We start from the raw sequence: 115343 nt of genomic DNA, 5'->3' as shown, positions 1-115343 counted from the left end.
GCGAGGCTGCTCTTGCCCAGGCCGCCCATGCCGTGCAGGACCAGCGCCTCGACGGCACCGTCGTCGTTGTTGGGCTGCCGCAGCGTGCGCAGGCAGCGTTGGATGACGCGGCGCCGACCGACGAACCCGGCCCGCGACGCCACCCGCGACCGATGGGTCTGCGGGTCCAGGAACTCCTGATCGGCGGCCCGAACGGCGATACGAGCGCGGCCCCGGGTATTCAGGGGGGTGACCATCGGCGTCAAGGGGGACGGGTCGGCATAGGCGCGCAGCAGGTGCCAGTTGCTGCTCTCGGCGGAGTAGAGCTGCCTGCGGGCTTCGACGACGGCCCGGTCGAGGGGCTGCCCGTCGGCGAGGGCGCGGTAGAGGTGGGCGGCGAAGTCGGTCGCGGAGACATCGCCGACCGGCAACGCCCAACCCAGCACCGCCGGAGCACCCGCCCGGACCAGGCTCTCACTCATCGACGGGAACGCACCCCGATCAGGAGCACTCCCGGTCAGGCACCCGGACAGGAACACCAGCCGCGGCCAGTGCCCGAACATCGCATCCTCGATCAGGTCCGTCGTCACCGCTTCGAGCCCGCCGTACTCGTCCTCGGCCAGGAACCGCGGCCGCCCAGCCGGGTCGACGGTGGCGTGCCCGCTCAGGTGCAGCACGTCGAAGTAGCCCTCGCCGTAGTCGCGGAACAGGAAACGCAGGCCCTCCAGGGTCCCGCTCTCCTCCACCACCAGCTCCGTGCCGGTACGCGACGTCGCCTCCAGGATCGCCGCCTCCTCCGCCTCGTAGCCGAGGACCGGCTCCACACCCTCCGGCGACGTGGCCATGAACAGCACCCGCAACGGCCGGTTCCCGACCGCCGCCGACACCGGATCACCGCCGCCGATCGCCCGGACCGGCAGCAGCGGCGCACGACCGGACACCACCAGGAAATTGCCCTCGTCGGCCAGCAGCTCCCACGGCAGATGCCGCAACCGCTGCTCAGCGGCGATCCGCAGAACCGCGCCCTGCCGCTGGTCCAGGATCGGAGTCAGCCAGCGCTCCTCCCCGTCGAGGAACGCGAACAGCTTCCGGCCGAGCTCCGCCAGCCGCGACGAGCCGAACACCCGCTGAGCGATCGTGTGCTGACCATAGTCCTGCTCCACCAACGCGATCAGGTCGTCGATGGCAGCCTTCTCCACCACCCTGGTCTTCGGCCGGGCACCGCCCGTGGACAGGCGGAGTTCCCACACTCCGGAAGCCTGCTCGAAGATCCCTACGTCGAACACGTTCATCTGGCTCATCTGGACTGCCCCGCCTCAGTGCTGCGAATCGGCCCGCTGGAAAACGATCTCCAGCTCGGCCTGGTCGGTCGTGGATACGTTGACCTGGGTGCCGTCACCCAGCAGGATTTTCACGGTGACGCCCTCCGGTCGGCGTGACTGCCACCAGTCCCAGATCGTCTTGGCCGTCCCGACTCCGGCGAAGACCAGCCCGATGACCGCGACGACCATCTCGGCCGAGCGCTGCAGCTCCACCGGCGACACCCTGTCGCCCGGCGGCATATTCGCCGTCAGCGTGGCATGCAGTTCCGCGGCCCAATGCGCAGCGTCCACTCCCGACACCTCAACGGTGGCAGAACCCATCGACTACTCCTTCACCAACTGTTGCAGCTCAACGAGGAACGCTCGCATCCGATCCAATGCCGGATGCTCGGTCTGCTCCGTTAAGACGATCGCTCGTCCCAGAAACTCGATAGCCTCACCCGGCCGCCCCATCCGTGACAGCAAGACGGCCATATTGAAACACGTCAGTGCCTCAGAACTGCGATCTCCCACAGCCCGGTCGACGTGGAGCACTCCATCCAGCGCAGTCTTTGCCCCGACGAAATCACCCTGTCCGAACCGAACACCGCCGATGTTGCTCAACGTGACCGCTTCACCAGCCCGATCGCCGACCTCCCGCCGGATCGGCAACGCCTGCTCGTAATAGACCAACGCCCGCCGCCGATCACCCAACCCTGCATACGCCATGCCGATGTTGCTCAGCGTGGCCGCTTCACCGGCCCGGTCACCAACTTCCAGCAGGATCGATAACGCCTGCTCGTAAGAGGCCAGCGCCTGCCGAGGGCGGCCGGTAGCCGTCAGCGCCCAGCGCAGGTCGTACAGCGCGCCAGCGTCCGGCCCTAACGTCAGGGTCGCCTGCGCCACTGTCTCGACGTCGGCAAACCGCGACCAGCCCAGCCACACCCTCGCCACCCGACGCCCGGCATGACGAGCAATCTCCGGCTCCCGACCTGCTACCGCCAACCGATGCACCTCGCCCCACCTCGCAATTACCACACCAGGCCAGCCACCAGCCGACCGTCCAGCCTCCCCACCGATTACGGCCGAATCGCCCAATCCAAACTCCTTCCCCGATACCGCTCTGGGCACCGGTCGACCGAGGGCAAGATCCGAATAGGACGGAATACCGAATCATTCCGCACACCCGGATACCACTACAGCCCGGCGGCGAGATTCGGATCCTATCCGTCAGTTGAGCGCTCACGAGAATGCGACACCAACCCTATCGACTACCGGTTCGGTGACGATCAGGCGCCGCCCTGGCAGTGATCATCCATCGATCGGACGAACCCGATGAGGTGAATTCGTGGAGGGCGAAAGCTCACCACCCCCGGTAGCCTCGTGATCGACTTCTGGAGGCTTGATGTGCTTGTGCACACTGGGCCGGTGAATCCGAAGAACGCCGGGCGTTATTGGACTGTGGTAGTAGGCGTTCCGCTGATAGCGGCCGTGATCGCCGCATGGGTGACAGCCCTCCTCCTCGGTAATAACGCCAGGGAGCAACTCGATCAGGTCACATCGGTGTACGGAATGGTCGTTGCCGTCGTCCTCGCGGTGATAACCGCGATCGGGGGGAGCCCCGCACCACCGCAACAGGACCCGAGCGACACCGATGGGCGCGCCCGGTGGCCGCTCGCCGTCACGACGGTCATCGCGGTCGTGGCGGGTTCGGTCGGCATGACATGGCTGGACCGCGTCTCCGCCGGAGAGAAGGCGACGATGGTGGCACCTCCTTCCCCCACCGCATCCGCATCGGCCGAGACATCGTCGCCGACCGCACCCGGGACCGGCGCGCCGTCCTCGCCGCTTCCCGCGAGTCCGGTAGCAACCCCGTCGGCGAGGCCTGCGGGTGTCACGACGCCATGCGCCGATGTGAAGCCCCAATCCGGTGATCCTCAGCGTCTGCACTCATGTACGCGATTGACGATCAGGCACGGAGATGCCATTGATCTGGATACGTCGGGGCCGCAGTTCGGGAAGCCCAGCAGCCGGAGTACGGCTGGGCCGGTCCTATACGACATCTACCTGAACAATGCGAGCGAAGGCAGTTACCTGGAGGACGACACCGGCAAGGGGATCGCGAAGATAGGCGGCCTTCCGAGTTATCGTGCCTGCCGGTCGTCGGCCGCATACGACGACGAGGTGCGACCCGTCGAGGTCGGAGATCTGATCTGCATCAAGACGGAGCTCGGCCGTTATGCGATGGCTTTCGTGATAGAGGCCCCGCGCGGCAGTAACCCGGTATTGGTCGCGGACTTCATAGTCTGGAAAGGCGCCGCCGGCTGACCGCGATACTCCGGTGGGCATGCCGGATTCGGGATGTCAGAGTTACTGCCATGCCTTGAGCAGAGCCGCCAACACCTCGGGCCGGTGTGAGTCGCCCACGGTCAGGTGGTCCTCGCCGGGGAGGACGATGAGTTCCGCGTCGGCGATCCGTTCGGCATACCAGCGCCCGTACTCCACGGTGCAGACTTCGTCCGCCTCGCCGTACCAGAGCAGGGTTGGTGCTTGAACTGCGCGCAGGTCGAGGTCCCAGCCTGCGCCGATGGCGAGCGCGTCGAACACCGCGCCTTCGGTGCCCTCCAGAATCGCGCGCATGGCGTCTGCCATGATCGCCCGGTAGGCCTCGTCTCCGGCGAGCGGATCTTCGCCCAGCCACGCGTCGAGACGGGCGGCATCGTCGAGTTTGCGCAGGTCCGCCTGCCAGACGTTCTCGACGAGGTGGCGCATGCCGACCCGGGCACCGGCGAGGTCGCCTTCGTCCAGGAGGGCCAGGCACGCCCTCTCCTCCGGTTCGGCCGACGGGTCGGCGATCTCCCGCCACGGTCCGGCGCCGGCGACCACACCGAGTGCTCGTACCCGCTGGGGATCGGCGGCGGCAGCCGCGACGGCGAAAGGTCCGCCACCCGATGATCCAACCACGGCGTATTGGTCCAGCCCGAGCGAGTCGGCGAGGTCAGCAAGGTCGCGGCCCGCCGCCGAAAGGGTCGGCCGATCGGTGATCGCGGTCGACCCGCCGTAGCCCGGCCTACTCACGCTGATGATCCTGACCTCGGCCGCCTGGGCCGTCTGGTGCCACAGTTTCCCCATGATCCGGGTGTTGGGGCTTCCCGGCTGAAAGAAGATCGGTCGGCCGGACGGATCGCCGCCATCGAAATAGTCGATCAGCCGACCGTCGGGCAGAGCCAGGCTCGCTTCATCACCAGAGCTCATGGCCACACCTTAGCCGAAGGGCAGTGCCCGGGGGATCATGGTGACGCGGCCGGGGCCAGTCTTCGGCATGAATGCGGTCCAGTCGAATTCCAATCGATTCGTCGACACTTGTGGCTTCCCGGCGCGTCGCGCCACGGAGAGATTCGAGGGAGGAATCGACTGTCATGTCGAGAATTCGATGGTACCGATCCGCCACGGCGGCCGCGCTCGTCCTGAGCGCTGTCGTGTTCGGGTCCGCGCTGCCCGCTCGGGCGACAACGGCCACCGCCGCCGCGCCCACCGGGGTGGTCGCCGGCCGTCCGGCGACCGTAACCAAGGCGACGCTCGAGGAGATCCAGGCCATCGCTGCGCGGGGCAACGGGAAGCTGTTGACCCTGAACGCCGGCGCCGGCACCTCGGCCGTCATCACCTGCGTTCTCACGATCAGCCCGCCGTTCGGCGGGGGCTCACCAGGCTCGAGCGTCCAGGTCGACTCCGCCCTCCAGTGCACCGACTGGATGGATTTCCTGTCGCTCTTCGTCCAACTCCGGCGCGACGTCAGCCTGGTCGGCAGCAGCACGGTGGCCCTCCCGGTCAGCTACACGCTTTACGGCAGTGCCAGGGAGACGTCCTGTCAGTACGGCATCTACTGGGGAGTCGCCACCGCGTTCATGCGCCGCAGCGGCTACACGCCGCCATCGGCCTACCTGCACGTCAACAGCGTGCCGCTGCCGGTCGGTTGCGGCAGCACGCCGCCGCCACCACCACCGCCTCCGACCGGAGCGATCACGGTCACCAACCCGGGCAGCCAGTCAAGCTACTACCGGGACCCCGCCTACCTCCAGATGAAAGCCACCGGCGGCAGCGGAACGTATAACTGGTCGGCGTCCGGCCTGCCCACCGGAATGAGCATCAACCCGTCCACCGGTCTCATCACGGGTCCGGCCACCACGATCGGGACCTACTCGGTGACGGTCACGGCCGTCGGGGGCGTCGGCCTCTCGGGATATACGAGCTTCACCTGGAGCGTACGTCACGAGCCCTGTCCGAGGTGCTGACACCCAACGAGCGAGGTCTCCTGCGACCAGGGGCCTCGCTCCACCCTCGCCAACGCGGCGCGCCTCCTCCGGGTCCTCGACCGGCACACCACCGCACGGCTGAGAGCAGCGATTGTCGCCGGACCCTCGAAGGAACACCGATGACGATCGCGGCGGGTGTCTGGCGGAGGATGGACACATGATCGGTGACCGATGGGGCGTAACCGACAGCGAGGTACTGCGCTCCTATCCATGCGATGCGTTCGTCACCGCACCTGCGCTGCAGGCATGGCGAGGCGTAGAGGTGCAGGCGTCTTCGGCCGTGCTGTGGCCATGGGTCTGCCAAGTCCGGCTTGCGCCGTACTCCTACGACTGGATCGACAACTTCGGTCGCCGCTCTCCGCAGCATCTGGTGAGGCTTACCGAGCCCCGCGTCGGCGAAGCCTTCACCAGCGCGGGGGGCCGGAAGCTGGGCAGGATCGTCTCGGTGGTGCCCGGCGAACACCTGACCGGCACCATCATGGGCGGCTTCATGTCCTACGTGCTGGCACCCCAAGCGGGCTGCACGACGCGTTTGCTGCTCAAGGTCGTCGCGGAGACGAACCGGTGGGCCGCTGTCGGCCTTTCCCTGGGAGACCTTGTCATGGCCAGACGGCAGTTGCTCAATTTCAAGCGACTCGCTGAGTGCCATGAGGTTCCTCCGGACGCAGGCGCAGAATAGAGGTCATCACATCCGGTCATCGGGGTGAGCGCGGGGACTGACAGCGGCGAGCGGATGTCGGCGATGATGAGGCGTTCGGTCCGGCCGGGAAGCGGGTGATGATGAAGCGGCCAAAGCTGTTCCTGACGGTGGGACTCCCCTGCACAGGGAAGACCACTGCCGCTCGGCGCATCGAAGTCGAGGAAGAGGCACTTCGTCTCACGAAGGATGAATGGGTCAAGGCGCTCTACGGGCACGAAAATCCGACCTCGGCGAGCGACGTGATCGAAGGACGGCTCATCCAGATCGGGCTGCGAGCTCTTGAGCTGGGCAACAACGTCGTGATCGACTACGGCCTCTGGGGTCGGGACGAGCGCTCCGCCCTACGCCAGGCTGCGGCGGACCGAGGCGCGGCGGTGGAGCTGCTGTACTTCGAACTCACCCCGGCCGAGCAGCGGACACGGCGTGACCGGCGCCAAGCCGAAGCGCCGCACACGACGTGGCCCATGTCCGACGAGGAGCTCGCGGGGTGGGCTGCCGCCATCGAGATCCCGACGCGTGGCGAACTCGACGGCAGTGAACCCGTCGACGACCCACCGGCTGGATTCGCGACCTGGGACGAGTGGCGCGAATACCGCTGGCCGCCGTCCGTTGAGGGATGAACACGCGATCGAGGTGCTATGCGTAGGAGGGCCGGTGCGGGTCGAGCAGCTCGGTGATGCGGCCACGGTCGAGCACTCCGATCAGCGCATCGACACCGCTATCGATCTTGACCGCCAGTTCAGCTGGGTGCAGTGGGATCAGCTCGAGCAACGCGATGCTGACGCCGTCATGGACATCGATGGTGCGGGCTTCAGGCATCACCCGCAGCATCGGCGCGACGACGACCCCGGCGAATGGTGTGTCGGCGGCATAGGGCTGCGCCGGGTCGCCGTTCCGGCATGGAGTGTCATTCGCCGATCCAGGTCCCGTCCTCGTAGGGAAACCGAGCGACGGTTTTGAGAAGGTGCACAGGCCAGGCTGTAGGGTCGTCGTGTCGGCCGAGCGTCTACGGCAGCGGCCAGTCGGCCGGCAAGCTGAGCATCAATTCGGCGTACGGGCTGATGCCGCGCCCCGGTGCGGCGGTCATCGGCAGCTCGCTCATGCCGGAGGTGGCCAGTGTTCGGTAAGGATGATGTGCTGGTCGACAGCTTCGGCGAAGGTGCGCCACACCGGAACCTCGCCTGTCCATCGTGCCGCGTCCTGCCCGCCCGGAATGGGGGATCACCGTGACGGGCGCGTCCAGAAGGTGCCCGCTAGCGCCTCGACGTCGGTCGCGGACCGTTCGAGGAGCTCCGCGATGGGCAGCAGCGCGGTCGACGCGGCGTCCCCGGCGTCGGCCATGGTGCGGATCACCTCGGCCTGCCGCCGGGCCCGCTGCGGCACCGCGCTCGCGAAGTCGCCTCGATCGCCGTCGAAGCCGTAGGAGTCGAGCAGAAGATGCAGGCGGCGGGACCGCTCCCGCAGGTCGTCGTCGCGCAGCGGCATGCCGTCTCGGGGCGACGCGAGCGGCACCCAGGTCAGTGCGGAGAACGCCAGATCCCATTCCCGCGACGACGGACCGGCGATGTCCCAGTCGCAGAACCCGACCAGCCGGTCGCCGTCCACCACCGCGTTGAAGGGAGACGCGTCCTGGTGCCCGACGATCAAACCGGGCCCCATCGCGCCGCCGATGAACCAGTGCTCGTCCCGCGGCGGGGTGAAGTCGGCCGTCAGGTCGTGTACCCGGCGCAACCACTGGCCGACCTGGGCCAGCATCGAGTCCGCCGACGCCCAGCCGGGCCACGATCTCCGGTCGCCGAACGTCTCTCCCGGCAGGTAGGTGAGCATCTCGCGGCCCTGCTCGTCGAAGCCGAGCGCGCGGGGAGCGGCATCGAACCCGGCGTCCTCGAGATGCCGCAGCACCGCGTGCACCGTCGCCGTCCACGGCGAGGCCCGCTTGTGCACGACACCGTCGATCAACACGGCGCCCGTGGTGTTGCCGCCGGGCAGGGCCTCTTCGCTCATCTGCCGTGTATACCCGGCTCTGAACGGCAGCAACACCGAATTTCGCATGGTCGATGAGGCGAGGACCCGCCGGACGGGTCGAGCTTGAGGGCGAGTCGGCCTTCGGTGAAGTCGAGCTGCACCCGGCGCGCCCCGGCGCCGAGGGCGCCCCGGGATGCTCATCTCCCCATTCTCAAATGGACACTCAGGCACCTCAACAACCAAGATCTGTTGCATTGCGAAACCCGCTGGGCGGTTACTGCGGCAGGTTCACCAGTGTCTGCGCCCAGCGGCGCATCGGTGAATCCGGCACGGAGTCGCAGTACCGCCGGAAGAGCTCACGGCTCTCCTCACGACGGATGCCACCGATCACGGCAGGGGCCGTGAACCAGGGCGCGTCCGGATGCGACGGCCACTCGGCAGCGACACGCGCCGCACCGTCCGCCGGGGACTCCAGCGCGAAATAGACCTCGCCGACGCCGAGGGCCATCGCGGCGCCGAGACACATCACGCAGGGTTCGAGATTCACCGCGAGCCGCAGGGGATGGGGCATGCGGCGCCAGCCCAGCAGGTGGTCCGCGGCGGTCATCGCCAGCAGATCGGCATGGACCAGTCGGCGCCCGGACGCCTTCTCCTGGGTGTATGCCTGCGCGACGACCTCGTCGCCCAGGACCACCACCGCACCGATCGGCTGCTCTCCGGCGGCGAGGCCGGCTTCGGCGACCGCCAGCGCGGCACCGATCATCTCTTCGGGCGTCACCGGTTTCATCGTAGTGCCGCACGCTCAGGCGAAGTAGTCGCCCTGCTCGAGGTCGGCGATCAGTCCCGGACCGGTCGGCTCCCATCCCAAGCTGTGCGGCGAGGGTCTCGGCGACGGCGCGGATGGCGACGCCCTGCTCGCCGACAGCTTGCTCGCCACCGGGACCGGGTCCGGGCCGCCGCAGAGGCCTTCCTCGGCACGCTCGACCAGGCGCGAAACGGCCAGGCGTGAACGCGCAGCGCCGCGGGTCCGGTCAGACCGGGAAGGTGCCGCGGCGCCAGCGCCAGTGACGGCCCGCCTGCAGGTGGTCGACGATCGCGCGCTGGAGCACGGTGCGGCACTGCAGCTGGTCGAGCGGCGTGGTCAGGCTGCGGAACACGAACCGCAGCACCTCGACGTCGGCGTCTATTCCTTCCGGCTCCTCGTATGCGTCCAGCTCGAACCTGCGCTGGAACCGGACGATGTTGGAGTCCGCCGGCAGGTACTCCAGCAGCTGCGGGTCGAGCAGCCACGAGCCGCAGGAGAACTCCGCGTAGTGCTCGTCGGGGAAGTGGCGCGGGAAGAACGCGCGGGCCTCGTCGAGCGACGCCTCGACCGCCGCCGGGGTCAGCGGTCCCGCGTCGGGGATGTGCAGGCCGATGGTGGTGCCGCGCTGGTGCTGCAGGCGGCCCAGCTCGTAGAGGCCGCCGCGCGCGTGCAGCGTCAGCCAGCTCTGCATGACCGGCCAGCCCTCGCCGCGCATCCGCCGGTCGACCGCGAGGTTGCGGCCCAGGTCCGCCAGGGTCGACCACGACACCTCGTCGGCGATGCCGTGATCGCGGTGGTATCCCCTGACGGTGTCGACGAGGGCCAGGAACGCGTACACGTAGAGGTGCCGCCAGGCCGGTCCGTGGTCGCGCTGCAGCTCCGGGCCGGGCGGCAGCCAGTCGTGACCCCCGAGATCGGCGCGGACCAGGGCGATCGAGCGGTCCAGCAGCCAGCGCAGCTCCGGCGTCCACAGTGGCGAGTCGGGGTCGGGCCAGCCCGCCATGATCTCGGCGGCGTCGTCGGACCGCACGCCCAGCCGGTCCAGGATCGCGGGCGCGTCGGCCTTGGCGGGCAGCGGAGCCGATGGCCGGTCCCCGGCGAGCCGGTGCACGCGGTCGACCTCTGCGACGGGTACGCCGAGCCGGGCAGCGATTTCCTCTAGATCCACACGGGCGATCCTACCGGTCGGCTGGTCGGACTCCCCCGAGCGATCATGGCACCGCCGGAGACCGGCCCGACGGCTCCTGGCGGCGGAGGCGCAGCCCCTCGGACGGGGTCAGGAAGCGAGGTCGGCGAGCAGCTCGACGAATGCCGCGGCCGGCGGCGTCTGCCCGGAGGCGAGCCGCAGCACGCCGTAGTCGAGGGTGGGACCGTCCCGGAAGGGCACGAACGCGATGCCTGGCCGGGCGTGGTACCGGGCAGCGCGGGCGGCCACGATCGAGGCACCGAGACCTGCAGCGACCAGGGCCGGAATCTCGGGCCAGAAGGTGTAGGCCGGCCCGTCGGGGATGGGCAGGCCCATCGGGGTGCGGACGGGTATGTGGAGGTCGATGAGCGACTCCGGCAGCCCTCCGTCCGACCTGATCAGCGGCACCCCGGCCAGGTCCTCCAGCGACACGCTGTCGCGGCGGGCCAGGAGATGGCCGGCCGGGACCATCAGCGCCCGGGGTTCGCGGAACAGCACCGGACCGTCGGCGATGCCGGGAGATCGCGCGGGAAGCTCGCTGAGCTGGAGGTCCAGTTCACCGCGGCGCAGTGGCCCGAGCATGTCCTTGAATTGGACCTCCTGCACCAGGACGGTGCACCCGGCGTACCTGTCGCTGAACGCCCGGCCTGCCTGAAGGGCCAGGTCGGCGCACCAGGGGGTGGTGTAGCCGACACGCACCGTGCCGGTGATGCCGCGCGCCTCGGCCGCTGCCCGGTCGACGGCCCGCTGGATCTGCCGGTGAGCGGGCAGCAGGTCGTCGCGGAGGAGTTTGCCGAGCGAGGTGAGGCTGACCGCGCGGGAGGTGCGGTCGAACAGCGGCCCGCCAATGACCCGCTCCTGCTTCTTGATCGACTGACTGACGCGGGCGGTGGTGAGGTGCAGCCGCTCGGCCGTGCGGCCGAAGTGCAGCTCCTCGGCGAGGGTCAGGAAGATCTCGATGTCGCGCAGCTCCACCCGCCGATTATCAACTCTGGCTAAACAGTGCGTTGCCGAGGCTGTCGTTGATCGACAACCTGCGGCGGCGGGACGCTGTGAAGGCACCGCGAGACCACCGGCGGACTCCGCGTCCAGCCGCCGCGATCCGGGCGGATGCGGCCCGCGCCGGAGCGGTCTCGGGAGATCGAACACTGTTGGCGAGGAGATTCATGATGGAACAAGGCTTTTCCGAGGCGGGGCTGCGCAGGGTGCGCGAGGTGCTGGCACGGCATGTGGAGTCCGGGCGGATTCCCGGGCTGGTCGCGCTGGTCAGCAGGGGTGGTCGGGCGCACGTCGAGGCGATCGGGACGATGCGCCATGACGGAGGTCCGCCGATGCGCCGGGACACGATCTTCCGGATGGCATCGACGTCCAAGCCGGTGTCGGTCGCGGCGGCGATGGTGCTGCTGGACGAGTGCCGGCTGCGACTGGACGACCCTGTGGAGCCGTGGCTGCCGGAGCTCGCCGACCGACGGGTCCTCCAGCGGATCGACGGACCGCTGGAGGACACCGTGCCGGCCCGGCGGCCGATCACCGTACGGGACCTGCTGACCTCGACGTTCGGGCTCGGCATGGACATGACGGCGCTGGGCACGCCGATCATGGGAGCGGTCTTCCAGCAGGGGCTCACGCCCGATCTGCCGGAGCCGATGCCCGAGCCGGACGAGTGGATGCGCCGCCTGGGCTCGCTTCCGCTGATGCACCAGCCCGGCGAGCGCTGGCAGTACCACATCAGCAGCGACCTGCTCGGCGTACTCGTGGCGCGGGTCAGCGGCCAGTCGTTCGAGGCGTTCCTCCGAGAACGCGTCTTCGGCCCCCTGGGCATGAACGACACCGGTTTCCACGTACCCGCCGGCAAGATCGACCGGCTGCCTCCCCTCTACGCCCCCGACCCGCAGACCGGGCAGTTCCACGTGTGGGACGAGGCTCAGGGGGGACGCCACAGCCGGCCCCCGGCGTTCCAGGGCGGGGGCGGCGGGCTGTCCTCCACCGTCGACGACTACCACGCCTACTTCCAGATGCTGCTCAACCACGGTATGCACGGGACCGAGCGGATCCTGTCCCGGGCGGCCGTCGAGCTGATCACCACCAACCGCCTCACGCCCGAGCAGCAGGCCGCCCGGCACGCCATGGCCACCGGCAACGTCCACGTGTCGTTCGGTCAGGGGCAGCACGGCGGCTGGGGCTTCGGGACCGCGGTACGCACCTACCGCGGCGACTACGCGCCCATCGGCCAGTTCGGCTGGGACGGCGGTGCCGGCACCACGGCATACGCCGACCCGCACCACCGGATCACCGGGATCCTGCTCACCCAGGTCGGGCTGTCCGTCCCCGAACCGGCGCGACTGATCCACGACTTCTGGACCACGCTCTACCAGGCCGCCGACGTCTGACACCCAGCGGTCGGCCCACGAGGGCCGGACCCTCCCCCTTCCCGAACTGATTCCGAGGAGCGCATCACCATGCCTGTCACCCTTACCGACCAGGACAAGAACATCCTCCGCACCGCCGCGTACGGCGCCGTCACGCTGATCTCCGCCGCCGACGCCACCGGCGAGCCGCACAAGGCAGCCGCCGAGGGCTCCATCGCACTGGCCTCCGCCACCGGGCTGGTCGGGCACGTGCTCGCCGAGTATCCGCGGGACATGAGGCTGGACAGCACGTCGGTGGCGGCCATCGCCGACCAGGTGCTGCCGGCCCTCACGACCGCCATGGGCGTGCTCAAACACCAGGACCCGGCAGAAGCCGACAACTTCCGCAGCGCCGTGCTCGTGGCCGTCGAAACGGCAACCCGTGGTCACCGGGGTCAGCCCGGACCCGCGTTGGCAGCCATGACACGCAAGATCACCGCCGCCCTCGACGCTGCCTGACCGCACGTCGCCGGGGGTGGCTGCGTACCCGCCGATCCCGTGGTGTTGATCTTCAGTGGCCGGTGTGGGAGCGGCGGAGACGTCGCCCCCACACCTTCGCCACGTCCTGGCCGGGGGCCCGTGACCAGGGCGCCGATTCACGCCGAGGCTGCGATGGCCCCCGCGCCCGCACCCGTCAGCTCCGCGCCGTAGCCCGGCCGTCCCGCCATCGCCATGATCAGGGCGAGCGTGCCTCCGCTGACCAGCGCACCGTCCGGCGCGCCGCCGGAGAACGGCCCGTCGGTCGCCGAGAGCCGCAGCCCACGCGTCCGCCGCTCGCTCGGCACCGTCATGTTGGAGCGGTGGTAATACTCGGCGACCCGGGTCAGGGTCGCGATCGGGTAGTCGCGCCGGATCCCCAGCGGGCGGCGGATGTCCTCGCCGTGCACGACCACCTCGCCCAGAATCGCGGCGACGGGCACCGGCGGCTTGGTCGTACTGGTGATCGAGCGGCGAAACCGTGCGAGCGTCTCGCCGTGGTCGGTCCCGAGCTGCTGCGCGAGCCGGTACGCGTTCTGCGCGTCGAAGTCGAACCGGTGCCGGATCACACCCGCCATCCAGCGCACCGGGCCGAGACGGGCCCCCGCCGTCAGGTGGGCGACGACCTCGCGGACCGTGAACGCGGTGCACAGCGATCCGGCGCTCCACTGCGCGTCATGCAGCCCGGCCAGACCCTCCGCCAGTGCCGCCCGCTCCGCATGGACCATGCCCCACAGCTCCGACTCGCCCATCCCCCGCCACGTCCTTCCCCGACCGCCGGTCAGCCCGGCCGACGGGCTGAACCCTACTGCGCTCGCCGGACGCCCGCACGGGTCCGGCGTCCGGGTGGTCAAGCCGGCGGTCGTTCCGTCTCGCGGAACAGTCGCTGGTGCTCATGGTGCGGTCGTTTCACTGTGTGGCTTCATCCCCAGGAGCCATGGAGGATTTCATGCTTCAACGACGAGGCATCCGGACTCGGATGGGCATACGCATCGCGGTGCTGTCCATGGTGAGCGCAGCAGCATCCTTCGCGGTGGCCGCACCGGCACACGCCGTGGACTATCTCTGCGACGGCGAGGTGGCCACCATCGTCGGCACGCCCGGCGACGACGCCCTCAACGGCACGGCCGACCGCGACGTCATCGTCGGCCTGGGCGGGGCGGACGTCGTACACGCAGGCGACGGAGACGACCTGGTCTGCAGCGACGCGGACGACGGCACCGACACCACCGCCGATCAGCTGTTCGGCGAGAACGGCGACGACAAGCTCCGCGGCGCCGGCGGGGGCCGACACCGTCGACGGCGGCGACGGCAACGACAACCTCAACGGCGGCGACGGCAACGACACCTTCTCCGGCGGCGCGGGCGACGACGATGTCAACGGCGGTGCGGGCGGCGACGAGATGCACGGCGGCACCGGCACCGACAACATGCGCGGTGACGAGGAGGGCGACGCCGTCTACGGCGAGGCCGACAATGACCAGATCTTCGGCGGCGACGGCGACGACCAGGTCCACGGCGGCGACGGTGACGACCAGATGCGCGGCGACAGCGGCGACGACATCGCCGACGGGGATGCCGGCAACGATCTGATCTTCGGCGACACCGGCGTCAATATCCTGAACGGAGGCGTCGGCGACGACCGGCTGCTGGGCGGCGACGGCGACGAGACCCTCAACGGCGGCGACGGCGACGACACGATCGGCGGCGGCCCCGGCAACGACCTCATCAACGGCGGCCCCGGCAACGACGACACCGACGGCAACTCCGGCGACGACGAGGTACGCGGGCAGGACGGCAACGACATCCTGCGCGGCAGCGAGGGCGTGGACGCGATCTACGGCGCGATCGGCGACGACCAGATCTTCGGCGGGCAGGACAACGACACCCAGCTCTACGGCGGACCGGGCGACGACCTGCTCAGCGGCGACGAGGGCAGCAACGTCCTCTACGGCGAGGACGGCTCGGACATCATCTACGGCGGCTACGACGACGGAGACGACATCCTCTACGGCGGCAACGACAACGACGAGTTCCACGGCGAGTCCGGCAACGACACGATCTACGGCGGCAACGGCGACGACACCGCGAACGGCGACGAGGGCGACGACACCCTGATCGGCGAAGCCGGCAACGACACGCTGATCGGCGACGACGGCACCGATTCGGCCGACGGCAGCGCCGGCACCGACGTGTGCGACGCCGAGACCGAGATCAGCTGCGAGCTGGTCGGCGCCGACATCGACGTCGACATCGACGCCCATCCCGAGATCGGGGTCCTCGTACCCGCGATCCGCTACACCGTCTCCGCGAAGAACCGCGGGCCCTTCGATGTCACCAGCGCCGTGGTCACCACGACCCTCCCGGCCGGCAAGACCGCGATCAACCTGTCGCCCGGCTGCGTCCAGGCCGGCAACAAGATCACCTGTACCTTCGCGGCGATCGCGAAGGGCGCCACGGCCGACCGGACCTTCCGGATGCCGCTGTCGATCCTCGGGCTCGGACCGGTGAAGGTCACCTCGGTCCGGACGGCGTCGACACCGGACGACCCCCACCCGGCCAACGACAAGGCAGTCTCCACCTGCAACGTCATCTCCATCGTCCTGGTCACCTGCTTCTGAGCACGGCGGCCCGGGTGGGGATCCCGCCACGGCATCGGCGGCGTGATCGGGCTCCGAAGCCGATCGCGCCGTCGAGGACGGGCGGCGGGATCAGCACGGCCGAACCCGATGTCGTCGGCGATGTCGGGGTCGAGTTCGAAGCCCTGCGCGCCGACCGCAGGGTCGTGCGGGAACACCGAGACCGCCTCGGCACGCCGCACACGCCGGCTCTGACCAGCGAACACCACCCGCTCGTTCACGGGCGGCGGACGAGGCGGAAGAAGGAGCGCAGCTCGTCGACGAACGCCGCCGGCTCCTCCAGAGCGGCGAAGTGGCCGCCGCGGTCGAGTTCGTTCCAGTAGCGGATGTCGGTGAAGCGGCGCTCGGCCCACCGGCGCGAGGGCCGGGGCAGCTCCCGGGCGAAGATCGAGCATCCGGCGGGCACCGGGACGGGTTCCGGGAGCGCCGCGGTGAACCACTGCTGGACCGTCGCGAAACTCTCCCAGTACAGCCGGGCCGCCGACGCCCCCGTGCCGGGCAGCCAGTAGAGCATGAGGTTGTCCAGGAGCCGGTCGCGATCGATGGCGCGGTCGGACCAGGCGTGGAACTTCTCGACGATCCACGCGCACAGGGCGGCCGGCGAGTCGACGAGGCCGTAGCCGATCGTCTGCGGCCGGGTGCGCTGCTCGAAGGAGTAGCCGTCGCCGTCGGCGGCGGCCCGGTCCAGCTCCAGCAGGGCCCTACGCTCCGCGTCGGTGAGGTCGTCGAACGTCGCCGGGTCGGGCGGCGCCAGCGGCGGGATCAGGTGGATGCCCGCCACGTGGTCGGCGTCGCGCACTCCGAGCAGGGTGCTGACGCTGGTGCCCCAGTCGTGTCCGGCGGCACCGTAGCGCCGGTGGCCGAGCTCGGACATCAGGGTCGCCCAGGCGTCGGCGATCCGCTCGATGCCCCATCCCGTTCGCGTCGGCTTGGCGCTGAAGCCGTACCCCGGCAGCGACGGGCAGACCACGTGGAAGGCGTCGGCCGCGTCACCGCCGAACGCGGGCGGGTCGGTCAGCGGCCCGATCACGTCGAGGAACTCCACCACCGACCCGGGCCAGCCATGCGTGAGCACCAGCGGCAGCGCGGCGTCGTGAGGCGAACGGGCGTGCAGGAAATGGATGTCCAGACCGTCGACGCGGGTGTGGAACTGGGGCACCGCGTTGAGGCGCGCCTCGGTCGCCCGCCAGTCGTAGCCGTCCGCCCAGTAGGCGCAGAGTTCGCGGACGAACGCCAGCGGCACGCCCTGGGACCAGTCCGCGACGGTCTCCGCCTCCGGCCACCGCGTCGTGCGCAGCCGTTCGCGGAGCCGCTCCAGCTCCGCCTCGGGCACATCCAGCCGAAAAGGGATCACGACTTCTTCGTACCATCGCAGCGGGTTGCGCGCCCGGCGGCGTACATTGAGGGCCGATCCAGGCCGGGTCGAGCCGATGCGAGGAGGATCCGTATGGCACTGCCCGAACAGCCCGCCGAGCGACACCGCCGGATCGGCGGCGACTTCACCGAGAAGGTCGCGGGGACCGGTGACTGGGACGCGCCCTCCCCCGTTCCCGATTGGACCGCCCGCGATGTGGTCCGGCATCTGACGGAGTGGCTGCCGTCGTTCCTCGCGGCCGGGTCGACGGTCCGGTTGCCGAGCGGCCCGTCGGTGGACGACGATCCGGTGGGCGCCTGGCGAACCCATGTCGACGCGGTCCAGGCGCTGCTGGACGACCCGGCGACGGCGGACCTGAGCCTGTCCAACCCGCACATCGGCGAGCTGCCGCTGGACCGCGCGATCGACCAGTTCTACACGACCGATGTCTTCCTGCACACCTGGGACCTGGCCCGCGCGACCGGCCAGGACGACCGCCTCGATCCTGACTTCTGCAGCGCCCTGCTGGCCAGCATGGAGCCGATGGACGAGCTGCTGCGGTCCTCCGGGCAGTACGGTCCCCGGGTCGAGGTGCCGACCGACGCCGACGACCAGGCGAAGCTGATCGGATTCATCGGCCGCGACCCGTTCTGGAAGCCGTAGCCTCCGCTGGAAGCCTCAGTTCCGCCCGACGGCTTTCCGCCGGGCGGAACAACACGTATACAGGCGATGGCCGGCCGCCAATAGTCGAACGATGAGCCCTCCCCATGTCGAGTCCGTTGCGGATCTGGTGTGCGACATGCTGGCCGAGGTCGGTGTCACCCACGTCTTCGGCGTGCCCGGCGGCCCGCTCCTGCCGCTGCTGGACGTGCTGAGCGATCGGCGCGACATCGACTTCGTCCTTGCCAAGCATGAGGAAGGCGCCGTCTTCATGGCCGAGGGCTTCGCCCTGTCGACCGGACGGCTCGGCGTCGCCTGCGTCACCGCTGGTCCCGGCGCCACCCATGCGTTGACCGCGGCGGCGAGCGCGACCAGCGACTGGGCACCGCTGCTCGTGCTCAGCGGCCAGGTCGCGACCTCCTCCTTCGGCCTCGGCGCGCTGCAGGACTCCAGCGGCGGCAACTGGAGCCTGGACACGGTCGAGATGTTCCGCTCGGCGACGAAGCTGTCCGTGGCGGCCGGCGACCCGACGCAGGTCCCCTACCTGCTCAACCGCGCGATCCGCACGGCCCTCACCGGCCTGCCCGGCGCGGTGCACCTGAGCCTGCCCAGCAATGTGCTCAGCCGTCCCGCCCCGGCCACCCGCCGACCCGTCCCGCCACCGCGGGACCACTCCCTGCCCCCGATGAAGGCGCTCGCCGAACTCGCCACGGCCATCGCCGCAGCCCGCAACCCGGTGCTCCTGGCCGGGCAGGGCGCCAAGCGCAGCCGGGCCGGGTCGGAGCTGGTCGCGCTCGCCGAGCGGACCGGGATGCGGGTGGCGACCACGATGAAGGGCAAGGGGGTCTTCCCCGAGGACCATCCCCTCGCGCTGGGCGTCTTCGGGAGCTACGGCGGGAGCCCCGCGACGCACGGGCCGCTGCTGTCGACCGACGTCGACCTGCTGCTGGTGCTGGGCAGCAGCCTCGGCGAGGTGTCCACCTTCGGGTGGGACCCCGGGCTCGTCACCGACCGCGTCGTCGGCCAGGTCGACCTCGACCCGCTGCAGCTGGGGCGGGTCTTCCCGGTGCACCACGGCATCGCCGGTGACGTGCGGACCGTCGTCGGCGGTCTGCTGGAGATCCTCCCCGCCACCGCCGACCGTCCGCTGCCGCCCCGCCGGGCGGCTCCGACCGCTGCGGGCCTGCAGGGCCGCCATCCGGTGCTGCGGGCCTCGGCCGTCGCGGCCCGGCTGAGCGAGACCGTGCCCGCCGACACGACGCTGCTCGTCGACAACGGCAACGCGCTGTGCTGGATCGGCGAGCACTTCGTCAGTCGCGTTCCGTCCGAACTCCACTGCTCGCTCAACGTCGCGTCGATGGGCTTCTCGATCGCGGCGGCGATCGGTGCCAAGATCGCGTCACCGCACCGGCCGGTGATCGCGGTCGTCGGCGACGCGGCCTTCGCGATGGGCGCGATGGAGATCCACACCGCCGTGGAGTACGGCACCCCGGTGATCTGGATCGTCCTGAACAACAGTGGCAACGCGATGGTCGCCAACGTCCAGCACCTGCTCTTCGGCCGGGCGCCCGGCTCGCTCTACACCGTGGCGATCGACGCCGCCGTGATCGCCCGCGGGCTCGGTGCGCAAGCGGCCCGGGTCGACACGCTGCGCGAACTCGACGCGGCACTGGCCCAGGCGCTCAGCGACGAAGCGCCCTGGCTCATCGACGTACGGGTGGACGGCGACGAGATCCCCTGGGCGCTGCGAGGGCGGTCGGAGGTTCTCCGCAACGACTTCACCCGACCGGCCCGGACCGCATCCTGAAAGGCATCCCGATGACCATCGACGGTTTCGACATCTACGACACGACGCTGCGCGACGGATCCCAGCAGGAGGGCCTCACCCTCTCGGTCGCGGACAAGCTCGCCATCGCCCGGCACCTCGACGACCTCGGCGTGACCTACATCGAGGGCGGCTGGCCCGGAGCCGTCCCCAAGGACACCGAGTTCTTCCGCCGGGCCGCCACCGAACTCCACCTGCGACAGTCACTGCTGGCCGGGTTCGGCGCCACCCGGTCGCCCGGCGGCAGGGCGGCCGACGACCCGATGCTCGGGGCGCTTCGCGACTCCGGCGTCCGGGCGGCCACCATCGTCGCCAAGAGCCACGACCGGCACGTCCACCTCGCGCTGCGGACCACGCCGGCCGAGAACCTCGCCATGATCCGGGACACCGTCGCGCACCTCACCGCCGAGGGCATCGCCGTCTTCCTCGCCGCCGAGCACTTCTTCGACGCGTACCAGGCGAATGCTTCTTTTGCCCTGGACTGCGTCCTGACCGCGGCCGACGCCGGAGCCGAGGTGGTCGTGCTCTGCGACACCAACGGCGGGATGCTGCCCGATCAGATCACCGAGATGGTGTCGGCGGTCGCCGCCCGCACCTCGGCGCGGCTGGGCATCCACTGCCACGACGACACGGGCTGCGCCGTCGCCAACTCGCTCGCGGCGGTGGCGGCCGGTGTGACCCACGTGCAGGGCACCGCCAACGGGTACGGCGAGCGCACCGGCAACGCCAACCTGTTCAGTGTGATCGCGGCGCTGGAGCTGAAGCGGCACCGCCCGGTGCTGCCGCCCGGCGCGATCGAGCACCTGACCGGGACCGCCCATGCGATCGGTGCCGTCACCGGCATCCCGCCGGCGCCGAGGCAGCCCTATGTCGGGTCCAACGCCTTCGCCCACAAGGCAGGGCTGCACACCTCCGCGATGAAGGCCGATCCGGCTCTCTACCAGCACATCGACCCCGCGGCGGTCGGCAACGGCACCCGGATCCTGATCTCGGAGATGGCCGGGCGCAGCTCCGTGGAGATGAAGGTCAAGGAGTTGGGCCGCCCGATGCCCGACCCGGACACGGTGGGCCGGATCGTCGCCAGGGTCAAGGAGCTGGAGGCCGAGGGGCACTCCTTCGAGTCCGCCGACGCCTCCTTCGAGCTGCTCCTGCACGAGTTCACGGCGGGTCGGCTGCCGCTGCGCGTGCGCGCCTGGCAGTACACCCTCACCTCCGGTGACGGCGCGGTCGCCACCGTGGACGTGGCTCTCGGCGAGGGCGAGGCGTGCGTGACCGCGCCCGGCGGCTCCCCGACCGCGGCGCTGGAGGCCGCGTTGCAGCAGGCGGTGCGGCAGGTCCAACCCCGGTTCCCGACGCTCACCGCGGTGAGCCGCCGCCAGTACGCCCTCGCGGGCGGGCTGCGGTCGCGGGCGCAGGTGGAGGTGACCGACGGCGTTCGCACCTGGACGACGACGAACGTCGGCGAGGACCCGATCACGGCGTCCTGGCGTGCCGTCCAGGACGCCGTCAACTACGCCCTCATCACCGCGCCGTGACCGCCGCCGGGGTGGGCATCGTCGCGATGGGCTACGCCCTGCCCGCCACCGAGCTGACCATCGGCGACGAGGATTACCGTCGGCTGGACCGGCGGCCGAACGCCGACGGTCGCGTCGAGGTCGACCTGTTCGTGGGGGAGCAACGCCGCCGGGTGCTCGCCGACGGCGAGGCGGTTGAGACCCTGATGGTGGACGCGGCGCGGCAGGCGATGCTCGGCGCCGGGCTGGAAGCCGCCGGGGTGGACCGCCTCTACGGGTATGCCTCGGCGGCGCGCTACCAGACCCCGAACTCCCTCTACCGGATCCACCGCGAACTCGGCCTCCCCCGCCGGACGCTCGTCGTGCCGATCAACTGCGAGTACAGCAACTTCCTCGTCGGCGTGGTGAACGCCGTCGAGGCGGTCCGGGCCGGATCGGCTGGGCACGCGCTCGTCGTGACGGGCTCGAACTGGAGCCGGCATCTGGACTACTCCAGGGGCTATGCCACCGCGGTCAGCGACGCCGCCGGGGCGGCGGTGATCGGCCCGAGCGAGCACCTCGTCCTCGTCGATGTCGCGACGAGGACCTACAGCGACCACTACGAGACGATGACCATGTCGGTGCGGCCGCGCACCGCCGACGGCTGGTCGGGGCTGCCGATAGGGCCGGACGGCCTGCCGATGCCGACCTACGACATGCATCCCGAGAACGGGGTCGTGTTCCTCCGCGACATCGCGTGGGACGGATTCCCCGACCTCGTCAAGGAGCTCCTCGACCGGCACGGGCTGACCGGGGCGGATATCGACCTCATCACGCACCAGGCCTCCCGGAGCCTGCTGGACCACTGGCGCGAGGCGATCGGACCCGCCCAGCACCTGGAGACACTGGCCGAGTTCGGCAACATGACCAACGCCTCCTACCCGGTGAACCTCGCCCACCACCGGGACCGGATCACCGCCGACCACGTGGTCGTGGTGGCGATGGGGACGGGCTGTCACATGACCGCGATCCTGCTGCGCTCCTGACCGCTCGTCCCGGTATCCGTCGGGCCACGGGCGGTGCCGTCCTCGGGGGCACGGTGCCCCGAGGACGGCGCCGCGGTGTCAGGCGTTGGCGACCAGGTCGCCGGTGTCGGCCTTGATGACATCGGTGCCCGCACCACCGTCGGCCCGGTCACCGCCCGACCCGTCCAGCACATCGATGGAGTCCGTGCCGTCACCGCCGCCCGCGACATCGGTGCCGTCGCGGTCCACGATGGTGTCGTTGCCCGCACCGCCCGACGCCGTGTCGTCGCCCGCGTCGCCCCGGATGGTGTCGGCCCCGGCAGCGCCGTTGAGGATGTCGTTGCCACCGCCGCCGTTGACGGTGTCGTTGCCGTCGCCGCCGTCGACGGTGTCGATGCCGTCGTCGCCGTTGATCGTGTCGTTGCCGACGCCGCCGCCGATCGTGTCGTTGCCCGCACCGCCGTAGACGGTGTCGTCACCGGCACCGGCGACGATGGTGTCGTTGCCGCCGAGGCCGCAGATCACGTCGTTGCCCGGGGTTCCGACCAGGGTGTTGCTGCTGTTGGTGCCGATGATCGTGCAGCCCAGGCCGTTGGCGACGGTCGTCGTCGCGGTGGCGGTGTTGTCGGCGGGGTCGGAATCGGTCTCCGCCAGGGTCCCCTTCGCCGTCGCGGTGATCGTGCCGGCCGCGGACGGGGACGCGGTGATCGTGATCGTGGCGCTGGCACCGCCGGCCAGGGGGCCGACGGGACAGGTCACCGTGGATCCGGCCACCGCGCAGGAGCCCTGCGTCGTGGTCGCGGCGACGATGCCGACGCCCGCACCGGTGACGGTGGTCGCCACCGAGACGCCGGTCGCCGTGCTCGCACCCTCGTTCTTCGCCACCACGGTGTAGGTGACGTTCCCGGCGCCCAGGTTGACCGGGTCCGGAGCATCGGTCACCGACACGGCCAGGTCGGGAGCGGGGTCGTTGACCGTGGTCGTCGCCGTGGCGGTGTTGTCGGCGGGTTTCGCGTCGGCTCGTGCCGAGGTGGCCGCCGCGGTCGCGGTGACCACGCCCGCGGCGGTGGGGGTGACCGTGATGGTGGCCGTGACGGTGCCGCCGACGGGGATGCTGCCCGGGCTGCAGGTGACCGTGGGCGCCGAGACGGTGCAGGATCCCCGGGTCGCCGTCGCCGAGACGATGGTCGCCGCCGCGCCGGAGAGGGTGGTCGTGATGCCGGTGCCGGCCGCGGACCGGTTGCCGCTGTTGGTGACCGTCACCGTGTAGGTCACGTTCCCCGCGCCGACGGTCACCGGGTCGGGTGCGTCGCTGATCGTGGTGACGAGGTCGACCGTGCCGGGTCCGACCGAGACCGTCGTCGGGTAGGACGGGGTGAAGGGCGGGTCCGGGACGGCGTGGTAGGCGGCCGTCACCGTGTTCGTCGCGGCATCGATGATGCTGACGTCTTCGGAGCTCATGTTGGCGACGTAGACCGTGCCGCTGTCGGCCGACACCGTGACGCCGACCGGCTGGGAGCCGACGGGGACGGTCGCTTCGACCGTGTTGGTGGCGGTGTCGACGACCGTGAGTCCGTCGTCGCTGTTGCCGGGAACGTAGACGGTCGCGCCGTCGGGCGACACCGCCAGCGCCTGGGGCCCGTTGGAGACGGGGACGGTGGCGACCACGGTACGGGTGCCGGTGTCGACGACCGACAGCGTGCTCGACCCGTAGTTCGCGACGTAGGCACGGCCGCTGTCCGGGGCGAACCCGACGGCGAAGGGCGCCGGCCCCACCGTGATCTCACCGACGACGGCGGCGGTGGCCGTATCCACCACCGCGACCTTGCCCGCACCGACGCGCGTGACATAGACGACGCTGCCGTCGGGCGACGCGGCCACCCCGAACGCCGAATCGATCGGGATCGTGGCGATGACCGCCCTGGCCGCGGCGTCGATCACCGAAACGGTGTCGGCAGTGCTGCTGGCCACGTAGACCCTGCTGCTGTCGGGCGACACGTCGACACCCTGGAGACCCGCCCCGACCGGGATGGTCGCGCTGAGCGTGTCGGTCGCCGTGTCGATCACCGAGACGGTGCCGTTGTTGTTGGCGAGGTAGACCGCGCCGGCGTTCGGCGCGATGGCCGCCGTCCGAGGACCGCTCCCCGCCGGCAGCTCGATCCGCTTCACCTGCGTATTCGTCACCGGATCGAAGACATAGACGTTGTTGCGGAAGAAGTCCCCGACATAGCCGTAGTCACCGGCGGCGGCCTGGGCCGGAGCGGCTGACAACCCGACCGCACCGGCCGCGGCGGCCAGCAGGCCGACCGCCGCGATCCGCACGATCGCGGAAAGGCGTATTCGAGGGGGGACGCTGAGCTGCATGGACTCTCCTCAGGCAGGAAACCGTCGCACGACACGGATCGCCGTCGACTCGGAGCGCCTGGCCAGGCCCGACCACATTGACAAATGGGGCCCATATCCAGCAACGGTTCATTCCGCCCCACGGAATGGCGCCGTCACAGCGAGGTCATGGTGAGGGTGATCGGCCCGGCGTACTGGGTGACGCCGGTCGCCGTCAGGCAATCGGCCGGGCTCGGGCTCATCGCCGTCCAGGTGAAGGCGAAGGTGTCGCCGAGGAACTCCCCCGCGATGACCGGCCCGACCGAGGTCGCCACCACCACGCCGAGCGTGGAGTAGACGTAGACGTTCACCTGCACCGTCGAGGTCCGGCCGTTGTTCCAGGCGTAGGTGAAGGTGGCGTTGGAGTTGGCGGTGAGGCCGCACGTGCCGGTGTAGGTGAACGGGCTGATGGTGAACGCTCCCCCGGTCAGCGTCGGGTCCGCGGAGACCGGGCAGGAGAAGGAGCCGGAGCCCGAGGCCGTCACGGTACGGGACGTGAGCGTCAGTCCGGGTGAGTAGGACGCGGACTGGGTACCCGTACACGACAGGTCGACCGTGTCGGCGGCGGCCGGGCTCGCTCCGAGAACGATCGATGTCGGCACGAGCAGGGCGGCCATCGCCACCAGACGGACGATGATGGATCTCCTGTGACGCATGTGGACTCCTTCGACGGCGGAGTCCTCAGACGACCATGAGCTCCGGATGCCGGTCAAAGCAGCGTTCCACCGGGCGGAACAGCCGATCGTCAGCGCGGTGGCCGAAGTTCGTGGCGCAGGGCGGTGGTCGCCGCGAAGGCCGCCCGGCGCAGCTCTTCGATCCACAGTGGATCCGGGTTCGCCGTCTGCCAGCTCAGCGAGATGGCGCCGATCGGCCGGCTGCCGCGACCGGAGATCGTCACGGCGCACTCGACGCAGCCGGGCAGGTCGGTCCGCGGCAGGCAGGCCGAGCCCGCGGTGAGGACCTGCCGGACATCCGGCACCGGCTGCCGGACCGCGCGCCGAGGAGGGGGCACTCCGCTGCGGTCGGCGCCGAGCTGCGGATGGTAGGCGAGGAGTATCAGCCCCAACGCCGTGGTGGAGATCGACAGCACCTCGCCATAGGCGCGGGCCAGCCGCTCCTGCCCCGGGCTGAAGATCACGTCCGAGACGAGCACATGGCCCGCGTCCGGCACCCCCAGGGTGACGACGAGCCCGGTGCTGCGGTGCAGGCGCACCAGGTGCGGAACGATCGCCTGCCGGGTCACCCCGGCGAGCGGCTCCACGATGGACGCGGCGAGGAACCGGGCCCGCTCGCCGAGCACGTAGCCCGACGGGGTGAGCTCCACCATCTGCAGGGCGGCCAGGTCGCCCAGCAGCCGGTGTGCGGTGCTGGGCGCCAGCGATGTCGACCGGGCGATGGCGGACAGCGACATCCCGTGTCGCTGGGCGGCGATGGTCTCCAGCACAGCGACGATCCGCTGCAGGAACGTGGAGGTGGCCTTCTCGGGTTTGCGGGGCCCGACGATCGAGGGCGTGTCCGGCTCGTCAGGAGTTGCCCGTCGCGTCATTGCGGCTCCACTCACCTTCGAGCAATGTGCAAAACCCAGGACCTCGTCCGAACGTGGGGAATCAAACCTAGCCAGCCCGGAACGGGAATTCCTTACCTCGGCGACTCATTCATCCGCGTCCGCCCATTCGGGTGAAGATCGCCCACGGGCCTGGCCAGGGTCAGCAGCCGCCGCGCAATCGCAGGGCGACCTCCGCCGAGCAGGCGACGGCGACATCGGCGAGCCCGGCCATGTCGAGCCGGCTCCACATCCGCGGCATGGTGTCGATCGCGCACACCGCGCCGAGCACGTGGCCCGCCCGGTCGTGCAGCGCCACCCCGGCGTACGCGAGGATCCCGATCTCACCGACCGCTGGGCTGTCGCGCACCTGGACGTCGGTGCGCGCGTCGCCGTAGCTGCGCAGGCCGTGGGTGACGACGTGCTGGCAGAAGGAGTAGTCCACCGGCGACGACCTGGTCGTGGCCCACGGCTCGGGCAGGCCGACCATGCCCAGGAACGTCTGGTGATCGGTGTGGACGAGCGAGATCAGGGCGATCGGGGCGTCGAGAACCTTGGCGACGATGCGCGCGAAGGGGTCGAAGGCGTCTGCGGGACCCGCCGCGAGGACGGCGACGCACGCCAGTCGCTCGGACTGCGCCAGCAGTCCGGACCGGGCCGGGGTGGCTTTCGCGCGACTGATCTGCATGCCGGATCCGCTCAGAGGTTGCATCTATGAAACGGCATATTAGGATGTCCGTCAACGTGACATCTTACAAGACCCGAAGGCGGCGGCGACGCATATCGGCGCCTCGGAACCGGCAGCGGGCCGTGCGGCTATCCGCCCGTCGCGGTGAGTGCCAGCGGCCCCGAGTTGCCGGACAGGCCGCTTGGTGCGAGGCAGCCGTTGCTCAGCAGGTCGGCCTGGGCGTAGACCACGGTGCGGACGGTGGCGGCACCGAGGAACAGTCCCGATGTCACCGTGCCCGTGGCAGTGATGATCACCTGGCCGAACAGGGAGAGCACCTGTGCGGTGTAGGCCAGCGTGGTGGTCTGGCCGGTGTTCCAGACGATCGTCTCGGTGCCGGCGGCATTGGGGGTCAGCAGGGTCAGACAGCTGAAACCCGGAGCCTCGTACGGCTGCTCGGAGTCGCCGGAGGTGAGGCCGGGCACGCCGGAGAGACATGACCCGTAATGCGACCTGATCATGACCTGGACGGTTTGCGGGCTCGTCGTGACCGCCGGTGTGAAGGACTGCGTCGCCACCCCGACGGGGCAGGCGACGGCGCCCGGCGCCGTTTGCGCTGCCACCGCCGGCCGCGGACAGGTGGAGAGCAGTACGCACGCCGCAGCGAGCGCCAGTCCCCCGGCCCGGATACGAGTTGCCATGGGAACGGCCTCCGCTCACGTTTGGGGTGATCGCCGGTGTCGGCGCTGAGCCGGCAGGGCGATTTGTACCCCGTAGTGTCAGCCGTCGCGGGCGGCGCCGACAACGGTTGCTTCCACCACGCGGAAGGCCATTACCGGGCAGCGATCGACCGCCACCGCGAGGGCGTGCAGGTGGAGCCACTCCTGCTCGGCGAGTTCGCCGGCCGCAGGACACCTCGGGTAGTCGGTCCCACCGACCCAGCCGCAGCCGCAGGCCGCCTGGGCGACCGCGCCGAGGACCCGCAGATAGCCCTCATGCTCCCGGTCAGGCATGCAGCAGGCCACCGTCGACATGCACGCTCTGCCCGGTGACCGCTCCGTTGACGACGAGCGCCCAGACCGCTTCCGCGACCTCCTCGGCGGTGACCATCCGGCCGATCGGCTGCAGCGAGCCCACGTGCTCGGTCGCCCGCGCCGGATCCCAGCCCGCCTGGTCGACGATCGCCGCGATGGTCCGCCGGGTGAGGGGGGTATCGACGAAGGACGGGCAGACCGCGTTGACGGTGACGCCGTCGGGTGCGAGCTCCAGCGCGGCCGACCGGACCAGACCCACGACACCGTGCTTCGCCGCGGCATAGGCACCCAGGTACTTGAAGCCCGACTTCCCGGCCACCGAGGAGATCACGATGATGCGCCCCCAGCCGGCCGACACCATCGGACCGATAGCACGCCGGCCACCGCGAAACACCGCAGTCAGGTTCAGGTCCAGCATCTCCTGCCAGTGCTCGTCGTCGATGTCGGCGAGCCGAGCGGAACGGTTGCGGCCGGCACTCGACACGAAGACCTCCACCGGTCCCCACTCCCGCTCCACCAGCGAAAACATCTCCTCCGCCGCGCCGGGTTCCGTCACATCGCCGACATGGATCCGGGTCTCGGTCCGGCAGAGCCTCCCGGTCTCGATCAGCTCGGAACGGCTGCGGGCGACGAGCACCACCCGGTGGCCCTGTCCCGCCAGCTTGACGGCGACGGCTCGGCCGATGCCACGCCCGGCACCGGTCACCAGACACACTCTAGATGTCATTACATCCCCTAGCCGTGGGTCGCTGCTGAAACCGCCAGTGTTCTGGTACGCGGATCCGGCCGTCGAGGCCGCGTTCCGCCAGGCGGAAAAGATCCGCTCCACCCCGGCATGAATGCCGTGACCAGCCAGATCACAAAATCCACGATCGGCGGGTACGCCGTACTCCGCAATCCGGCGGCACCGTGTGATCCCGGCGGGCGCCGATGGTCCCGCCGACGACGTACCTTTATGCCATGGGTTTGGCTGATCGGTTGCGACAGAAGCTACGAACGTTTACGGAACGCCCGGGCACGACGGTCAGTCTTGCCCCTTTTGAGGTGCTTCTGCCGAGGATTCTGGATGTGGAGGATGAGCTCAAGGCATTGACCGACGATGAGCTCACGGAGCGGGCGACGGCCCTGCGCAACACCGTGAGCGGGCCTGACGACGACGGGCCGGTGGTGACCCTGGCGAAGCCGGTGGCCGTCGACGACAGCCACCTGGTGGAGATCTGCGCGCTGGGCCGCGAGGCGGGCCGGCGCGCCCTCGACGAGCGCGCCTTCGACGTGCAGCTGCTCGGCGCGATGGCGATGCTGCAGGGCAACGTCGTGGAGATGGCGACCGGCGAGGGCAAGACGCTGGCCGCGGTGATCGCCGCCTTCGGCTACGTCGTGCGCGGCTCCCGGGTGCAGGTGCTGACCGTCAACGACTACCTCGCCGACCGGGACGCGACCTGGATGGCGCCGGTCTACCGGCTGCTGGGCCTGACCGTCTCGGCGGTCGGCGAGGCATCCACCCACGATGACCGCGCGGCAGCCTACAGCTGCGACGTCACCTACGTCTCCGTCAGCGAGGCGGGCTTCGACTTCCTGCGCGACCAGCTGGTGCTGAGCGCGGACGACGCCGTCATGCCCGGCCTGTATACCGTGATCATCGACGAGGCGGACTCGGTCCTGATCGACGAGGCCCGGGTGCCGCTGGTGGTCGCCGGCAGTCTCGACGATGCGATCTCCGACTCCAGCGCAGCCGCGCAGCTCGTCGCGGCGATGACGCCGGGCCACGACTTCGAGGTGTTCGACGACGGGCGCAACGTGCAGCTCACCGAGGCCGGTGCGTTGAAGGTCGAGCGTGACGAGGAGATCAGCCTCTACGCGCCGGAGCACCTGGACCGGCTCACCGCGGTCAACCTGGCCCTGCACGCGCGGGCGCTGCTCACACTGGATGTGGACTACATCGTCAAGGACGGCCGCATCGCCCTGGTCGACGAGTTCCGCGGCCGGGTCGCCCGCCGCCGGCGCTGGCCCGACGGCCTGCAGGCGGCTGTCGAGGCCAAGGAGGGCCTCAAGACGACCGACGAGGGCGAGATCCTCGCCACCATCACCGTGCAGGCGTTCGTCGCCCTCTACCCCACCGTCGCCGGGATGACGGGCACCGCCTCCACGATCGGCGACGAGCTGCGCGAGTTCTACCGCCTCGAGGTCGCGGTCATCCCGCCGAACACCCCCAACATCCGGGCCGACGAGCCCGACCGGGTGTACGCGACGATGGAGGAGAAGGAGGACGCGCTGCTGGTCGAGGTCGCCGCAGCGCACGAGACCGGCCGCCCGGTGCTGATCGGCACGCTGGACGTGGCCGAGTCCGAGCGGCTCGCCGCGGCCGTGCGCAACCACGGCGTCGACTGCGCCGTGCTCAACGCGAAGAACGACGCACACGAGGCCGCCGTCATCGCCGAGGCCGGCCGGTTGGGCGCGGTCACCGTCTCCACCCAGATGGCCGGCCGGGGCACCGACATCCGCCTCGGCGGCGCTGACGAGAAGGACCGGGACAAGGTCGCCGAGCTCGGCGGCCTCTACGTCATCGGTGCCGGGCGCCACGACAGCCGCCGCGTCGACGACCAGCTGCGCGGCCGGGCCGGCCGGCAGGGCGACCAGGGCGGATCGGTCTTCTTCGTCAGCCGCGAGGACGCGCTGATCGTGCGGCACGGCGACGAGATCGACGGTGCCACCGCCCGCGACGGTCGGGTGACCGGTCCGGACGTGCACTACGCCGTCGGGCACGCTCAGCGCGTCGCCGAAGGCATCGACTTCGAGATCCACCGCAACACCTGGCGGTACGGCGTACTCGTCGAGCGGCAGCGCCAGGCGCTCGCGCTGCGGCGCCGGGAGCTGCTGACCACCGAGGCCGCGGCGGACCTGCTCTTCGGCAGCCAGGCCGAGTTCCCCGCCGACCCGGACGCCGTGGCGGCGGCCGACACGGACACCGACTCCGACGCGGACACCGATGTCAAGCCGGAGATGATCACCGTCTCGCAGCGGTACAACGAGGTCGTGGCCGTCATCGGCGAGGACGCCGCCGAGGAGGTCGCCCGGCAGATCGCGCTGCACCACCTCGACCGGGGCTGGGCCGACCACCTCAGCATGCTCGCCGACGTCCGCGAGGGCGTGCACCTGCGCTCGCTGGGCCGCCAGGATCCCCTCGACGAGTTCCACCGGCTGGCGATCCCCGCGTTCAACAAGCTGCTCGCCACGACCGACGCTCAGACCATCGAGACCTTCATGGCCGCGCGGATCGAGAGCCCGGACTGGACGCCCGCCGAGGCGGGGCTGAAGCGCCCGAGCGCCACGTGGACATACATGGTGCACGACAACCCGTTCGGGTCGGAGATGGAGCGCTTCTTCACCGGCCTGGCCAAGGCGGTCCTCGGGCGATGACGGATGCCTGACGTCGGCGGGCCCGCCACTCGAGTGGCGGGCCCGCCGACGTCAGGCTCGCAGGAAGTAGTCGTAGAACCGCGTCCCGAGCCAGGGTTTGCGACCGAAGGGCACTATCTGCCCGGCGAGGATCAACCGCCACAGCGGTACGCGTGCGAAGCTCGACAGCAGCGCCGCCGCCGGGGTCAGCGAGAGCACGCAGTCGACCGGGCCGACGGCCGGGCCGCTGACGGCGCTGCCCTCGGCGATGTCGATCCGGAAGCGGCCGGCACCGCGCAGGCGGATCTCGAAACCGACCTTCACCCCGCGCACGGTCTCCCGATTGACCAGCAGCGGCAGCATCTGGCTCATCACGACCGGCATGACCAGCGCGGTGGTGTCCGGATCGAGCCTGCCGCGGCGGCCCATCGCGACCTCGATGTCGCGGCGGTGCACCAGGGTCTCGGTGCCGACCAGTCCGGCGAGGGTCCCGATCGTGCGGGTCACGGACGGCCCGTACCACGGCGTCGGGACGCTCTGCTCGAAATCGGCCCCGGCCAGTGCCGCCAGGACCTCAGCGGCCGCGTCGGCGAGCATCGCCCCCGCCTGGGCGGGAGCGTCGAAGGTCGCCATCGCCAGGATGTGGGCGTTCGCCGCCGCCAGCTGCTGCGGCATGGTCGGCCACGCTCCCACCCCGCTGAAGATGCCCGCCAGGTCCTCTCCTCGGATCGCGGCGGCGAAGAAGCCGTAGACGCTGAGCATATGCGTCGCGACCTGCGCGACGTTCCAGTCGAGACCGGGCACGGGGCGGCTCAGGTCCTCACCGGTGGTGCTGCCGACCAGCTTTGCGAAGCGTGCGGTCTCGGCACCCAGCACAGTGAGGAGTTCGGACATAGACAGATGCTATATCGAAAGTTGCGATTTGCAACCCACTATATTCCAGCTACTCCTATGGGCTTAGTAGACTTTTCATGTCCCGCGCCCCTATCGTCAAACGGTGGACTCCTTCGATGTCGGGATCGTCGGTGCCGGTGTGCACGGCCTCAGCGCCGCCTACCACCTGGCCGAGTTTCGTGCACCGGTTCGTCGAGGGCTCGGCGGCGGCCGACGCGTTCCATCGCGGAATCTACGGCCTGGCCACGCCGGGACAGGGCATCAAGGTCGGCTTCCACGGCGCCGGTCCCGAGGTGGATCCCGACCGCCGCGACCTCACACCCGAACCCGGCCGGCTGGCGGCGCTGCGCGAATACGCCCGCCAGTGGCTGCCCGGCGTCGACGCCGACGTGGTCGTACCGATGAGCTGCACATACACCACCACTCCCGACTCGAACTTCGTGCTGGACCGCCGCGGTCCCGTGATCGTGGCCACCGGCTTCTCCGGCCACGGATTCAAGTTCGTCCCCGCGACCGGCCGGGTCCTCGCCGACCTCGCCCTCGACGGCACCCGCCCGGACCGCCGGTTCGCCTTCGCCCGATGAACGAGTCGCCTCCGCTCGGCAAAGGTGACAACGCCATCACCGCCCGACCGGGTAGGCTCCCTAACGGCTGCTGGCCGAGGAGTGGACCCGGCGGGGGCAACTGGAGCCGGGAGCAACCGTGAGCACTGCCGAGGTGGAGAACCACCCGCTCGACCACGCCGCGTGGGCCTCGCTGACCGGCCCCCACGCGCACTTCGCCCAGGGCACAGGGCAGGCACTGAGATACCCCGGTGACGTCTCGCCCATCATGGCGATCTCCCCGTCGGCGGACGAGCGCGTCTGGGCGGACCTGCACACGCTGGTCGGACCGGGCGGTCTGGTATTCCTGTCGGGCGCGCTGCCCGCGGTGCCCGCCGACTGGCAGATCGAGATGCAGGGCGACGGCGTGCAACTGGTCGCGACCGAGGCGCTGAAGTCGGAGCCGTCCGACGATCTGGTGACGCTCGGCGCCGCGGACGTGCCGGAGATGCTGGACCTGGTGGCCCGCACGCAGCCTGGGCCGTTCGAGCCCCGGACCTGTCAACTCGGCACCTATCTCGGCGTCCGCGACGGCGGCGCCCTGGTCGCGATGGCCGGCGAACGCCTGCACCCACCGGGCTGGACCGAGATCAGCGCCGTCTGCACGGACCCCGCCCATCGGGGTCGGGGCCTGGCCACGACACTGGTCCGCGCGGTCGCCCACCACATCCGCGAGCGCGGCGAGACGCCGTTCATGCACGCCTCGGCGGACAACGCCAACGCGATCCGGCTCTACCTGTCCATGGGCTTCGAGCTCCGCCGCCACGTGCTCTTCACGGCACTGCGCAGCCCCGGCACGAAGCCGTAACGCCGGAATCCGGACGGTGTGCTCAACGGGCCCGCCACGCCCGGACGGCCGCGGTCATCCGCTGGATCTCCCTGGTGAAGATCGGGTGGTGCGTCGTGGTGAGGCTGCGCAATGCGATGTGCACCATCGTGTTGTGGACCAGGGCCTCCGGCGACAGCTGCTCGATGTGGTGCAGCTGCGTCATCGCCGTACCCACCTCACCGCTGCGGGCGTAGACCGCGGCGATGAGCGCGTGGAACGGGATGCGGATGTGGGGCGGCAGGTGCGCTCCCTGGACCGACCAGTGTTCGGCGATCGCCACGATCTTGTCGTGCTCACCGGCGATCCAGGCGAGCGTCATCTCGGTGAGGGCCACATCGCCCGGCCCGAACCAGACTCCCCGCTCCTGCCGGTCCGGACCGACCGCGGCGGCGGCCAGCCGGGCCCGGTCGATCAGGCGCGCCGCCTGGGCATGGTCGGCGAGCTGCGCGGCGGCTTTCGCACCGATCCCCAGCAGCGACCCCTGGGCGATCGGGGAGCCGCTGCCGATGCGCTCCGCCCCGGCGGTGGCGAGCGCGAGCGCCGCCACGAACTGCCGGTTCTGCAGGTGCGCCAGGGCCAGTCCGCGGAGCGCGACCGCAGCCGCCGTGTCCGACGAGGCCTCGGAGATCACCATCGCTCGTTCGGCGAGCATCAGCGCCAGTCCGCGTTCGCCGACGAAGGTCAGGTAGGACCGGGCGAGGTTGAGGACGTCGACCTCGTCCCCGGCGCAACCCGGATCGCCGGGACGAAGCTGCCGGTTCGCGCGGGAGGTGGGGATCAACTCGACCAGGCCCCGGTCGAGCTCGGATATCCGGTGGGGCGCGTACCACCACAGCTGGCGCAGCCGGTCGAGGTCTGCGGCGGTGTCCTGATACGCACGGTGGTGGCCGAGCCACACCGGCAGGGCCAGTTCGATGCGCAGCTCGGCGCTGAGACCGGTACGGGGGCGGCCCCACTGCACGGTCTCGTGGCCGAGGTCGAGCAGCTCATCGAGGTGTTCGAACTTCAGGATGCTCGCGAGCTGCAGCGTGACGCTGATGCTGTCCAACTCTCGCGACCCGTTCTCGATGCGGCGCAACCACTCCGAGCTTCGTCCGACGAGACCCGCGAGCACCTGTCTGGACAGGCCAAGACTCTGCCGCCGCAGCAGGATTCGCTGGCCCGGATGGGTGGGAGACTGCACGCTCACCCCCTTGCGACGCTGCGACGGCAGACCCGGCACACGTCAGCATCGATCTTACTGGATATATGAGTGTTCGAAGCGTGTCGTCCTGCGCAGCAAGCGCCGGGGGCACGGTCGGCACCCGCGGTCGCGAGCGGCACGACCACGGCGCATGACCTCACCGCGGCTCGGTCACTCCCACAGCAGCAGCGGGTTCTCGGCGAATTGCGTGACCGGGGCCCATCCGACGGCCCCGAGCACGAACAGGGTCACGACGGCGAGGGCGGTCAGCGTCCGGACCGCCGTCATCACCCGGTACCGGCCGCCCGACGGAGTGCGCCTGCCGCGCGACCCGAGCTGTACGAGCAGCACCACGATCACCGGCAGATAGACGGCGCCGATCACCGGGATCGTGCCCGAGCCGAGAAAGGCGTGGAAGTCCGCCAGCCACGCGAAGTTCTGCGGCGCGATGACCACGGGGAACCGCAGCCACTCCTCCCGGTGGAAGTGGATCGCCGTGACGATCCCCGCGGCGACGAGGAGGATGAGGAGCCGCAGCCTGCCCGTGACCGCCCGCGGATCGGCGGGCCGGATCAGCAGCAGCGCCATCACCAGCGCGATCGGCGGCAGCACCACGGCCTGCACTGCACCGAACTGCCCGGCCAGCGCGGTCGTCCTCCCCCAGTCGAAGTCGGTGTCGACGAGCCGGTAGCCGAGGTGGACGGTGAAGGTCGTCAGGTACAGCAGCGCGACCATCATGGCGATGTTGACCAGATCAGCGACGGCTGCGCGCAGCCCCGCCACGACCACGTTCCACCCGGCCGGCCGCTGGACCTGCCAGGGGGCGGCACCGCCCGGCGCGGGAGTGCCCTGCAGCCGCGCCGCCTGCGCCGAGGCCAAATCGACCAGCAGGCTCGCCAGCACCGCGGCGGCGATCCGTCCGCCGGCTGTCAGAGCGTTCTTGGACTCGGCGGCCAGCGCCGCCCACCACGGGACCGTCGACGGCCCGCGCCGCAGCGCCTTGGCGAGCTTCGCCCGGAAGTCCGGGTCGACGAGCGCCCGGAACAGCACCGCCTGCGCGGGCGCCAGCTCGGGGAGCGACCCGACGTGCACCAGGAGGGCCGCGGTGCGCTGCGCCAGCGCCGACCGCGCGTCGGGCAGCTCCCGCGCCGCCTCGGCCAGCACCCGGCAGCCGAGCGGACCCGTGCAGCCGGGGTGGCGGCCCGTGCACCGGTGCTGGGCGAGCGCGGCGAGCAGGTCCCGGCCGATCGCCCCGATCACCGCGACGGCCGCCTGGTCGTGGCGCTGCGCGGCCTGGGCGAGCCTGGCGAGGCCCGCCGCGTCGGCGGGGTGGCCGCGGAAGACCGGCGGCAGCTTCGGGTCGATCACCGCGATGATCTGCGCTATCCGCAGATCGGCCTGCGCCTCGGTGGTGACTGCCGCCGCGAGCAGGCTCTGCGGCAGCCGCGTGTCGGGGTGCTCCTGCTCCAGCCACTGGCGCAGGCCCGCCAGCCACCCCGGGTCGCGGACGTGCGCGGTCGCCGAACTCCAGTGCGCCGACATCGTCGCGGCGAGCTGGGCCGGGGTGGCGCACGGGGTCCCGGCGACGAGGAACGGCCGGACGATCCGGCCCTTGGTCGCGTGCACCGTCGGCGACTGCCCCGCCAGCCACTCCCGGACCTCCGCCGCGCCCCACCGCAGGGTCGGCTCGCGAGTGAGCAGCCCGCGGCAGAGCAGGTGCCAGCGCGGGTCGGTGACCCGGCTCAGGTCGACGTCATAGGAGGTCAGGTGCTCGTAGAGGGCGCGCGGATCGTTGCCGGCACCGGCACCGTAGTTGGGGTTGCGGCCGGTCAGCAGCTCGACCAGCATGATGCCGAGCGACCACCAGTCCTGTTGCAGCCCTTCGCTCATCCGGTGGAACGTCTCCGGCGCCTGGTAGAGCGGGCTGCCGCCGGTGCCGTTGGAGATGCGGGTGGCGCGCACTGCGGTCACCAGCCCGAAGTCGCCCAGGACCAGGCGCAGCGGCTCGCGCCGGCGGACGAGGATGTTGTCCGGCTTGATGTCGCGGTGCGCGAGACCGGTGCCGCGGCCGGTCCTGATCTGCGTGTGCAGGTACGTGAGCGCCTCGGTGACCTGCATCAGCACCGTGCGGACCAGCGCCTCGGGCAGCTTCGGGCCCTCGGTCTGGGCGAGCTGGAGCAGGGAGCCGTGTGCGGCGAACTCCTGGACCTCCCAGCACCGGGTCGCGCCCCAGGCGTTGGTGTGCACACCCCATTCGTAGAGGCCCACCAGGTGCGGCGACAGGGCACCATCCGGCGGTACGCGCAGCAGCTGCAGCAGTTCGTCGTTCGGGCGTACCGACTCCTTGTATACCTTGACCACCCGGTGCTGGCCGGAGGAGCGGTCGGTGACCAGCCAGACGCCCTGGGTCTCGCCGCCGTCGCCGAGGTAGCTGACGGCCTGGAACCGGGCGAGGACCGGTTCGGGCAGCTCCGCCGGGCTGGGCGACGCGGCGCCGTACTCGACGCGGGTGGCGTCGAGCTGGACCGGGACCCGCTCGTCCACCTTGGTCACGGGCAGGCTCCCGGGCCGGGGCGCGGCGAAAGGACCGCGCGTGTGCTCAGGTTGGTCCGGCACGTGATCCCGCCTTCGGCGCTTCCATTCGATGTCCGCAGATTGCCGCAGTCTCCTGCCAGGATGCCCTACCGGGTCAACGGGCGGCGCCCTGCCCACGTCGAGACGTGGGCAGGGCGCGCGCGAAACCGTTCCGCCAGCCGGGTGTCAGTGCTTCAGGCCGGCGGTCGCGGGGGCGAGGAAGCCGCACCGCTGGAAGTACGCGATGTAGCCGTCGAGCATGTCCGCGTCCACGGGCGGGCAGGTCAGGCCGGCGTCGGCGAGGTCCCGGTCGGCGTGGGTACGGGTGAACGCCGGGAAGGTCCCCTCGACGTAGAGCTCCTTGACCGTGATGTCGCGTGCCGCGGCGTGGTTGGTGAAGATCGGCACGAACGCGACGATGGGGTGTTCGGGATGGTCGGCCGCGAACTCGGTGAGCGCGCCGACCCACTGCCGGTAGGGCTGGACCGCGACCGGGTAGCCGTGCGCGCGCAGACGCCGCACCATCGCGTCCAGCGACGCGAATTGCGGGTTGGTCAGGTGGTACGTCTGCCCGGCCGGCGCGCGGGTGGTGGCGAGGTGGGCGACGGCGTCGGCGAGGTAGTCGGCGGGGACGAAGTCCAGCGGCAGGTCGATGTCCGGGGCGCTGCCCATCTCGGCGATGGCTTTGAAGAAGGCGCAGATCGCCGCCTCGGTGTTCCAGGTGCCGTCGACGGTGTTGCCGGAGATCTCGTAGGGGCGGTGGATCACCACGGGCAGCCCTTCCGCGTACGCGGTGCGGAGAAGCTGTTCGGCGACCCACTTGCTCTCCGGGTACCCCATCGACAGTCGCTGGACGTGACCGAGCGGGGTGTCCTCGGTGACCTGCCCGATCCCTGCGGAGCCGCTCCCGGCGAGCACCGCGATCGTCGAGATGTAGTGCACCGGGATGCCGCGTCCAGTGCGGGCGAACTCGATGAGGTTGCGTACGCCGTCCACATTCGTGGGACGCAGGGCCTCGTAGGGATAGATGAAGTTGACGTGCGCACCGCTGTGGTGGACGACGTCGATGCGGGTGGTGAACTCCTGCCACCGCTGGTCGTCCCACCCGAACCGGCGCGTACGCAGGTCGCCCGCCACGGCACGGACGCGGTCGAGAGGCAGGCCGCCGCGGTGGCCGTACCGCTGCTGGGCCTGCTGCAGGCGGGCCAGGGCGTGAGCGTCGTCGCGGGCCCGGACCAGGCAGTGGATCTGGGACCCGGTCCGGTCCAGCAGGCTGCGCAGCAGGTAGGAGCCGAAGAACCCGGTCCCGCCGGTGAGCAGGAGGTGCTCGGGGTTGCGCCACTGCGGTGCCTCCCGGTCCGCCGTCGCCCCAGCGGCGTGCAGGTGGATGTCGGCGAGCCAGCGCGCGTCGTCCTCGGCGCCGCCGTCGACGGCGGCGATGCCGCCGGCCGCCCGGGCGACCGCGTCGGTGAACCCGTCCAGGCTCGGCTGCCGCAGCAGGGAGTCGATCAGGTACCGCCCGTACGCCGGGTCGAGGCCCAGCGAGACGATGACCTGGTTGGTCAGCTGCGCCGCCCGCAGCGAGTCTCCCCCGTCGTCGAAGAAGTCGGCGCCGACGGCCGTGCCGCCGAGCCGCAGCACCTCGCGCCACAGGCTCGCGACCCGGTCCGGCAGTTCCGCACCCGTCCGGTCGACGGGCGCGGACGACTCGACCGCCAACCGGCGCAGGGCAGCCTCGTCGACCTTCCCGCTGGGCTGCAGCGGGATCTGCGGCAGCAGGTGGAATCCCGCAGGGACGGCCACCGCCGGCAGGATGCCCGCGAGCTGCCGCCGCAGCACCGTCCTCGTGGGCGCGCTCACCGCGTCGGCCGCGGTGTAGAAGGCGACCAGGGTACGGCTCACCTCGTCGTCCACCGTCACGACGGCGGCGTTGCCGACACCGTCGCACTGGGACAGCGCGGTGCTGATCTCGTCGAGGTTCAGGCGGACACCGCGTACCTTCGCCTGCTGGTCGTTGCGCCCCCGGTAGTGCAGGACGCCGTCGTCCGACCACGTCACGATGTCCCCGGTGCGGTAGAGCCGCAGCGGTCGCCCCGTGGGGGCGGCGGTGACGAAGCGCGCGGCGGTCTCCGCCGGATCGTCCAGGTACCCGGTGGCGAGCCCGTCGCCTCCCACATACAGCTCGCCTTCGGCTCCGGGCGGGGCGAGGGCCCCGTCGGCGGTCATGACATAGCAGGTGGTGTTGGCGATCGGTCGGCCGATCGGCACGTCGGCGTCGCCCAGCGACACTTCGGTGACGTCGTGGGCGGTGGCGACCACGGTGTTCTCGGTCGGGCCGTAGCAGTTCACCAGCCGCCCCGGCGGGCCGTGCCGCAGAACCTGCCGGGCCAGGTGCGGGTTCATCGCCTCGCCGCCGGTCAGAACCTGGCCGATTCCGGCGAAGACATCCGGGCGGTCCAGCGCCAGCCGGTGGAATACGCTCGTCGTGACGAACAACGCGGTCGGCTTGCGCTGGTCGATCCAGGTCCGCAGTGCCGCCGCGGCGAGCAGCAGCTCCGTCTCGGCGATGAGGACGGTGGCGCCGTTGAGCAGGGTCGGCCACAGCTCCAGCGTCGCGGCGTCGAACGAGATGCTCGCCGCGTGCATCACCCGGTCCTGGGGCCGCAGGCGGAAGAAGCCGTTGTTGACCGACAGGCGCACCACCCCGCGGTGGGTGACCACGACCGCTTTCGGGCGGCCCGTGGTACCGGAGGTGAACATGACATACGCGGCCGAACCGGGATCGGCGCCCTTCCGGTCCGGTGCCGCGGGTGCGTGCGCGGCGAGATCGGCGAAGTCCGCGATCGGCAGCAGGCCTGCGGTCGCCTCACCCGCGCCCGGAAGCCGGATGCCGACCACCGGCCTGGCGATCTCGACCATCAGGTGGAGCCGGGCCTCGGGCAGGGACTCGTCGAGCGGCAGGTAGGCGGCGCCGGTCTTCAGGACCGCCACCATCGCGGCACACGCCTGCGCCGATCGCGGCCCGATCAGCGCCACGACCGTGTCGGCCGTGACACCGGCTGCGATCAGGCCGCCCGCTATCCGGTCCGAGAGCTCGACGAACTCCGCGTAGGTCCAGCTACCGCCGTCCCAGCAGACGGCGAGGTGGTCGGCGTGCGCCGCCGCCACGTCATCGAGCAGCACATCGATCGTCAGCTCGCGGGGGTAGGCGGCATCGGTGCGGTTCCACGCATGAACGGCGTCAGCCAGGTCACGCTGGTCCGCACCGACACCGTGGTGTAGGTCGGGGGTCACAGATTCCTCCAGAATGGGCGGACCGAACCGGCTGAGAGAAAGGTCTTCCAGTCCGGCTGGGTCGACGCCGATCGATCAGCGCCAGAAGTCGGCCATGGCAGCGGGATCCGCGGGATAGACCTGGAGGCGGCGCACCCGGCCGTCCTCGATGTCGAACACGTCGGCGTACCCCGCCATGACGTCCCGGCCGTGGCGGGTCGCGTGGTCCACGGCGATGACCACCGCGCCGCTCGCGTCGGTGAGGATCCGGGTGATCTCCGCGCGCGTCGTTCCGCCCGTCAGCTCACCCATCAGCGCGAACGCGGCGAAGACCGCCGCCTTGCCCTCGAAAGTGCCCGACACCGCGGTGGCGCCCGGCACGACCATCACCACCTCGTCGGCGAACAGCTCGTCGAGCCGAGCGCCGTCGGCGGTGTTGAACGCCTCGTATACGGCGCGGACAGTCTTCTCGATGTCACCGACATCCATGGCGCCTCCAACGTCACCGGCAGCCCCGATGGCTGCCTTCATCGACCGTATGAGGCCGGCTCGGCGGCAACCGCAACAGTTCAGGGCCTACGAAAGTTGTCGGAGGGGCGGTCCAGATGTTGCGGGCGGCCACGTCCGTCCCGCGCCCGACGCACCTGGTCAGTGGACCTGCTGGCCCACGGCGGGGTGTGGCCGGTCATGGGTGACGGTGGCGATGGACTTTCCGCCGTCGACGGGCAGGGTCACTCCGGTTATCCATCCCGCCGACGGGGAGACCAGGTAGGCGACCTCCGCCGCGACATCGCCGGGCATGCCCATCCGCGCCATCGGGTACGAGGCCGCCACCTGATCCCTGGGTATGCTGATCACGGCGTCGGCGAACGCGGTGTCGCTGAACGCGGGCGCGACGGCGTTGACCCGTACCCCCGGGGCGAGTTGATCGGCGAGGTCGGTCGTCAGCTTGGCCAGGGCTGCCTTGGTGGCGCTGTAGGCGCCGAGCCGGAACGAACCGCTCGCACCGACGGTGCTCATCAGCACGATGGATCCGCCGTGGTCGGCCATCCACGCCTGCCAGACCAGCTGGGCGTAACCGAGGGCGGCGATCACGTTGGTCTCCAGCATTCGCTGGAACGCCGACAGCGGCGTCTGCATGAGCGAGGCGTTGCGGACCGGGTTGATGCCGGTGTTGAAGACGAGGATGTCGAGGCGGCCGGGCTCGGCCAGCACCGTGTCCACGGCGCGGCCGCGCGCGTCGCCGTCACCGGTGTGCGCCACGATCGGCAGCAGTGTCGCGCCGTGCAGGTCCAGTGCCGTCCGCGCGGCCTCGTCGAGGTTCTCCTGCCGGCGGCCCGTCACGGCCACTCGCGCCCCGAGACCGGACAGGGGCGATCGCCGTCGGGCTCTACGGGACCTGGGACAGCGCCGTGCTCGTGCACGGATGCTCACCCCGGCCGATCGGCGCCATCACCGTCACCTGGCACGCGGAACCCTCCGATCCGCTCGTGCTGGAGCAGCTGCGGCGGGCCGCGATGGCCGCCACTGCAGCTCTGCGCAGCCCGCCGGCACAGCGGCGGCCGGAGCTCCCGGCCGCTCGGCGGTCCTGACAGCCGACCGGCCCGACGACGCGGGACCGCACCGCTTCCGGTCAGGTGCTGCTCGGATTCGGTGGTTCCTGGCCGCCGCCGGGCGCCTTGGCCAGGAAGTCCTCGAGCCGGGCGAAGCGGGTCAGATCGGTGAGCGTCGTGCGGCGGATCGGCACGGAACCGGCCGGACACAGCCCCGCCTCCCCGCTCGCGGCCGGGCCGGCCGTGCAGTCGACAGCGGCGTCGCCGTCCTGAACGGTCTTCGTCACCCGCACGGCCTGGTAGCGGTCGAGCAGGTACTGCCGCATCTGTTCGAACTCCGGCGCGCCCGCGACCGCGGTGCCGGCGTAGTCGCTGTACTCCGCCGCACGGACCGAGGCGAGGAAGGAGTCGAAGGAGGGCGGCGGTGAGGGGGTGGGGCCGGCGCCGGCGGACTGCCCGCACCCGGCCGTCAGCACCAGCAGGGTCAGCGATGTCAGCAGCTTGCGCACGATCCCACCTCCGATCCTCAGCAGGAACCGCCAGGTCCACCATAATAGAAATAGGTGCCCCAACTGCCGCCGCTCGACGCCGGCGTGTAAGCGATCTTGTAGCAGGCCGGATGGGTCTCCGAGGTCGTCAGCGACGACCACACGCCGGTGCCGCCGCTGGCGCTGCTGGAGATGTAGAAGATCGTGTTCTGGTAGGCGGCCTGCCCGAAGCCCGTACTCGGGAGCTTGCCGCTGCCCATCTGCGGCCACGGCGACGCGCAGCAGGTCTCCCCGCCGAACTTCGACCAGGTCGCGTTGGAGCTCATCGTGCCCGCGCCGTAGAGCGTGCCCGGGTAGTAGCCGACGGGCTCCAGGTTGGCACCGGATCCGCGCAGCCAGAGCCACCAGTTGCCCGCGTAGTACTTCCACTGCTGCTGGAAGCCGTACTGGGTGCCGCCGTAGGTGCTGTAGGACGACCACGCGCCGCCGAGGCTCCAGTTGGTGTTCGTCTGCACGAAGCCGCTGCACTCCAGGTTGTAGCAGCCGTGCGCGTAGCTGTCGGGGGTGTAGAAGATGAACAGCACCGCGTTGTTACCGAACTTGCCGGGATAGTGCACCCAGCCGCCCTCGACGCTCTGCGTGCCCTGCGTCGGGTACGCCGTATACCAGTGCTGGGTGAGGGTGAACTCGCCCGACGGGTTCCACAGGTTGATCCAGGAGTTCCCGCCGTAGTTGGTGACGTTCTGAGCGCCGTAGGCGTAGCGGTGCGCGGCCTGGGTCGCGGCCCCGCCCGGCTTCTTCGCCAGGTAGTCCTTGACCGTCGCGAACTTCGCCATCCGCTCCAGGGTGACCCGCTGCATCGGGATGGTCCCCGCCGCGCAGTGCACGACCTGGGACGCACCGACCACGCCGGCCGGGACGTCGTCGGTCCCCTTCCCCATCGTCGTGGCCTCCGGCGGCGTCGCCGGTGCCCTGCCGCGCAGCGACGGCTGTGTCTCGGTCCGCACGCAGTCGAAGTAGTTGCCGTCCTCGACGTAGGTCTTGTCGACCTTCACACCCCGGTAGAGGTCGAGGATGTAGGACTGCTTGTCGATGTCGGCACCGGAGGTGGCGTGCGCAGCCGCGGTGGAAGCGATGAACGCCTCGAACGAGCTGCTGGACTGGGCTCGGGCAGGTCCCGCCGTCATGGCGACCACCAGCCCTGCCACTGCAATCATCGGGAGTTTCCGCATAGTTCACATGTTTGTCGATGCGTCAATCAGCTGGGAACCGTGGCGCCGAATATGCGACATAAACCTTTGATCATCACTAAATTCGTCGTATCCTACGCATCCATCATCAACTATTACAAGATCCGCAGCATCACTGCATGGCGGTGCTGTGCGGATGCTCGAAGGACGCCGGGCAGCGGAAGACGTGCAGCGAGTAGCCCCGGCCGATCGTGACCCCGGTGGGATCGCAGGACGCCGTCTCCGGCTCCTCCACCGGCCGCCAGCTGCCGTTGCCGCCGTCCCACTCCCCCGAGGCGGCGGTGAACAGCAGCGTCATCGCGGCGCCGCACTCGGCGCAGTCCATCGGCAGCGGATCGGTCAGCGACCAGCCGGCGAACCCGCCCACCTTCCAACCAGGAGCCAGCGACAGGTCGGACTGGTAGCTGAGCCCGCCGCCCTCCCACGCCCTGATCCGGGTCTCGAGCTCCGCGGGCAGCAGCGCGGCGTACCGGTACTCGCGGACCTGCTCGGGGAAGACCACGCACGGGGTGGGCAGGTAGGCGTCGTTGACCACCGGCGGCTCCGGCGCCCGCTCCAGCGGATCGACCACGTCGCCGCTGCGCCGCCAGTAGAGCCGGACGCGGGGGTTGTAGCCCTCCTCCGGGTGGTCCAGTGGGCACCACAGCACCTGCAGCAGGTCGGTGCCGTCGGGGCCGGCGAAGTCGGGCACGTCGCGGCGGTAGAGCTGCGCCACCGCGACCAGCGGGATCGGCTGCTCCACCAGGTCGTCCGGCTCGGAGAAGTCGTAGTCCGGCACCTCGGCGCGCTCGGCGTCGGTCAGGTCGTAGCGGTCGCCGCTCGCCGCCCGCGCTGCAGCCGCGGCGAAGATCTCCCGGTCGCGGCGGACCGACGCCGGGGTCCGGAGCTCCGAGATGTAGTGGTCCGCGCCGTCGGTGCAGACCGGCCAGCTCTCACCCGCCGGCCACAGCAGCGGGCCGCCCACCGAGCTGTCCGCGGCCGTCGGCGCGCCCGGCCGGGGATGCAGCCGCGTCGCCGTCGCGGAGTGCTCCCCCAGCTCGGGAAAGAGCCCCTCGATGTCCAGCGGTCGCGGCGGCGTGGTGCGGGTCATGGTGGACGATCATAGGAAGCCGGTACGACAGCGTCGGATCCGCAGCAATACCCGCTCGTACCGTAGTCGTCTATTTCCATGCTCAACTACCCTTCGTGTCGATGCGGTTGCTCATCGATCGAGGACTGCGCTGCCGTGATCTCTCAGCGTGAAGGGGACGCCGATGGACGAGATCGGAACCGACTCAGTGCCGAGTCCTGCCACCACCCGCCGACGGGCCGGCCGCTGGCGCAGCATGCTCACCGTCGTCAGCGTCATCACGATGCTGCTGCTGGTCGGCGCCGCCAAATGCGCGCAGGACACCCCGCCCAAGGAGACCGTCGAATCGCTGCGGGAGAAGTCCACCACGCTCAAGGACAGACCAACCCTGCGCATAGGGGTACGCACCACGCTGCCCTTCCTCAGCTACCGGGACCCGAAGTCCGGCAAGTACAGCGGCTTCGAGATCGAGATCGCCAGGGATCTCGCCAAGGAGCTGGGCTACGCCGAGACTGAGATCGACTGGGTAACGGTGTCGACGCTGCAGAGCCGCCAGCAGGTGCTGCAGAGCGGATCCGCCGACATGGTCGTAGCGAGCTTCTCCATCACCGAGGAGCGAGAGAAGCTCTTCGACTTCGCTGGCCCCTACCTGCTGGTCCCCCAGGCCGTCCTCGTCAGCAAAGTGCGCACCAAGGCGCTGGACACGATCGCCGACCTGCGGGCGCCTGGGGTACGGGTCTGCACCGGCACCGGGTCGACCTCGGAGAGGGCGCTGGTCTCGAAGGAGATCCGCCCGGAGCCGGTCAATGACGACACCCAGTGCAAGGACGGCATGAAGTCCGGCAAGTACGACGCCTACAGCACCGACCTGCAGATCCTGGCGAGTTTCAAGGCCGAGGACTCCGAGCGGTGGGAGATCCTGCCGCTGGAGATAGCCGATACGAGCGAGCGGATCGGTGTCGCGACCCCCAACGGCGACGAAGCGCTCCGCGGGCTGATCAACTACTTCCTGAGCCAATGGCAGAAGAACAAGCTGAACAGCCCCTGGCTGCGCGCTTACGACCGCACGATCGGGCCTTATCTGGACGGCCGCTACCGGGCGCAGCCGACCATCACCGGTGCGCCGGATCTCGCCGACTACGACTCCAAGGCGGCGCCGCGATGACGAGCGGCGCCACCTCCTCCGGCCGCGTGAAGCACCGGGAGGCGTTCTGGACCCTCGTGGTCGGCCTGCCCGCCGCGTTCTCGGTGCTGCGGCTGTGGGTGGAGTCCGGCGGCGAGCTGCAGATCACCCTGCTGCTCGTCTCCAACGTCGGCCCCGCCAACCTCGCCGCCGCGCTCTTCGCCACCGTGACGCAGCTCGTCACGGTGGTGCTGATCGCGCTCTTCGCGATCGGCGGCATCCTCTGGGCGGCGCTCGACGCGGCCCCGCCGGAGAGCCGGTTGCGCGAATTCCCGCCGCTGGTGCTGCGGCTCGCGCTCTCCGCACCGGGATCGATCGTGGTCGTCGCCTTCGTCCTGGCGCTGCTCACCTGGAAGATCCTCTACCTGCCGCTGCTCGTCCCGGCGGCCGTCGCCGTGGTGCAGCGCCCGCCGTGGCGCATCCACGGCCGGTGGCAGGCGGCGACCGCGCTGACCCTCGCTGCTCTCGCCGGGTACGCCTGGCTCGTCGGCCCCGCCGTGCTCGACGCCTGGGCGGCCCGGGAGCACCTCGTCGCCGTGCTGCTGGCGCTGCCACCGCTGGTCGCGCTGGGGGTCGCCGGGCCGGTGCCGGAGCGGTTCGCCCGTGCCTTCGCCACGATCGCGCTGGTGGCCCTGCTCGGCGTGGTCGCGACGACCGCCGACTCGGCGATCAGGACCCCGATCCTGCCGCTGACGGTGACGAAGACCCAGGTCCAGGCCGAGGCGAGCGCCGAGCCCGAGGCGCCGCCGGAGTTCATCCGCGGATATGTGATCACCGCGAACGACGCGCACCTGGTCATCCTGCAGGAGCACGGGGGCGTACGCTACGTCCCGATCGGCGACGTCGTGTCGACCGTGCTGTGCGGGACGGCGCGAGAGATCCCCGCCTTCACCACCCGGGTCCGGACCTACCACGTCGAGGACTCGCTGCTCAGCGCGAGCGGCCGGCAGGTACGCCCGCAGGTCCGCATCGACCCGCAGTGCCGCATCGCCGCACCCGCCGAGGTGCGGTGAGGAGCTGACTCCCCACCGCGCCTGTTCGCACTATTTGTGGAAGAACGAGGCGTTGCCCCAGGCGGTGGTGGAGCTCCAGTCGCTGACGTTGTTGCAGTTGTTCTGGGTGAACTTCGTGCCCGCCTGGTTGGAGCCCCGGAACACCATGGACAGTCCCTGGCTGCTGCCGTAGATCGCCTGCACGATGGCGATGTGGCCCCACTGCGGCATCTCCCACTGGTCCCAGACCACGATGTCGCCGACGCGGGCGGTGCCGACGGTCATCTTGGTCCAGCCCTCCAGCGGAAGGAAGCCCTCCCACTGGTAGGCGTCGCCGACGTGGGTCAGCGTGTACCGGGTCTTGACGTACTTCACGCACTCGCAGAAGGCCGCGGCCTGGGCGGGTGCGGCCGGGGCCACGATCGACAGGGCGTTGGCGGAGAGCACCGCCGCGAGGAGGAGGCTCCACCGGCGAGCCCCCAGTTTTTTAATCGTCATGCTTCGATGCTAGGGATGTCCCGGCCCGGCATCAGCACCCATTTCTGCACCTGAACGCTCGCACCGGGGCGGCGGCACGAGGTCGGCACGAAACTTTGTTTACATTTGCATTTCTCGAACAATACGCTGCTTTAACGTTAAAGGGCTTCCGAGAGGACCTCGGCGATGAGCAGCTTCGCGGCACGGGCCATGGCCACGCTCATCCTGGCGGGGACGCTCGTCCCGGCCCCGCCCGCCGAACCCGCGACGGCGGCGAGCACACAGCTCGCCGCGACGGTCTGCGCCGTCCACTGCGACACCCGCGACCCGTCGCTTGCCCGGCAGGAGACCTTCCCCGTCCCGGAGAAGCAGGTCAACGGCCGCCGGGTCGTCCTGCACGTCTCCGACGCCGACGCCATGGCCTGGGCCAGCATCGACGCCGGACTGCCCGGCGACGGCGTGTGGCTGGACCGCTCCTTCGACGGCGGCGCCACCTGGGAGGGGCTGCTCGGCAAGGCGACGATCCCGGGCACCTGGACCGGCACCCGCACCCTCATGTTCAACCTCTCCGATCCCGTGCACCACCGGCGCGGCCAACTGCGCGCCTGCGGCGACGGCGCCGGGGTCGTCTGCACCGACTGGGCCTACCCCGCGATCTGCGCCGTCGCCTGCGACAGCTCCGATCCGGCGCTTGGCACCGGCGACAGCCAGCCCGTCGCGGCGGCCACGATCTCCGGGCGCCGCGTCGTCCTGCACTTCGACGACCGGGGCCTGGCCTGGGGCAGCATCGACACCGGGGCGGCCGGCGACGAGGTGTGGCTGGATCGGTCCTTCGACGCCGGGGCCAGCTGGCCGGGCGGGTCGTCGCTCGGCAGGGTCGGTGTCGCGGCGGGCGGCAGCGGGACGCGTACCCGGAAATTCAATGTCGGTGACCCGGCGCAGAAGCTCTACGGCGGAGCGGTGCGAGCCTGCGGCCGCGCGGTCTCCGGATCCGGCGGTGCCTGCACCGCCTGGGCGCGGCCCGGCGCGGACCGGGCCGCAGCCGCGGCCGACGCGCTGATGTGGTCCTACGCCGCCGACACCGCCTGGTGGCCGTCGAGCTGGTGGAACTCCGCCGTCGCGCTCGCGACCGTCACCGACTGGATGAAGCAGACCGGGCGCCGCGACCACCTCTGGATCGTGGCGCGCACCTTCGAGGTCAACCGGGTCGCGTTCCCGGCCGGGGTCCGCTCCTCCGACGCGATCGAGGGCCACTTCATCAGCCGCGCCATCGACGACGTCGCCTGGTGGGGCCTGACCTGGGTGCGCGCCTACGACCTCACCGGCGACACCGCCTACCTCAACGAGGCCGTCATCATCGCCAACTACGTCGCCGGGTTCTGGGACCCGGGCAGCTGCGGCGGCGGCGTGTGGTGGAACCGCGAGCGCACCTACAAGAACGCCGTCACCAACGGCCTCTACATCCGGCTCACCGCCGCCCTGCACAACCGGATCGGCGGCGACACCGCGTGGCTGGCGAAGGCGAACACGGCGTGGAACTGGTTCGCCGCCAGCGGCATGATCAACGCCGCCGGGCTCGTCAACGACGGCCTCACCCAGGGCTGCGCCAACAACGGCCAGCCCGTCTGGACCTACAACCAGGGCCTCGCGATCGGCGCCGCCGTCGAGCTGTGGCGGGCCACCGGCAACGCCGCCCTGCTCACCACCGCGCGGCGGCTCGCCGACGCGGGCACCACCTCCGCCGACCTCGTGCGCGGCGGCGTGCTCACCGAGCGCTGCGACCTGCCCGGACAGACCTGCGACGACAACGCCAAGCAGTTCAAGGGCGTCATGCTGCGCTACCTCTCCGAGCTCAACGAGGTGACGTCCGGGGCCTACCTGCCCTTCATCCGCACGCAGGCCAACACGATCTGGTCGGCGAGCCGGGACAGCCTCAACCAGCTCGGCCAGCACTGGAGCGGTGAGGCGCCCAATGTGCGCGACTGGCGTACCCAGGCCAGTGCCCTGAGCGCCCTGCTCGCCGCGGGCGTCGGGCGGACCGGGCCCATCGCGGGCATCGCGAACAAGTGCGTCGACGTCGCGGCGGGCGCGACCGCCAACGGCACCGCGATCCAGCTCTGGACCTGCAACACGAGCAATGCGCAGATCTGGTCGGTGGGCACGGACGGAACGCTCCGCGCGCTGGGGAAGTGCCTCGACATCACCAGCTCGGGTACGGCGAACGGGGTGAAGATCCAGCTCTGGGACTGCAACGGCACCGGTGCGCAGGTGTGGCAGGCGCAGGCCGGTGGAGCGCTGCGGAACCCGCAGTCGGGGCGGTGCCTGAACCCGACCGGCGGCGCGACGGCCGACGGGACCCGCCTGGAGATCCGCGACTGCACGGGCGCGGCAGCTCAAGTGTGGCGGTTGCCCGCCTGACCAGTCCAGATAAGCCCACCTGATCGACGCGCATTGCCGATGTCGTTGCCAGTTTGCGGCACTCTCGACCAGGTGGGGCTCGACACCGGCCAGGTCACCCGCACTGCGGCTGCTCTGGGGGCACGAATATCCGTCAGCGATCGCCGCCTAGACCGTCGCCACGACTGACCATCCAGCCGTGTGCTGTTCCAGCTGGGCCGTGAATACTTCCGGGCCCGGGCGCTTGGCGTCTTCCCAGCCGGCGAGGAAGTCGCGGAGTTTCATGACGGCGGAGGAGTCCTCGCGGTTGCCGAGCAGCCATCCGTCCGAGGTGAGGACGGCAGCGTTACGGGCGCTGCTGAATCCGATAGCAGTGATCCATCTGGGGCCGCCGGTTCCGAACGCGGTCAGGCTCGATTGCGGTCCGCTGTCGAGGGCGACGCAGTAGGCGCGGAAGTTCTTCCAGAGCTCGGCCTGCTCGGCGTCGTCGATGGAGAAGGCGTGCTCGGCGGTGAAGTTCGGGTGACGGAGCAGAGCCAGTGCGGCAGCCGGGTGGGCGAGATCCTCCGTGCCTCGCCAGGCTGCCGAGATCCACGCACGTTCCTTGCCTGCGTGAGCGTCGACGTAGAACTGCGGCATCCCAGTACGGGTGTCGAGTTCGGTGCTCATGTCGAGGTGAGATGCCGTACCCAGGACAGGGTTTGTCGGTTGACCTTGACCGTCGACGGTCAGGGTGACGTGGCTGATGGAGTGGGCCACCGGCGCCAGGTATACAGGTGTCGCGATCCTGCCGCCGGGACGAGTCTGCACGACCCACGACGCGGGCAGGTGAGTCGCAGCATTCCAACTGACCACTACGTCGAAGAGACCATGCCCCGACGTGCCCAGCGTGGCGTCACCGGTGACGAGGGTCAGATTCAGTACATCCCGTGTCGCGTGCGTCTGCCCGCCCGCTCTGTCCGGCCGGAGTCGGCATCGATCGACACGACGTGACCGGATGGCCCGACGATTTCAGCGAGAAGCGCGCCGGTGTAGCCCGTACCGGTACCGACCTCCAGAACCCGCATCCCCCGGCGGAGCTCAGCCCGGAGTAGCTCGTGTTCGAACGTGGACTGCACCGCGACGGAGGGCGACATGGAACTGGGTGGCGGGCTGTCGGTGTAGTGGTCGCGGGGCACGGCTGTGATCGCCGCATTGATCAGGTCGGACATCAGGTTCCTCCGGTGGAATGCTTGACGCGAATGGTCGAAGATCTGCAGGAAGCATCTCGTCGATGGACTCGACAACCCATGCACCCACGGTGCAGCGACTGTGCAGGCAACCGCCTGCGGAATGCACCGGCGGGACATCGATGATGCGGGCAATCGACCGTCCCACCAGTCGCCTAGAATCGGGACCTCGGACGATCGGGTGGAGTCTCCGTGAGCGTTGTCAATGAGTGGACAGGACGAAGCGCACACGCCCTTCAAGAGGCGCTACGCATGACCCAAGAGGCATTCGCCTCGCACCTGGGAGTGAGCCGACGCGCCGTCGCCGAGTGGAGCAGCCGTCCGGAGATGAAACCCAGCAAGGACTATCAGGAGGTGCTCGACGTCGCCCTGGAACGGGCTCCCGGTGCCGCCCGCCAACGGTTCGAATCGATCAGTCAGATCGGAATGGCATGGACCGGAGCCGAAGCCCTCACCGTGGCGATAGCGATCGTGATCCACGAAGATGCCGTCCTGCTGGTCTGCCGACGTGGGGACGACGGAAAGGGCATCGCCTGGCAGTTCCCCGCAGGGGTCGTCAAGCCGGGAGCATTGTCGAGCACGGTGGCAGTGAGGGAAACCCTGTCGGAGACGGGCGTTCACTGCGCGGTCTCACGCAGCCTCGGGGCTCGGCTGCACCCTGTCACCAGCGTGTACTGCGAGTACTTCCTCTGCGAGTACCTCGCCGGTGTCGCAGAGAACAACGACATGATCGAGAACGTCAGTGTGACCTGGGTTCCGATAACCAAGCTGGCCAAGTTCGTTCCCGCGGATACCATCCATCGGCCGATCATCGAAGCCCTGGAGAAGTCCCATGACCGAGCAGCCGCCTGACTCCCGCCCGGCGATCGCAGCCGCCGTCATCGTCCACGACGGCCGGGTGCTCATGGTGCGTCGCCGGGTGACGGAAGGCAGCCTGTCCTGGCAGTTCCCCGCAGGCCAGGTCGAGGACGGCGAGTCGGATGAGCAGGCTGCCGTCCGCGAGACCGCCGAGGAGACCGGATTGACCGTGCGGGCCGTCGGATACATCGGCGACCGGGTCCACCCCACCACGGGGCGCACCATGGCCTACATCGCCTGCGAAGCGGTCGCCGGCAACGCGCACGTCGCCGACGAAGAGGAACTGGACGCGGTCGCCTGGTGCACGACGGCCCTCCTGACTGAGTATGTGCCGTATCCGCTCTTCGAACCTGTTCAGCGGTACCTCGACTCCGCCCTCAAGGACAAATGACCAGCGAGGCTAGCCGCGTCCCGCTGGGTCGTGTCATCCTGGCTGGATGCGGGTTGCATCGATACATACGTATCCCGTGAAGGGGTGCCACCGGATGGACCGCGACACGGCGCGGGTCGAACCGTGGGGCCTGGAGGGCGACCGGCGCTGGCTGATCGTGGACGAGCACGGCCTCGGGCTGTCCCAGCACCAGCACCCGGAGCTGGTGACGATGCGGGCGGTCTCCCGGCCCGGCGGGCTGACCCTGGACGCGCCCGGGCTGTCCACGCTCGACCTCGCCGAACCGATCGACGGCGAGGCGATCGAGGCCAGGGTCTACCGGGATCGGCCGCCTGCACCGGTCCGCGCCGCGGGCCCCGAGGCGGATGACTGGCTCGCTCAGCTGCTGGGGAGCACCGCCCGGCTGGTCTGGCTCGGCGAGCCGGCGGGCAGCGTCGTTCCGTGGCGGGTTCCCGACGGCTCCAGCGCCGAGATCAGCTTCGCCGACGGCACCCCGCTGCTGCTGACCACCACCGCGTCGCTGGACGCGTTCAACGGCTGGCTGCTGGAGTCGGGCAGCGACGAGGGACCGCTGCCGATGGCCCGGTTCCGGCCCAATGTGGTGGTCAGCGGTGCCGAGCCGTGGGCCGAGGCCGACTGGGTCGGCCGGTGGATCAGGATCGGCGGTGCCGAGTTCCACGGCGTCGGCGAGTGTGCCCGCTGCGTGGTCGCGACGATCGACCAGGAGACCGGGGAGCGGGGACGGGAGCCGCTTCGGACGCTCGCCACCCACCGGAAGGCCGGTCAGGAGCTCCTCTTCGGGCTCCAGCTGACGGTGCGGGACGAGGCGGGCGAGCCCTCCCCCGACGGCCGCACGGTCAGCGTCGGCGACACCGTGGAAGTGCTGGACTGACCGGACCGCCCGCCGCGCGGTCAGGCTGTCGGCAACCAGTGCCAGGTGTTGCAGATGTCGCTTGGCGCGGCCAGGGCCGCCTGCCACGGCGCGCTGCGGCGGTCGGCACCGGCGGGAACGGTCGTCGCGAAGCGCACGTTCCAGGTACGACCCACCGCGACGATGCCCAGCGCGGCCGGGCGTGCCGGATCGCCCTTCGTGAACGCGAAGCCCTGGCTGAAGGGGCCGGTGAGCGGCTGCCCGCAGACCGCCTCGGTCGACGCGGCGATCTGGATGCTCTCCATCCGCAGACCGTCCTGGCGGGCATGCTCGATGTTGTTCTCGTGCTGGGTCTGCGACAGGCCGTTGAGGTCGTGGCGCAGCTCGACCCGGCTGCTCGCACCGCCGCCGTTCCACCGCAGATCGACGATGTAGGTGTTGATGATGGCCGGTTCACGGGAAAAGGCGCCGTGCAGCTCCACGGGCAGGCCCGGGGTCAGGACGGACCCCGGCCACTCGCCGCTCAGCTGGCCGACCCGAGGGGTGGCGAGCTGGACGAGCCGATCGATGACTGCCACACCCTCCTCACGGTTCTCTCGGCTGGCGGTCAGAACCCAGGTCAGCGCGCCGTTGACGACCACATGGGTCCGGCTGAGGTCGGAGAACCGGTACGTACCGGGGTCGTCGACGGTGATGCCGAACCCGTTCGCCCAGCGCTGCTCGGTGACGGTGGATCCGTGTTCCTCGGCCCGGTCGCGGGCGGCCTGCAGCAGCTCCGACCTCTGGTCCGGGTGCGCGGTGTCGAAGCGCCAGCTGAGCGACACGAACGGCGTCGAGCTCAGCGTGACCGAGCCGGCGTAGTAGCCCACCGCGTAGGTGCCCGGCGGCGTCTTCGGCGACCAGGAGGCGGGTAGGGGCACTCGGTCGACCGCCGGCGCCGACGGAGCCGTCGACGGCAGATCGCCCGAGGGGGGCTCCGTCGGTGTGCAGCCGACGGCGAGGAGCGCCACGACGATCGCGGCGGCGGCGCGACGGACCGAACGGGCTGGTGAACGCAACGAGGGCTCCCTATCCGAGTGATCTCACCGGTGAAAATGGACGATAGTCGGCCCGCGCAAGGCCGCGTCCAGGGGTCCGGATCCGCCGGTGTCCGGCGTCTGGGCTGGTACGCGACCCGCCCTTGTGGACTGACGAACAGGTCCTGAGTGGACGCCGGTGGTCGGCGGCGGCTTTCGGCGGGCTCCGGCGTCGTCGACTCATCGACATAGCCCCGGGCAGATATCGAACTCTCCGTAATCGCCATATCGAGTGCAATGCCTCGGTCACCCACGACACCGCCCAGGCGTGACCGTGCACGCGATCCTAGGGCAACTTAGACGATCAAGCAACATCCCTTCGGATTGTTTTGCCAGCTAGAGGTACCCGAGTGGCTCACTCGGGGTGTTGCCAAATATTTTCCCCGCACATAACTTCATCGAGCCAAGCGGCCCGAGCAGGCCGCTGACGAGCGGGGAGGCTTTACCATGCGACGGCATTTGATGTCACTCAGCGTGACGATTGCACTTGTCGGAAGTGCGTTGTTGGCTGGGTGTTCCGTGAACTCCGACAAAGCGGTTCCATCGCCGACCGCTGCTTCTCCCTCGACGGCAGCAACGCCCGGAAGCTCCGACAGCGCGTTCGGAGCAGCCGAGCCGGTGAGCGCGGCCAGCTGGTGGGTCCGGCATCCGGACCTCGCCCCTGACAGCGTTCGCCGCGCCCAGGTGCTGTTCGACCAGAAAGGCGAGGGCGATCAGTCCTGGCCGGTGGTCGGCACCGGGAAGTACGACAAGGTCATTGTGGTGATCACCTGCAATGCCGCCACGCACTACCGCGTCGAGCTGGGTTCGGCCGTCGATCCCGATCAGATCTGGACCGAAGGCGACTCCTGCGGCGGCCCGAACATCAACACTTACGAATCACCGGCGATCGATCGCTCGTCGCCGCCGGTCACCGTGCATGTCACGGCGCCGGCGAACACGAAGTACTTCGTGACGTTGTACGGGCTCACCGCAGCCAAACCCCTCCCGACGACAACCCCCTGATACAACCCCCTTGAGAAGGATGACCGCTTTGTTCACTCTGAAGAAGACCATGGCCGCGGTAGCCCTGGTCGCAGGAATCGCCGGCATGAACGCCGCGACGGCATCGTCCGCCTCGGCCAGCGACGGCGCCGTTGCCCGGGTCTGCGAGACCGGGACGTTCTACTACGAGTCCCACACCGACCGCTACATCGGCAACCCGAACACCCGCGTCTACGGCCAGGCCGGCGGCACCCTGAGCATCTCCCAGGGCCAGTCGACCACGGTCAGCGGCTCGCTGCAGACCACCGTCAGCGCTGACGCGGGCGTCGTGTTCGCGAAGGTCGGCACGTCGGTCGGCGTCACCGTCGGCCTGTCCTCGCAGGTCACCACGACGATCGGCTACACCTGGACCGTCCCGTCGAACCAGAGCACCGGCTGGATCGAGATGGGCTCGCACGGATACCAGATCTCCTGGTACAAGGGCTACTACATCTCGCCCTGCACCTGGAAGCAGTCGGGTTCGGGCACGCTGCTGGGCGCCAGCAAGAACGCGCAGTTCGCCCACAGCTGAGGATCGACCGAATAACTGATAGGCCAACGACTGGGCGGCGCGCATCTACGGGGTGAGCGCCGCCCTTCGGCTGTGCCGCGCGGGACCCGGTGCATCGAGTGGCTACGATGAGCGGATCCCAAGCTGATCGGGGCGATGGATGAAGCGTGGCGAGTACCGGCAGCTCACCGCCGCCGTCCAGAGCAGCCTGGATCGCCACAGCGACGACGGGAACATCGATCATCTGCTGTCCGGGGAGGCCCGGGCAGCGGCGGATCAGCTCTTCGCGGCCCTCCGGCCGATGACGGCATCGCGACGGTGGGACCGGATCCTGCGGCGGCGGTTCGGCGGTCGCCGGGTGCACGGAGTTCGCGCCGTCCTCGCCGAGTTCTACCGGCGCCGGGGGACGGTCGCGGACCCGCTCGACCCGTACCGGGCGATGGCCCTCTACGCGCTGGTCCACCGGCGCGACCCGGCGGGCGTACCCCCGGACCTGATCGACCTGGTCGCCGTGCTCGCGGCGAGTGTGGGCGTACGGCCCTGGATGAACCTCGCGCTGCACGCCCGGCACCTGTTCATGCAGGAGGATCAGCTCAGTCGGGCGACGATCGACCGGTCGGTGGATCTGGCACGGGTGGCCTGCGCCGTCACGTGCTCCGACACCTATCTGGGCGCCCAGGCCAGGGGTGTGCTGTCGGCCTGCGTCGCGGTGCGCTACCAGGTCGGACCCGGCACCCCCGAGGACCTGGCCGAGGCGGGCCGCGCCGCAGACGAGGCGCTGGATTACGCACGCGAGTGGGCCCAGTCGATGCTCATGTTCTCGGCCCGGGCGGCCGGTGCGATGAGAACCCTGCGGTACGAGGCGACCGGCGACGCAACCGACCTGGACGACGCCGTGACGATCCTGCGGGAGGCGATCGAGGCGGTCCGCAAACCTGACCACGACGACCTGGCCGAGGTGTATTCGGGCCTGTGCTGGGCCCTGCGGCTGCGCTACACAGAGAGCGGGGACCGCACCCACCTCGACGACGCCATCACCGTTGGGGAACTCTCCTGCGACGCGGCGATCACCGACGTCGACGACTTCGCCGTGCGGGCCGCGACCGTCATGGGCGTGCTCGCCTTGCGGTTCGAGCACTTCCGAGACATCGCCGACCTCGATCGGAGCATCGAGCTCGGGCAGCGCGCCCGGGCCCTGCTCGGACCCCGCTCCCCACGCCAGGACCTCGTCGCCATCAGCATGATGGAGTCGCTGAAGCTGCGCTACCTCGCCCGCGGAGGACCACCCGACCTGACCGAGGCGGTCCAGCTCGGCGCGGCGGCCCTCGCGGTCGTCCCCGGCAACCTCCAGCTCCGGCTGGACCTCGCCGGGGCGTACTGCACGAGGTTCCAGGCGTTCGGGGACATCGCGGACATCAACGCCGCCATCGACACCTACCGCAGGGCGGACCTCGCCAAGGAGCAGCCCTGGACCGCGGACCTGTGCCGCGAGCTGACCAACTTCTCCATCGCCCTGCGGTCCCGGTTCGAGCACAGCGGCGCCGCTCAGGACCTCGAAGAAAGCATCGCGCTGTGCCGACTCGCCCTCGATGGCGCAACGCTCCCCCCGGACACCGGGCCGGCGCTGGAGAGCCTCGGCAAGAGCCTGATCGCGCGGCACGAGATCACCGAGGACCCCGACGACCTCCGTGCGGCGGTCCAGGCGCTGACGGACGCGCGGGACGCCTATCCGCCGTCGCATCTGAGGCATCACACCGCCGATGTCGCCCTCACCTTCGCCATGCTGCGCGCGGCCAAGGCCGACGAGGACCCGGCCGTCCTCGACCGAGCGATCGAGCACACCGGGCGCCTTGCCGCCAGCAACCACACGACTGTCGAGACCGCGTCGGTCCTCTACGCCAACCTCGGATCCACGCTGCATCTCCGCTGGCGGCGGACCGGTTCGGCCGAGGACCTCGAGCTCGTCGTCGACGCCCTCCGGCGCTGCCTCGCCCTCACCCCGGCAGACCACATCGAGCACGGGCGGCGCGTTGGCAACCTCGCCACCGCGCTCCGCCTCCTGCCTGCCGGGGACGCGCGGATCGAGGAGAGCAACCGACTCGCCGCCGACACCCTCGCCGACGAACTCGTACCGGCCCACATGCGAATGAGAGCGGGAGCCGAACTCGGCGAGGCCCTCGCCCGGGCGGGACGGTGGTCCGAGGCGGCGCAGGTCTACGCGCGATGCGTAGCGCTGCTGCCCCTCGTCGCCATGGTCGGCATGCCCCGCCACGACGGCGAGCGTGCCCTCGCCGCGTGGCCGACCCTCGCCGCCGACGCGGCCGCCTGCGCGCTCCAGGCCGGGGACGAGCGGCTGGCGCTGCAGGTGCTGGAGCACGGGCGGGCGGTGCTCTGGCAGCAGCTCATCGACACGGACTCCGACCTCGGCGAGCTGGCGGGCGCGCATCCCGACCTCGCCGAGCAGCTGCGTGAGCTTCGGGAGGCGATCGACCGCCAGCCGGGTGGCATGTGGGCGGCGGGAATGCTGGGCCATGCCGTCCCTCATCAGGATCCCGCGGTCGAGGGCCGGGTGGAGATGGTGCACCGGTGGAACCGGCTCACCACGACCATCCGCGAGCTGCCCGGCTTCGCCTCGTTCCTCGCCCCGCCGGGCGTGGACGAGCTGCTCGCCGCCGGTGCCGAAGGGCCGGTCGCCATCATCAACGTCAGCGGATGGCGGTGCGACGCGCTCATCGTGGGTCCGCACGGGCTCGCGGTCGTGCCGCTGGCGGGCCTCACCAAGCACGACGTGTACGCCAGGTCCAACGCCTACCTGGACGCACTGCGCGAATTCGAGGAGGCGGACCTCACGGCACAGACCCTGGACCGGCTGGAGACCACGCTCAACGGGACCGTCGAGTGGCTGTGGGACGTGATCGCCGAGCCGGTGCTGGACAGCCTCGCCCTCGGCCCCTCGCAGCGCCTGTGGTGGTGCCCCACCGGACCGCTGACGCTGCTCCCCCTCCAGGCAGCGGGGTACCACGGCGCGGACGACGGGCGCGCGGTCGTCGACCGGGTCGTCTCGTCCTCCACCCCCACCCTGTCGGCGCTGATCCGCTCGCGGCTGCCGCGGCCGCGTGCCCGGCGCGGCGAGCAGGTGCTGTTCGTCGGCGTGCCCGAGACGGAGGGCATGCCGCGGCTGCTCAACGTCGGCCGCGAGCAGGCCGCACTCACCGCGCTCCTGCCCGCCGGAACGGTGGTGGCGCACACGGGCGCGGACGCGACGCGCCGGCGGGTCCGCGAGGAACTGCCGGACTTCGACGTCATGCACCTGAGCTGCCACGGCGTCCAGGTCCTCGGCCTGCCGTCGGAGGGCGGCATCATGCTGCACGACGGGATGCTCACCGTCACCGAGCTCGGCTCGCTGCGCAGCTCCGGCGAGCTCGCCTTCCTCGCCGCCTGCATGACGGCGACCGGCGGGCTGCGCGTCCCCGATGAGGCCGTCAGTCTCGCGGCGGCGCTGTACTTCTCCGGCTGGCGCGACGTCGTCGGTACGCTGTGGACCGTTTTGGACACCCACATCCTCCAGGTGACGACGGCCTTCTACCGGGAGCTGCGCGACGCCGACGGGGTGCTGGACCCCGGCCGCAGCGCCGTCGCCCTGCACGCCGCCGTCCGGGAGCTCCGGGACCGGGACCGGTCCCGTCCGAGCACGTGGATGTCATTCCTCCACATCGGACGATAGGCGGAAGTCCGCATAGTCGAAGCCGGGTGCCACGACGCAGCTGACGAGGACCTCCACGTCGCCCGCGGGCCGGGCGGCCTGCCAGACCCCGCCCGGGACGAGCACCTGGGGTTGCTCGCCGTTCTCGACGGCCGGGCCGACCCGGATGACGGTCGGGGTCGCGCTGGGCTGCTCGCCGTCGCCGCCGAGCAGGAGGTCCAGCGGGCCGCCGCGATGCCACAGCCACACCTCGTCGGACCGCACGGTGTGCCACAGCGACCGCTCCCCCGGGCACAGCAGGAAGTAGATCGCGCTCGCCGCGGCCCGGGGTCCTGGGTAGCCGTCGGGGTGGAGGGTCTGCGCGGTGGTCCAGGTCTCGGCGAACCAGCCGCCTTCGGGGTGGGGTTCCAAACCAAGCACTTCGGCGAGTACGGGACGGTTGCCGACGGTCATGGTGACGCCTCCACGAGGATCTCGGGCAGGGGAAGGCCGAGCGGTCGGGGCCGGTATCGGGCCGGGTTGAGCGAGCGCCCGATCGCCGGCGAGGTGCTGTGCGGCCCGTAGAGGTCGTAGTAGTGGGCCAGCAGCCCGCTGGCTTCGAGCACATGATCGGTACGCGTCACGTTGTGCCCGTCCGCGAAGCCGTGGCGGGGGTGGGCGAGCACGCACGCGCCGAGCATGAGGGCGGCGCAGATGAGGTCCGAGTGCGATTTGGTGACGCTGTCGGCCTGGTGGAAGTTGACGGGGTAGCCGTCGGCGAGCACGGTGACGTCGACCTGGTCGGGCAGCTCGTAGCGGTAGCCGATGTTGCCCAGGTCCACCACGGACACGGCGGCCGCGGCGAGCCGCGGCAGGTCGAACTCGGTGTCCCGGCTGCTGACGCTGGCCAGGAAGCAGTCTCGGCGCAGCGCCAGGAAGTGGGGTGCAGTCATGCTGGTCCGCCCGGTCGTGCCGATGACCAGCAGCGGAGCGTGGTCGGCGAGGAGTGCGGGCAGGTGCTGCCCGGTCGTGAAGCCGGTCTCGTGCGCGGCGATCAGCCGGACGAGGTCGCGGTCGTGGACGGCGACGCGCATGCCCCGGTCGCGCAGGATCGCGGCGATCGCGGCGCCGATGTTGCCGTATCCGATGACGAGGGCGGGCTGGCCCTCGACCTTCTCGTCGGGCAGGAGGTCCATGATGTTGAAGATCGCGGCGTCGGCGATCCAGTTCGACTCGATGGTGCCCTTGAGCCGGGACTGGGCCACGGTCAGGACGGGCAGCGGCAGCTCGGGGAACGGTTCGAGCTTGAAGATGCCCGACATCGTCTGCTCCACCACGCCGATGTAGGCGGCCAGTACCTCGGCGGCGTCGGTGAGCAGGGCGGGCAGCACGTAGCCGCCGTCGTCGACGGCGAGGCAGCGCAGGCCTTTCGCGGCTGCGCGGCGGGCGTGGTCGCGTACCCCCTCGATGGTTTTGCCGACCGGGAACACGGCGACGCCGCGGTCGGCGAGCGAGGCGTCGATGCGGCGGCGCATGCGGTAGGCGTACTCCTTGCGCAGGACCGTGATCGCGTCGGCGGGGACGCCGAGGTCGATCGCCGCGTCGACCATCGGGATCAGGTCGGTGACGAAGTGCCCGGTGATGATCAGCGCGATGCCGGCCAGCGGGCGGGCTGCGCGGTAGTCGGCGGCGAGGCCGAGGGTGAGCGGCAGCTGGGCGTGCAGCGCCGCCGATTCGGTCCCGGTGAACCCGACCTCCTCCGCGGTTCTGATCACGGATGCGAGCAGCTCAGGCGTGGTGCCGCCGCGATCCTCGACGAGCAGCACCAGGTTGCGGGTGGCGGCCGGGCGGCTCCTGGCGTCGGCGGGTCCGGTCATGGCGAGCGTCGCGCTGCCGCCGCCGGCAAGCGTGAGGTGGTAGGAGTGGGTGCCCGTCGGCTGGAGATTCGCGCCGAGGTCGGCCAGGCGGCGCGCGTGGGACTGCAGCAGGAGGGCCGCCTCGTCGGGAGAGGCCTGGAACTCCGTGGTGACCAGCAGGCAGCAGCCCGGCGTCGTCATGAACTGAAATTTACGCCGAATCAACAAATATCGTCATAAAGCTTTCGGGTGACTCCGGCTCCCGGGGACCGCGGGGACCCCCGTCGCCAGGGGTCCCCGCGGTTGTTCAGAGGCTGTAGATGTGCTTGACCCCGCCGAGCGCCAGTGCGGCCGCCGAGGTGCCGCGGACACCGGAGTTGAGGTTCCGCCAGCCGTTGTTGCTCGCCGCCTCGTGCACGTAGCCGCCGGCGGTGGTGTAGATGTTCTTGACCCCGCCGTTGTTGATCGCGGCGAGCGAGCCGTCCGACACCCCGGTGATGCCGGTCCACAGGTTCTGCCAGCCGGCGTTGCTCGCCGCCTCGTAGACCCGGCCGCCGACGACCGTGTAGATGATCTTCGTGGTGCCGACCGTGATCGCCGCCACCGCCGAGGCCGGGATGCCCGTGCTCAGGTTGCGCCAGCCGTTGGCGCTGTGCGCCTCGTGCACGACACCGCCGACGATGCTGTAGATGTACTTGACACCGCTGAGTGTGATCGTCGCGATCGAGGCGGAGGAGACGCCGGCGATGCCGGTGTTGAGGTTGCGCCAGCCGTTGGCGCTGTGCGCCTCGTGCACGTATCCGCCGACCACGCTGTAGATGTACTTGACGTCGGCGACGTTCAGCGCCGCGAGGGCGGTGCCCTGCGCTCCCTGGATGCCGGTCCACAGGTTGTTCCAGCCCGCACCGCTGCCGGCCTCCAGGATCCGGCCGCCGTTGAGGGTGTAGATGATCTTCGTGCCGCCGACCGTGATCACCGCCGCCGCCGCGCCCGTCACCGCGCCCGAGGGGCCGGAGACCGGCAGCGCCCGCCAGCCGTTGTTGCTGGCCGCCTCGTAGACCTGCCGCGCGCCGCCGCCGGGGTTCTGTGCGATGTAGACCAGCGGGCTGATGTAGTTGCCGTTCGGGTCGATCATGTGCCAGTGCACGTGCGGCCCGGTCGAGCTGCCCGAGCCGGGCGCACCGGCGGCACCGCCGGACAGTCCCACGATCGTGCCCGCGCCGACATAGGTCCCGTTGGCGAGGTTGAACTGCGACAGGTGCAGGTACTGGCTGCGGTAGCCGTCAGCGTGGGCGATCGTCACGGTGTGCCCGCCGGCGCCGTTGTAGGGGGTGTTCGTCACGGTCCCGGCACCGCAGGCGGGCAGCGGGGTGCCGACCGGCATGCCGAAGTCGATGCCGCCGCGCGACCCGCGGGCGAGGTGGCCCTCCCAGGTGTCGGTGATCGGGTAGGCGGCGAACGGGTTGTAGATCGCCGGTGCGGCGTACGCGGCTGCGGGCAGCAGCGCCCCGGCACCCACGGTGAGCGCGCCCGCGCCCAGGGCGGTGGCCCGCAGCAGCGTGCGCCGGCTCATGCCGGGTACGAGCACGGGCTCGCCGCCGCCGCAGCAGTTGCTCTCGTCGTCCTGCTTCATTCTCGCTCCTTCTGCGACCAGGGCGATCGCATCCATGGACGTGGCTGGTGACGTGGTCTGGCAGGCTCGGCACCGATCGCGTGGCACGCAGCCGTCCGAGCAGACCGAGACGGCCTGCTGCGCAGCTTTCGGCGGGTGGGCGTGAGAGCCGCTGGCCTCTCACATTCGGATGGATGAATCTGCTCTCATCGTGCGGCATCGGCCCACACGGGAGCACATCCGATCTTCACACGGACCGCGACTAGACCAGACCGGCCAGCTTCGCGCGCAGGTCGGCGGCGTCCGGATGGCCCAGCTCGTCGAGCATGGCGAGCGCCTGCCGCCAGGCGTCGGCGGCGGCCCGGTGATCGCCCGCCGCGTGGTGGGCGTCGCCGAGGTGCGCCAGGGTGATCGTCTCGTAGTACGGGTCGGCGAGCTGGCGCAGCACCACCAGCGCCTCCCGGTAGTGGACGACCGCCTGCCGGTGGTCGCCGTCGCTGGCGAGCGCGAAGCCGAGGCTGTCCAGCGCGTTCGCGAGCCCCTCCCGGTCGGCGAGCTCCCGGTGCACGTCGACGGCCTGCTCGCAGTACTTGACCGCGTCGCTGTACTGGCCCAGCTGGGCGTGGAGCCAGCCGACGCTGTTGAGGGCCTGCCCCCGGCCGATGTCGTGGTCGGCCGACTCGAACCGGTCCAGCGCCTGCTCGGCGTCGAGCAGCGCGGCGCCCTGGTCGCCCTGTCCTTCGTGGACGAGGCTCATCCGCAGGCTGGTGTACGCCTGCCCGACCAGGTCGTCGAGCTCGCCGAAGAGGTCGTCGGCACGGCGCAGGTGGACGTGCGCCTCGTCGTAGCGCTTGAGGCGGTTGTAGGCCAGGCCCAGGCTGCCGTGCGCGTGCGCCTGGCCGATCCGGTCGGCCACCCGCTCCACGACGGAGAGCGCGGTGCGCTGGCTCGCCACCCAGTCGTGCCAGTGCCCGGACCGGTCCAGGAAGGTCGACAGCGCCGAGGCGAGCTGCCACGCGTAGGTGCCCAGGTCGGAGTCGGCGGCCCGGCTCAGCGCCGCGAGCAGCACCGCGTGCTCCGCCGCGAACCAGGCCGACGCCTGCTCCGCGTCGGCGGACTCCGCCACCACGGCGCCCCGGTCGGGCGGCACCAGGTCCAGCTTGTAGCGGTGCGGGTACATCAGGACCGCTGCGGCGTAGGCGCTGTGCAGGTAGTGGGAGAGCAGCCGGCGCAGCGCCGCGTGCTGGTCCGGCGCGCTCTCGGTACGCTGCGCCAGCTCCGCGGCGTAGGCCCGCAGCAGGTCGTGCAGCGCGAACCGGCCCGGGACGTGCTCGGTGATCAGGTGCGCGCGGACCAGCTCGGCGAGCAGCGGCCGGACCTCGTCCGCCGCGACACCGGCGAGGCTGGCCGCGGCGTCCACGCCCATGTCCTGCCCGGGATGCAGCCCGAGCAGCCGGAACAGGGCGGAGACCGAGGGCGTCAACCGCCGGTAGGACCAGGAGAACGCCGCCTGCACATCGGTGGTGAAGTCGTTGGCGCCCTGCGGCCGCAGCCGCTCCCGGACGGCGGAGAGCTCCGCGGAGAGCGACCCGAGCGGGAAGGTCGGATGGACGGCGGCGCGCGCGGCGACCATCGCCAGCGCGAGCGGGAGCCGCGCGCACTGGACCGCGATCGTGTCGGCGGCCTGGGGGTCGGCGGCGACCCGCTGCGCGCCGAGCCGCCCGACCAGGAACTCCCGCGCCTCGGTCCCGGACAGGACGTCGAGGGAGACCGGGTGGGCGCCCTCCAGCGCGACGAGGCCGATCAGCTGGTCGCGGCTGGTGATCAGGACCATCCCGCCGCGCCCGCCCGGCAGCAGCGGCCGGACCTGCTCCTCGTCGACCGCGTTGTCGAGCAGCACCAGGACCCGGCGCCCCGCCACGAGGCTGCGGTAGAGGGCGGCCTGCGCGTCGAGACCGGCCGGGACCCGCTCCGGCGGCACCCCGAACGCGTCGAGGAATCCCCGCAGCGCCTCCCCCGGCTCCACCGGCCGGGCACCCGGATGGAACCCGCGCAGGTTGACGTAGAGCTGGCCGTCGGGGAACCGGTTCGCCGCCTGCTGCGCCCAGTGCACCGCGAGCGCCGTCTTGCCAACCCCCGCCGTACCCATGACGACGGCGACCACGGTGGCGGCGGTCGACGCGGCATCGGAGTCGGGGGCGAGCGCGTCGAGGTGGGCCAGCTCCGTGCCGCGGCCGGCGAATCCCCGGACGTCCAGCGGCAGCTGTGCCGGGACCGGGATGGTGATCGGCGGCGGTGGGCGGGTGCTGCCCGGGCCGGCCGGATCAGGCTCCACCGGCGGATCGAGGGTGCGGTCGCCGAGCAGGATGCGCCGCTCCAGGTCCTGCAGCTCGTGGCCGGCGTCCAGGCCGTACTCCCCGTGGAGCGTCTGCCGTGCGCTGCGGTACGCACTGAGGGCATCGGTGATCCGGCCGCTGCGGTGCAGGGCGACCATCAGCTGGGCGACGAAACGCTGCCGGACCGGGTTGGCGGCGACGGCGTCGGTCAGCGCCGGCACGATCGCCGCGTGGTTGCCGCACCGCAGCTCGGCGTCGAAGAGCTGCTCCAGCGCCCCGTCGCGCTGCTCGCTGAGGTAGGCGCGGGCGGCGGTGGCGAACGGTGCGCGTACCCCCGCTAAAGGCAGCGTGCCCCGCCACAGCCCGAGGGCCTCGCGGAGCAGGCCCACGGCGGCGCCGGGCGTTCGTGCCGAACGGGCCTGCGCGACGAGGGCCGTGAAGACCGCCAGGTCCAGCCGGCCGGACGAGACATGCAGGGCGTAGCCGGCGGCCTGACGGTCCACTCTGGCCAGCGGCTCGTCGCCGTCGTGGTGCAGGACGGCCCGCAGTGCCGACACCATGTTCTGGACCTGCACGTTCGCCGTCCGGGGCGCCGCGCCGCCCCACATCGCCTCGATGATCTCAGCCGTCCCGACCACACGGTCGGCGCGCAGCATCAGGAACGCGATGAGGTCGAGCTGCTGGCGGCGGGCGAACTGGAGCGGCTTCCCGTTCGCGACGACCTCCACCGGGCCGAGCACGCGAAAGTTGCAACCGTCGCTGTCGATCATCAGCGCGATCGTAACCGGTATGGATGAATAGTCCATAGGAAGCAGCCGGGGCGCAGCCGCTTCCAGGCAGGTCAATCCCAGAAATAGCACAGCCAGGAGTACGGGTGGGAGTAGTTGGTGTAGTTGGCGTAGGCGTGGGAGCCGTAGCGGCTGACACACCACGGGGTGAGGTTCACCGTCCCCAGGTACTGCGTCGTGCCGGTGTAGGCCTGGCAGCGCCAGCCGTAGACGTTGTAGGAGACGAGGACCGGCTCCTGCTGCACCTGGCCGTACTGCTGCTCGCAGGCGGCCCACACGTCGACGTAGGCGGTCCCGGCCTGCGCCGCGGTCGGCGCGACGAAGATTCCGGCGAGCACGAGCGCCAGCGAGGTGGCGGCGGTCGCGAGTCGTCTGCGCCGTAAGGGTTGGCCGGGCTGGATCATCAGGTCTCCTCGGGACGGGGAAGGGGACGGGCTCGGTAGGCCAGAATACAGTGATGATTGTCAATGGTCGAGACTGCGGGCATGGAGTTCTTCTGCTACCACCGCGACCGGCACGGCTCCGCCGACCTGCGCGAAGCGCTGACGGAGGAGCACTGGTCCTACATGGACCGGTACGCCGCGGAGCTGATCGCGCGCGGGCCGACGTTCACCGACGACGACACCCCGACCGGCAGCGTGCACATCGTCGACCTCCCCGACCCGGCAGCCGCCCGCGCGTTCGCGTTCGACGAGCCCTGCTACCAGGCCGGTGCGTTCCGGGACGTGCTGATCCGCCGGTGGCGCAACCTGCTGGGCCGCACCATGTGGGAGTTCCCGGGCGGTCGCGACGGCACGTCCTACCTGGTCATCGGCCTCGGCACCGGGGACGCCGGAGACCCCGTCCCGGCGGATCGTGAGGCGCTGATCGCCTACGGACCGCTGCTCTCCGACGACGGCGCTACCTGGCTGGGGACCGCCGCGCTGGTCCGCGCGGCCGACCCGGCCGCAGCCCGCGCGATCCTTGATCCCGACCGGTACGCGGTGATCGAGGTGCACAACTGGGAGTTCGGCGGACGGCGCTGAGGTCGTCAACCGACCGCGTCGGCGGCGGCCGCGACGACCCCCGGGTCAGGAGACGCCGGGGACCCGCCACAGCATGACCATCCCGTCGCCGCCCGCGGAGGCGAGCAGCCGCCCGTCCGGGCTGAACCGCACCACCGCGACCTCTCCCTGCGGGTAGTCGTAGCGGACGACCTCGGTGCCGCTGAGCGCCTCGAGGACGACGACCCCGTCGGCTCCGGCGAAGGCGGCGAGCGATCCGTCGGGGCTCAGCGCGACGGAGGCCGCCGCATCCCCCATCACGCGGGCCCGCCGCACCCCGGCGACCGTGTCCCAGCTGGTGACGAAGCCGTTCTCCCGGGTGGTGGAGGCGACCGCGAGGAAGCCGCCGTTGGCGCTCCAGGCCAGGTCGGTGCCGCCGGTGGAGACCGGGTTGTCCACGCGCAGCAGCTGTCGGGGCGCCGCCACCGTCCAGACGCACGCGGCCTCGCTCAGGGCGTACCCGGCGATCTTGGTGCCGTCGGGGCTGAACCGCAGCAGCACCAGGAACTCGGTGAGACCGGCCTTGTCCTTGGCGTCGACCCTGGTGTAGACGCCGGTGGCGATGTTGTAGAGGCGCAGGCCGCCCTCACCCTTGTCGTGGATCGAGCGGCTGAAGGCGCAGAGCATGCCGTTGGGGCTGAAGTCGAGCTCGTCGTCCTCGATCAGCACCGGCAGGTTCGACAGCGGACTCAGCGTCCGCGTCTCGGTGTTCCACACGTGCGGCAGGCCGGTGTGCGGGCGCAGGTAGACGGTGACGCCGTCGCGCAGCACGACCGTGCGGGTGATGCCGGCTGTCGCGCCGGGGATCGCCGCCCGGGCGACGACCCGGTCGGTGGCGAGATCCCACGCCATCACCTCGCCCTTGCCGCCGCCGCAGAACACGCTGCGGCCGTCCTGGCTGAACGCCACCGAGGTCACCGGTGCCCCGAACTCGGTGACGCGCCCGAGCGCGCCGAACGGCAGGATCCCGCCGGGCACGGTGGTCCGTTTCGGCATCACCTTGCGGCGGGCGCCGACGACGATCGCCGTGGCGGTGCTGGTGCCCACGATGGCGAGGCCGGTGACGCCCGCGGCGATCAGGGACCTGCGCGTCGGCTGAGCGAGGCGGCGAACCTCCGCGGACTCCGCCGGCTCCTCGCCCGGCAGGTCGCCTTCGGGCTCGGCGGGCGGCTTCGACGCGTACGCGAAATTCGGGATGATCGCGGAGATCTCCACCGTGGGCCCGTAGACGACCTCGGGCGGCAGGACCATCTGCGACGCGGACGGCGGCGTGCGCAGCGGCGCCACGGCGGGGGCAGCCGCAGCGGCCGGGGCGCCCGCACCGGCGTCGGCGAGCGCCTGGGCGATGTGCTTGAGCCTGCGGCCGAGGATCTCCGCGGTGCCCGGCCGGTGCGCCGGCTCCTTCTGCAGGAGCTCCTCCACGACGGCGTCGAGGGGGTCCGGCACGTCGGGGCGGTGCCGGCGCAACGAGTCGGGTACGCCGGTGCGGTGCTGCTCGCGGAGGTCGCTGCCGCTGCCGGGGAAGACCGGGCGGCCGGTGAGCAGCTCGAACAGGATGCAGCCGAGGGCGTAGAAGTCGGCGCGCTCATCGACGGCGCCGCCGCTGATCTGCTCCGGCGCGAGGGACGGGTCACCGGTCGACACCGCCCAGGCGATGCCGAAGTCGACGATCTTCACGGCCCCGGCGGTGGAGAGCAGGACGTTGCCCAGCCGCAGGTCGCGGTGGAGCACCCCGAGCCGGTGGGCGGCGGCGAGCCCGGCGCAGATCTGCCGGGCGACGTCGACCGCGTCGGCGACGGGCAGCGGGCCGTCCCCCGCGGCCAGGCGCCGCTGCAGTTCGTGCGCGAGGGAGTCCCCGGCGACGAGCTCCTGGACCAGGTAGTGGCTGCCGTCGTGCTCGCCGACATCGAAGAGGGTCACCACGTTGGGGTGCGCGACGGCGCTGGCGGTCTCGACCTCGCCGACGAACCGGTCGACGGCGGCGGGGATCAGCTCGTCGTCGAAGGCGCCCGTCCGGACCACCTTGATCGCGACCGGCCGGGACAGGCGGTTGTCCGTCGCCCGCCAGACCTCTCCCGTGCCGCCGAGGCCCAGGCGCTCCTCCAGCACGAAGCGCCCCGAGATGACCTGTCCATAACGCACCGGGCAAGTGTGCCCCAAGCAGCCCGGGGCTCGCTCAGCCACCCGGCCCGACATGGGTGGATCATCGGGCGCCGGCGACGCCGGCGGCCGCCCCGCGCACGCCCGGCACGCCCCGCCGGGCGGCGCGAATCCCTTCAGCAGGGCGGCTTTGGGGTTCGCAGGGTCATCACTACAGTGTGTCCGGCAACGGGGTCCCAACCGCGCGATCGCGCCCGGCGGCGCCGACGGAGAGGAGTCCAGACGATGGGCAGAAGGATCACCAGGCGCGCTCGGCTGCGGTACTGGTTCGACAACACGATGTCGCGGGGCACGCTGGGGCTGATCGGCTGGCTCGCGGTGGTCTCGATCGTCATGGTCCTGGTCGTCACCGGCGCGCTGGCCCTGGTCGAGCCGCCCGGCGAGGACAACCCCGTCCAGCTTCTCTGGCAGACCTTCGTCTCCACCTTCAGCCTCGGTGCGCCGGAGACGGGTACGGTGCCGGTGCTGGCGCTGTGGTTCGTCCTCGGGGTCGGCGGCATCTTCATCGTCAGCGCCCTCGTCGGTCTGCTCACCAGCGGCGTCAACCGGCGCCTGGAGCAGCTGCGCAAGGGGCGTTCACAGGTGCTCGAGCGGGACCACTCGGTGATCCTCGGCTGGTCGGACCAGATCTACACGGTCATCGCCGAACTCGCCGAGGCGAACAAGAGCCGCCGCAGTGCCGCGATCGCCATCCTCGCCGACCAGGACAAGGTGACGATGGAGGACAGGGTCCGCCACCGCCTGCCCAGCACCGGCAAGACCCGGCTGATCTTCCGTACCGGCAGCCCGCTGGACCTCACCGACCTGGAGATGGTCAATCTCAACGAGGCCCGCTCGATCATCGTGCTGGCACCGGACGCCGTCTCCGCCGAGGACGCCGACGCCTATGTCCTCAAGACGCTGCTCGCCATCAACAAGGGCCCGGCTTTCCAGGGCCGCCCGCACCACGTCGTCGCGTCCGTCCGCGACAGCCGCAACCGGACCGTGGCGAAGCTGGCCGGCGGCGACGCGGTCGTCATCGACGGCGACGACATCAGCGCCCGCCTCATCGTGCAGACCGCGCGGCAGTCGAAGCTCTCGGTCGTCTACACCGACCTGTTCGACTTCGGCGGCGACGAGCTCTACATGGTGAGCGAGCCCAAGCTCGTCGGCCTGCAGTTCGGGCAGGCACTGCAGGCATACCGCAAGTGCTGCCCGCTCGGGCTGCTCAGCGCCGACGGCAAGACCACACTGAACCCGCCGATGACCACGGTGATCGGGACCGGCGACAAGATCGTCATCCTCGCCGAGGACGACTCGATGATCAAGCTGGCCGGTCGGGTCTTCCCGATCGACGAGGCCTCGATCGTCCACGCCGTACGCGGGCCCGCCGCCCCGGAGAGCACGCTCATCCTGGGCTGGAACGGCCGGGCCACCCGGATCATCGAGCAGCTCGACGTCTATGTCGCCGAGGGCTCGACGGTCGACATCGTGACCGACCGGTCCGACGCCGACACGATGGTGGTCCGGCTCGCCCCGCGCCTGCGCCGCCTGATGATCCGATCCAAGGGCGGCGACACGCGCGACCGCACCGTGCTGGAGACCCTCGACGTGGGGTCTTACCACAACGTGATCGTGCTCTCCGACGACCTGCTGGACCCGATGACCGCCGACTCCCGGGTCCTCGTCACCCTGCTGCACCTGCGCGACCTGCTCGCCGGGGGCGGGCGGTCCGGCTCCATCGTCAGCGAGATGCGCGACGACCGGGACCGGGCGCTGGCCCAGCTCACCAAGGCCGACGACTTCGTCGTCAGCGAGCAGCTCGTCAGCCTGCTGATGACGCAGATCTCGGAGAACCGGCACCTGGAGTCGGTCTTCGTCGACCTCTTCGACCCGGACGGCGCGGAGATCTACATCCGGCCGGCCAACTACTACCTGCGCCCGGCGCCCGGGTTCACCTTCGCCACCGCCGTCGAGGCGGCCCGCCGCCGGGGCGAGGTGGCGATCGGCTACCGGGTCGCGGAGCCCGGCGACGGGCACGGCGTGGTCCTCAACCCCGACAAGGACGTCCCGATGCCCGTCATCGACCGCCTGATCGTGCTCTCCAACAGCTAAGACGCCATGAAGGCCGGGTCACGGCCGGAGACACCGGCGAGCCGGTCGTAGATCGGGGCGTCGACCGCCACCGGCGTTTCGGGGCCGAACGCCTTGCCGTCCGCCTCGTCGCCCCGGAACTGCGGCTTGAGGGTGGCACTCACCCAGTCGAACGAGGCCTGGCCGATCTCAGGATCGAGCGCGACCGGCTGGCCGGTCGCCCTGGCGAGGTCCCAGGCGTGCATCGCGAACTCGGCGACCTGCTGGTCGACAGGGAAGCGGGCCGGCACCTCGCCGAGGCCGGGCAGGGTGATGGTGCCGGTCAGGTCACCGGCCTGGCGCCACGCCGCGAGCAGATCGGCGGCGCCGTCGCGGAAGGCCGCGGCACGGTCGGTCAGGACCTCCGGCGCGTCGGCCGACCAGTCCGGCCGACCGCCCTGGGCGGTGACCAGGAATCTGTCGAGGTCGGCGATGAGATGGTCGCCGAGCTGGGCAACGGTCCAGGACCGGCACGGGGTGGGCAGCGATTCCTGGTCGGTGCGAACGGCGGCGAGCAGCCCGGCCACCTGGTCGAGGGAACGGGCGAGCAGGTCGATGGGGTCGCTGGTGATCATGAGATCAAGGTAATCACACCGGTCCGACACTGCCCAACCCAGCCCGATTCACACCGCTCACAAGCGAACATGCCCGTGGGCCGGGTGCGCCTACGCCACATAGGCCCTATTAGGACACGGCGGCACGCACACCGACAATGTGCTGGTCAAGCATGATTAATGGACAAATAGGTAATATCACCCAGGTGATTTTCTCCCGAATGAACCGGCCGCTGCTCGCCACGGGAGCGGCCCTCGTGGCCTTCGCCGTGCTGCAGCCGGCGAGCGCGAGCGCCGCGCCCAACTGGCGCACGGCGGTGCAGATCCTCGCCGTCAACGACCTCCACGGCAACCTCGACGCAGTGCCCGGCGCCGCCGGCTCGGTCATCAAGACCGACGCCGCCGGGAACCAGGTCTCGGTGCAGGCGGGGGGTGTCGCCCGGATGGCGACGCTGCTCGACGCCGCGCGCCAGGGCCAGGGACGCACGCTCACCGTCGGTGTCGGCGACATGATCGGCGGCAGCCCGCTGCTGTCGGCGGCCTACCACGACGAGCCGACGGTCCACGCCATGGAGCTGATGGGGTTCAACGTCTCCTCCGTCGGCAACCACGAGTTCGACGAGGGCCGCAAGGAGCTCAAGCGGATCGTGGACGGCGGCTGCCACCCCGTCGACGGCTGCGCCGAGCCGGGCGTGCGCTACCCCGGCGCGAAGTTCCCCTACCTCGCCGCGAACGTCGTGGACACCAAGACGAAGAAGCCGATCCTCGCTCCCTACTGGATCAAGAAGTACGCCGCGTTCAAGGTCGGCTTCATCGGTCTCGTCACCCGTGACGTGCCCAACGTCGTCGTCCGCGACGGCATCAAGGGCCTGGAGTTCCGCGACGAGGTCAGCACCATCGACAAGTACGCCAAGGAGCTCAAGAAGAAGGGCATCAACGCGATCGTGGTGATCATCCACGAGGGCGGTGCCACGAGCAGTCCTGTCTACAACTTCAACTGCGACGCGGGCGGTCCGGGCGCCGGGCTGACCGGCGCCATCAAGGACATCGCGAAGCGCACGACCCCGCTGGTGGACCTGTTCATCACCGGGCACTCGCACGAGGCCTATGTCTGCAACGTGCCCGACCCGGCCGGCAACCGGCGCCTGGTCACCCAGGCCGCCTCGTTCGGGCGCACCTTCACCGACATCCGCTTCGACATGAACCTCAAGACCCGTGACATCGTCCGGTCGTCGGTCAGCGCCGCCAACAACATCGTCACGCTCGACACCGCCGAGCAGTCGCCGGTGATGCAGCTCGTGGAGACCTGGCGGGCCCGGTCCGCGGCGGTCGCCAACAAGCCGATCGGATACATCTCGGCCGACCTGCCCGGACGCGGCTCGACGCTGCCGGAGACGCCGCTCGGCGACGTGATCGCCGACTCGCAGGTCTTCGGCACCCGCTCCGCCGGTGCGGAGCTCGCGTTCCTCAACCCCGGCGGGATGCGGGCCGACCTCGTCTACCGCGCCAGCGGCACCGAGGGGGACGGCGTCGTCACCTTCGGCGAGGCGTTCCAGGTCCAGCCGTTCGACAACATCCTCGTCACGATGACGCTGACCGGGACGCAGCTGATCAACGTGCTGCGGGAGCAGTATTCGGGCAAGAACGAGGCGTTCCCCCGGGTGCTGCAGCTCTCCTCGGCCCTGCGCTACACCGTGGACCTCGGGCGGGCCGGCGGCGACCGGGTGCTCGCCGACACGGTCCGGGTCAACGGGCAGCCGGTCGACCCGGCTCGCGGCTACCGCGTCACCGCCAACACCTTCCTCGCCGCCGGGGGCAACGACTTCCCGACCTTCGTCGCGGGAACCGACCGGGTCAACGGCGGCATCGACCTCGCCGCGTTCGTGGACTACTTCGCCGCGAACAGCTCCCCCGGTACCCCGCTGCCGAAGCCGACGGCGGACCGGATCACGTTCCTGCCCAAGCCGTAGCGCGACCGGAAGCGGGCCCGAGCGCACACCGCGCTCGGGCCCGCTTCCGTTTCAGGGGACGAGCTGCTCGGCTGTGACCGGCCGCAGGGACTCCGCGGCCTCCCGCAGCGGGACGACGGCGGCCGGGCCGCTGACGAGGACGAGGAAGCCGACGCCCTGGCGTACGGCGTACGTGCCGCTCGCGTCCTCCCACACGCCGGTGGAGACCTCCCGGCAGGGCTCGGCGGGCGCCGCGTCGACGGCGAACGGCGCGCACCTGGTCGGCGGGGCGAATCCCGTCGGCGCCGCCAGCACCGTGACCTGGATCCGGGGCCCGCCCGCCCCGGGTGCGGCGTACCGGTCCGCGTCCGGCGCCATGGTGACCTCCAGCCGACCGGCGACCGCCTCGGCCCGCTCGACGAACCATCCGGGCAGGTCCGGGGCGACCAGCGGGACGGCCAGCTGCTCGATCGCGGCTCGATCGGCGGCCGTCGACGGGATCGGGCGCGCGGCGTTGCCGCACAGGACGATCACCCAGCACAGGGCGTAGACGGCCAGGCGCAGTGTCGGTCGCAGCACCGGCCCGACGGTCAGTGCCGCCACCAGCGCACCCGTGCCACCGGCGACGACCCAGACGGCGACCGGCGGGGTGCCGTCGGCGGCGATCAGCAGGTAACCCCCGACGAGCAGGGCGCCGACGACGGTCCCCATGCTCCCGGTCAGCCAGGGCCGCGGCACTCGCGCGACGACGAGCACGAGGCTGGTGCAGAGCGCCGAGAGGAAAAGCTGGACGCCGATCTCGGTCACCAGCCAGAGGCCCCCCGGGGCGGGGTCCGGGTCGGGCCAGACCTCGCTCGCCGCGAAGCCCAGCAGCAGGCCGGCGCAGGCGGGCGCCAGCAGCGCCCGACCCCACCCGGCCGACGCTTCGGTACGCGGGTCGACCAGTTGCCGCAGCGCCAGCGCCGCCGGTATCGCCGCCGCCGCGAGCAGCAGCAGGTAGCAGCCGAAGAGGACGGCGATGAGGGAGGCGGTGCCCCCGGTGCCGCCCAGGCCGGATGCGGTGAGGCAGGCGAGCACCAGTGCGGTGGCTCCCGCCGCGGCCATGAGGCCGGTACGCAGCCGGAGCCACCGCACCGATCCGTCGACGTGGTCATCCACGGACAGGGACCAGCCCTTCGCGCAGACGGGATCGGCGGGGCGACTTCACAGGGGTGTCGGTCACGGCGTTGACGCTGCCAGCAGCGGTGGCGGCGGGACAGAGTCCGCGTACTCAACGGGAACTGAGCAATTTCTCAGGAACGCGCCGAGTGGTCGAGTTGGACAGGCTGAGCAAGACTGGGAGCCCCGACCGGCGGATCCCCTCAGGAGGATTGGCACGATGGCTCAACAGACGATCCCGCACGACAGGTCCGAGCAGCTCCAGCAGATCCGCAGCGGCCTGCTCGAGGGCGAGCAGATCATCGCGGTCTACGACGCGATCGGCACCGGGACCGGGTTCATCGGCCTGACCAACCGGCGCGTGATAATCCAGGACAAGTCGTTCGTCGGCAAGCGGGTCGCGATCACCAGCATCCCCTACTCGAAGATCACGAGTGTCAGCGTGGTGGCGAACAAGTCGTGGGCCGGGCAGTTCTTCTCCACCGGCTCGATCGCGATCCATGTGGGTACGCACACCTACGAGGTCGACTTCCGGGGTGACAACAAGGCACAGCACGTGCACAACATCATCCTCCACTACATCTCTTGATCCCCTTCGCCTCCGGCCGCGACGCGGATGTCTTCGCGCTCTACGGCAAGCGGGTCCTGCGCCGTTACCGGCTCGGTGGTGACGTCACCGCCGAGGCGGCGATGATGGCGCACGTCGAGGCGTTCGGGTTCCCCGTACCCACCGTCTTCGTCGCGAGCGGCGCGGACCTGGTGCTCGCGCGGATCGACGGACCGACGATGCTGGCCGCGCTCGTCGCCGGGGACCTCGCGACGGCGGAGGCCGCGCGCGTCCTCGCAGACCTGCACCGCCGGCTGCACCTGGTCCCGGCGCGGCTCTCGGCCGACCCCGCCCACCGGGTGCTGCACCTGGACCTGCACCTGGACAACGTGCTGCTCGGGCCGGACGGCCCGGTCGTGATCGACTGGCGCGACAGCGCCGACGGCCCGCCGGAGCTGGACGTGGCGGTGTCCGCCCTGATCATGGCCGAGGCGGCGGTGAATCCGGCGTTCAACCTGCGGCGGGCCGCCGGGGAGGTGCTGAGCGCCTTCCTCGCCGAGCCCGGCATGCACCCGCTGCCCGCGCTGGCGGAGGCGGTCGCGCGCCGCACCGCCAACCCGGCGCTCGGCCCGGCCGAGATCGCGCTGCTGCCGCTCGCGGCGCGGCTGATCCGCTCGTCCGCCGCGGGCTGACCGTCACGGGACGGCCGCCGCCTCGGGCACGTCGGAGCGCGGCGCCGCCGACTCCGGTCCCGGGCCCGCCAGCAACCGCAGCAGCCCCGCCGCCAGCAGGTGCGCGGCTCCCTGCACGGTGAGCAGGTCCATCACGCCGACCCGGTCGCCGAGCGCCCCGGCGACGGCCGCGCCGACCATCCCGGCGACCGCCTGGCACATGGCGAGCGCCGCGAAGGCCCGGCCCCGCAGCCGGTCCACGGTCTGCTGCTGGAAGAGCGTGATCGCCGCGGCGCTGCCGATCGCGCCCGGGACGCCGATCAGGAAGAAGAGCACGATCACCGGCCACAGGGCATCGGACCAGCGGGGATAGTTGATGATCAGGAGGTCGCCGAGGCCGAAGAGCGCGAAGCAGACGGCCGCGAGCGCGACCGGGCGGGCGCGGGTGAGCCGGGTCGCGGCGAGGCTGCCGATGATGCCGCCGACCGCCTGGGCAGCGAGCAGCCAGCTCATCTCCCGCGCACCGGCGTGCAGCGCGCGGGTGACGAAGGCGGCGAAGAGGGTGAGCATCATCCCCTCGCCGATCGAGATGACCGTGACGAAGACCAGGATCGCCCGGGCGATCCGGTTCCGCGCCACCGCGCGCAGGCCCTCCACCAGCTCGTACCGCAGCCGGTGCTCCTCGCGGTCGGCCCGGTGGCGCCCGCCGATCAGCGCGACGAGCAGCGCGGCGAGGGCGAAGGTGGCCGCGTCGAGGACGGCGGCTCCGCTGAGCCCGAGCGTCGCGACGACGGCACCGCCGAGCACCGGCCCGGCGAGCCGGGCGACGAAGTTGTTGAGGGCGTTGAGCGCGTTCGCGGCGGCGAGCCGGTCGGCGGGGACCAGCCTCGGCAGCAGGGCGCCCTCGGCCGGGGCCGCGAACTGCGCCAGCGCCGCCTCGGCGAAGGCCACCACGACCACGATCCAGGCCCGCGGCGCCGCGCTCACCGCGAGCAGGGGCAGCAGGGCCACCGCCTGCAGCACGCTGGTCGCGACGAGCACGCGCCGCCGGTCCCAGCGGTCCACACAGATCCCGGCGGGTACGCCGAGAAGCAGCCCCGCCGCCAGCGAGGCGAGGACCGTGGCGGCGACGGTGGCGGGCGAGCCGGTGAGCCGCAGGACGTAGATCGGCAGGGCGATACGCAGCGCCCAGTCACCGGTCATCGAGAGCAATCCGGCCCACCAGAGCAGGCTGAAGTCACGGTGGCGCAACAGAGTGAGGTTCATGGCAGGGACGACCCGTCGGGCTCGGCAGGGAACGCGGCGCCGGATGGTCGGCACCGCGTCGCGGGCATCGAGTCAACGGGGCGAGAACGTCGGTGCCTGAGGCGGTGACGTCGCTTGCCGTTGCGCATGCTCGACCCGAGGGCGAGCGCTGATGAGCCTATCGCACCGCCGGGCCCGGCGGAACCCGCTGGTCAGGCCTGCGGGTAGGGCGTCTCGGCGGGCAGCAGCGCGGACGCGGCGGCGAGATCGCCGGCGGTGACGAGGGCGTGGATCCGGTGGCACAGGTCGCTGACATCGGTGATCTGGACGGTCCAGTCGTCGACGTATCGGTGCGACGCGTCGCCGGAGAGTCCGATCTGGACGGCCCGGTGCGGCAGCGGGCGCAGGTGCAGGTCGCGCTCGGGGTCCCACTGGATCCGCACCGGTGCCCGCAGCGACTCCTTCCACTCCGCACGGGAGCCGTGGACGTCGCTCTCGTAGCTGCTCAGGGCGCTGTTGGCGAGCGCCCAGTCGAAGCCCTCACGGCGGATCCGGATCGCCAGCACCCGTTCCTGGCCGGGTTTGGCCGCCCAGCCGCTGCGGTACATCATCCAGAGGAACGAGGGCTTGATCCAGGTCATCCGGTCGCGTTTGAAGCCGTCGGCGAACCGGCCGTGTGCGATGGCGGGGTCGGCGATCACCGGGGAGTACGCCTGGTACACCGTGATCGTCTCGTCGTCGTGCAGCGCCCGGACCTGGCGTACCGGGATGGTTGTCATGATCGGTGAGCGTAACCGGCCGCCTGGCGGGCTGTCGCCGGGTTTTCCGCTGCCGGGCGGCGTGCGGGCCGCCCGGCAGCGGAACCTCAGATGGGTTGGATGGTGGCGATCCGGCCCATCGCGATCTGCGGCTGGACGTCGAAGTCGCTGCCCGTGGCGGAGACGGCGAGGAAGCCCTTGCCGCCGCGGCAGGCCAGCGCCCGATCGCTGGCGACCAGCGGGATGTTGATGGCGAGCAGGCTGCCGATCGGCAGGTTGGGGATGAGGTTCAGCGGCGAGACCGGGATGCTGACCACGTCCGGGATGCGCACGTCGGTCTCGGAGTGCAGGAAGGTCCAGTTGCCCGGCGCGACGTTTCGGTTGATCTTCGCGCGGTAGGGCGAGACGTAGATGAACCGGGCCGTGTTCAGCGCGGGCATCGCGTCCACGGCGCCGACCTTGATGACCTGGTTGGCGGTCTGGCCGGTCCGCAGCAGCGCGGTCTCGGAGATGAAGAAGAAGTTGACCGGGTTGCGGCCCGGAGGCAGGGACAGCGGCGGCCCGATCGGCACGTCGACGCTCGCGATCGCCTCGTTGTTGAGCAGGCTCGTCTCGGTGTCGCCACCGGCGAGGACGTAGCCGCTCATCATGTCGAACAGGCGCGGCCCGTCCTGCAGAAGGTCCAGCCCGACGTCGAACTTCTCGCCCTGGTGCACGCCGAGCTTCGCCGCCGGGATGATCAGTTCCATCATCTCCGGGACGGCCGGGTCGGCGTTCTGCACGATGTAGCGGTTGAACAGGAAGTACGGCCGCGCCGCGTGGTCGAAGTTGGCGTAGTACGGCGTGATCAGGATGACCCGGACGGGCTGGGTCGCGGCCTCGGTCCCCGCGTTGCCCACCTCCACGGTGATCGTGATCTTGGACGGGTTGCCGTCGACGGTGCGGGCGTTGCCGATGCTGATCCAGAAGTCCACATTCTGCGATGCGGCCTGGGCACTCTCGGCGAGCACGGTCGCACCGGCCGCCGCCGCGAGACCGACGACACCGGCTGCCTTGAGCACGGTTCTGCGCTCGACGCCGCCCTCGACGGCGTTCGGCGATGAGACGGATGGATCCATTCCAGCCTCCAGGGGACGATACGGCCGGCGAGCGGGCCTACCGGTACGGTGCCCGACTGGTCGGAGTGCAGCCAGCGTGCGCTCCCCCGGCCGACCTCGTCGATCGCCCATCCGAGGTCTCACGTTCGGGATCCCCCTGTGGAGGTCACTCGGCCGTGGCCCGCCCCCTTCGGGTGACGACCCTGGTGACGGCCTGGCGGTGCTGACACCGTGAATCGGTATCCGGACACCGCCGAGCGCGGAGGTAGGGAGACACCATGGCCGTGCTCGACGTGTGCGCCGCGGCGCTGGCGACCACAGCGCTGGCGAACCTGGGTGCGGCCGCACTGCTGTGGCGCCGCAGCCGGGTCGGCGGCCCCCTGCGTCACGAACGCGAGGTCATCGCCGGGATCGCCGCGGCGAGCGCCCTGGGCGGCTGGGCCGTCACCGGCGAGTCCGTCACCGCCGCCCTCGCCGTGGCCGCCATCGGCGCGCTCAGCCTCGCTTTCGGACGGTCCCATCCAGCGGGGCGGTGGGCGAGCGCCGCCGCCGCGCAGCTGCACGTGCTCTTCGCGGCCTTCTGGATCGTGTTCGCCGCCACCGTCGACGCCGGACCGGTCGTGGCGGTGCTCGCCGTCGCCTGGGCGGCGGCGGGGGCGGTGACGCTGCCGAGCAGGCTGATCGACGGACACCTCCACCGGGAGGTGCTGTGCCGCGACGGCTGGACCCGGCCGAAGCGGCTCGATCCGGCCGCCGTCCGCGGCGGCGGCCGCCTGATCAGCGTGCACGTGCCGACCTACGCCGAGCCGCCCGAGGTCGTCTGCGCCACCCTCGACGCGCTGGCCCGGCAGGTCTACCGCGACTTCGAGGTGATCGTCATCGACAACAACACCGTCGACGAGCGGCTGTGGCGGCCGGTGGAGCAGCACTGCCGCCGCCTCGGCAGACGTTTCACCTTCCTGCACGTCGCGCCATTGACCGGGGCGAAGGCCGGTGCGCTGAACCACGCGTTGCGCCACACCGATCTGGACGCGGAGCTCATCGCCGTGGTCGACGCCGACTACCAGGCGTCGCCGCACTTCCTCTCCTCGCTCGCCGGGTACTTCGACGACCCGGCGATCGACTTCGTGCAGACCAGGCACGACTACCGCGACTGGGCCGGCAACCCCTACCTGCGGGCCTGCTACTGGGAGTACCGGATCATGTACGCCACCTACCTGGTGAGCCGCAACGAGCAGCACACGGCGCTCACCACCGGCACGATGTGCCTGCTGCGGCGCAGCGCGCTGGACGGAGTCGGCGGGTGGGCGCAGTGGTGCCCGACCGAGGACTCGGAGCTGGCGATCCGGCTGCACGCGGCCGGCCACCACGGGCTCTACCTCGACGAGAGCCTCGGCCGGGGGCTGATCCCGCCGACCTTCGACGGCTACCGCGCCCAGCGGCACCGGTGGATCCGCGGCCCCGTACAGGAGCTGCGGCGGCACTGGCGGCTCTACCTGCCCGCACGCTGGGCAGCGCCGTCCTCGCTGCGTCCGGTGCAGAAGCTGCTGCTCGCCAACCACGGCCTGCGCAGCGTCGTCACCGGGCTGAGCGCCACCACGGTGTGGCTCGTCGCGGCTGTGGTGCTCGCGGCGGCCTGGTTGCGCCCGGCGGCAGCGGTGCCGATCGCGGCGCTGCTCGCACTCGTGGCCGGCCGGGCATCGATGGAGTGGATCGGCATGCTGGCCCACCGGCACGCCACCGGCTGCTCCGCCACCGACGCGGCGCAGGCGGCCCTGGCCCGGGCCGCGCTGAGCCGAGTCGAGTGCAGCGCCGGGCTGAGCGGCTGGCTCGGCCGGTCCCGTCCGTGGGGCCGCACCGCGAAGTTCGGCGCGCGCCCACGCGGGCTGCGGAGCCTCGATGCCGTCCGCACGGAGCTTGCCGAGGGCGTCGGGTTCGGGGTGATCCTCCTCATCGGAGTCCTCACCTGGTCCGGCAGCGGACTCCTCGCGGTCGCCCTGCTCGCGGTCGCCGAGCGCAGCGCCAGTTGCCTCGCCGCTCCCCTGCTGGCGCTGCGGGCCGACGGCACGCTGCGGCCAGCCCGGACGGGCGGTCCCCGGCACCGCGCCACCGGACTGCCTCGTCAGCGGCCGCCTGGACGGCGGCTGCCGGACCGGCCCAGGCGGCGATGACGGCGACGCGCCGTCCACATACGACGTACCCGAACCGTCCGTCGAGCCGTCACCGGCCGGTTGGCTGCGGCCCGGCCCGATGGCAGTCCGTGACATACTCGCCGGTAGTTTCAGATCTTCGGCGAGTGCATGCGTGAATCCCGCAGATCCGTTGCGCGATAACGGCTCGGTGTCACACGGTGGCCGGGTGTCCGTGGTCGCCGTCGCGGCACCACCGTCGCGACCGCCCGTCAAGCACGCGCCGATCCTGCCTTTTGCCAGCCAATTTCCGATCCCGTTTGGGAATCCTTGTCCGAAATCCTGAGGCGCTTCAACGGCCCTGACACCGGGCTGCCCGTTGACGAAAACAAGATCTACTACCGCTTGGCAGAACTGATCCACTGCCCTGCTCGGCAGAGTCACACAATGCTTGACCTGGTCATACTTGCGGAGGCGCCACTACGACGGCATGAAACGCGACGACCGGCGGCATCGGCGCCCGTACCTCAACGGCAGTCACTGATTGACATATTCACCAGCACTACCTCATCACTACCTTTTAATGGAGATGTGTCGAAATATCAGGTTTTAGTGGATGGGGCTGGTCTAGCTTGGAATTCGTTCCTGCTTGCCTTTGATTGAGGAATCCGATGTCCAATCTCCTTATGGCGCGTGGATACTCCGCGCCCCGAACCATTTCCGAACCCACCGAGCTGTCCGATCTCGAAGAGATACGGAAAAGCACTTTCGGCGAATGCGTCACGGTCGACCATCAGGGCACCGTTTTCGCCTTCGTCCGTGCTTCCGAAAATGGCGACATCCTATACAACATCCTCGATTCCCAAATCGGCGTCGATGCAGGCAGCGATGGGTGGACGGGCTACTCGAAGCTGGAATTTCCGCCGGATCTGCGCCCGGCCGGACTGTCGATCGTCACGGTCGGCAATGCGGCGGGCGATCTGCTCGCCGCCTCGGGCGCACCGTTCAAGGTCGTCTCCGACGGGAAGTACCTGCACGTCTTCCAGCAGTCGTCGCGCCACACGCTCCTGCTGAATCGCTTCATGTTCAAGCGGGTGAGCGAGCCCGGCTCCGGCACCCTGACACCGGTCCTGGAGCCGGTCTGGGAGGTCCGGTTCCAGCAGTCCGGAGACCGGGACGTCCCGCTGGGCGAGCATGACTCGCAGTCCTACACGACGGTCGACGGAACGCCGTTCATCGAACCCGTCATCGAGCTGCCGATGATCTCCGATCTCGACGAGAGCCGGTTCGATGCACTGATCCTGCCTGGTCAAGACGGCTCTCCCGGCCGCTGGCAATTCTTCGCCGTCAATACCCGTACCGGCCGCCTGGACTTCTTCTCGTTCCCGATGGACGCCGACGGGCTCTTCGACCTGACCGACGCGATCGGCGACGACGGCACCATCGAACCCGATGTCTCCGTCCGGTTCAGCCTGGACGATCCCACGGCGGGGATCCTGCCGCTGACGATCGTCGGCGCTCCGAGCGCCACCGAGTACACGCTGCGCGAACGGGTCAGGACCACCTCGGGTGAGGGCCTGATGCTCCAGCGGGCCACCCGGGTGATGCTGGCGCTGCCCGTCACCGGGGTGCCGGGGACGGATCAGGCGCCGAGGTTCGCCACCCTGGACTGCGCGATCGCCAAGGACGGCAGCCTCGTGCTTCCGCCGGCCGAGACCACGGTGGCCGCCATCGCGCCGGCCAACTACGCGCTGGGCTTCAGCGACGGCGCCTACGTGTCCCTGCCCGATGCCGAGGCGCTGCGGATCGCGGGCTCCTTCGCCACGGAGTTCTGGCTCTACCCGAACAGCCTCGTCGCCGGCGACCAGTACGTGATCAGCGGGGACAGGTCGGTTCCCGCGACGGAGGCCGCCGTCTACATCAAGATCACTCATGATCTCCGGGTGGCCGCCGGCTTCGGTTCCGGGGACACCGCGACCGAGACGCAGACCACCGACGCGGTCATCGTCGGCGCGCAGTGGGTCCACGTGGTCGTCAGGTTCACCTACGACAGGGACGCCGCCATCGGCACCTTCACCGTACTCGTCAACGGCGACGTCGTTCCGCTGACGGAGGCCACCGTCCACGCGTGCCCCGCCGGCAACCCGATCACGACGATCAGCGGCAGCAGGGACGGCATCGTCGGAATCCTCGAGGGACTTCGGCTGTGGTCGGGCGCGGACACCACGGAGCAGCCGATCGCCGACTGGCCGTTCAACAGCGTGAACTACGAGGCGGAGCCGCCGACCACTCCGGACGTTTCCGGCAACCGGATCGACGCGGTGGTCGACGGCGCGATCCTCACCGCGTCCTCGGCGCCGATCTCCGCCGACACCCAGGGCAGGCTCTACATCGACGACGAGGGCCGGTCGGTCTATGCCGGACTGCTGGACTTCGCCGAACCGGAGGGCTCCGGCTACCTCATGACCGGTTCGGACGGCCTGGTGCACCTCTACTTCCAGGGTGGCCGCAGCTCGACCGCCGCGGGACTGTTCTGCGTCGCGCAGTACGACGCCGAGTCGGCACGCGCCGTCTACGAGAGCGGGTGGACCGCGACGGCGGGGTCGGCGGCCCAGAACGGGTTCCTGCGCTTCACCGCGGCACGGTCGGGAACCTTCATGAACCTCGCGGAGATCACGATCAGCCCGTCGAGCGCGTCGCACCTGTGCCAGCTGAGCATCGACGACGGCAACGGCCGCATGGAGACCTGGCTCGGCGTTCCCCGCTCCCTCGACTCCTTCATCGCCGTCCTCAACGGGCTGTCCACACACGACCTCGCCGACACCGCCTACCTGACCGGTAACCGCGTGTTCTACGACAACGCCGGGATCTACGCCACGAGCCGCCTGCCGGTGGCGTCCGAGGGCGAGCAGACGCGCATCACCGTGCTGTCGCGGTATCCGTCGCGGCTGCAGCTCAGCCGAGGCGGTGTCACCGATGTCACGGCGGAGACCTGCACGCTGCGGCTGGAGTTCGTGGTGCCGGGGTGGGGGGACGCCCATCCCGTGAAGCAGGAGTGGACCGCCTTGCCGGTACGGGCCACCGCGCTGCTCGCGGTCCTCGCGGGCACCTCGGCGACCTACGACTACTCGGATCTGGCCTCGGCGAGCTCCACCGTGCGCGCCCTGGTCGCGTCCGACGCCTACGGGGCACCGCACGACCTGCTGATCCTCGCCCGGCCGGACGTGACGGACATGACCATCGGCATCGCCCAGGGCACCAGCCCGGACCTGTGCGACGTGTCGATCACGGCCGGGCCCGGCAATGAGGCCCTGCTGCGCGACGTGCCGAGGAACCAGAACGGGTTCGCCGACGCGGTCAACGCGAGCGCGATCGCGGCGTACCTGGTGCTCATCGCGGACGGCGCGACCGCCCTCCTGAGCGACGTGGCCGCGTCGACCCCCGCCGAGCAGGACATGCGGGCCTGGGCCGCGATAACCGTCGGCTTCCCGGACCGGCCGCTGGGGACCGACGCCACGATGATCGCGCGGGAGCCCGTGCCGGCCGCCGTCCGCCAGGGCTCGACGCTCACCACCGCGGACGGGCGCACCCGGGTGGTCGAGGGCGCGTCCACGATGTTCCGGTGCAGCCCCGCGAACCGGCCGACCAACGGCGGCACGGCGATGGTCGACGACACGACGGCCTACACGGACGGCTCGGCCAATCTGGTGATCGCCGCGGTCAACGGCGGGTGGGTCCGGCAGAGCCCGGACAAGGCGATCACCCTCGACGGCGGGTCCGCCGTGGGCTGGGACCAGTCTGCCCGCTCCGCGCAGCGCCTCGCCGTACGCGGCGACCTGACCGTGGAGACCTGGTGCAGCCCCGGCGGCGCCGGCAGCGTCGATGCGATTCCGCGGCTGGCGACCTACTGCCGGGACCTGACCGACACGGTCCACGGGCCCATTCAGTGGGCGCTGGGCCTGCGGCCGGCGCCTTCGCTGAGATTCGCCGACAACACCTCGCTCCCCGGCTCCTACAACCTCCCGGGCACCGCGTGCACCATGCAGATCACGCTCAGTCCCGAGGAGGCCAACGGATCCGGAAAGGTGCTCAGCCTCTCGACCATCGGCGCCACGCAGCCGTATGTCGCCATCACCGTGGACGACGATCGAAGACCGGTCGCCCGGTACGCCACCGGTTCGCTGATCGTGACCGGCACCGCCCGGCTGGCCAAGGGCGTCTGGAAGCAGCTCACGGTCACCCTCGCCGAGGCCGGGGCGGGGCAGGTCAAGCTGCGGCTCTACGTCGACGGAGTCCTCGACGGCGAGGCGGTCGGTGCCAAGGCGGCCTTCACCCAGGTACCCGGTTCGTTCCGGGTCGGTGCGACCACCGGGGCGTTCCCCATACTCGCCAACGGCGTCTTCCTGTGGACGAGCGCGCTCGAACCCGAGGACGTGGCGTTTCACGCCACCTCGGCGCCGCAGCCCACCGACCGCGATCTGGTCATCGCCTGGTACCTCACCGACGGCCACGGCTTCGTGATCCACAACGCGGCGATCGACGGCGGCCGAGTCGGCACAGGAATCGTGAACCCGGCCGATGAGCCGTGGTCCCGATCCGGCATCTACCGAGCGGCATGGGGAACCAACCGCTCGCTCGGAGTCCTCGCCACCGACACGCCGCTGCTGGGCGGATGGCACAACGTCGCCATGACCTACCGCACGGCTCACGCGTTGGCACTGGGCGGAGCCGACTACGCCGACTGCGGCAGCGACGCGTCGCTCAACATCGACACAGCCGGTTCGATCGAAGTCTGTTTCACGCCCCACCTGGTCGACGCCGTCCAGTCGCTTGTGTCCAAGCCGGGCAGCTACGAAATCAGGCTGACCCGCGACAACAAGGTGAACCTGGTCCTGTCGACGACATCGTCCGAGGAGAGCACGGTGTCCCTGACCACTCCCGATTCGCCGGTCCGCAGGGACGTCCCGTTGTACGTCGCCGTGACCGTGGAGACGGGAACGACCAAGGAGAAGCCGGAGGCCTACCGCCCAGGCGATGATCCCAGGTCGCAGCGGTACTTCCTCCGGGCCGCGATCTACGTCAACGGCAGCCCCGCGAAGGAGTACGTCAAGGACGACTACGAGGAACCCATCACGATCGCTACCAGCTCGCAGCGGCTCAACCTGGGACGCAACACCGCCGGCGCCGCCTACTTCACCGGCGCGCTCTCCGACGTGCGGCTGTGGAACCGGGCGCTGCCCCAGGCGGAGATCGCGGCCACCTCGCAGTCGCACCGCATCGGCTCCGCCGACGGACTCGTCTCGTCCTGGCGGTGGGCGCAGTCGAAGGGCAAGTACGGCCTCGACGACAACAACGTCAACAACGCCAGGCTGACGAGCAACGTCCTGTGGCGGATCTACCCCGCGAACTCGACGCTGTCGCTGTTCGTCGACGGAGTCCGGCAGTCCGCGGTCCGGGTCGTCGATCCGGAGCTGGTCGGCGGATACGGCATCGAGCAGTACACGGTCGCGGCGAACCGCACGGGCACCACGACCCTGCAGAACATGTTCGCCGGATCCGTCAGCGAGGTGCGCGTGTGGGACGCGGTCCGCACCGAGGACCAGATCCGGTCGGACATGTACCGGGCGCTGAGGGGGTCCGAGCGCCATCTGGTCGGGTACTGGCCGTTCAACGAGGGATCCGGCATGGTCGTCGGCGACGCCACCGGCAACGGCAACGACGGCGTCTTCACCGGCGAGGCGGGGCGGCTTCCGCGCTGGATCACGGCACGCGCGCCCATCTCGGACGAGGCCAAGGAGGTCTACAACATCCTCGGCGGCCTGCGCAACGAGCACCACGAGCCGATCACGGGCGTACCGTCCGCCGTGGAGTACGCCGACACCCGGCGCAACGCGTACGGCGAGGTCTACAGCGTCATGAAGCGCGGCTACGCGGCGCAGGTCGGTGCCCGGGTCGACCTCGTGACGGGCTTCCTCGTCGGCGACCTCGCCACCGTCTACGCGGGCCAGGCCCGGACCGCGCCGTCGCTGGTCGGCTTCGTCGAGGGCGCGCCGCCGATCCCCAGCGAGAACCAGACCGCGCCGTGGTGGGACGACGTGACGTCGCGAAACGCCTATGACGGCAACGCCGCGATCCAGGTGACACAGGCGCAGACCGCCACGCGCACCTTCACCGGCGGTCAGCGCCTCGGTGACGCGTCGTCGGCCGACGGCAAGGTCGGGATGTATTTCAGCACCTCGGCCGGCCAGGCGATCGGTGTCGGTACGGAGGTCGAGTGGCAGGTCGCCGTGGCCGAGCAGCACCTGGGCGCCGGTCTGCACGACACCGCGAGCGCGGGATCGGGAGAGGACGCGGGCTTCGGCTTCGGCACCTCGGCGGCGACCGTCGACGCCATGAGCACCACCGGTGAGTGGGAGGACGAGCACGCCCTGCTCAATCCCGCGGTCGGTCGGCGCTACATCCCGGACAACACGGGGTACGCCGTGGTGAAGTCGATGACCGTCGACGTCTATCTCGCGAAGCTGCTGGGGTCGAACACGATCGTCAAGACGACGTTCGTCCCCAACGGGGACATTCCCGAGGATGTCAACATCATCCACTTCCCGATCGACCCCCGGTACACGAAGAACGGCACCCTCGACGGCATGGTCGGGTTCATCCCGGATCCGGACTACCCGGCCGCGGGCGGCAAACCGGCGAGCTATTTCCGGCCGGTGGAGGCCTACAGCCTCAAGCGGTCCGTCGAGTGGCAGGGCAAGCAGCTGGAGGCGTACTACCGGCAGTTCAGCCAGTCCAACCGCAGCCGCGGTCCCGCGTGGGACTACGCCGACGTGGACTGGAGCAAGCAGAACGGGTTCGTCGACTTCCGCGACAAGGCGCTGCCGGCCGAGCCGTCCTACGACTGGCAGAAGAAGCTGTCCAAGCGAGGAATCGTCAACACCTACGTCTGGACGGCGGCGGGCGGCTGGCACAGCGAGCAGTCCGAGCTGATCGACACCCGCAGCGAGTCGTACTCCGGGATCACCGTCTCCGAGCGGGGGTCGGGCCTCGCGATGGACATCGCCGCGGCCATCGGCGCCGGCCTCTACTGCGAGCTCGACGCGCTCAACGGCAGCTCGGTCGAGGTGGTGTCGGTGAAGTCCCACGACAGCGAGTCCGGATTCGGGCTCGACGTCCAGCTCGCCGTCGAGCGCTACCTGAAGCGCCCGCTCCTCGACGAGCAGGGAAAGCCGGTCGGCTACACCAGGGAGAACGCGCCGGGGAAGGTGGCCGGGTACCGCTTCCTCTCCATCCTGACCCCGCCGACGGTGCAGAACTTCGACACGTTCCGGCAGCAGGTCATCGATCAGAACTGGCTGCACAACAGCCCCGACTCCGGTGCGGCGGCACTGCGGACGGCCACCACCCAGGCCAACGGGGCGTGGCGGGTCCTGCACCGGGTGACCTACGTGAACAGGGTTCCGGCACCGCTGCAGCCGGTTCCGACGGAGACCACCGCGACCGAGCTGGTCCGGCCGGCCGACCTGGCGGGGAACATCGTCGTCACCCAGCTCGTCGAGCGGCAGATCAGTGTGGCGCCGTACACCATGCCGACCCCGGCCCAGATCGGTGCGGCGGTCACGGCGGTCCTCGGCGAGTCGCCGGCCGACCCGGGGCTGCTGGCCCACGCGCTCACCTGGTGGACGGCGTTCCTCACCGCGGCGGGAGACGAGCGCAGCGACGCCCACCACCGGCTGGTGGAGCTGCGCGGGAACCTTCTCGGCTACATGGTCCAGAAGTACGCGACCGAGCCGGAACTCCTGTGATGACCCGCGTATCCATCCGAGTCGAACCAGTCACGAACCGAACGAAGGAGCAATGGTCATGAACAACACGACGCAGTGGGAAGACCTCTACTTACGCAACAGCTTCCAGGACACCGGCGCCTATCCCACCGGCGGCAAGGCGAGCCGATCGCCCGACATCATCCCGCTCGGCGACGCGCCGGTCTCCAACCCGGAGGCGCTGATCAACGAGGAGAACTGGCGAAGGGACTACGGCAACTCCACGAACGCCGGCGAGTCCAACTACATCTACCTGCGCGGGCGCAACCTCTCGGCGCAGGACACCGAGGGCTGGCTGTACCTCTACTACGCGCCGTCGGCGCTGCTGCTGTGGCCGACGGATCCGCTCGACCCGTCGCGCGGGTGGTCCCGCAGCCCGCTGTCGACATCGAGCGGGGCGACCAAGGTCCGTGTCGCGCCCAAGGCCGGCGAACGCTTCGTGACACCGGAACCGTTCCACTGGATCCCGAAGCCGATCCACAACGACCACTACTGCCTCATCGGCCGGGTGGTGACCGAGGCGAACCCGAATCCCATTCCCGCGCTGGGCGAGCTGAAGACGCTCGACGAGCTCGCCGTCTACGTCTCGCAGCACCCCAACATGGCGCAGCGCAACGTCACCACGATCAATCCCAAGCACAAGACCACCACCAGCACGCTCGAGTACAACCAGGGCAGCGCGGGCGGCAACGTCTACTTCAACATGAACTGCCTGAACGTGCCGAACGGGTCGCGGGTGGCTTTCAGCTGCGGCACCACGGGCCCCGATCCCATGATCCAGATGGAGGGAACCGTCAAGAACACGGTGGGATCCGACGGCATCGCCCGGTACAGCCTCGCCCTGTACTCCAACATCCCGGCCGGGTGGCAGTCGAACCTGCAGTACACCTGGTTCAGCGAGGGCAGGGTGCCGCTGCCCGACATGAGCATCTCCTTCGAAATGATCATGCCGAACGGGACCACGCACCCGGTGCTGGCGGCGGCGCAGCGGCCGTTGACGGACTTCGGGATCCCGGCCGAGCTGATCCCGGCGGACGGGCCCACCCACGGCATCCGGATGGGCTCCAACATGATGAAGACGCTGCCCGTCGCGGTCAACTCGTCGGACCCGGACTACTCGGGCGGCCTGCGCGATCTGGTGGGCCAGGCGCCGGACTCCTCGTCCCTGCTCTTCTCCGGAGTCACCTGGGGTGACCGCTACAGCTCGATCTTCGGCGCCCAGACCGCCAACTACGACGTGGCCGTCACCCGCAGCACCGACAAGAGCGTCCGCACCGAGACGGTCAAGGTCAGCGAGGAGAAGGCCGGCGAGGAGGGTGAGCTGCGCGCCGCCGAGGCGGACTCCGCGGACCTCTGCGTGGACACGAGCCTGGAGACGGGGACCTACGCCGGGGACATCCTGGCCGTGCTGACGGCGAAGAACGTGCCGATCGGCAGCGAGATCTGGTTCCGGAACCTCGACGGCAGCTTCGGCATCGAGGTGCAGCCGGCGCCGGTCAAGAACCAGAACGAGTTCACGGTGACCGCCACGGTCCGAGGACTGCCGGCGGGCTACGCCACCAAGATCCGCAGCTTCCTGCGCCTCAACGGCGAGCAGCTGCCCGAGGGTGCCCACCTGAAGTTCTCGATCGTGAAGCTGACGGTGACGGCGGATGAGGCCGCGGACCCGAAGAAGGGCGAGACCCTGGGTGTGGTCGTGTTCCAGAACTGACGCGGATACCGGCGGATCGCGGGTGCGGCCTCGGGGCCGCACCCGCGACTGCGTGGCGAGGCCTTGCCGGGAGAGCGCTCTCACGGCATGATCCAGCGATGCGCAGCATCACCAAGCCGGACCTGTCGGACGCCGACATCAGCCGCCTGATCCAGGCAGGCCTCGGCGACGGCGTCCGGGTCGCCGAGCACACCGAGTTCACCGACGGCTACTTCAACGCCGCCCATGCCGTGCGGCTCGACGACGGCCGGGAGGTCGTCCTCAAGGTCGCGCCCGACAAGGGGCTGACGATGCTGCGCTACGAGGTGGACCTGATGCAGACCGAGATCGAGTTCTTCCGGCGCGCCGCCGCGACCGGGGTCCCCCTGCCGGCGATGTGGCACGCCGACGCCGACCAGGGCTTCATGATCATGGAGCGGCTCGGCGGGATGTCGCTGGAGCACGCCAAGGCGACGATGCCGCCCGAGCAGCTGCTGCGGATCCGGCGGCAGCTCGGCGCGGCGGCGGGCGCGATCACCGGCGTACCCGGCGAGGTCTTCGGTTATCCGCGACGCGACGGCCGTACCAGGTCGGGGAGCTGGAGCACGTCGTTCCTGGCCTTCATCGACGACATCCTCGCCGACGCCGTCGACACCGACCGGCCGCTGCCCCGGCCCGCGGCCGAGATCCGGGAGCTGGTCGCCCGCCAGGGCGGGCTGCTCGACACCGTCACCACCCCGGCCCTGGTCCATTTCGACCTGTGGGACGGCAACGTCTTCGTGATCGCGGACGAGGCGCGGTGGCGGATCGAGGGGCTCATCGACGGGGAGCGGGCCTTCTACGGCGACCCGATCGCCGAGCTCGTCTCGCTCACCGCCTTCCACCCGGCGGCGGAGAGCGACGCGGTGATCGACGGGTTCCTCGGCCGCCCGCTGACCGCCGGGGAGCAGACCCGGCTCTGCCTCTACCGGACATACCTGTGGCTGATCCTGGTCGCCGAGACCGCCGTGCGCGGCTATCCGGCGCAGGAGAACGCCGAGCTCCTGAACTGGGCGAGCGAGCGGCTCACCGCCGACCTGACGGAGTTGGCCGCCGCCTGAAATCGGGCACGAAAGGCGTGCGCTGCACTGGTCGCGCTCCCACCGGCGCGGTGCGGCCACCGTTGCCAAATTGGCGCTTATTTCCGGCAGGTAACAGCGGCATACTCGGGCTGTGGAGACGATCGAGAGGTGGACGCCGCCGCAGCTGTGGCGGCATGCAGAACCAGGCTGGCTCAACACCGCGAGCTACGGACTGCCGCCCGACCCGGCGTGGGACGCGATGCGTGCCGCGCAGGACGACTGGCGCGCAGGCAGGACCAGTTGGGAGGCCTGGGGCAGCGCGACCGACCGGGCCAGGGAGTCGTTCGCCCGGCTCATCGGCGTCGACGCCGCCGACGTGGCGGTCGGCGCGCAGGTGACGCAGCTCCTCGCACCCGTCGCAGCCGCCATGCCCGACGGGGCGTCGGTGCTCGTGCCCTCGATCGAGTTCACCTCCAACGTCTTCCCGTGGGCGGTCCACGCCGATCGCGGCGTCACCGTGCACACCGCGCCCACGACCAACTTCCTCGCCGCGATCTCCCCCGGCATCGACGTCGTCGCGTTCAGCCTCGTCCAGTCCGCCGACGGGACCCTCGCCGACCTGCGGGCGATCTCCGAGGCGGCCCGGGAGGTCGGCGCGATGGTCGTCGTCGACGCCACCCAGGCCTGCGGCTGGCTGCCCTTCGACGGCTCGCTCGCCGACATGGTCGTCGTCGGCGCCTACAAGTGGCTGATGGCGCCACGCGGGACCGGCTTCGCTTATCTCGCGCCGCACGTCCGCGACCGGTTCCGCCCGATCATGGCCGGCTGGTACGCCGGCGACGACCCGCACGGCGCCTATTACGGCCTGCCGCTGCGCCTCGCCAAGGACGCCCGCGCCTTCGACCTCTCCCCCGCCTGGGGCGCCTGGGCCGGCACGGAGCCCGCGCTCGCGGTGATCGAGCAGATCGGCGTCGAGCGGATCCACGCGCACAACCTCGCACTCGCCAACCGGTTCCTCGCGGGGCTGGGGCGCGAGCCGGGGAGCAGCGCGATCGTGACCGTCGACGTGCCGGGAGCGGAGCAGCGGCTCGCCGCGGCGGGCATCCGGGCGGCGGTGCGGGCCGGGCGGGTGCGGGCGTCGTTCCACATCTACACGACGGAGTCCGATGTGGATGCCGCAGTGGAGGCGCTGGTCGACTGAGCGAAGGGGCGCCCCCGGCCCGGGTGTGAAGGCCCATCGCTGCACGCCATTCGATCTCGGTGTGGACCGAGTGGGGTTGATAGTCTCCCGACGTGTCGATCATCGCTGCCACATCCGACCTACCATGACGCCGAACCTGCGCCGCGCCGTCCGCGCGATCGTGCTCGACGAAGACGACCGCGTCCTGCTATGCCGGTTCGTCTTCCCCCACCCGGCGGTGCCGGAGCAGGCGGACGGCGTATGGGCGGCGCCAGGCGGCGGCATCGAGCCCGGCGAGGACCCGCTGACGGCGTTGCGTCGCGAGCTTCGCGAGGAGACCGGCCTGACGATCACCGTCGACCCGCCCCACGTCTGGCACCAAAAGATCCTCACCGCCGATCACGCGGCCGGGTTCGACGGCCTCGTCAACGACTACTTCCTCATCCGCACGAGCCACTTCCAGCCTCGCGGCGAGCTGACCGACGACCACCTCGCCACCGAGGAGAACCTGGCCGCGTTCCGCTGGTGGCAGCTCTCAGAGATCGTCGGCTACACCGGCCCCGAACTGTTCTCGCCCCGCGACCTCGCCACACCGCTGACCGCGCTCCTCACCACGGGCGCACCGACGCAGCCGGTCCACCTCGGCCTCTAGCGGGCGTCGGCGGCGACGGTCCGTGCGGCACCTGTAGAAGACGGCACTCTGTGCATCCATTGTGGATGGTAGAGGCGGAGTATCCGAGTCGTCGATCAGACACTACGGCGATGGACCGCCACCCTCGACCGACACTGGAGTGCGGAGGGTGCGGTGACGCAGACAGCAGCAATGGCGGCCGTGCTGGCCAGGCTAGAGCGGGCCATGGGCGGTGACGTTTCGGCCGTGCTCGAACCCGAGGCCCTGGCCGACGCCCGAACGCTTGCCGACTCCATTCACCCGGACAGCGACGACGTGCAGGCCGAACGCCTCCTCGGCCTGCTGCACTGGCTGCGCTGCCAGGCGCTACCGGAAGGCGACGACGCGGCCGACGGGAAGCTGGCGGTGCGGTGGCTCGCCGTCGTGCTGGCGCGGCACCCCGACGCCGTCCCCGATCCGCTGCTGTCGCTCGTGGCTCGGACGGCCCCGCTCGACCCTCGCCCGGCGGTCTGGGTCGCCGAGGCGGTGCGCCTGCTGCGCTCCACACGCGCCGTCGCGAACGCCGACGTCCTGCACCGGGCCGCGCGGCTACTGGCGCGAGCGCTCGAAGCCACCCCCACCGACCAGGCCGAGCATGCTGCGGTCCGGACCGCCCTGGCCGCCGTGCGCGAGCATGCCGCCGATGCCGTGCGGTCGCGACTGAACCGCTACCTCCGCGAGGGACCGTCCGCCGTCCTCGGCCCAGAGGTATTCCAAGAGCTGAGCACGCTGGGTGAGATGCTCGATCCGGATCCTGACGACATCCCTGGCCTCGGGACCATGACCTACCTGGGCATGCTGCACTGGGCCCGGTTTCAGGCGCTGCCCGCCGGCGCCGACGAGGCCGATCTCGCACTGGCGGTCACCTGGTTCACGCCTGTGTTCCCCCGTCTGCCGCTGGCCGTCCCGAAGGAGCTCGGCTCGACGCTCGCCGAGCGTGTGCCGCCCGCCGGCCTGACCCCCGCAGCCTGGGCCGATGAGGCCGAACGGATGCTGCAGATGCCGGGCGCGGACGAGTTGCCGAACTATCTCGGACGAGCCGCCCGACTGCTCCGGGCCGCGCTGGCCGCGCCCGACCCGATCGACGCTGACCGGACCGTGATCGGGTCGAACCTCGCCATCGCGCTGCAGCTGCTCTTCAACCACAGCCGAGATCTCGCCCACCTGGACGAGGCGATCAGCGCCGGCCGCACGGCGGCGGCGATGGCGGCGGACGACCCGCGGCTGGTGGGCCGCCTCCACGTTCTGAGCGAAGCGCTGCACACCCGATTCGAGCAGACCGGGGACCGGGCCGACCTCGACGCGGCAATCGAAGCCTGCCAGGGCGCGGTGGAGGCGTCCGACGACGCCCGCCGCGTGTCGTTACTGGCCGACCTGAGCCTTGCCCTGGCCGTCCGCCACCGTACCGCCGGCGACCTGGCTGACCTGACGGCCGCGATCGACGCCGGGCGGGCCAGCATCGCCCTGGGCAGCGAAGATGTCGCCCTGGCCCTGTCGAATCTCGGCAGCATGATGCAGACGCTGTTCGAGCGGACCGGCGACCGGGCCGCCATCTCGGATGCGATCGAGATGGGTCGCCGCGCGGTCGCCGCAAACGAGCCCAACGGTTGGCAACGGGCGATGTACTGGACGAATCTCAGCAATGCGTTGCGCACTCGGTTCGAGCGCGTCGGCGACGTCGCCGATGTCGACGCGGCAGTCGACGCGGCCGGCCAGGCAGTGCAGACAGCCGAGGCCGACGACCCCAACCTCGGAATGCACTGGGCCAATCTCGCGAGCGCCCTGGGCTCCCGCTTCAACCAGACCGGGGATCAGGCCGACCTGAGCGCCTCGATCGAGGCCGCACAGCGCGCTGTCGCCGCCGACGGTCCGCAGCGGACCGATTACCTGATCAACCTCAGCACGGCGTTGAAACTCCGATTCCAACGGACCGCAAGCCCAGCTGACCTGGACGCGTCGGTCGCGGCCGCAATCGACGCGATCGATGCGTCGCCTGATGATCCCGGCCGCGCCAAGTATCTCAGTCAACTCAGTCTCGTGCTGGGGATGCGGTTCGATCTGAGCGGTGATCCGGCCGATCTCGCCCGCGCGGTAGAGACGGCCGGTGAAGCGGTCTCGCTCACGCCGACGGGTCACCGGGATCTTGCCACCTACCTGGCGCAGCATGCTTCTGCGCTGCGCCTGCGTTTTCACACCACCCGCGATCTCGCCGACCTGGGCACCGCCATCGAGCACCACCTGCAGGCGGTCGCGGCGACGCACGCCGACGATCCGCACCGGTCCTCGCTCCTCTACAACCTCGCCAACGCGCTCAATGACCGGCACGCCGCCACCGGCAACGCACAGGACCGCACAGACGCCCTCGCCGCGCGGCGTTCCGCAGCGGAGATGACCGCGGCCCTCCCGCTGAATCGGGTGGATGCAGCCCGAGCCTGGGCCCAGGAGGCGGCCTCCGTCGGCGACTTCGAGGCCGCCGCGCGGGGCTGGGACATCGTCTTCCACATCCTGCCGCAGCTGGTGGATCGGGGCCTGGACCAGCGCGACCGGCAGCACCACCTGCGCCTGCTCGCCGGGACGGCAACCGCGGCGGCCGCGACCTGGATCGAGCTCGGGGACCCCGGCCGAGCCTGGCAGATGCTGGAGACGGGCCGTGGCGTCCTGCTGGGACAGGCGCTGGAGAGCCGCAGCGACATGGCCGGCCTCGACGCGGAGCTCGCGACGGAGCTCGCCGGGCTGCGGCGAGCACTCAATCCGAGCCCGGACGCCGAGACACCGGCGGCCGCACCGCCGCTGCCGCACTCGGACGCGGTCCAGCGGCGGCGCGCGATCAGGACCGACTGGGACCGGTTGGTGACCCGGATCCGGGAACAGCCGGGATTCGAGCGGTTCGGTTCACCACCCACGCTGGACGAACTCCGCGAGGCGACGACCGGTGGCACGGTCGTGGCACTCAACGTCTCCGATCAGCGCTGTGACGCGCTCGTCCTCACGCCCGACACCGCCGATGTCATCCCGCTACCGCGCCTCACCGCGGCGGACGCGGCCCGCCAGGCAAATACCTTTCTGGCCGCCGTCTATGCACCGCCCATTGCGACGGCCGCAGTCGTGAACGGCGTCCTGGACTGGCTGTGGGAGACGACCGTCGGCCCGGTGCTCGACGCTCTCGGCCACCGCGGACCACCGCGCCCGGGTGAACCGTGGCCCCGAGTGTGGTGGATCCCGACAGCGGCCCTTACCGTGCTGCCGATCCACGCGGCCGGCAACAACCGGGTACTCGACCGCGTCGTGTCCTCGTACACCCCTACCCTGCGCGCTCTCCGGCACGGGTCCGGTCGGCCGCGCCGACCAGACGTCCGGACGCTCGCGATCGGCATCGACCGCATGCCCGGACCACTCGCCCCGCTGGCCTTCGCCCGCGCGGAAGCCAGCGCCGTCTCGGCCATGCTCGCCGGCCCCGGCCGGCTTCTCCTCGACAACGCCGCCACGTACGCCGCGGTGACCGAGGGTCTGTCGACTGCGACGTGGGCCCACTTCGCCTGCCACGGTGTGCCCGCCGCCGACCCGGCCGACAGCCATCTCGCGCTCTTCGACCGCCCGCTGACGGCGCGCGACCTGATCGGGCTCAACCTCGACGGCGCCTACCTCGCCTACCTGTCTGCCTGCACGACGGCGTTCAGCGGCGCGACGCTGATCGACGAGTCCATCAGCATCGCGTCCGCCTTCCACCTGGCTGGATTCCGGCACGTCGTCGCCACGATGTGGCCCATCCTGGATTCGCTCGCGCCCCGGGTCACCGACCGGCTCTATCACGGCATCCTCGCCGGAGATGATCCAGCGCTCGCCCTCCACCATGCGCTGCGCGAGGCACAGCAGGACTATCCGGACCATCCACACCTCTGGTCGTCATACGTCCACATTGGATCCTAACCGCTGGAGACGCGGGGACGCCCGTAAGAACCTCCCACTCCGCGCGACCGGTAAGGCGTGACCGCCGACTCTCTCCGTCCGGGGGATGGCTGGCGACTGGATCGACCGGCGACCATGAATGGATGAGCGGGGAAATCCACTGGGCGTACGACCGCGCCGCCGCCAGCCGGAACCGGATCTCGAAACTTGCCTCAGGCCTGCTCGGCGTCGCCACCGGTGAGATCGTGAGCTCGATGACCGGAGTCCTGGGCGACCATGGTGGGCTGTACGTGGCCGCAGCGGCGATAGTGATCGCCGCGATGCTGAAGCTGCGCGGGCTTCCCCGCCGATCACCGCTCGTCCGGTACACAGGCGCCACACTGCTCCTGCTCAGCATGTCGGCCGCCGCGGCGGCAGCGTTCGGACCCGCCGGCTGGCGCCTGTACGCGGTCCTCACGTCCATCGGCATCATGACGCTGGCGCTCATCGTCTTCGAACCAAGGTCGGCATTCCGGCTGCTGATCGGCGCATCGTGGATCGGGTTCGGTCTGGCCGCCACCGGCGCCGGCGTCCGCCTCGTCGTCGACCACCAGTTCCTCATCGGGGGCGCGGCGATCGCCTACGGCCTGATGTTCCTGCTGACGGCCTGGACGATGATGACGCCCGGGACGGAGCGGCCGCTGGCAGAGCGCCTCACCATCACCGCCGGCATCTGGCTGAACCTCACGGGGCTGGAAATGATCTTCCATGGAAGCATCCCCAGCAAGCTTCTCGGGCTGCTGGTCCTGGCCGCAGGGGCCGGGCTGTGGTTTCTGGGCCGGTTCAGCGAGGTGGGAGGCGACTACTCCGTCGAGGAGACCGTCCGGGCGATGCTCGGCGCGGTGGTGGTCTGTCTCGCCTCCGGAGTCGTCCTGCTCGTCCTGGACCAGCTCATCCTCGGCGTGGCCGGTCTGTACCTCGGACTCGGCCTAGCGGGCGTAGCGGCGCAATGGATTCAGATCCGCCCTCTGGCCTTCTTGCGCCGCTGGTACCTCCGGGCGACCCGGGACCCGGACGAGAGTCCGGAGTAGACGGCCACCGCCACGCCCGCAAGACCGCCAGCACTGTCGACCTGCACAGGATCCACATCAGCCACGAAGGCCGAATGGCACGCAGCAGGCTGCGACCGCAGTCTATTGACATACGACGTATGACGTATAACATCGACACCGTCGAGTGTCTTGTGCGTTGGCCCGAATCGGCACCGGGCGGCCGCCGTTACCGCGCGCGAGGCAGCGGCAGGCCTAACAGGACACATCCATCGAGGCGAACCGTCGGCGCGGCAAGCCATCGACTCCCCCTGCCCCCGCTCCACGGGCAGCCCAGGGGCTCCCTCCACCTGTCGGGCCCGAGGTCCGACAGCACCCCCGCCACGGCATCCGGCGCACTGGTCCGCGCCACGCCATGGCGTCATCCGTCCAGGAAGGCAGTTCATGTCCACAAAGCACACCCGCGCCGTATCGGGTGCCAGACGATGGTTCTCCATCGGCTCGGCGTTACTGCTGGCCGCGACCGGCGTGACGGCCGTCATCACCGCAGGCCCCGCCGGGCTCGGCGGCCCCGCGCCGGCCGAGGCTCATCCCATCGTCAGCACCGATTTCCAGCAGGTCACGCTGGCCAAAGGGCTCTCCGAGATGGGCGAGCCGATGACCCTCGCCGCACTGCCGGACCGGTCGGTACTGCATACCGCGCGCAACGGCACGCTGCGCCGCACCGATGCGGCCGGCAACACGGCCGTGGTCGGCAACATCCCGGTATACACCCACGACGAGGACGGCCTGCAGGGTATCGGGGTCGACCCGAACTTCGCGACCAACCGCCACATCTACCTGTACTACGCCCCACCGCTGTCGACCCCGAGCGGAGACGCGCCCACCACCGGCAGCAACTGGTCGGCGTGGCAAGGCGTCAACCGGCTCTCCCGGTTCACCCTGAACTCCGACTTCACCGTCAACCAGTCGAGCAAGGTCGACATCCTCGACGTCGCCGCCGACCGGGGCATCTGCTGCCACGCCGGCGGCGACATCGACTTCGACGCGGCGGGCAATCTCTACCTGTCCACCGGCGAGGACAGCAACCCGTTCGAATCCGCGGGCTACGCCCCGCTCGACGAGCGGACCAACCGCAATCCCGCCTTCGACTCCCAGCGATCGGCGGCCAATACCAACGACCTACGCGGCAAGATCCTTCGGATCAAGGTGGAGACGAACGGAACCTACTCGATCCCGGCCGGCAACATGTTCGTCGACTCGGACGCGCGGACCCGTCCCGAGATCTACGCGATGGGATTCCGCAATCCGTTCCGGATGAGCGTCGACAAGGCCACCGGCGTGGTCTACGTCGGCGATTACGGCCCGGACTCCGGCGCCACCACCAACCGGGGGCCAAGCGGGCAGGTCGAGTTCAACCGGGTCACCGGGCCGGGCTTCTACGGCTGGCCCTACTGCACCGGCACGAACACCTCGAACGAAACCTACGCCGAGTGGGACTTCGCCAACAACACCGCCGGAGCGAAGTACAACTGCACGGGCGGCGCGACCAACAACTCGTTCCGCAACACCGGCCTGCCCACCTTGCCGGGCGCGAAACCGGCCTGGATCCGCTACGCCGGCGACGCCGGCTCCCCGTCGGAGTTCGGCGGCGGCTCGGAGTCCCCGATGGCCGGCCCCGTCTACCGGTACGACGCCGCACTGGCTTCCAACACCAAGTTCCCGCAGGGATTCGACGGGCAGTTCTTCGCCGGCGAATTCGGTCGAGGCTGGATCAAGCCGATCCACGTCAACTCCGACGGCACCCTCGGCGCCATCGAGAACTTCCCGTGGAACGGCAAGCAGGTCATGGACATGACCTTCGGACCCGACGGCGCGCTGTACGTGTTGGACTACGGCACCGGCTACTACAACGGCGACGCCAACTCGGCCCTGTACCGCTACGACTACGTCGGCAGCGGCAACCGGGCGCCGACCGCCGTCGCGACGGCCGACCGGACCTCCGGCACGGCTCCCTTGACCGTGAACTTCTCCTCCGCCGGGTCGTCCGACCCCGAAGGCGGAACCCTCACCTATTCCTGGGCGTTCGGTGACGGCACCACCTCATCGGCCGCCAACCCGACCAAGACGTACACCACGAACGGCACCTACAACGCCACGCTGACCGTGCGGGATCCGCAGGGCGCCACCGGGACGGCGAGCGTGCAGATCGGCGTCGGCAACACCGCGCCGACGGTGACCATCAGCACCCCGGCCAACGGCCAGTTGTTCAGCTTCGGTGACACGGTCCCGTTCAGCATCACGGCGACCGACCCGGAGGACGCCGCGATCGACTGCACCAGGGTCAAGATGACCTACGTGCTCGGCCACGACAACCACGGCCACCAGATCACCTCCCGGAGCGGATGCACCGGGTCGATCGCCGTCCCCGTCGACGGGGAGCACGACGACGCGGCCAACATCTTCGGAGTCTTCGACGCCGAGTACACCGACGCGGGCGGCCTCACCACGCACACCCAGCACATCCTGCAACCACGCAAGCGGCAGGCCGAGCACTTCAAGACCTCGCCCGGGGTCGCCACCTTCGACAAGACCACCGCCGAAGGCGGCAAGACCGTCGGTGACATCAACAGCGGCGACTGGATCGCGTTCGATCCCTACCGGATCAACAACGTGACGGCATTCACCGCCCGGGTCTCCTCGGCCGGCGCCGGCGGCACGCTCCAGATCCGTGCGGGAAGCCCCACGGGTACCGTGCTCGGCTCGGCGACCGTACCCGTCACCGGCTCGTGGGACACGTTCGCCACGGTCAGCGGCGCGATCGCCAACCCGCCGAGCAGCACCACGACCCTCTACCTCACCTTCACCGGCTCCGGCACCGGCTTCCTCTACGACGTCGATTCGTTCACCCTCACCACCAGCGGCGGTACTGCCGGCACCGGTCCGATCAAGGGGCTGGCCGGCAAGTGTCTGGACGTGCGCGGCGGCGCGACCGCAGACGGCACCCAGATCCAGATCTACACCTGCAACAGCGGTACCTCGCAGGTATGGACCGTGACACCGAACTCGACCATCAAGGCCCTCGGCAAGTGCCTCGACGTCAGCGGCGGGGCATCGGCGGACGGGACGAAGATCCAGCTGTGGACCTGCACCGGAGGCGCGCCACAGGTCTGGTCGGCACAGGCCGACGGCTCGCTGCGCAACCCGCAGAGCGGCAAGTGCCTCGACGTGTCCAACAACAGCTCGGCCGACGGCCAGGCCGTACACCTGTGGACATGCCACGGCGGCGCCAACCAGAAGTGGACCCTGCCCTGATCTAAGGCACCCACCAAGCCGTCCACGGAGCCCCTGCCGGCACAGGGGCTCCGTGGACACCCCTCGTCAAGGAGGAGATACCCGTGAAATCAGCATTTCCGATCAGCGGAAGATCACTGGTGGCGCTCGCGATGCTGGGCTCCGCCGCGCTGGCGGGCATGGTCGCCTATCAGGCCCCAGCGCGGGCCGCGGTGCAGGCGACCTACTACGTCGCCCCCGACGGCAACGACAGCAACCCGGGGACCATCACGTCACCGTTGAGAACCTTGCAACGTGCGCGGGACGTCGTCCGCACGGTGAACGCGAACATGACCGGCGACGTCTACGTGTATCTGCGCGGCGGCACTTATCCGGTGAGCAGCACGATCGAGTTCGGGGCGGGTGACTCCGGCACCAACGGCTACCGGGTCGTCTACGCCGCCTACCCCAACGAGACGCCGGTCCTCGACGCCGGGGTTCGAGTGACCGGATGGACTCAGCACAGCGGCAACATCTGGAAAGCCCCGCTCGACCGCGCCAACAAGCTGCGCGCGCTCTACGTCAACGACAAGCGGGCGTTCATGGCTTCCAAGACGATCAACTCGGCGGGATGCTACGGAACGTACAACGTCACGGCCGGGCAGGCTTCGTGGGCCTGGGAGTCGGGATCACAGTGCGACGGGGCCAGATACAGCTCGTCGGACTTCCCCGCCATCGCCGGTAATCAGGACGATATCGAGATCGAGACGGGTACGACCTGGACCACGGCCATCGTGGGAATCCGCCAGGTGACGACCGACGGCTCCAGCCGGGTGGCGCTGTTCCAGCAGCCGGGCGCGGCCATCGCCCAGGGCGCGTTCAACGGCAACGCGCAGGTGGGCGGCACCCACAAGGTCATGAACGCCTACGAGTTCCTGGACACGCCGGGCGAGTTCTTCTTCGACAAGACCAGCCGGACCTTGTACTACTACAAGGGCAGCTCGGAGAACATGACGACCGCGACGGTCGTGGCGCCGAACAACGTGACCACGGCGCTGCGGATCGCCGGCACCTCCACCGGCAGCCACGCGCGCAACATCACGCTGTCCGGGCTCACGGTGCAGCATTCGGACTGGAACCTGTTCGCCGTGGCAGGCTCGGCGTTCAAGCAGGCGCAGCAGGGCAATCTGGGCGCCATCGCCTACGCCAAGGGGAACTTCCACGTCTACTACTACCGCAATGTCGACGTCACTCCCGGCATCATCGACATCCGCAACGCGGATGCGATCATCCTGCAGCGAAACCGGATTCAGCATGCCGGCGCCGATGGCGTCAGCCTGGTGAACGATGTGCAGAACATACAGGTGGTGGGGAACTACACCAACGACACCGCCGGCACCGCGATCTCCATCGGCCACCCGCAGCACGTCTACATCGGCGACTACACGTCGAGCAATCGCGAGAAGTACTCCGTCCAGGTCGAGGGGCTGCCCAAGAACATCGAGATCAAGAACAACTACCTCTACGACAGCGCCGTCCTGTTCAACGGGCACAGCCCCATCTCGGCGTACTTCGTCGACACCCTCACGGTGCAGCGCAACCGCATCGAGAAGGCACCGTGGTCGGGCATCACGATGGGCTGGGGATGGTGGAACTTCGACGGCTCATCGGGCTCGATCGCGCCCAACCGCCCGACGACGACGGCGCGGAACAACACCATCAGCTACAACCACTTCATCGACACGGTGCAGCGCCTCAGCGACACGGCTCCCATCTATACCCTGGGCAGCCAGCCGGGGACGACGATCACCAACAATTACCTTCAGGGCGTTCCGTCGGGCCACAAATACGGACTCCACCCGGACGAAGGCTCGGCCTACCTGACGTTCCGCGACAACGTCCTGAGCGTGGACAAGAACGTCACGTGGCTCATCAACTCCGACGACTTCGGCCGCAAGCACGATCTGAGCATCACGCAGACATACGGCCCGATCAACAAGGTCTCCAACAAGAACCTGCCGAACAGCACGGTCCAGGACATCCTCGTCTCGTCCGACTATGTCTGGCCGGCGGCGGCCTACGGCATCGCCGTCGACTCCGGACTGGAGGATGCGTACCGGGACATCATCCCGCAGAGCACTCTCTCCGGGCCCGACTACGTACTACCGGCCAGCACGTTCGTTAGCAGCACCGGGTCGTCGATTCCCGTCCGAAGCACCGGCGACGCCACCCAGAGCCTCTGGCTGGCGCCCTCCGGCACGACTGTCTTCGCCGCCGGCCCGACCATGACCCGCGCGGCCGGCACCGCCGCCTCGATCGCCGTTCCGACGACGCAGGGCGACTACCGGCTTTACATCCTGACCGCTCAGGGCGTTCGATCAGCCGAGTCGAAGGCGCTCGTCAGGCAGCAGAGCGGCGGCGGAGGCGGTCAGCAGAACGTCCAGGTGGTAGGCGGCCAGTCAGGCCGCTGCATCGACGTACCCGGCAGCGCGACCACCAACGGCAGTCAAGCGCAACTGTGGGACTGCCACGGCGGCACGAACCAGCGGTGGACCTACACCACCGGCAAGCAGCTGACCGTCTACGGCAACAAGTGCTTGGACGCGTCCGGGGGCGGGACGGCCAACGGCACCGCGGTCGTCATCTGGGACTGCCATGGCCAGGCCAACCAGCAGTGGAACCTCAACACCAACGGCACCATCTCGAACGTGCAGTCCGGACTATGTGTCGACGCCAACAGCGCGGCTACCGCCAACGGGACCAAGATCGTCCTTTGGTCGTGCAACGGCGGCGCGAACCAGCAATGGAGCCTGCGGAGCTGACCCGATTGCGTCCGTGGCAATAGAAATCTCGGGGCCATCCGCGCGGATGGCCCCGAGATTTTCTTGATCAGTTTCGGGTGCTCCACTGCTGGTTGGTGCCGCCGTTGCAGCTCCAGAGCTGGATCTTGGTGCCGTTGGCGGTGGCGTTACCCGCCGCATCGAGGCAGAGCCCGGACTGGACGCCCGTGACAGTGCCGTTGGTGTTGAGGTTCCACTGCTGGTTGGCCCGGCCGTGGCAATCCCAGATCACGACCGCGGTGCCGTTGGCCGTCCCGGCCCCCGACGCGTCCAAGCATTTGTTGCCGTAGACGGTCAGCTGCTTGCTGGCGGTATACGTCCAGCGCTGGTTCGTGCCGCCGTGGCAGTCCCACAGCTGCACCTGAGCACCGTTCGTGGTGCTCGAACTCGGTACATCGATGCACCGGCCCGACTGCCCGCCAACGACCATGACGTTGGACCTGGTGGGCGGTGGGCTGCTGGACGGTGAACTGCTGGGCGGCGGGCTCGACGGCGGGGTGCCTGCGAACTGCGTGAAGAACTTCCACACCTCAGGTTTGACCCAACTCCTCGCGCCGCTCTCGCAACCGGCGCATCCGTCCACCGGGCCCTGCTGGTGACCGCCGTCGAACGCGGCCCATACCACCGGATATCCGGTCCGGCACCCTGAGTAGGTCGTCAGGATGTGAGTAAGGCTGTTCCTGGCCGGCTCAGGGGCGTTCTGCGGGGTGCAGCCGTTGTTCCTGACGAACGTGTCGCGCAGCCCGCGTCCGCTCCCGATGTTGTCGTTGATTCCATGGATTCCCATGTACGCGATCGGCTGGGTCCCGCCGCTGCATCCGCTGATCGCGCCGGGGGCGGCGATGGCCGCGACGGCACGGAAGACGTTCGCCCGAGCACACGCGAGCGCATAGCTCATCGCACCGCCGTAGCTGAAGCCCACGGAGAACAGCTGCGCCGTGTCCACACACAGATCGTTCTCGATAAGTCTGATCATGTCGTCGGTGAAGGTCACGTCCTGGCCGTTGCTGTTGCCCCAGCCGTTGCCGAGGCCCTGGGGCGCGACGAAGATCGTGGTGCCGCCGGTGTCCTGGGAGAGCATGCCGTAGTAGGCCCAGGAGAATCCGTCACTGCCGCCTGAGGCGACCTGGTCCATGGTGCCGCCCAACCAGTGGAACCCGAAGGCCAGCCGGTGCGGGCGAGTGTTGTTGTAGCCGTCGGGAATCTTCAGGATGAAACTGCGGTTTTGACCACTGCTTTGAATCGTACGAGTGCCGCTGGTCAGGGTGGGAGCCTTGCCGCACCCCGCGCTCGCCGCGGCGAATGCCGGTTGAGTGCCGGTGACGACATATACCCCGGTGGCGGCCAGGGCCAACGCGGCCAGTGCCGCCCCCAGCAAGCGGGGAACGGACTGCCGTTTCTGGTCGGGTCGGGCCCGGCCGATGAACAATTTCACGGTGGTGACTCCTTCATTGCGGGACGTGGCGAGAAGGCAACCAAGTTCAGATCGGGCGATTAGACGCGCGAGGTCCACTGCTGGTTGGAGCCGCCGTGGCAGGTCCACAGGTGGATCTTCGAGCCGTTGGCGGTCCCGGCAGCGCTGACATCCAGGCAGAGCCCGGATTGGACGCTCGTGATCGTGCCGTTGGTGTTGACGTTCCATTGCTGGTTGTTCTGACCGTTGCAGTCCCAGATGACCGCGAGGGTGCCGTTGGTCGTGCCACGGCCGCTGGCGTCCAGGCACTTGTTCCCGTACACCCGCAGCTCTTTGCTTGCGGTGGTGGCCCATCGTTGGTTGGAGCCGCCGTGGCAATCCCACAATTGGACCTGGGTGCCGTTGGCTGTGCTGGAATTCGGCACGTCGACGCAGCGATTCGACGGCGCGCCGACGATCATGGCGTTCTGCTGGCCGTCGCCGCTCAGCGCGTAGCCGGCGGCCACGATGTTGGCCTGCACCGCGTTCTCGGTGGCATCCGAGGGGTACCCCGAAACCATGGCGCCCTCGTAGAAGGTGCCGGCGCTGAGGTTGGCGCCGCCGCCGGGTTTGCAGCAGTCGCCGCCGCTGCCCAGGATGATGGCGCCCTGCTTGCGCATGGGGTTGTATCCGTTGGGCAGCGCACCGTCGTACAGGCCGGTCAAGCCGCCGGATTGCGCGTTGGCGCCCTTGAGCGCGAACCGGGTGGTCCCGTTGTTCTTCAGCATCGCCGTGACATAGGGGCTGGTGAAGGCGCGCTGGTTGGGGTTCCAGGACTGGCTGCCGCCGGGGAACAGGCCCCACTCGAGATCCGCCTGGACCCAGGGACCGCTCCCGGAGCACCCGCCGAACCAGCACTGCGTGCTGAAGTTGATCGCGTCCATGGCACCCGCGGCATCGGCGGCTCTCGTGGTCTCACTGTTGCCGTAGTCGAAGCAGCAGCCGTTGTTGACGTGCGTGCCGCTGGTGACCATGTACATGCCCTCCGGTGCACTACCGGTGGGTACGCCGGTGAGGTGGCCGTCGCGCCAGTAGCTGTTGCCGGGATTGATGTAGAGCGAGTAGGCCTTGCTCCCGCCCACCGTCAGCGACTCGGTTGTCGCCGTCGCCGGGCGGCTCTGGCTCGATCCGGGTACCACGCTCGATCCCTGGTACCAGAGATCGTTGCCTCTTCCCGTCTGGTCGTAGACGACCGTGATGACGCAGGTGGTGCCAGCGCAGAAGGAGTCCTGGGCCGCCGCGTCGGCCGTCCCGCCGACGGCGAGGACGCCGATGTTGCGGGTCGTGCTGTCCGACGAGCGGCGCACCTGGTAGAGCGAGCCGTTGTAGGTGCCGAGCAGAGCCCGGGTCGTGCTGTGCGCCGCCACGCACGGAGTGCCGCCGGCGGCGTAGATGTCGCAGGGCAACGAGGCCGCGGCTTGGGCGGGTGGGGCGCCGACGAGGAGACCGGCGGCCAGTATGGCGATCGCCGCCAACGCCAGCGGCATCTTTCGGGTACGCATGGGGAACCTCCGGGGACGGAACGAAAGGTCGGGTCAGATCGCGACGATGGTCCATTGGTTGTTGGTGTTCGTGTTGGGAGCCCACATGGCGCACGTCGATCCGGCCGTCGAGCTGCCCATGCCATCCAGCGAGGTGCTCGTACCCCGGTTGATGATCTGGTAGCGGCCGCTGCCTACGGAGGTGAGCCGCCACTGCTGGTTGACGCCGCCGTTCCACGCCGACTGCCGGCAGGGCGCCCCGTTGGCGGTGTTGCCCCAGCTGTCGGCGACCATCCCGTTGGTGCGGTTGACGATCCGGTACCACCCGCTGCCCAGGTCGATGAACTGCCATTGCAGGTTCGTCGACCCGTCCCAGGTCCACTGCTTCACGTTCGATCCCGAGGCGACATTGCCGCCGCTGTCGAGCGCCAGACCGGTCGTGCCGTTGACGATCCGCGCGTAGCCCGCCGGAATCGGGTTGCCGACCGGCACGATGGTCGCCCGGTACGTCCGCCCGGACTGGACCGGCAGCGCCATGACGTCGGATTCCGGCTTGGTCACCGTGACGACGCTTCCGGTGGTCGTGTCGACGACCTGGAAGGTTCCGGCCAGCGCGCGGCTGCGCACGTTGACGGTGCCGGTGCGGTCGGCTCGGACGACGATCTCGCCAGCCTGGCCGGCGCTCCACGTCGCGTCCACCGTGTACCCGCCCCGTCCGCGCAGGCCGGTCACTTTGCCGTTGGGCCAGGCGGACGGAAGCGCCGGCAGCACGTGCAGCTCGCCGTTGTGGCTCTGCAGGAGCATCTCGGCGATACCGGAGGTGGCACCGAAGTTGCCATCGATCTGGAACGGCGGGTGGAGGTCGAACATGTTCGGCGCCAGCCGGTCCGTCCGCGCGAGCAGGCGGATCGCGTCGTGCGCGCGGGTGCCCTCCTCCATCCGCGCCCAGAAATTGATCTTCCAGGCGAGCGACCAGCCGGTGCCGTCGTCGCCGCGAAGCTCGAGGGTGCGCCGCGCCGCGCTGTACAGCGCCGGAGTGCCGCGCTTGGTGATCTGGTTGCTGGGGTGCAGGCCGTACAGGTGGGAGATGTGCCGGTGGGTCTGCTCGGTCTCCCCCCAGTCGTAGAGCCACTCCATGATGTTGCCGCGGGAGCCGACCCGCATCGGGGGCAGCCGGTCCCTGGCGGCCAGGGCCCTGGTCCGGAAGTCGCTGTCCACGGCGAGCACCTGGCTCGCCTGGGCGACGCCGTTGAACAGGTCACGCAGGATCTGGTTGTCCATGGTGGGTCCGGCGCACACGCTGACTCCGGAGTGGTGGTTCAGCTCGGGCGAGTTCGACGGGTTGGTGACCAGGTATCCGAGGGTCGGCTCCTGGACCAGGGTGTCCAGGAAGAACTGCGCGGCCCCCTTCAACGCCGGGTAGTACTGCCGCAGGAACGCGATGTCCCCGCTGAACAGGTAGTGGTCCCAGATCATGGTGGCCAGCCAGGCACCACCGGTCTGCCACATGCCGGCCGCCGCGAAGTCCACCACCGAGGCGCCCCGCCACGCGTCGGTGTTGTGGTGCGTCACCCAGCCGCCGGCGCCGTACTGTACCTGGGCCACCCGGGCGCCGGTGGTCGTGAGGTCGTTGATCATCCGGAACACCGGCTCGAAGCACTCTGCCAGGTTGGTGGTGTTGGCGTGCCAGTAGTTCATCGGCAGGTTGGCGTTGAGCGTGTACTTCGAGTCCCAGGCCGGGGTCAGCGAGTCATTCCAGATGCCCTGCAGGTTGGCGGGCTGGGTGCCCGGTCGCGAGGACGAGATCAGCAGGTAGCGCCCGTACTGGAAGAGGAGCGCGGAGAACTGCGGGTCGCTGACCGAGTTGTGCTGGGCGATCCGGACGTCGGTGGTCTGGTCGGCCGCCGAGGTCCGGCCCAGGTCGAGGGTGACCCGACCGAACAGCGCCTGGTAGTCGGCCACGTGCCGGCTGCGGAGCGTGTCATAGGCGATCCCCTGGGCCGCGCTCAGCCGGGACCGGGCGACGCCCTGGTAGTCGCCGTTGACGCTGGCGTAGCTGACGTAGCTGGACCCGATGGAGATCAGCAGCGTCACGCTGTCGGCGTTGGTGACCCGAAGGGTGCCGTTCGAACTGCTGGTGCTCCCGCCCGTGGTGATCGCTTTGGCCAGCGCGAGGAAGCGCACAGACCCGGCGATCCCCCGTTGATCTCCGGACCTGCCGTCCATCGCGATCGTCGTGCCGTCCGGACTGGACGACGTCACGCGCTGCGAGCTGGCGAACGACATCGTGAAGGTGATCGACCCCGTCCGGTCGGCCGTCAGGCGTACGGCGATGACCTGGTCCGGTGCGCTGGCGAAGACCTCCCGCTGGTAGCGGACGCCGTTCTGCAGATAGGAGACCGTGGTGGTGGCGGTGGTCAGGTCCAGGTAGCGGTTGTACTGCGAGGACCCGCCGGAGGGAAGTGCCAGGCGCAGGTCGCCGACCGTCTGGTAGGCGAGCTGAGCGGCGGGCCGCCCGAGCAGGGTCTGATCGATCAGGCTCTGGGCCTGGCTCCACTGGTTGGCGAAGACCAGGCGCCGGATCTCGGCCACCGCGCCCGCGCCCTGCGCGTTGCTGTAGTCGTGGGGGCCACCGGCCCAGACGGTGTCCTCGTTGAGCTGCAGCCGTTCGGTATCGGTGTTGCCGAACACCATGGCGCCCAGGCGTCCGTTGCCGACGGGGAGCGCGCGCAGCCAATCGGTCCCGGCACTCTCGTCGTACCACAGGGCGAGGTCGTTGGCGGCGAGCACCTGGGCTGGGACCACCGCGCCGGCCGAGGCCGCCGCGGTCCACGCCACCGGAGCGAGGGTCGCCCCGGCTCCGGCGACCGCGGCCCCCAATACCTGCCTTCGTGATAGTTCTGGCATCAGTCCTCCAAAGCAGGAGGGCGTGCGGGGCCATCCGGGTGATGACCCCGACACGTCCCGTCAGTTTCGAATGGTCCACTGCTGGTTGGTGCCGCCGTGGCAGCTCCAGAGCTGGATCTTGGTGCCGTTGGCGGTGGCGGCACCCGACACATCGACGCAGAGCCCGGATTGGACTCCCGTGATGGTGCCGTTGGTGTTGAGGTTCCACTGCTGGTTGTTCTGGCCGTTGCAGTCCCAGATGACGACCGCGGTGCCGTTGGTCGTGCTGCGGCCGCTCGCGTCCAGGCACTTGCCCGAGACGGTCAGCTGCTTGCCCGCGGTATGGGTCCAGCGCTGGTTGCTGCCGCCGTGGCAATCCCACAGCTGCATCTGGGTGCCGTTGGCGGTGGAGCTGTTGGGGTTGTCGATACACCGGCCCGAAGCGCCCCCGACCAGCATGACGTTCGTACGGCTCGGCGGCGGGCTGCTGGACGGCGAGCTGCTCGGTGGTGCGCTGCTGGGCGGCGAGCTGCCGTTCAGGCCGAGGAAGGAGATGGCGTATGCCAGCATTCCGGCCTGTGGGAGCGTATGTCCGGTACCGGAGATGCTCACCGCTTCGACGGTGGCCTGCGTGCCGGTGTTGCCGTAGCGGGTCCGGGTCCAGCTCGACTGCGGGCTGTCGGTGTAGGACGGCGTCTGGCCCAGCCCGTTCAGGTTGGTCCACTGCTTGATCTCTTCGGTGAAGTTGGGGTAGGCCAGCGTGGTGTCCGTGGTGCCGTGCCACAGCTGCATGCGCGGGTGGCGGCCGGTATAGCCGGGATACATCGCCCGCGCGACGTCTCCCCACTGTTGAGCGGTCTTGATGATGTTCCCGCCGGAGCACTGGCTGTTCCACAGCGAGCCGTCGGTGGTGGCGAAACATCCGGCGGGTACGCCGGAGAACGCCGTACCGGCCGCGAAGACGTCCGGGTATTGCGCGGCCAGGACGTTGCTCATCATCGCCCCGGAGGAGAATCCGCTGACGACGATCCGGGCGGGGTCCACGTTGTACCGCGTGCGTGCCCAGCTGACCATCGACATGATGCCGGTGGAGTCGCTGCCGCCGTCGCGCCGCAGCGCCTGCGGCGTGGAGACGTCGAAGCAGTGTCCGCTGCGCGTGGCCTCCGGCAGGACCATGACGTAGCCGTACCGGTCCGCCGCGGTCGCGAAGTCGCGGCCGTTGCCGCCGAATATCGCCGGTGCCGATCCGCCGCAGTAGTGGACCAGGACCAGCAGCGCCGGCCGTGCCGCCACGGTGTCCGGGGCGTATACGTACATGTTGAGATTGGTGGGGTTGTTGCCGAAGTTGGTCACCTGCGTCAGCGTCGCGGCCGACGCCGGCTGGCCGACCATGGCGACGACGCCGAGCGAGAGCGCGATGACGGTCCCGACCGCGGCGAGCAGTCGTTTCATGAGTACTCCTTGCATGCCCTGAGGCGACGGTGCGCTCGTGTTGTCAGCGCGGGGTGAAGTCCTGGTTGGTGCCGGGCGCGTTCTTGCACTGCCACTGATCGAGCTGCTGGCCGAGGGTGCTGTTCGCGCCGTAGACGTCCAGGCACAGCCCGCTGTTCTGGTTGCGGAAGGAGTACGAGCCGTCCGACTGCCGGACCGGCAGCCACAGGCTGTTGGGCGCGCTGTTGGGTACCTGCTGCACGATGTTGGGTACGCCGGCGGTCGTCGAACTGTTGGCCACCGCGACGTCGTAGCCGGAGTGCTGAGCCTGCAGGCGCCCGTAGCCGCTCGACACCGGCACGAACTGGAAGCTCTGATTGCTCTGCCCGGTGCAGGTCCATTGGGTGATCGCAGCGCCGGCCGTCGTGGACGTTCCGCTGACGTCAAGGCAGAGGCTGTTGTTGGCGACGACGAGCGGGTGATATCCGGTCGGATAGCCGGTGGCCTGGCCCGCCGTGAACTGCCACCAGTTCATGTTGAGCAGGGATCCGCTGCCGCCGGCGAAGCGCAGGTAGAGGTCGTGGGTCCCGGTCGCGCCGCTGACCGGGCAGGTGACCGTGGTCCAGGTCTGCCAGCCGCCGGTGCCGGGCACGGTGCAGGTGCCGACGTTCGTCCCGCTGGGGCTGTCCAGGTGCAGCTCGATCCGGCCGCCGCTGGTGCCCGAGGCCGCCCTGACCGCGAAAGTGGTGGCGCCGGTACCGAAGCCGACACCTTTGACCTTGATGTAGTCGCCGTTGTCGATCCATCCGACACCCATCCCGCCCTCGCTGGCGGGCTCGGTCTCGATGCCGCTGCCCCACGCGATGGTCTCCGCCTCCTGGCGGACATAGGGATCGAGCGTGCCGACCTGGGGTGCCCCGGTCGTCGTCATGTTGATCGTCGGGATGGTGCCGTCGCCGTTGTAGGCGAACTTCTCCACCGCGACCGACCGGGTATAACCGCCTCCGCCCGGCAGACCTCCGTTGTGGTAGAAGAAGTACGAGCCGCCGTTGAAGTCGATGACACCGGCATGGTTGGTGAAGCTGCCGCCCTGCGTGGGCATGATGATGCCGCGATACGTCCACGGACCGGTCGGACCCGATGAGGTGGAGTAGGCGATGTACTCGGAGCAGCACTTCGCCGCGTACACCATGTAGTACAGACCGTTCCGCTTGTAGAACCACGGTCCTTCCTCGTAGAGGGTCGGCCGGTTCGCGTCTCCGGTACGGGTACCGAACCCGCCGGTGGTCAGCTGGATCTGCGTCGGGCTGCCCGAGTAGGAGATCATGTCGGTGTTGAGCCGCACGTACCACAGGCGCGGGTTGCCGTAGTACAGGTAGGCCTGGCCGCTGTCGTCGATGTAGACGGTGGGGTCGATCTCGGCGTTCTGGATCAGCGGGCGGCCGAGCGCGTCGCGGAACGGCCCGGTGGGGCTGTCCGCGACTCCGACTCCGATGGCTTGCGATCCGTTGGCCATCCGCACCGGCACGTACCAGTAGAACTTGCCGTTGCGGTAGACCGCCTGGCCCGCCCAGGCGTCGGAGCTTGCCCAGCTGAAGGTCGCCAGGCTCATCGGCGAGCCGTGATCGGTCCAGTTCACCATGTCCGAGGAGGACCAGACTCGCCAGTCGCGCATCGTGAAGTAGGTCGAACCGTCTTCGTCGTGGCCGGTGTAGAGGTAGACGCGGCCGTTGTAGACCAGCGGTGCGGGGTCCGCGGTGTAGATGTGCTGCACGATCGGGTTGTCCGCCTGAGCTGATTGCGGAAGCATCGCCGTCAGGCACAGGAGGCTTACCGTCAGGGCGAGCGCGCGCCGCCCCGCCCGCCGAAATGTCGCTGTCATTGGTTGGTTCCCCTGTCGGTAGGGAGGAGGGGTGGCGTCGGCATCGGCGTCCAGGACCAGCCGACGCCACCGGTCACGCGGTCAGTTGCGCAGGGTCCATTGCTGGTTGGCGCCGCCGTGGCAGCTCCACAGCTGGATCTTCGTCCCGTTGGCGGTCCCGTTGCCGCTGACGTCGACGCAGAGTGCCGAGTGGACCCCGGTGATCGTGCCGTTGGAGTTGAGATTCCACTGCTGGTTGTTCTGACCGTTGCAGTCCCAGATGACGACTGCGGTGCCGTTGGCCGTGCCGCGTCCACTGGCGTCCAGGCACTTGTTGCCGTACACCATCAGCTGCTTGGCGCTGGTGTAGGTCCAGCGCTGGTTGGTCCCGCCGTGGCAGTCCCACAACTGCGCCTGGGTGCCGTTCGCCGTCGAGGAACCGGGTACGTCGACGCAGCGGCCCGACTGCTGGCCCACCATCAGCACGTTCGACTGGCCAGGTGCGGGGCTGCTCGGCGGCGGCGAGCTCGGTGGCGGGGTGGATCCGAACTGGGACAGGAACCGCCAGGCCTCCCCCTTGCTCCAGGTCCTGGTGCCGTCCTCGCAGCCCGAGCATCCGTCCACCGGCGCCGGCCCGTGGCCCCCGTCGAAGGCGGCCCACTGCACCGGGTAGCCGGCGCGGCAGGAGTACGTGGTGGTGATGTGCCTGCCGCTGCCCGCAGCCGGTTCGGGAGCGTTCTGCGCTGCGCAGCCGTTGTTGCGCAGGAACGTGTCGCGCAGCGACCGCCCCGACCCGATGTTCAGCACGTTGTCGGAGATGCCGTGGATGCCGAAGTAGGCGATGGGCTGGATGCCGCCGCTGCAGCCGGACAACTGCGCGCCCGAGTAGACCACGACGGCCCGGAAGACGGACGCCCGAGCGCAGGCGACGGCATAGCTCATCCCACCGCCGTAGCTGAACCCCATGGCGAACAGCTGCGTCGTGTCGACGCACAGGTCGCTCTCGATCATCCGGACCATGTCGTCGGTGAAGGTGATGTCCTGACCGTTGCTGTTGGCCCAGCCGTTGCCGATGCCTTGCGGAGCGACCAGGACCGCGCTGTTGCTCGACTGTTCCTGCATGCCGTAGTAGGACCAGGTGGTCCCGCTGGTCCCGCCCGAGGCGACATCGTTCATGGTGCCTCCCCG

The 115343-nt window shown here is 70.1% G+C and carries 87 protein-coding genes and 2 pseudogenes (2 of these 89 cut by a window edge); 41 read left to right on the top strand and 48 right to left on the bottom strand.

The features are described 5' to 3' along the window. The 3 genes in view from F4553_RS01200 to F4553_RS01190 are tightly spaced (at most 33 nt apart) and all read right to left on the bottom strand, a layout consistent with a single transcriptional unit that may run on beyond the window. On the bottom strand, positions 1–1280 hold the 5' portion of the coding sequence (locus F4553_RS01200) for a CHAT domain-containing protein (protein ID WP_184830987.1). 982 nt of this gene lie to the left of the window's left edge; the window shows 1280 of its 2262 coding nt (coding positions 1–1280); its start codon is at positions 1278–1280; its stop codon lies beyond the left edge, outside the window. A gap of 15 nt (positions 1281–1295) precedes the next feature. Further along, positions 1296–1592, bottom strand: coding sequence for an effector-associated constant component EACC1 (locus F4553_RS01195; RefSeq protein ID WP_184830985.1), 297 nt, complete (start codon positions 1590–1592; stop codon positions 1296–1298). 33 nt (positions 1593–1625) lie between these two features. Continuing rightward, positions 1626–2225, bottom strand: a complete 600-nt coding sequence (locus tag F4553_RS01190) for a tetratricopeptide repeat protein (protein WP_312875054.1) — start codon at positions 2223–2225, stop codon at positions 1626–1628. A 438-nt stretch (positions 2226–2663) separates the two neighbouring features. Here F4553_RS01190 and F4553_RS01185 point away from each other — a divergent pair, with 438 nt between their 5' ends. Continuing rightward, a complete protein-coding gene (locus tag F4553_RS01185; protein WP_184830981.1) occupies positions 2664–3608 on the top strand; it encodes a RodZ family helix-turn-helix domain-containing protein in 945 nt (314 codons plus the stop codon). A gap of 42 nt (positions 3609–3650) precedes the next feature. Here the strand turns inward: F4553_RS01185 and F4553_RS01180 are convergent, their stop codons facing one another. Next, positions 3651–4535, bottom strand: coding sequence for an alpha/beta fold hydrolase (locus F4553_RS01180; protein ID WP_184830979.1), 885 nt, complete (start codon positions 4533–4535; stop codon positions 3651–3653). Between the two features lie 164 nt (positions 4536–4699). Between F4553_RS01180 and F4553_RS01175 the strand changes: the two genes are divergently transcribed. The 3 genes from F4553_RS01175 (at position 4700) to F4553_RS01165 (ending at position 6913) form a co-directional block, all read left to right on the top strand. After that, positions 4700–5572 carry an Ig domain-containing protein gene (locus tag F4553_RS01175; protein ID WP_246465792.1) on the top strand — a complete coding sequence of 291 codons (873 nt, stop codon included), beginning with the start codon at positions 4700–4702 and terminating at the stop codon, positions 5570–5572. 178 nt (positions 5573–5750) lie between these two features. Continuing rightward, complete coding sequence (locus F4553_RS01170) at positions 5751–6272, top strand: polyketide cyclase (protein WP_184830975.1); 522 nt, start codon at positions 5751–5753, stop codon at positions 6270–6272. A gap of 98 nt (positions 6273–6370) precedes the next feature. Beyond that, a complete protein-coding gene (locus F4553_RS01165) occupies positions 6371–6913 on the top strand; it encodes an ATP-binding protein (RefSeq protein ID WP_184833101.1) in 543 nt (180 codons plus the stop codon). Positions 6914–6929: 16 nt separating this feature from the next. Here F4553_RS01165 and F4553_RS01160 read toward each other — a convergent pair whose 3' ends face one another. The 5 genes from F4553_RS01160 to F4553_RS01140 form a co-directional block, all read right to left on the bottom strand. Further along, on the bottom strand, positions 6930–7265 hold the full coding sequence (locus F4553_RS01160; RefSeq protein ID WP_281394953.1) for a suppressor of fused domain protein: 336 nt from the start codon (positions 7263–7265) through the stop codon (positions 6930–6932). Positions 7266–7514: 249 nt separating this feature from the next. Further along, on the bottom strand, positions 7515–8297 hold the full coding sequence (locus F4553_RS01155) for a protein kinase family protein (RefSeq protein WP_184830973.1): 783 nt from the start codon (positions 8295–8297) through the stop codon (positions 7515–7517). A gap of 235 nt (positions 8298–8532) precedes the next feature. Further along, on the bottom strand, positions 8533–9036 hold the full coding sequence (locus F4553_RS01150) for a nucleoside deaminase (protein ID WP_184830971.1): 504 nt from the start codon (positions 9034–9036) through the stop codon (positions 8533–8535). Positions 9037–9289: 253 nt separating this feature from the next. After that, complete coding sequence (locus F4553_RS01145; RefSeq protein WP_184830969.1) at positions 9290–10231, bottom strand: acyltransferase domain-containing protein; 942 nt, start codon at positions 10229–10231, stop codon at positions 9290–9292. 108 nt (positions 10232–10339) lie between these two features. Then, entirely contained in the window at positions 10340–11224 is an 885-nt protein-coding gene (locus tag F4553_RS01140) for a LysR family transcriptional regulator (protein ID WP_184830966.1), read from the bottom strand. Positions 11225–11418: 194 nt separating this feature from the next. On the opposite strand from F4553_RS01140, the gene F4553_RS01135 reads away from it, so the two are divergent. Beyond that, complete coding sequence (locus F4553_RS01135) at positions 11419–12639, top strand: serine hydrolase domain-containing protein (protein ID WP_246465791.1); 1221 nt, start codon at positions 11419–11421, stop codon at positions 12637–12639. A gap of 69 nt (positions 12640–12708) precedes the next feature. Then, on the top strand, positions 12709–13116 hold the full coding sequence (locus tag F4553_RS01130; protein WP_184830962.1) for a hypothetical protein: 408 nt from the start codon (positions 12709–12711) through the stop codon (positions 13114–13116). A gap of 137 nt (positions 13117–13253) precedes the next feature. Here F4553_RS01130 and F4553_RS01125 read toward each other — a convergent pair whose 3' ends face one another. Then, positions 13254–13886 (bottom strand): maleylpyruvate isomerase family mycothiol-dependent enzyme, encoded by a 633-nt coding sequence (locus tag F4553_RS01125; protein ID WP_184830960.1) that lies wholly within the window; start codon positions 13884–13886, stop codon positions 13254–13256. A gap of 143 nt (positions 13887–14029) precedes the next feature. Here F4553_RS01125 and F4553_RS42790 point away from each other — a divergent pair. From F4553_RS42790 to F4553_RS41640, 3 genes and pseudogenes are all read left to right on the top strand, one after another. Beyond that, positions 14030–14317, top strand: a pseudogene (locus F4553_RS42790) (hypothetical protein); the annotation flags it as partial. A 52-nt stretch (positions 14318–14369) separates the two neighbouring features. Continuing rightward, a pseudogene (locus F4553_RS42785) lies at positions 14370–14516 on the top strand (hypothetical protein); the annotation flags it as partial. A 21-nt stretch (positions 14517–14537) separates the two neighbouring features. Then, a complete protein-coding gene (locus F4553_RS41640) occupies positions 14538–15755 on the top strand; it encodes a DUF11 domain-containing protein (protein ID WP_184830956.1) in 1218 nt (405 codons plus the stop codon). A gap of 235 nt (positions 15756–15990) precedes the next feature. Here F4553_RS41640 and F4553_RS01110 read toward each other — a convergent pair whose 3' ends face one another. Then, positions 15991–17127, bottom strand: a complete 1137-nt coding sequence (locus tag F4553_RS01110) for an epoxide hydrolase family protein (protein WP_184830954.1) — start codon at positions 17125–17127, stop codon at positions 15991–15993. A gap of 93 nt (positions 17128–17220) precedes the next feature. Here F4553_RS01110 and F4553_RS01105 point away from each other — a divergent pair, with 93 nt between their 5' ends. The 4 genes from F4553_RS01105 to F4553_RS01090 all read left to right on the top strand — a co-directional run bounded on the left by F4553_RS01105 (position 17221) and on the right by F4553_RS01090 (position 22151). Further along, positions 17221–17790 (top strand): TIGR03086 family metal-binding protein, encoded by a 570-nt coding sequence (locus F4553_RS01105; protein WP_184830952.1) that lies wholly within the window; start codon positions 17221–17223, stop codon positions 17788–17790. 91 nt (positions 17791–17881) lie between these two features. Then, a complete protein-coding gene (locus tag F4553_RS01100) occupies positions 17882–19594 on the top strand; it encodes a thiamine pyrophosphate-binding protein (RefSeq protein ID WP_184830950.1) in 1713 nt (570 codons plus the stop codon). A gap of 11 nt (positions 19595–19605) precedes the next feature. Then, entirely contained in the window at positions 19606–21147 is a 1542-nt protein-coding gene (gene cimA / locus F4553_RS01095; RefSeq protein WP_184830948.1) for a citramalate synthase, read from the top strand. Continuing rightward, positions 21144–22151, top strand: a complete 1008-nt coding sequence (locus tag F4553_RS01090; RefSeq protein ID WP_184830946.1) for a 3-oxoacyl-ACP synthase III family protein — start codon at positions 21144–21146, stop codon at positions 22149–22151. Before cimA ends, F4553_RS01090 begins: the two co-directional genes overlap by 4 nt. Positions 22152–22229: 78 nt before the next feature. Here the strand turns inward: F4553_RS01090 and F4553_RS01085 are convergent, their stop codons facing one another. The 7 genes from F4553_RS01085 to F4553_RS01055 all read right to left on the bottom strand — a co-directional run bounded on the left by F4553_RS01085 (position 22230) and on the right by F4553_RS01055 (position 28462). Next, positions 22230–24494, bottom strand: coding sequence for a beta-propeller fold lactonase family protein (locus tag F4553_RS01085; protein WP_184830944.1), 2265 nt, complete (start codon positions 24492–24494; stop codon positions 22230–22232). A 134-nt stretch (positions 24495–24628) separates the two neighbouring features. Further along, positions 24629–25168: a hypothetical protein gene (locus F4553_RS01080; protein ID WP_184830941.1), complete on the bottom strand. Its 540-nt coding sequence runs from the start codon at positions 25166–25168 to the stop codon at positions 24629–24631. A gap of 89 nt (positions 25169–25257) precedes the next feature. Continuing rightward, a complete protein-coding gene (locus tag F4553_RS01075) occupies positions 25258–26058 on the bottom strand; it encodes a helix-turn-helix domain-containing protein (RefSeq protein WP_184830939.1) in 801 nt (266 codons plus the stop codon). Between the two features lie 160 nt (positions 26059–26218). After that, positions 26219–26743: a GAF domain-containing protein gene (locus tag F4553_RS01070; protein ID WP_184830937.1), complete on the bottom strand. Its 525-nt coding sequence runs from the start codon at positions 26741–26743 to the stop codon at positions 26219–26221. A 128-nt stretch (positions 26744–26871) separates the two neighbouring features. Beyond that, a complete protein-coding gene (locus F4553_RS01065; protein WP_184830935.1) occupies positions 26872–27423 on the bottom strand; it encodes a hypothetical protein in 552 nt (183 codons plus the stop codon). Positions 27424–27501: 78 nt separating this feature from the next. Further along, positions 27502–27735 (bottom strand): hypothetical protein, encoded by a 234-nt coding sequence (locus F4553_RS01060; protein WP_184830933.1) that lies wholly within the window; start codon positions 27733–27735, stop codon positions 27502–27504. Further along, complete coding sequence (locus tag F4553_RS01055; protein ID WP_312875053.1) at positions 27728–28462, bottom strand: SDR family NAD(P)-dependent oxidoreductase; 735 nt, start codon at positions 28460–28462, stop codon at positions 27728–27730. The genes F4553_RS01060 and F4553_RS01055 overlap by 8 nt, the downstream gene beginning before the upstream one ends. Positions 28463–28716: 254 nt before the next feature. On the opposite strand from F4553_RS01055, the gene secA2 reads away from it, so the two are divergent. Continuing rightward, positions 28717–31173 (top strand): accessory Sec system translocase SecA2, encoded by a 2457-nt coding sequence (gene secA2, locus F4553_RS01050; RefSeq protein WP_184830929.1) that lies wholly within the window; start codon positions 28717–28719, stop codon positions 31171–31173. A 51-nt stretch (positions 31174–31224) separates the two neighbouring features. Here secA2 and F4553_RS01045 read toward each other — a convergent pair whose 3' ends face one another. Beyond that, positions 31225–32046 carry a maleylpyruvate isomerase family mycothiol-dependent enzyme gene (locus F4553_RS01045; protein ID WP_184830927.1) on the bottom strand — a complete coding sequence of 274 codons (822 nt, stop codon included), beginning with the start codon at positions 32044–32046 and terminating at the stop codon, positions 31225–31227. Between the two features lie 179 nt (positions 32047–32225). Between F4553_RS01045 and F4553_RS01040 the strand changes: the two genes are divergently transcribed. Next, a complete protein-coding gene (locus F4553_RS01040; protein ID WP_221469646.1) occupies positions 32226–32630 on the top strand; it encodes an FAD-dependent oxidoreductase in 405 nt (134 codons plus the stop codon). Between the two features lie 118 nt (positions 32631–32748). Then, positions 32749–33456, top strand: coding sequence for a GNAT family N-acetyltransferase (locus F4553_RS01035; RefSeq protein WP_184830923.1), 708 nt, complete (start codon positions 32749–32751; stop codon positions 33454–33456). 22 nt (positions 33457–33478) lie between these two features. On the opposite strand, the gene F4553_RS01030 is transcribed toward F4553_RS01035, so the two are convergent. The 5 genes from F4553_RS01030 to F4553_RS01010 form a co-directional block, all read right to left on the bottom strand. Further along, positions 33479–34660 carry a helix-turn-helix domain-containing protein gene (locus F4553_RS01030; protein WP_184830921.1) on the bottom strand — a complete coding sequence of 394 codons (1182 nt, stop codon included), beginning with the start codon at positions 34658–34660 and terminating at the stop codon, positions 33479–33481. A gap of 171 nt (positions 34661–34831) precedes the next feature. Continuing rightward, positions 34832–37213: a protein kinase domain-containing protein gene (locus tag F4553_RS01025; RefSeq protein ID WP_184830919.1), complete on the bottom strand. Its 2382-nt coding sequence runs from the start codon at positions 37211–37213 to the stop codon at positions 34832–34834. Between the two features lie 207 nt (positions 37214–37420). Further along, positions 37421–40528, bottom strand: coding sequence for an amino acid adenylation domain-containing protein (locus F4553_RS01020; RefSeq protein ID WP_184830918.1), 3108 nt, complete (start codon positions 40526–40528; stop codon positions 37421–37423). Between the two features lie 75 nt (positions 40529–40603). Beyond that, positions 40604–40996: a nuclear transport factor 2 family protein gene (locus F4553_RS01015; protein WP_184830916.1), complete on the bottom strand. Its 393-nt coding sequence runs from the start codon at positions 40994–40996 to the stop codon at positions 40604–40606. A 159-nt stretch (positions 40997–41155) separates the two neighbouring features. After that, complete coding sequence (locus F4553_RS01010; protein WP_312875052.1) at positions 41156–41857, bottom strand: SDR family oxidoreductase; 702 nt, start codon at positions 41855–41857, stop codon at positions 41156–41158. Between the two features lie 62 nt (positions 41858–41919). On the opposite strand from F4553_RS01010, the gene F4553_RS01005 reads away from it, so the two are divergent. Next, on the top strand, positions 41920–42099 hold the full coding sequence (locus F4553_RS01005; protein ID WP_184830914.1) for a hypothetical protein: 180 nt from the start codon (positions 41920–41922) through the stop codon (positions 42097–42099). Between the two features lie 41 nt (positions 42100–42140). Here F4553_RS01005 and F4553_RS01000 read toward each other — a convergent pair whose 3' ends face one another. The 3 genes from F4553_RS01000 to F4553_RS00990 form a co-directional block, all read right to left on the bottom strand. Continuing rightward, positions 42141–42569 carry a hypothetical protein gene (locus F4553_RS01000; protein ID WP_184830912.1) on the bottom strand — a complete coding sequence of 143 codons (429 nt, stop codon included), beginning with the start codon at positions 42567–42569 and terminating at the stop codon, positions 42141–42143. A gap of 17 nt (positions 42570–42586) precedes the next feature. Beyond that, positions 42587–43765, bottom strand: a complete 1179-nt coding sequence (locus F4553_RS00995; protein WP_221469644.1) for a neprosin family prolyl endopeptidase — start codon at positions 43763–43765, stop codon at positions 42587–42589. A 145-nt stretch (positions 43766–43910) separates the two neighbouring features. After that, on the bottom strand, positions 43911–44888 hold the full coding sequence (locus tag F4553_RS00990; RefSeq protein ID WP_184830908.1) for a hypothetical protein: 978 nt from the start codon (positions 44886–44888) through the stop codon (positions 43911–43913). Positions 44889–45051: 163 nt separating this feature from the next. On the opposite strand from F4553_RS00990, the gene F4553_RS00985 reads away from it, so the two are divergent. Next, positions 45052–46032 (top strand): transporter substrate-binding domain-containing protein, encoded by a 981-nt coding sequence (locus F4553_RS00985; protein WP_184830906.1) that lies wholly within the window; start codon positions 45052–45054, stop codon positions 46030–46032. Then, positions 46029–47063 (top strand): hypothetical protein, encoded by a 1035-nt coding sequence (locus tag F4553_RS00980; protein WP_184830904.1) that lies wholly within the window; start codon positions 46029–46031, stop codon positions 47061–47063. The genes F4553_RS00985 and F4553_RS00980 overlap by 4 nt, the downstream gene beginning before the upstream one ends. Before the next feature lie 30 nt (positions 47064–47093). Here F4553_RS00980 and F4553_RS00975 read toward each other — a convergent pair whose 3' ends face one another. Continuing rightward, positions 47094–47540 carry a CHAP domain-containing protein gene (locus tag F4553_RS00975; protein ID WP_184830902.1) on the bottom strand — a complete coding sequence of 149 codons (447 nt, stop codon included), beginning with the start codon at positions 47538–47540 and terminating at the stop codon, positions 47094–47096. Positions 47541–47705: 165 nt separating this feature from the next. Here F4553_RS00975 and F4553_RS00970 point away from each other — a divergent pair, with 165 nt between their 5' ends. After that, positions 47706–49937: a glycoside hydrolase family 76 protein gene (locus tag F4553_RS00970; protein WP_184830900.1), complete on the top strand. Its 2232-nt coding sequence runs from the start codon at positions 47706–47708 to the stop codon at positions 49935–49937. A 147-nt stretch (positions 49938–50084) separates the two neighbouring features. On the opposite strand, the gene F4553_RS00965 is transcribed toward F4553_RS00970, so the two are convergent. Beyond that, entirely contained in the window at positions 50085–50585 is a 501-nt protein-coding gene (locus tag F4553_RS00965; RefSeq protein ID WP_184830898.1) for a hypothetical protein, read from the bottom strand. Between the two features lie 248 nt (positions 50586–50833). Beyond that, positions 50834–51127, bottom strand: coding sequence for a methyltransferase domain-containing protein (locus tag F4553_RS00960; RefSeq protein WP_184830896.1), 294 nt, complete (start codon positions 51125–51127; stop codon positions 50834–50836). A 270-nt stretch (positions 51128–51397) separates the two neighbouring features. On the opposite strand from F4553_RS00960, the gene F4553_RS00955 reads away from it, so the two are divergent. Genes F4553_RS00955 through F4553_RS00945 form a run of 3 tightly spaced genes read left to right on the top strand, consistent with a single transcriptional unit; the run spans position 51398 to position 53286 of the window. Continuing rightward, entirely contained in the window at positions 51398–51997 is a 600-nt protein-coding gene (locus F4553_RS00955; protein ID WP_221469643.1) for an NUDIX hydrolase, read from the top strand. Then, the gene (locus tag F4553_RS00950) at positions 51978–52394 is read left to right on the top strand and encodes an NUDIX hydrolase (protein WP_184830892.1); all 417 of its coding nucleotides are present in this window, start codon (positions 51978–51980) and stop codon (positions 52392–52394) included. Before F4553_RS00955 ends, F4553_RS00950 begins: the two co-directional genes overlap by 20 nt. Positions 52395–52440: 46 nt before the next feature. Then, positions 52441–53286 (top strand): MOSC domain-containing protein, encoded by an 846-nt coding sequence (locus tag F4553_RS00945; protein WP_184830890.1) that lies wholly within the window; start codon positions 52441–52443, stop codon positions 53284–53286. Positions 53287–53306: 20 nt separating this feature from the next. Here the strand turns inward: F4553_RS00945 and F4553_RS00940 are convergent, their stop codons facing one another. After that, positions 53307–54323, bottom strand: a complete 1017-nt coding sequence (locus F4553_RS00940; RefSeq protein WP_184830888.1) for a hypothetical protein — start codon at positions 54321–54323, stop codon at positions 53307–53309. Positions 54324–54959: 636 nt separating this feature from the next. On the opposite strand from F4553_RS00940, the gene F4553_RS00935 reads away from it, so the two are divergent. From F4553_RS00935 to F4553_RS00925, 3 genes are all read left to right on the top strand, one after another. Then, entirely contained in the window at positions 54960–55346 is a 387-nt protein-coding gene (locus tag F4553_RS00935; RefSeq protein ID WP_221469642.1) for a hypothetical protein, read from the top strand. A 28-nt stretch (positions 55347–55374) separates the two neighbouring features. Next, on the top strand, positions 55375–55896 hold the full coding sequence (locus F4553_RS00930; protein WP_184830884.1) for a hypothetical protein: 522 nt from the start codon (positions 55375–55377) through the stop codon (positions 55894–55896). A 139-nt stretch (positions 55897–56035) separates the two neighbouring features. Continuing rightward, positions 56036–59599 carry a CHAT domain-containing protein gene (locus F4553_RS00925; protein WP_184830882.1) on the top strand — a complete coding sequence of 1188 codons (3564 nt, stop codon included), beginning with the start codon at positions 56036–56038 and terminating at the stop codon, positions 59597–59599. Here the strand turns inward: F4553_RS00925 and F4553_RS00920 are convergent. The 5 genes from F4553_RS00920 to F4553_RS00900 form a co-directional block, all read right to left on the bottom strand. Beyond that, positions 59576–60031, bottom strand: a complete 456-nt coding sequence (locus F4553_RS00920; RefSeq protein ID WP_184830880.1) for a cupin domain-containing protein — start codon at positions 60029–60031, stop codon at positions 59576–59578. The genes F4553_RS00925 and F4553_RS00920 overlap by 24 nt on opposite strands. Then, the gene (locus tag F4553_RS00915) at positions 60028–61614 is read right to left on the bottom strand and encodes a Rossmann-fold NAD(P)-binding domain-containing protein (RefSeq protein ID WP_184830878.1); all 1587 of its coding nucleotides are present in this window, start codon (positions 61612–61614) and stop codon (positions 60028–60030) included. The genes F4553_RS00920 and F4553_RS00915 overlap by 4 nt, the downstream gene beginning before the upstream one ends. Before the next feature lie 106 nt (positions 61615–61720). Next, entirely contained in the window at positions 61721–63046 is a 1326-nt protein-coding gene (locus F4553_RS00910) for a M23 family metallopeptidase (RefSeq protein ID WP_221469641.1), read from the bottom strand. 241 nt (positions 63047–63287) lie between these two features. Next, on the bottom strand, positions 63288–66131 hold the full coding sequence (locus F4553_RS00905; RefSeq protein WP_184830876.1) for an AfsR/SARP family transcriptional regulator: 2844 nt from the start codon (positions 66129–66131) through the stop codon (positions 63288–63290). Positions 66132–66202: 71 nt separating this feature from the next. Continuing rightward, a complete protein-coding gene (locus F4553_RS00900; protein ID WP_184830875.1) occupies positions 66203–66553 on the bottom strand; it encodes a hypothetical protein in 351 nt (116 codons plus the stop codon). 81 nt (positions 66554–66634) lie between these two features. Here F4553_RS00900 and F4553_RS00895 point away from each other — a divergent pair, with 81 nt between their 5' ends. After that, positions 66635–67174 (top strand): YciI family protein, encoded by a 540-nt coding sequence (locus F4553_RS00895; RefSeq protein ID WP_184833094.1) that lies wholly within the window; start codon positions 66635–66637, stop codon positions 67172–67174. A 45-nt stretch (positions 67175–67219) separates the two neighbouring features. Here the strand turns inward: F4553_RS00895 and F4553_RS00890 are convergent, their stop codons facing one another. Beyond that, entirely contained in the window at positions 67220–69334 is a 2115-nt protein-coding gene (locus tag F4553_RS00890) for a WD40 repeat domain-containing serine/threonine protein kinase (RefSeq protein WP_184830873.1), read from the bottom strand. 243 nt (positions 69335–69577) lie between these two features. Between F4553_RS00890 and F4553_RS00885 the strand changes: the two genes are divergently transcribed. Next, entirely contained in the window at positions 69578–71446 is a 1869-nt protein-coding gene (locus F4553_RS00885) for a CASTOR/POLLUX-related putative ion channel (RefSeq protein ID WP_184830871.1), read from the top strand. On the opposite strand, the gene F4553_RS00880 is transcribed toward F4553_RS00885, so the two are convergent. Continuing rightward, positions 71443–72039 (bottom strand): TIGR03086 family metal-binding protein, encoded by a 597-nt coding sequence (locus F4553_RS00880; RefSeq protein WP_184830869.1) that lies wholly within the window; start codon positions 72037–72039, stop codon positions 71443–71445. The two genes, F4553_RS00885 and F4553_RS00880, sit on opposite strands and share 4 nt — an antisense overlap. Before the next feature lie 185 nt (positions 72040–72224). Here F4553_RS00880 and F4553_RS00875 point away from each other — a divergent pair, with 185 nt between their 5' ends. Then, positions 72225–73988, top strand: a complete 1764-nt coding sequence (locus tag F4553_RS00875; protein ID WP_221469640.1) for a bifunctional metallophosphatase/5'-nucleotidase — start codon at positions 72225–72227, stop codon at positions 73986–73988. 51 nt (positions 73989–74039) lie between these two features. On the opposite strand, the gene F4553_RS00870 is transcribed toward F4553_RS00875, so the two are convergent. Beyond that, positions 74040–75125 carry a hypothetical protein gene (locus tag F4553_RS00870; protein WP_184830867.1) on the bottom strand — a complete coding sequence of 362 codons (1086 nt, stop codon included), beginning with the start codon at positions 75123–75125 and terminating at the stop codon, positions 74040–74042. 220 nt (positions 75126–75345) lie between these two features. Here F4553_RS00870 and F4553_RS00865 point away from each other — a divergent pair, with 220 nt between their 5' ends. Both F4553_RS00865 and F4553_RS00860 read left to right on the top strand, forming a co-directional pair. Then, positions 75346–75714 carry a PH domain-containing protein gene (locus F4553_RS00865; RefSeq protein ID WP_184830865.1) on the top strand — a complete coding sequence of 123 codons (369 nt, stop codon included), beginning with the start codon at positions 75346–75348 and terminating at the stop codon, positions 75712–75714. Further along, positions 75711–76364, top strand: a complete 654-nt coding sequence (locus tag F4553_RS00860) for a phosphotransferase (protein WP_184830856.1) — start codon at positions 75711–75713, stop codon at positions 76362–76364. Before F4553_RS00865 ends, F4553_RS00860 begins: the two co-directional genes overlap by 4 nt. Positions 76365–76367: 3 nt before the next feature. Here F4553_RS00860 and F4553_RS00855 read toward each other — a convergent pair whose 3' ends face one another. The 3 genes from F4553_RS00855 to F4553_RS00845 form a co-directional block, all read right to left on the bottom strand. After that, positions 76368–77609 carry an MFS transporter gene (locus tag F4553_RS00855; protein ID WP_184830854.1) on the bottom strand — a complete coding sequence of 414 codons (1242 nt, stop codon included), beginning with the start codon at positions 77607–77609 and terminating at the stop codon, positions 76368–76370. Between the two features lie 191 nt (positions 77610–77800). Beyond that, positions 77801–78367, bottom strand: a complete 567-nt coding sequence (locus tag F4553_RS00850) for a DUF4291 domain-containing protein (RefSeq protein ID WP_184830852.1) — start codon at positions 78365–78367, stop codon at positions 77801–77803. A gap of 86 nt (positions 78368–78453) precedes the next feature. Further along, entirely contained in the window at positions 78454–79464 is a 1011-nt protein-coding gene (locus tag F4553_RS00845) for a hypothetical protein (protein WP_184830850.1), read from the bottom strand. A 257-nt stretch (positions 79465–79721) separates the two neighbouring features. Between F4553_RS00845 and F4553_RS00840 the strand changes: the two genes are divergently transcribed. The 10 genes from F4553_RS00840 (at position 79722) to F4553_RS00795 (ending at position 105025) form a co-directional block, all read left to right on the top strand. Beyond that, positions 79722–81614: a glycosyltransferase gene (locus F4553_RS00840; RefSeq protein WP_184830848.1), complete on the top strand. Its 1893-nt coding sequence runs from the start codon at positions 79722–79724 to the stop codon at positions 81612–81614. A gap of 629 nt (positions 81615–82243) precedes the next feature. After that, positions 82244–89377: a LamG-like jellyroll fold domain-containing protein gene (locus tag F4553_RS00835; protein ID WP_184830846.1), complete on the top strand. Its 7134-nt coding sequence runs from the start codon at positions 82244–82246 to the stop codon at positions 89375–89377. Positions 89378–89435: 58 nt separating this feature from the next. After that, positions 89436–91106: a hypothetical protein gene (locus tag F4553_RS00830; RefSeq protein WP_184830844.1), complete on the top strand. Its 1671-nt coding sequence runs from the start codon at positions 89436–89438 to the stop codon at positions 91104–91106. A gap of 98 nt (positions 91107–91204) precedes the next feature. Next, positions 91205–92185 (top strand): phosphotransferase family protein, encoded by a 981-nt coding sequence (locus F4553_RS00825; RefSeq protein WP_184830842.1) that lies wholly within the window; start codon positions 91205–91207, stop codon positions 92183–92185. A 121-nt stretch (positions 92186–92306) separates the two neighbouring features. Further along, positions 92307–93347, top strand: a complete 1041-nt coding sequence (locus tag F4553_RS00820; RefSeq protein WP_312875106.1) for an aminotransferase class V-fold PLP-dependent enzyme — start codon at positions 92307–92309, stop codon at positions 93345–93347. Positions 93348–93471: 124 nt separating this feature from the next. Next, positions 93472–93978, top strand: a complete 507-nt coding sequence (locus F4553_RS00815) for an NUDIX hydrolase (RefSeq protein ID WP_184830840.1) — start codon at positions 93472–93474, stop codon at positions 93976–93978. A 153-nt stretch (positions 93979–94131) separates the two neighbouring features. Further along, positions 94132–97923 carry a CHAT domain-containing protein gene (locus F4553_RS42175; protein WP_184830838.1) on the top strand — a complete coding sequence of 1264 codons (3792 nt, stop codon included), beginning with the start codon at positions 94132–94134 and terminating at the stop codon, positions 97921–97923. 122 nt (positions 97924–98045) lie between these two features. Continuing rightward, complete coding sequence (locus F4553_RS00805; RefSeq protein WP_184830836.1) at positions 98046–98972, top strand: hypothetical protein; 927 nt, start codon at positions 98046–98048, stop codon at positions 98970–98972. A gap of 402 nt (positions 98973–99374) precedes the next feature. Beyond that, positions 99375–102245: a PQQ-dependent sugar dehydrogenase gene (locus tag F4553_RS00800; RefSeq protein ID WP_184830834.1), complete on the top strand. Its 2871-nt coding sequence runs from the start codon at positions 99375–99377 to the stop codon at positions 102243–102245. Between the two features lie 83 nt (positions 102246–102328). Further along, positions 102329–105025: a ricin-type beta-trefoil lectin domain protein gene (locus tag F4553_RS00795; protein ID WP_184830832.1), complete on the top strand. Its 2697-nt coding sequence runs from the start codon at positions 102329–102331 to the stop codon at positions 105023–105025. Positions 105026–105092: 67 nt separating this feature from the next. On the opposite strand, the gene F4553_RS00790 is transcribed toward F4553_RS00795, so the two are convergent. The 6 genes from F4553_RS00790 to F4553_RS00765 form a co-directional block, all read right to left on the bottom strand. Beyond that, positions 105093–106478 (bottom strand): ricin-type beta-trefoil lectin domain protein, encoded by a 1386-nt coding sequence (locus F4553_RS00790; protein WP_376776142.1) that lies wholly within the window; start codon positions 106476–106478, stop codon positions 105093–105095. Between the two features lie 59 nt (positions 106479–106537). Continuing rightward, a complete protein-coding gene (locus F4553_RS00785; RefSeq protein WP_184830830.1) occupies positions 106538–107998 on the bottom strand; it encodes an arabinofuranosidase catalytic domain-containing protein in 1461 nt (486 codons plus the stop codon). A 33-nt stretch (positions 107999–108031) separates the two neighbouring features. Next, positions 108032–110884: a glycosyl hydrolase family 95 catalytic domain-containing protein gene (locus F4553_RS00780; RefSeq protein ID WP_184830828.1), complete on the bottom strand. Its 2853-nt coding sequence runs from the start codon at positions 110882–110884 to the stop codon at positions 108032–108034. Between the two features lie 60 nt (positions 110885–110944). Next, complete coding sequence (locus F4553_RS00775) at positions 110945–112315, bottom strand: extracellular catalytic domain type 1 short-chain-length polyhydroxyalkanoate depolymerase (RefSeq protein WP_184830826.1); 1371 nt, start codon at positions 112313–112315, stop codon at positions 110945–110947. A gap of 43 nt (positions 112316–112358) precedes the next feature. Then, positions 112359–114176, bottom strand: coding sequence for a family 43 glycosylhydrolase (locus F4553_RS00770; RefSeq protein WP_221469639.1), 1818 nt, complete (start codon positions 114174–114176; stop codon positions 112359–112361). A gap of 81 nt (positions 114177–114257) precedes the next feature. After that, positions 114258–115343: the 3' portion of a ricin-type beta-trefoil lectin domain protein gene (locus tag F4553_RS00765; RefSeq protein WP_184833084.1), read on the bottom strand. 207 nt of this gene lie beyond the right edge of the window; only the last 1086 of its 1293 coding nucleotides appear in the window; its start codon lies beyond the right edge, outside the window; the stop codon is at positions 114258–114260.

It is taken from the genome of Allocatelliglobosispora scoriae (genome assembly GCF_014204945.1).
Lineage (GTDB): Bacteria > Actinomycetota > Actinomycetes > Mycobacteriales > Micromonosporaceae > Allocatelliglobosispora > Allocatelliglobosispora scoriae.
The sequence above is the reverse complement of the archived record's forward strand: the minus strand, read 5'-3'. Positions and strand labels throughout refer to the sequence as shown.

What these genes read in the sequence shown, in the direction of transcription:
- F4553_RS01180 (WP_184830979.1), bottom strand. Translation starts at nt 4,535, where the DNA reads ATGAGCTCTGGTGATGAAGCGAGCCTGGCTCTGCCCGACGGTCGGCTG.
- F4553_RS01175 (WP_246465792.1), top strand. Translation starts at nt 4,700, where the DNA reads ATGTCGAGAATTCGATGGTACCGATCCGCCACGGCGGCCGCGCTCGTC.
- F4553_RS01170 (WP_184830975.1), top strand. Translation starts at nt 5,751, where the DNA reads ATGATCGGTGACCGATGGGGCGTAACCGACAGCGAGGTACTGCGCTCC.
- F4553_RS01165 (WP_184833101.1), top strand. Translation starts at nt 6,371, where the DNA reads ATGATGAAGCGGCCAAAGCTGTTCCTGACGGTGGGACTCCCCTGCACA.
- F4553_RS01155 (WP_184830973.1), bottom strand. Translation starts at nt 8,297, where the DNA reads ATGAGCGAAGAGGCCCTGCCCGGCGGCAACACCACGGGCGCCGTGTTG.
- F4553_RS01135 (WP_246465791.1), top strand. Translation starts at nt 11,419, where the DNA reads ATGGAACAAGGCTTTTCCGAGGCGGGGCTGCGCAGGGTGCGCGAGGTG.
- F4553_RS01130 (WP_184830962.1), top strand. Translation starts at nt 12,709, where the DNA reads ATGCCTGTCACCCTTACCGACCAGGACAAGAACATCCTCCGCACCGCC.
- F4553_RS01125 (WP_184830960.1), bottom strand. Translation starts at nt 13,886, where the DNA reads ATGGGCGAGTCGGAGCTGTGGGGCATGGTCCATGCGGAGCGGGCGGCA.
- F4553_RS41640 (WP_184830956.1), top strand. Translation starts at nt 14,538, where the DNA reads ATGCACGGCGGCACCGGCACCGACAACATGCGCGGTGACGAGGAGGGC.
- F4553_RS01105 (WP_184830952.1), top strand. Translation starts at nt 17,221, where the DNA reads ATGGCACTGCCCGAACAGCCCGCCGAGCGACACCGCCGGATCGGCGGC.
- F4553_RS01100 (WP_184830950.1), top strand. Translation starts at nt 17,882, where the DNA reads ATGAGCCCTCCCCATGTCGAGTCCGTTGCGGATCTGGTGTGCGACATG.
- cimA (WP_184830948.1), top strand. Translation starts at nt 19,606, where the DNA reads ATGACCATCGACGGTTTCGACATCTACGACACGACGCTGCGCGACGGA.
- F4553_RS01085 (WP_184830944.1), bottom strand. Translation starts at nt 24,494, where the DNA reads ATGCAGCTCAGCGTCCCCCCTCGAATACGCCTTTCCGCGATCGTGCGG.
- F4553_RS01080 (WP_184830941.1), bottom strand. Translation starts at nt 25,168, where the DNA reads ATGCGTCACAGGAGATCCATCATCGTCCGTCTGGTGGCGATGGCCGCC.
- F4553_RS01075 (WP_184830939.1), bottom strand. Translation starts at nt 26,058, where the DNA reads ATGACGCGACGGGCAACTCCTGACGAGCCGGACACGCCCTCGATCGTC.
- F4553_RS01070 (WP_184830937.1), bottom strand. Translation starts at nt 26,743, where the DNA reads ATGCAGATCAGTCGCGCGAAAGCCACCCCGGCCCGGTCCGGACTGCTG.
- F4553_RS01065 (WP_184830935.1), bottom strand. Translation starts at nt 27,423, where the DNA reads ATGGCAACTCGTATCCGGGCCGGGGGACTGGCGCTCGCTGCGGCGTGC.
- F4553_RS01060 (WP_184830933.1), bottom strand. Translation starts at nt 27,735, where the DNA reads ATGCCTGACCGGGAGCATGAGGGCTATCTGCGGGTCCTCGGCGCGGTC.
- secA2 (WP_184830929.1), top strand. Translation starts at nt 28,717, where the DNA reads ATGGGTTTGGCTGATCGGTTGCGACAGAAGCTACGAACGTTTACGGAA.
- F4553_RS01045 (WP_184830927.1), bottom strand. Translation starts at nt 32,046, where the DNA reads ATGTCCGAACTCCTCACTGTGCTGGGTGCCGAGACCGCACGCTTCGCA.
- F4553_RS01015 (WP_184830916.1), bottom strand. Translation starts at nt 40,996, where the DNA reads ATGGATGTCGGTGACATCGAGAAGACTGTCCGCGCCGTATACGAGGCG.
- F4553_RS00995 (WP_221469644.1), bottom strand. Translation starts at nt 43,765, where the DNA reads ATGATTGCAGTGGCAGGGCTGGTGGTCGCCATGACGGCGGGACCTGCC.
- F4553_RS00990 (WP_184830908.1), bottom strand. Translation starts at nt 44,888, where the DNA reads ATGACCCGCACCACGCCGCCGCGACCGCTGGACATCGAGGGGCTCTTT.
- F4553_RS00985 (WP_184830906.1), top strand. Translation starts at nt 45,052, where the DNA reads ATGGACGAGATCGGAACCGACTCAGTGCCGAGTCCTGCCACCACCCGC.
- F4553_RS00980 (WP_184830904.1), top strand. Translation starts at nt 46,029, where the DNA reads ATGACGAGCGGCGCCACCTCCTCCGGCCGCGTGAAGCACCGGGAGGCG.
- F4553_RS00975 (WP_184830902.1), bottom strand. Translation starts at nt 47,540, where the DNA reads ATGACGATTAAAAAACTGGGGGCTCGCCGGTGGAGCCTCCTCCTCGCG.
- F4553_RS00970 (WP_184830900.1), top strand. Translation starts at nt 47,706, where the DNA reads ATGAGCAGCTTCGCGGCACGGGCCATGGCCACGCTCATCCTGGCGGGG.
- F4553_RS00965 (WP_184830898.1), bottom strand. Translation starts at nt 50,585, where the DNA reads ATGAGCACCGAACTCGACACCCGTACTGGGATGCCGCAGTTCTACGTC.
- F4553_RS00960 (WP_184830896.1), bottom strand. Translation starts at nt 51,127, where the DNA reads ATGTCCGACCTGATCAATGCGGCGATCACAGCCGTGCCCCGCGACCAC.
- F4553_RS00955 (WP_221469643.1), top strand. Translation starts at nt 51,398, where the DNA reads ATGACCCAAGAGGCATTCGCCTCGCACCTGGGAGTGAGCCGACGCGCC.
- F4553_RS00950 (WP_184830892.1), top strand. Translation starts at nt 51,978, where the DNA reads ATGACCGAGCAGCCGCCTGACTCCCGCCCGGCGATCGCAGCCGCCGTC.
- F4553_RS00945 (WP_184830890.1), top strand. Translation starts at nt 52,441, where the DNA reads ATGCGGGTTGCATCGATACATACGTATCCCGTGAAGGGGTGCCACCGG.
- F4553_RS00925 (WP_184830882.1), top strand. Translation starts at nt 56,036, where the DNA reads ATGAAGCGTGGCGAGTACCGGCAGCTCACCGCCGCCGTCCAGAGCAGC.
- F4553_RS00920 (WP_184830880.1), bottom strand. Translation starts at nt 60,031, where the DNA reads ATGACCGTCGGCAACCGTCCCGTACTCGCCGAAGTGCTTGGTTTGGAA.
- F4553_RS00915 (WP_184830878.1), bottom strand. Translation starts at nt 61,614, where the DNA reads ATGACGACGCCGGGCTGCTGCCTGCTGGTCACCACGGAGTTCCAGGCC.
- F4553_RS00910 (WP_221469641.1), bottom strand. Translation starts at nt 63,046, where the DNA reads ATGAAGCAGGACGACGAGAGCAACTGCTGCGGCGGCGGCGAGCCCGTG.
- F4553_RS00905 (WP_184830876.1), bottom strand. Translation starts at nt 66,131, where the DNA reads ATGATCGACAGCGACGGTTGCAACTTTCGCGTGCTCGGCCCGGTGGAG.
- F4553_RS00900 (WP_184830875.1), bottom strand. Translation starts at nt 66,553, where the DNA reads ATGATCCAGCCCGGCCAACCCTTACGGCGCAGACGACTCGCGACCGCC.
- F4553_RS00895 (WP_184833094.1), top strand. Translation starts at nt 66,635, where the DNA reads ATGGAGTTCTTCTGCTACCACCGCGACCGGCACGGCTCCGCCGACCTG.
- F4553_RS00885 (WP_184830871.1), top strand. Translation starts at nt 69,578, where the DNA reads ATGGGCAGAAGGATCACCAGGCGCGCTCGGCTGCGGTACTGGTTCGAC.
- F4553_RS00880 (WP_184830869.1), bottom strand. Translation starts at nt 72,039, where the DNA reads ATGATCACCAGCGACCCCATCGACCTGCTCGCCCGTTCCCTCGACCAG.
- F4553_RS00865 (WP_184830865.1), top strand. Translation starts at nt 75,346, where the DNA reads ATGGCTCAACAGACGATCCCGCACGACAGGTCCGAGCAGCTCCAGCAG.
- F4553_RS00855 (WP_184830854.1), bottom strand. Translation starts at nt 77,609, where the DNA reads ATGAACCTCACTCTGTTGCGCCACCGTGACTTCAGCCTGCTCTGGTGG.
- F4553_RS00850 (WP_184830852.1), bottom strand. Translation starts at nt 78,367, where the DNA reads ATGACAACCATCCCGGTACGCCAGGTCCGGGCGCTGCACGACGACGAG.
- F4553_RS00845 (WP_184830850.1), bottom strand. Translation starts at nt 79,464, where the DNA reads ATGGATCCATCCGTCTCATCGCCGAACGCCGTCGAGGGCGGCGTCGAG.
- F4553_RS00840 (WP_184830848.1), top strand. Translation starts at nt 79,722, where the DNA reads ATGGCCGTGCTCGACGTGTGCGCCGCGGCGCTGGCGACCACAGCGCTG.
- F4553_RS00835 (WP_184830846.1), top strand. Translation starts at nt 82,244, where the DNA reads ATGTCCAATCTCCTTATGGCGCGTGGATACTCCGCGCCCCGAACCATT.
- F4553_RS00830 (WP_184830844.1), top strand. Translation starts at nt 89,436, where the DNA reads ATGAACAACACGACGCAGTGGGAAGACCTCTACTTACGCAACAGCTTC.
- F4553_RS00825 (WP_184830842.1), top strand. Translation starts at nt 91,205, where the DNA reads ATGCGCAGCATCACCAAGCCGGACCTGTCGGACGCCGACATCAGCCGC.
- F4553_RS00815 (WP_184830840.1), top strand. Translation starts at nt 93,472, where the DNA reads ATGACGCCGAACCTGCGCCGCGCCGTCCGCGCGATCGTGCTCGACGAA.
- F4553_RS00805 (WP_184830836.1), top strand. Translation starts at nt 98,046, where the DNA reads ATGAGCGGGGAAATCCACTGGGCGTACGACCGCGCCGCCGCCAGCCGG.
- F4553_RS00800 (WP_184830834.1), top strand. Translation starts at nt 99,375, where the DNA reads ATGTCCACAAAGCACACCCGCGCCGTATCGGGTGCCAGACGATGGTTC.
- F4553_RS00785 (WP_184830830.1), bottom strand. Translation starts at nt 107,998, where the DNA reads ATGCGTACCCGAAAGATGCCGCTGGCGTTGGCGGCGATCGCCATACTG.
- F4553_RS00780 (WP_184830828.1), bottom strand. Translation starts at nt 110,884, where the DNA reads ATGCCAGAACTATCACGAAGGCAGGTATTGGGGGCCGCGGTCGCCGGA.
- F4553_RS00775 (WP_184830826.1), bottom strand. Translation starts at nt 112,315, where the DNA reads ATGAAACGACTGCTCGCCGCGGTCGGGACCGTCATCGCGCTCTCGCTC.
- F4553_RS00770 (WP_221469639.1), bottom strand. Translation starts at nt 114,176, where the DNA reads ATGACAGCGACATTTCGGCGGGCGGGGCGGCGCGCGCTCGCCCTGACG.